This window comes from Chitinophaga sp. CCNWYY40 (assembly GCF_037483205.1).
In the GTDB taxonomy this organism is placed as follows: domain Bacteria; phylum Bacteroidota; class Bacteroidia; order Chitinophagales; family Chitinophagaceae; genus Chitinophaga; species Chitinophaga ginsengisegetis.
On the sequence record NZ_JBBHLF010000007.1, the window covers coordinates 403700 to 519042 of the forward strand.

The following is a 115343-nucleotide window of genomic DNA, read 5'->3' on the forward strand; positions in this document are numbered from 1 at the left end:
TATCCATTACGGAGCCACGTTGCACGCCGTATTCATTTTTGAACGCTCCTTTGGGGTATACGTCGCCACTGTAGTAGCCATCGTCTTTCGGATCAGAGTAGATGATGCAACCGGCGGCGCCGTGTTCCTGTGCTACTTTTGGCTTGCTGCCGCGCCAGGAGCGGCCGTATTTGGCGATTACTATTTTGCCTTTTACGTTGATGCCTGCTCGGTCGAGGTATTCATAATCTTCCGGGAGGCCGTAATTCACGTATACCAGTTCCCCTTCCACGTCGCCATCGGCGCTCCAGGCGTTATAAGTAGGCAATTGGCCTTCCTGGCCGGAGGTGGCATCTTCTTTCAGGGCGGGTTCTTTCAGCAGGGCTTTGTAGGTAGTAGATCCTTTAAGTTCTACCAGGCGCTCTTTCGGGGTGGGGAAAAGTACCTGGTAGGTTACTATTTCCGCGTCCCAGCCGTAGCTTTTGAAGCGTTGCAGGATATCTTCCGCTACGGCTTTGCCGCGGGCGGAGCCAATGTGATGTGGTTGGGAAGATAGTGCTTTGATGGTTTCGCCTATGTGGCTGCTGCTTAACTGTTTATCGAAGCGGTTTTCCAGTTCCAGCTGTTGGGTGGCGGCATTGCCGGTATACCCGGTGAGCTTTTTGTCCTGCGCCCGTGCTGCCCCGCCTGTGCACAGTAGCAGCGCCATGAGCAGGGAGAAGTTGGTTGTTGTCATAATTTCGATCCAGATCTTGTTGAAAAAGAGGGTTTATCCACTCAATATACAAATAGTCTATTATATCAATAGACTAATTTGACGAATGCTTTTGACGCAATAACTTTTAGTTATGATCCATAAATATAGGTTATAGGCCAAATAGTCTACTTAACCAGTAGATTAATCTATATTTGTAAATCCTTTCATAGCTTTATTGGGTGAAACGATAAACATAACACATAAACAGCAGTTATATGGCCAATGCGATTCAGGAGTTTAACGACTACCGGGCTAAGATGAACGAGGTAATACTTGGAAAGCAGAACAAAGTGATTAACAGGCTTTTCAACCTGGATACCAACACCTATGCAGAAGGAGCGCTGAGCACCAAAACAAAGGAGATGCTTGGATTGGTAGCTTCTATGGTACTCCGTTGTGATGATTGTATCAAATATCACCTGGAGAAGTCGTTTGAGCAGGGCGTTACCACCGAAGAAATGTATGAAATCTTTGCAGTAGCCAACATAGTGGGCGGCACCATAGTGATTCCGCATACCCGCCGGGCGGCAGAATTTTGGGAAGAATTACAGGCACAGTGAGCTGATAATTACAGCTATCTATCGTAACTTTACGGACTCTATAATATATTATTTTAACTCATACTAATGTCAACAGCAACTATAGCCCCGCAGGCGCCACTTACGTCGAAAGACTTTGCAACGGACCAGGAAGTACGCTGGTGCCCTGGCTGCGGCGACTACTCTATACTTAAGCAGGTACAAACTATTATGCCTACGCTGGGCGTACCCCGCGAAAACATTGTGATCGTTTCCGGTATCGGTTGTTCTTCGCGCTTTCCATACTATATGAATACCTATGGTATGCACTCTATCCACGGCCGTGCCACGGCGATTGCTTCCGGTTTGAAAGCAGCCCGCCCCGAACTGAGCGTGTGGATTGTAACAGGCGACGGTGATGGCTTATCCATTGGCGGTAACCATACTATTCACCTGCTGCGCCGTAACTTTGATGTGAACATCATGTTGTTCAACAACCAGATCTACGGTTTAACAAAAGGACAGTACTCTCCTACTTCAGAAGAAAATAAAGTAACCAAATCTACCCCGATGGGTAGTATTGACCATCCGTTTAACCCAATGGCCCTGGCCCTGGGAGCAGATGCTACTTTTATTGCCCGCAGTATGGACCGCGACCCCAAACACCTGCAGGAAATGCTGAAACGCAGCCATGCACATAAGGGCGCTTCCTTCCTGGAAATATACCAGAACTGTAACATCTTCAATGATGGCGCTTTTGAAACCTTTACAGAAAAAAGCAGCAAAGCCGATGAAACCATTTTTGTGGAACACGGCAAACCACTGGTATTTGGCGCTACCAAAAACAAAGGTATCCGCCTGGATGGTTTAAGGCCAGTGGCAGTGGAACTGGGTAGTGAGTATACAGAAAGCGATCTGTGGATCCATGACGAAAATGATTTCTACAAAGCACAACTGCTCACCCGTATGTTTGATGACGTGCGTATTGAGGGACATTTACCCCGTCCGTTCGGTATCTTCTACGAGGCTTTCCGTCCTACTTATGAAGATATCATGGGCTTCCAGTTAACAGAAGCGCTGGCTAAAAAAGGCCCCGGCGACCTGGATAAATTACTGGCAGGCAGCGAAACCTGGACTATCAAAGGATAATAAACACCTCCAATAAAAGAAAAAGCCTTCCGTGATACACGGAAGGCTTTTTTGTATGTCAGTATTATTAGTGTCCCATAGCGCCTACGTCGAACAGTACTTTATAAAGCAACACCACGCCAAAAATGATCATGCTCGCCCCGGCAATACGGTTCAGCCATTCTACATTGGCAAGCGTTAGTTTATGACGGATTTTATCAGATACAAATACCTTCAGGATATCTGCCGACAACACCAGGCTTAAGCAAACTGCGTACATAATGATCCGGTGCCCGGCTGTGGTAGCACTGTTGGCTACACAAACCCCTAACCAGAAGATGATAACACCGGGATTCAGGGTGTTCATTAAAAACCCGGCGAGCCATATCTTGAGGTAGTCGTGGGTGCGGAACATTTCCGGTTTTTCATCTCCCGTACTGATCTTTACCTTTTTAAACAACAGTCCGTATACACCCATGCCTATCAGCAAACAACCTCCCACAATACCTATCGACCTTTTATATTCTTCCAGGCCGCTGATAAAAGAAGTGGCCAGGTTACCTGTCAACACAAAAATGATATCGCTGAAAGACACGCCCAGTGCGAAGCTGATCCCTGCCTTAAAGCCGTTATTGATACTGTATTTTATAATTGCGAATATTACCGGGCCCACTGATAAAGAAAGAAATAATCCCAGTCCCAGTCCCGCTACAATTGATGCTATCATGCGTATAATTTCCGTGTCACAGGTGCAACTTAACTCTTAACGGTTTTTCCCGCAAGAAATTTCTCCCAGTCTTTCAGTTTCTCGCCTTTCATTACACGGGGAAATTTATTCATGGCGCCTTCCTTGCCTTTGCAACGGAGGTAATCTATAAATGCATCATTGGGTAATATCTCCACAAATACTTCCTTCAGCGCAGCAGAACGTTCCACAGCATAGTCATCGTTTACCTCTGCGAGGGTTTGGTCGATGATTTCGCGCACTTTTTCCGCATCCACACCTGGCGTATCCGTACCTACATACCAGCGGTGTGCAAACAGGTTCTGATAAGGGAACCCGGCTACCGTAAACTCACGGACGTTTATACCCAGTTTCTTCTGAACGTTATCTATCGCTTTGTTCATGTTGTCGATACTCATGTGCTCCCCGCAAAGGCTGAGGAACTGTTTGGTACGGCCAACAATCACTATTTCATGTTCTTTTACGGAAGTAAATTTCACCACGTCACCGATCAGGTAACGCCATGCTCCTGCACAGGTAGACAGCATCACTGCATACTCCACATCTTCCACTACCTCGTGGATCATGTAAGATTTAGGATTGGGTTTTACTTCTCCTTCGGCATCAAAGTTTTCTTCATTAAAAGGAATAAACTCATAGAAGATTCCTGCATTCAGGACCAGCTTAATACCTTTTGTACCCGGGCGCGCCTGGAAGCCAAAAGAACCTTCAGAAGCCATATAGGTTTCAATGAACGCAATGGGCTTTCCGAGCAGCTTCTGGAAGCTGTCGCGGTACGGTTCAAAAGATACGCCGCCATGAATATATACCGCCAGATTTGGCCATATTTCATGGATATTTTTAACCCCGTGATATTTGATGATTTCTTCCAGTACAATCTGTACCCAGGCAGGTACGCCGCAAACAGTACCTACGTCCCACTCCTTCGCTTTGCGCACGATTAATTTGATACGCTGCTCCCAGTTGGGTTTGCGGGATATTTTACCACCCGGCTTATAAAAACGGCGGAACCATTTCGGGATATTCTTGGCCTGGATGCCGCTCATATCACCTTCATAATAGTCGCCTTTCTCAAACAATGAAGTAGTCCCCCCCAGCATCAGGATGCCTTTTTCAAAAGAGCGGGGCGGGATATTAAAGTTAGCCATAGAATACAGCTGCTTCACACCCACCTTCTTCACTGTTTTCAGCATGGCTTTGGTAACAGGTATATGTTTACTGGCAGATTCAGAAGTACCTGAACTCAATGCAAAGTATTTGATCTTCTCGGGCCAGCTCACGTTTGCTTCACCTTCCAGGCAGCGGTACCACCACTCTGCGTGCATTTTGGTATAGTTATGCACGGGAACATTTTCGCGGTAGTGACTAATAAAATTAGCCCCATCCAATACTTCCTGAAATTGGTAGTGGCGGCCAAACTCTGTATCCTTGGCCTTCTCCAGCAACCGATGCAGCACCTGCATCTGGTATTGGCGCGGTGTTCCTAATTTAAATGTGAACTTCTTCCTGATGCGTAGTGACCTGGAAATAAGATTACCTATGATGGCCATTAACTTTCCCTCTCTTTAATTGAACTACAAAAATAAGTGGAATATTGAATATAAGTTGACTGATAATTCGGAATTACAGATTATGTGGTATCATTAAGTCATCTATACATATAAAATATCCAAAACATGTAGGTTATAATTCGCAATTCATAATTCGTAATTCGTAATTACCTTTGCGGCATGTTAAAAACAACTTTACTCAAAGCTACTGAAGCCAGCGGAAAAATACTGCAACAATATTTCAACGGTCCTTTCGAGGTGAGCAGTAAAAGTACGATTAACGACCTGGTAACAGAAGTGGATAAAAAATCTGAAACCGCTATCATCAACATTATCAGGGAAACTTATCCAGATCATTTTATCCTGAGTGAAGAAGTAGGCGAGATGAAGACGGATTCTTCCGTGAAATGGATCATTGACCCTATCGACGGTACGGTTAACTACGCCAATGGTATTCCCCTCTGTTGCGTATCCATAGGCGTGGAAAAAGACGGAGAAATGATACTGGGAGCCGTATACAACCCTTTTATGAACGAGTTGTTTGTGGCAGAAAAAGGACAGGGCGCTACGCTGAACGGCAAGCCGATCAATGTTTCTGTGAAAGCCGATGTGTCAACCTCCTGCCTGGTAACAGGTTTTGCCTATCAATGGCAGGATAGTGCCAACAATCCCTTACAGGTACTTGAGCGCGTTATCAAAGAGGGCATTCCCGTTCGCAGGCTGGGTTCTGCAGCCATAGATCTATGCTGGGTGGCCTGCGGCCGCTTTGATGGATTTTATGAACACCACCTCCAGGCATGGGATTCCGCCGCTGGCTACCTCATTGTAGAAGAAGCGGGTGGAAAGGTAACAGACTTTTCAGGCAACCGTTACTCCCCCTATCAGAAAGAAATACTGGCCACCAATGGCCGTATCCATAGTGCATTACAAGATCTTGTTAACGGTAAATAAGTATTGGGAAGATGGAACAGGAAAGAACTGAAATACAGGACCTGGGAGAATTCGGATTGATCGATTATCTCACCAGGAACATAGAAATACAAAATGCCAGCACCGTACTCGGTGTGGGCGATGATGCCGCTGTGATTGATCACTTCGGCAAACAAACGGTGATCAGCACCGATATGCTGGTGGAAGGCATTCACTTCGACCTGATGTACACGCCGCTGAAACACCTCGGGTATAAAGCGGTAGTGGTAAACCTGTCGGACATCTACGCGATGAATGCCACGCCAACACAGATCACGGTCAGCATTGCCTTCTCTAACCGTTTCTCCCTGGAAGCGCTCAACGAATTCTACGAAGGCGTGTACGCTGCCTGCGAAAAGTATGGCGTAGACCTGATCGGCGGCGATACCAGCAACTCACAGAAAGGTTTTATCATCAGTGTTACCGCCATCGGCGAAGTAACCCCCGACCAGTTTGTAAAACGGTCCACCGCTGAAAAGGGCGACCTGCTCTGCGTTACCGGCGACCTGGGCGCGGCCTACCTCGGCCTCACCCTCCTGGAAAGAGAGAAAAAGATTTACCTGGAAAGCCCGGAAGTAAAGCCCGACCTGGAAGACCAGACCTATATCATAGGCCGCCAGCTGAAACCTGAAGCCCGTAAGGATATCATCGAATTCCTGCAACAGGAAGATATTAAACCTACTTCCATGATGGATGTAAGCGATGGCCTCAGCTCCGAAATACTGCATATCGCCAAACAGAGTAACCTGGGTGTTGTGCTGTACGAAGAAAAGATCCCCATTGCCCAGGAAAGCAAGGAAATAGCCATGAAATTTGGCCTGGACCCTACTGCCTGTGCGCTGAGTGGCGGCGAAGACTATGAGCTGTTGTTTACCATGAAGCAGGCCGACTACGACAAAATTGTACTCAATGAGCAGATCAGCGTGATCGGCTACATGACCGATATTACCGAAGGAGCACATATCCTTACCAAAGGCGGCAACAAGTATAAACTGGTGGCGCAGGGCTGGAATGCGTTTCAGCAGTAAAGCACGGCATCATATAAAAGAGAAAGGCGCATCGGTGATGCGCCTTTCTCTTTTACTTCTCCACAATCACCGGTATCACCGGGCTGTTGTGCGTGGGTGGCAAATCGCCTGCAAACACCGAGAATTTCAGCTGGTAGTTACCCGGCTTCTCGGGCATTACCACTTCCAGGTTGATGAGACGCCTTAGCACAGCCCTTTCCAGCGTCATGGAGGATTTCACCGGTGGCAGCGCTTCATCTTTCGCCATAAATCCGTAGCCAAGCACCGGTTCATTGGACCTGTCCAGCCGGATAGGCTGGTGGTAACCGTTGGTAGGTTGCAGGATCACATTTACATGTTCGCCACGTTTTGCCCGGATGCTTTTCAGCGCGGGTTTCAGCTGTATCAGTGAGTAAGAGTAATAATCAGATTGAATGTAATAATCCCATGTGCCATGAACCGTTTTCAGGCTATCCGTGATAGGTATTCCTGAACCCGGATCAGATACCACCATTACGGGCTTACCCCAGAGCTGCGTTTCGGTATCCCAGAAATTATACTGGCTCCTGCGGGAATAGCGGCTGTTGAGGCTATAGGAAAGTTGCCCGGTATAAAACATGTATTTCGAGGGCCGCTGGTAGCTGTTCACAAAAACCACTGGCTTGCCCTGGGCACGGGCGGCTACCTGTGAAGTCCATTCTTTGTTATGATGAATTTCAGGTCTTATTTCCACTCCCGGCATAAAATCCCATACCATGTATACCCGCACCACCAATACCAGCAGCAAAGTAACCGGCAACGTATACAGCAACCATTTCTGCGACCACCCTTTCCGTACAATGGCCTGGTGCGCCAGTATTACCACCGGTGTAAAGAGCATCACCGTCCAGTTGGCCTCTACCCTGCCTTTGAAAGTACTGAGCAGGAAAAAGGACAACACCCCTATCACGCAAAATTTCAGGGCGCGTTCAAAAGAGTTGGTGATCGGGCTGCGGAAGGCATAATACAGTATGAGCCAGCCCAGCAAAGGACCGAATAATAACAGTTGCCCGCCGAGATAATCGAGCGAGTAATTAATGCTATACGAAGATGCGTTCCTGTCTACCAGGTGATATTGCAGCGAAGGAAAGCCGTGGGTATATTGCCAGTAAATATGCGGCAGGAACAGCACCGTAGTGAGTATGCAGGCCACATAAAACTTAAATACCTTTAACAGGTTCACGTTAGATAATACGGTGAAAAATACCAGCAGAATGCCGTGGTATTTGCTGTAAAACATCAATGCCATTGAAATGCCCAGCAGCAGGGTGTTTCTCCAGGTTTGCTCGTTTACAAAATTGCGGTAGACCCAGAAAAATACGGCTGCAAAAAAGATCAAGGGAACATCCGGTACTGCCAGTATGCCACCAATCTGCATGGCGCCCATAGATCCTATGAGCAGGTAAAAGAGTTTATTGTCTTTTGAAGCAATCAGTTTAGCGGTAATCCACAGGGTGAGTGTATTTACCGCCACGATGAGCAGCCTCACTCCCAGTTCATTATGAAAGATCCCGTATCCTATTTTGATCAGCAGCGCAATCATGGGCGGATGATCAAAGTAGCCCCAATCCATATGACGTGAATACACCCAATAATAGGCTTCATCATCCCATAGTTCAGAGAAGCATGCCTGTAGCAGGCCCAGTACCAGCCAGGAGAGCAGGAACAGATTTTTATACCGGTCTTTTTTCAGGAAGCGAGTTAGTGCACTCATGCGGATATACAGTATTATTAATCCTGCGAAGATAGGGCTATTAACAGTATACTGTAGTTTCCCAGTTAGAGTCGATGGCAACCAATGCCGCGTCGTAGCCTACCGCAATACGGCCCAATGCCTGCTCACGGCCAATTGCACGGGCCGGATACAGGGATGCCATGCGTAAAGCTTCCTCCAGCGGAATGCCTACCTGCTCCACACAGTTGCGGACGGCTTTAGTCATTGTGAGTCGTGAGCCGGACAAAACACCCGAGGCGCTTACATAGCGGTCCGTCTCTTTAATATATACATACCCGCCTTCTTTATTCTCCTCTACCGCATCCGTGATCAGGAACAAACGATCTTTCATGATCTTTTTGCTGATCCTGATGGAGGCAAAGTCCACATGTACACCATCCGCCACAATGCTGGCGGATACCCGCGGGTGATCATAAATGGCGCCTACCAGGCCGGGAGCGCGGCTTTCCAGCGGTGACATGGCATTAAAAAGATGCGTGGCATGGTGAATACCACTGTCGAACGACGTATAGGCCTGCGTGTAAGTGGCGTTACTATGACCTGCAAATATCACGATACCGGCTGCTTCCAGCTGTCTTACCAGTTCGGGATCACAGCATTCCGGCGCCAGGGTCATGATCTTCACCACATCGAGGCCGTTTTCCAGGATCCAGTTAATATCTTCCTGGGTAGGAGCATGAATATATTGCTCGAGGTGTGCGCCTTTTTTCTTAGGGTTGATAAAAGGTCCTTCCAGGTGCAGTCCCAGCACGCCTTGTCCGCCCTGCTCCCAATAAGCCTTTACTGCATTCATGGCTTCCAGCATAATTTCGGGGCTGATGGTAGCCACGGTGGGCATGATCCACGCCGCGCCGCCGCCTTTGCTGTAAGCCACGGTGGCTGCCAGCGAAGTAACTGAAGGATACATGGAAAACACGTGACTGTTGCCGCCATAGATCTGCAGATCTATAAAAGCAGGGGCCAGCAGGCCTCCTTTCAGGTCTGTTTCACTACCGGTTTTTTTCCATTCGGAGAAAGGAACAATACTGGTAATTTTCCCTCCTTGTGTAATCACTGCATGATCATCCAATATCTCTTCCCCGGTAAAAATCCGGGCATTGATGTAGGCAACAGACATAGCAATAAAATTTTACGGGTGTTAAATGACTTCGTATAACTCTAAAGGCAGCCCGTCGGGGTCTGCAAAAAAGGTAAATCGTTGTTGGGTATGGGGATCAATGCGCAGGGGTTCGGTACTCACCCCTTTTTGCTGTAGCTGCGCAACGGCGGCTTCGATATCAGCCACTGCAAAAGCCAGGTGGCGAAGCCCGCAGGCCTCCGGGTGACTTGGCCGTGGCGGCGGGTCCGGGAAAGAAAACAGCTCAATAATGTACTGGTTGCCCAGTGCCAGGTCCAGTTTCCAGGAGTTCCGTTCTTCCCGGTATACTTCACGTATTACCTGCAGGCCCAGCACATCGGTATAAAATGCTTTACTCCTGGAGTAATCTGCACAAATAACCGCGATGTGATGGACTGCCTGTAACAACATATCAGAATTTGCTTTAGTTAGTTATCCCTTTGGGAGAATTGTAAATGCATCGGCATCCTTCAGGAAAGGAATATTCTTTCTCACTTCCTCCAGTCGCTCACGTTGAAGGGTATACGTAAATACGTCTTCATCGTGCGATTTGCGGTAGATGATCTCTCCCATCGGATCAATAAGACTGGTTTCCCCGCTGTGATAAATATTGTTACCATCGTTGCCTACCCGGTTTACGCCGATGGCAAATGCCTGGTTTTCAATAGCACGGGCCTGTAGCAGCGTAGTCCAGGCGGTTTTACGTCTTTCCGGCCAGTTGGCTACATACACGAGCAGGTCGTACGCTGCTTCGTTGGTATCCGGCTGGATGGTATTGCGCGCCCATACCGGGAAACGCATATCATAACAGATGTTCAGATTGATTTTCCAGCCCTTTACCTGTGCAATGAGGCGTTTATTACCGGGTGTGTAGTGCTCATGTTCTCCTGCATAACCAAACAGGTGGCGCTTATCATAAGTGCCATAGGTGCCATTGGGCAACATCCAGATCAGGCGGTTCAGGTATTCGCCGTTTTCCTCAATGATCAGGCTGCCGGTGATGATGATATTCTTCTCCGCCGCCTTCTTCTTCATCCACTGCACTGCGGTTCCATCCATTGTTTCAGCCAGGAGCGCTGACTGCATACTGAAGCCGGTACTGAACATTTCGGGTAAAAATACCACTTCAGTCCTTTCCTTGATGCTGTTGATTTTCTCATCAAACATACGGAGGTTGGCTTCCTTATCTTCCCAGTGCAATTGGGTTTGTATGAGTGTTACTTTCAGATCTGACATTATCGGTTATTGTGGTCACAAAATTACGGCCTGACGGGTTAGAAACTTTTCAAATTATTGCCCGCTTAAGCCTCATTCTTTGCGATTTGTTCAAGTGCTTCGTTGATGAGTTCAGATTCAAAGCCTCTTTGCAGGAGGTATTGCATGGCCTTGTACTTCCGTTTCATGGCTGTTTCTCCTTTCAGCGACAGGTATTTTTTCTCTGCCAGCTTATGGAGTACCGCGATATAATCGTCTTCATCAATTTCTTCCATTCCTTTTTTGATGCAGTAGGCAGACACCTGTTTCTGCTTCAGCTCCATCATAATCTTTTTGCGGCCCCATTGCTTGATCCGGAATTTACCGCCGGCGTAGGCTTTGGCAAACCTTTCCTCGTTGAGGAAATTTTCAGCGATGAGCTCAGAAATGGCTTCGTCTACTTCCTCTCCCCTCAGGCCCAGCTCCAGGCATTTATATTTTGTTTCCTGGTGGCTCCGTTCCTGGTAGGCGCAAAACTGCCGGAGTTTTAACATCGCGGTTTTCATGTCACTTATCTTACTATTCTCAGCTTGGCGTAGTTCAGCATAATTTTCTTTTCACCGCCGCCTTTCGGGAAATTGATGGTGGCAATCCTGTTGTTAGGCGCTCCTTCCATTGCCGCGATGATACCGAATCCAAATTTCTGATGCTCTACCTGCATGCCGGGCTCCATGCCAGCCGGATCGTCCGGGGCAAAGTCAGCAGAAGGCACATGGGTAGTGGCAGGAGAAAAGGTTGGTTTGGCAGCAGGCTTCTGCGTTACCGGCTGTGAAGGCTGCGACGGCGCCTTTTTCCGGTCGAACATATTATTGCTGTTGCTCCATCCGGAGGTGCTGCCACCGCCAAAGGCGTTGCGCACACTGCCTCCGCCGGCATAGCTGCGGTCGATGAATTTCTCCGGCATTTCTTCCAGGAAACGGCTCGGTTCATTCTGTACCAGGTTACCAAAGCGGTAACGGCTATTGGCGTAGGTGAGCCATAAGCGCGCTTTTGCGCGGGTAATGGCTACATAAAACAGTCTTCTTTCTTCTTCCAGCTCTTCCCGGGTGTTGATAGACATACCGCTGGGGAACAATGTTTCTTCCAGTCCTACGGTGAATACCACCGGGAACTCCAGTCCTTTTGCGGCGTGGATAGTCATCAGTTTCACCACATCGCTGTTTTCATCATTGCCCTGATCGGCATCGGTGAGCAGGGTGATTTGCTGGAGATAGGAGCCCATGCTTTTATCGAGCAGTTCTCCTTCTTCATCGGGGGTTTCTGTAAACTCTTTGATGGAGTTTAAGAGTTCCTGCACGTTTTCATAACGGGCAAGCCCCTCCGTAGTTTTATCGTTAAACAGTTCTTTTACAATGTTGGTAGACTTGCCCACCGCAACCGCCACATCATAGGCGTTGTGCGAGGTGAGCATTGCCTGGAAGCTTTTGATCATGATCACAAACGCTTCGATGGCTTCCACGGTACCACCTTTGAAACCAAACTCCCTGGCCCTTTCCAGTACTTCCCACATGGTGATATTGTGTTCATTGCTGAGCACAATTGTTTTTTCGATGGTGGTTTTACCAATACCGCGAACGGGGTAGTTGATGATCCTTTTCAGGCTTTCCTCATCGCGGGTGTTCATGGTGATGCGCAGGTAAGCTACGTAGTCTTTGATTTCCTTGCGCTGGTAAAACGACAGCCCCCCGAAGATGCGGTAGGGAATGGCTTTACGGCGCAGGCTTTCTTCAAAGGAACGGCTTTGGGCGTTGGTACGGTACAGGATCACGAAGTCGCGGTTGTCGTAATGATTCCGCAGCTTCTGTTCCGAAATAGTGTCGGCTACGAATTTACCTTCTTCGTTGTCGGTCATAGTGCGCACCAGTTTAATGGTATCGCCTTCGGTGTTATCTGTCCAGAGGTTCTTTTCTATTTGTCCTTTGTTGTGTGCAATTACTTCATTGGCTACATTCAGGATGGACTTGGTACTGCGGTAATTTTGTTCCAGTTTTACCACTTTCACATCATCATAATCCTTTTCAAACTGGAGGATATTTTCGATGGTAGCGCCGCGGAAGGAATAGATACTCTGGGCATCATCTCCCACTACGCAAATATTTTCATTGACAGCACCGAGTAATTTGATGATTTCGTACTGGGCGGGGTTGGTATCCTGGTACTCATCGATCATAATGTATTTGAACTTGTGCTGGTATTTATGCAGCACTTCCGGGAATGTTTTGAGGAGGATATACATTTTAAACAACAGGTCATCGAAGTCCATTGCGCCGTTTTTGAACGTGCGTTTGGCGTACATGTCGTAGATTTTGCCAATCAGTGGCCTGTTGGCGCGCATATCTTCCTGTTGCACCAGGTTATCCAACTGATATTCTTCCGGTCCCATGAGGCTGTTTTTGGCAGCGGAGATGCGGTTGTAAACGAAGTTGGGTTTATAGTGTTTATCATCGAGATTCAGCTCGTTGATAATGGTTTTGATAACACTTTTGGCGTCGTCGGTATCGTAGATGGTAAAATCGTTGGGATAGCCGAGGCGGTGCGCTTCTGCGCGCAGGAGGCGGGCAAATACGGAGTGAAAGGTACCGATGTAAAGATTACGGGCTTCGCTGCCACCGAGGATCTTTTCCACACGTTCCTTCATTTCACGGGCAGCCTTGTTGGTAAAGGTGAGGGATAAAATATTAAACGCATCCACGCCATTCCGCATCAGGTGTGCGATACGGGTGGTAAGCACCTTCGTTTTTCCCGAACCGGCGCCTGCTACAATCATCAAAGGGCCGTTGATATGTATTACTGCTTCCCGCTGTTGTTCGTTAAGCTCGTCTAAATAATTTGCCTTCATCACGACTGCTGTTTATATTTTATATGTAGAAAAGATGTAGTATTTCTGAAGGGTGTAAAAGTACGAAAAAGGAAGAAAGGAAAACAGGATAGGTGGATTTGGTGATAATTTTTAGGGGAGATAAAAGCAGATCTATCCGCTTTTATCTCCCCTAAAAATTACATCGGAAAGATGTTCCTTCTCCGTTACGGTTTAGCACCGAGTGCTTTCATGAAACGGAAATGAGATATTACTGCTCCCTGCATGGTAGGGATGGAATTGTAAGTAAGATTGTGTTCTGCACATTTGGCGGCCACTATTTTGCTGAGGGCCGGGTAATGCACATGGCTGATCCTCGGGAACAGGTGATGTTCTACCTGGTAATTGAGGCCACCTACGAACCAGGAGATGATTTTATGTCCGGGTGCGAAGTTAGCGGTGGTTTTAATCTGGTGGATAGCCCATTCGTTTTCGATGACTTTGGCATCTTCACCAACTACTTCAAATTCGGTTTCTTCCACTACGTGCGCCAGCTGGAATACAATGGCCAGGGTAAAGCCCATTACCACGTGCATTACGGCAAAGCCGATGGCCCACGCCTGCCAGCCTACCAATGCGATGGGAAGTGCGATATAAAACGCCAGGTATAATACTTTGCTGCCCCAGAACACCATATGATCGGTTAATTTCATGGGTTGAAGCGGAGTGGTATATACTTTCCGGCTCAGGTATTTCACAAAATCCATAATAAACACCCAGGCGAAAGAGGAGATAGCGTATATCAGTATTACATAAATATGCTGAATCCGGTGCATGGGCACCCATTTCTGGGTGCTGCACTGCCGCATGAGCGGGCTTTTGCCGATATCGTCATCCAGGCCGTCTACGTTTGTGTAGGTGTGGTGAATGATATTGTGCTTCTGTTTCCAGATGAAAGCGTTGCCACCCAATGCGTTAAGGGTAAGGCCGAGGGTGTCGTTCACTTTGCTGTTGGTGGAATAGCTGCCATGACATGCGTCATGCATTACGTTGAACCCGATACTTGCCAGTACAAACCCCAGTAAAGCACATAAAGTTACCGAGAGGATGGCCGGCATCGATATAAATAATACCGAAAGATACAAGGCTACCGCTACCGGAATAAGGACGGCAGTTTTAATATATAGTTTCCAGTTACCTGTTTTTTGAATGTTGTTTGATTTGAAATAGTCCTCTACAGCGGATTTGAGCGCCGGAAAGAATAATGCATTCTTGTTGTTGAAAGTTACTTTAGGCATAAAAAAATAAGCATTGTTGTTGCCGGGCGTACAGTAAGTTGTAGAGAATCCGGGAAAAAAATTGAAAAGTCTACGCTAATAAACGGCTTTAAACCGGTTTTTATATATTTCCCGGGATAATAAATGGTTATTTAACAAAGATTTGTGCTTATAAGGGGATTTGACAGTAGAGGGGATGACAATCGGAGGAGAAAGGGATAACGGGAGTCTGCAAACAATCATACAGCAATAACTGCTCACCTGACAGGGTAATTACAGGCAATACGATATACAAACAATCACAATTTTTGCCTGCTACCGGGTATTCATAGCGGCTTTCAATGGCCATATTGAGGGTTTGCAGACTTCTGTTATCCAAAAGTCTGAGAATAGTATTGTACGGTTAATAGCCGTTAATGCCTTGTAATACGGGTCTTCAGCATTTTCCGGGCAAAGTGGATACGGCTTTTTACCGTGCCCAATGGTTCATTGAGTATAGCTGCAATTTCATAATATTTATAACCTTCAAAGTACAACAGGAATGGTTGTTTAAAAATCACCGGCAGATTGTATACTGCCATCTGCACATCCTTCACCCGCAGGTCTGATTCTGCAAAATTTCCGATGGCAGAAGGCTGGTGGCTCAGCAGGTAATCTCCTACCGCATTATCCAATAGCCGGTACTGGCGGTTACCGCGACGGTAGTTGTTAATGAAGATGTTCCTCATGATGGTATACAGCCAGGCACGGATGTTAGTGCCGGCAAGGTATTTATCACGATTAGACAGTGCTCTGAACAAGGTTTCCTGGTAGAGATCTTTTGCAGATTCAGAGTCTTTAGTTAAGGTTACTGCATACGGCCGCAGGAAGTCGGCATTTCCAAGTAATAAGTTGTTAAATTCGGTGGATGACATAACGGTTAACTTTAAATTATTCACAATTAGCTAGAACAACAGCCTGTAAATCTGGCCGGGAGAAATAGAGTTTGAGGCAGTAGTGGTAAAGCCGCGGGTCTCCTTCCGGGTACTGCCGGCACCTGCCACGTAATTTAAAAGGGAGGTATCAACACCCTGATAAATGGCGGCAACAGGCGCCCTAACCAGGTGTTGCGACAATCATAAAAAAGGTTTTAGTTAAAGAATAAGCTTGCATAATGGGGTACTTTAAAAATAGTAAAACAGGGTACCGTATTCTTCAGTTATATCAATATAGCTATCGTTTAACTCCTGCTGCGCAATCTGAATGAAAGCAATACGAGCATGATTCCTGTGAAGATGGCATATATACCAAAGATCCAGGTAAGTGTAACTGCCGCTGCTACAGGGTTTGCAACCAGGAGAATTCCAAAGATGATAGTCAGCAAACCACCTGCAATATACCAGCCCTCTCCTGTTATCACTTTCCTTAACCTGATGGCAATAATCAGTTCAAACAGGCCCGCCAGCATAGCCCAGAAAGCAACCACATAAATGAGTGCTGCGCCGGTGGCAAAAGGATTGTAAAAAGTGAGGATACCTAATATAACGCCTAACAGCCCTGAAAGCAGGAAAATACCCCAGTTTTCGTTCGTTTTCCGGGCAGCTATTGCGCCGGCAACAGCAAAAAGGCCGGCGATAAAAAGATAGGCGCCTAAGAAAACGATCAATGTGGTAAAAGTAGCACCGGGCCAACCAACGGCCAGTACTCCCAATACCAGGGCGAAAATTCCTCTCAACAAAAAGAGCCACCAATAAGCGCTATAAAAATCAGGCATGCATTCTCAGTTTTAGGTTTCCACTACGAGTGCTGTATTTATGGCAGGGTGTACCATTACGTGCTGTAAGCCTCTCCGTTTCTCAACATTCTGAACAACCAGGATAATTAATAATAACAATACTACAAGACATGTAACCAGGTGTTTCCGTTGCAACATCGATCAGGGCACAAGGGTGCTCTCCTTGTGGGATAGTACTTTTTTAAAACAGAAAAGGTGGCAGGTGTTTCCACACTGGTAAGTTTATATGGTTACAAATAGTGGGAACCGGTTCTGCTTTCCATTACCGTTAAAATTCCACTTGATCCTATAAATACCGATTGAACAACAACAACTTAGTTAAAAATGTTTAATGGGAAGGCCTGCTCTCAGTGAAATAATCGCCTTATAACACCTTAACTAATCTTGATTCACCTGTTCATTTAAATACAAAAAAAGAAATATGTATTTATTGCCTTCTAAAAAAAATAAGACTCTATACACAATTTAAAAAATTTTGTTAAAAAAAACAAAAAGGATTTAACCGGTACTTCTATACCGGAAATAAGAGATTTTTGGAAGATTTGAGCTGATCGGGTTACTTTTCGTGCCGGTCTACTACCAGTTTCTGCTCGCGGTTGGCAATGTCCCAGGCGGTGTAGAAAACCAGGCGGGCTCTTTTCGCCAGGAGGTTATAACTGATTTTATCAACCGTATCCGTTGGAGCGTGATAATCAGCGTGTGTGCCATTAAAATAAAAAATGATCGGAATACCGTGTTGGGCAAACATATAATGATCTGAGCGGTAGTAGAATCCTTCCGGATCGTTGGGGTCGTTGTATTTATAGTCCAGTTTAAGATGGGTATAGGTATCATTGGCCTTTTCATTAATGGGCCGCAGTTCGGAACTCAGTTTATTATCGCCGATAATATACACATAGTTGGTATCTCTTTCATGCGCAGGATCAATGCGTCCTATCATATCAATATTCAGATCGGTGACAGTGTTGGCTAACGGATAAACAGGATGCTCCGTATAATACTGGGAGCCAAGCAGTCCTTTTTCCTCACCGGACACGGTCATAAATACCATGCTTCTCCGTGGGCCGTTGCCGGCTTTTTTTGCGCGGGCAAATGCAGCGGCTATTTCTATCACCGCACTGGTACCTGATCCGTCGTCATCTGCACCATAAAAAATCTCATCATCTTTTTTGCCGAGATGATCATAGTGGGCGGTGACGAAAACAATTTCGTCTTTTTTATCCGTGCCTTCCAGGTAGGCGAGTACGTTGGAGGGTTGTAATACCGTGGCTGCTTTATCAAAAACAAGATGAACCGGTGTTTGCGTAACGGCAGCTGGTTTCCAGCCCCTGTCTATTTCTTCGAGGAGGTTATCTCCTTTGTCGGTATTGAGTATGTCGGCGGCAAGTGCGGGCGTGATGTAGTAGATATTCGGATTCCAGGAGGTATCCTTCTGCCAGTAAAGACCGGTGGTATGCAGTTTCTTTTGCTCCAGGGAACGGTATCTGCCGGCCGCAGGGCTGATGATCAGCAGGGCGGCCACGCCTTTACTTTTTGCAGTGCTGATTCTTTCATCGAGGCTACGGCGGTCCCGCTGTAGTCCTCTCCTCACGTCATCCCGGATCATTACTACCTGGCCCTTTACATCCATGTTCTGGTAGTCGTTATGATCTGCGGTTACTACTCCTGCATCTGCATAAAATACGCGGGATACGCGTAAGTCCTGTTTGTTACCGGAGCGCAGATCAGCAAGAAAATCCTGTGCAAATGAATATGTTTTATTGCGAACGGTGATGGTGCTTTTAAGCAAACTATCTGAATAGATAGGATAATATTGTTCCCATTTCCCATTGGCGCCGGGTTGAAGTCCTGCCGCTGAAAACTGGCTGATAATATAAGCGGCAGCCCTCTCCTGCCCTCTTGTAGCGGTTTCCCTTCCTTCCATTTCCGGTCCTGCAATGATGTGCAGTTGCCGGCTAAGACCACCGGCGGTTATGGTTTCACCATATTCTGCAGCCACGCCGTTATTGGTTTGTGCCTGCGTAATATTCATCAACAACAGAAAAGCAACAGCAAAGGGAACTCTCATGGAGTATTTTTTTATAGTCAGATTCACATGTATATTAAAAAAAAGAGCCGGTTGGAAGCCGGCTCTTTAATATTACCACAATTTCGTGTATTCGTTACAGTAAAAAATGATATATGGCTTAAAACCGTTACAGGCAAACCATTTTACGTACCCGGTCCTGGTGACGGCCGCCTTCAAACGGTGTACCGATAAACACTTCTACCATTTGATTGGCAGCGGGAATATCCACAAAACGGGCAGGGATACACAACACGTTTGCGTTGTTGTGTGAACGTGCCAGTCGCGCCAGCTCTTCTCCCCAGCAAATCGCAGCGCGGATTCCCTGGTGTTTGTTGGCGGTAATGGCTACTCCGTTGGCGCTGCCGCAGATCAGGATCCCGAACGCAGCTTGTTCCCTTTCCACTGCTGTAGATACCGGGTGTGCATAGTCAGGATAGTCCACGGAGTCTTTCGAGTGAGTGCCGTAATCCTTTACCTGCAAGCCTTTCGATTCCAGGAAAGAAATCACTTCTTCTTTATATTCATATCCTGCATGATCAGAACCGATAGCTACTGGCAATGTCAGGTTAAATATGGTATTTTCCATTTTAAATATCTTATTAACTGTTAGAGAGAACTAGGACCACTCTTCCACCTCTGTTTTAGTCATCTTGTCTTCACGGTCTTTCAGCGCCTTTTTCGATATAAAGATACTGATTTCATACAGACAGTATAAGGGAACGAATACGATCAGCTGATCTATGAGATCCGGTGGGGTGATTACTGCAGCCAGGATCAGGATCACCACGATAGCATGGCGTCTGTAAGATTTGAGGAATTCCGGTGTGAGGATGCCCAGTTTGGTGAGGAAAAATACGAGAATAGGCAATTCAAACAGAATGCCCATACCCAGTACGATCTGTGTCATCAGATCAAAATAGTCATCTATAAAAAACTGGTTTACAGCTTTTGCTGTAACGGTGTAGGAAGCAAGGAAGTTGATAGTGAAAGGCGCCATAAGGAAATAGGCAAATCCGATCCCGAGGAAAAATTGAAAAGATACCCAGAAGATCACGCCTCTTGCTCCTTTCAGTTCTTTTTCTTTCAGTGCTGGTTTTACGAAGCGCCAAAACTCCCAGAAAATGTAAGGAAAGGCACAAATAAAGCCAATCATGAACGCCAGTTTAAATTGCAACATGATCTGCCCCACCATCTTATAATTCAAAAACTGGACCTTTACAGGCGTAATACAGAGCTGATCTCCCAGTCCTACCCAATGACTGATTTTACATAATGCCACATATGAGGGGAAATCGGCGTTAGTAGGTCCGAAAATTACGTTGTCCAGAATTTCCTGTGTATATAAAAAGCCGAATACGCTGAATGCAACAAGTGCCAGGGCCGATCTGACAAGGTGCCACCGGAGATCTTCCAGGTGGTCGAAAAAGGACATTTCTGCCTTATCCTCATTGCTTGCGAACAATTTCTTTAACATACTTTATACGGTCGAACGATGTTGAATACAGTTTCTTATTAAGGATCACAAATATAGCTGTTGCATACTACAAATTACAGTGTACCGCGTATAAAGTGCCTATTTTAATATTGCTTTAAGCAGAGTGGTGTTCATGCTCACTGCATGTATGTAAAAAGAAAAAAGCAGGAAGAAGAAAAAAGGGAGAAAGTGTGAGAGCAGTTGGGAGAAAAAAAAGAGCCAGCCCGAGAAGAATCAAGAGCCGGCCTTTCATCCATTGTTTGTTAACCCCAAAAAAGTTGAATTCGAGAATGTCTTTAGCTTCCAGTTAAACTACTTACCTAATTGATGGCAAGCGTTCAGAATAAGTAAGAATCCCTGGTTGCGTTTTATATTGTAATACAAAAATAACAAGAATTATTTTATTATCAATGTTGGAACACTTTTTTTACAACCTTTTAACAAAAATCAAATCATTGTGTTACATCATCTGAAGCAAATGTATACAATCCGTGTTAAATTCCTACTACTTTTTTTAAAAACGTTTTAGCAAAATTGTTATTGTATCGTTAAGCGTTACATTAAGGAAATAATTATATCATATTAATATCTGATAAGTCAACCAGTTTAACGGTGAATCTTAAACTAACATCTTCATCTTCACCATTTCGATCCTGGTATCCGTAACGTTCAGAATATCAAACTCATAATCGTCGATTATAATGCGTTCTTTGATCTTCGGAATGGTTTCGTGATGGTTGATGATGTAGCCCGATAAGGTTTCACTTTCATCTTCCGGAAAATCCAGTCCATATCTCTCATTCAAATAATCGAGTTCTAATCTTCCTGAAAAAATATATTCTTTTTCGGCGATCTGCTTCTCTACGAATTCTTCTTCATCATGTTCATCTTTGATTTCTCCGAAAATTTCTTCCAGTACATCTTCAATTGTTACAATACCTGCTGTTCCTCCGAACTCATCTACTACCCAGGCAATACTTTTGCGTTCTTTATTAAACTTGCTGAGGAGATCGATGGCGCTCATTGTTTCGGGCACAGCCAATATCGGATGAATGATGCTTTTGATATCCGGCGGGCTTTTAAACATATCCAGCTGGTGGATATAGCCCAGGATATTATCGATGGAACCTTCGTAAATAATGATCTTAGATAGTTTGGTATCCATAAATTTATTCCGGGCGTCGCTGAGAGGCCGGTGTATTTCCAGCGCTTCTATTTCCTTGCGGGGAATAAGACAGCCGCGGATTTTTACGTGTGCAAGTGACAAGGCGTTTTCAAACAGTTCTGTATTCAGCTCCTGGTTATTTTCCCCAAAATGCTGTTGCGACTGCCGGATAAAATGCTCTACATCCACGCGGGTAAAGGATTCACCGTTTTCCACGATACGGACATTGAACAAATATTTCAGCATCCATTCGGAGATGGAAGCAAGTACATTACCGATCACATACAGCGGCTTGGCCACTATAGACACGGGTAGTGCAAAGAAACTGAGTAACGTTTCCGGTCTTGACCGGAAAATTGCCCGTGGGATAAAAAAGCCCAGGAATAATACCAACAGGGTAGCCAGTATTATTTCAACGAAAATAATAAAGGGCTGAATGCTGGCTGAATCAGGCTTCCGCATAATAGTGTCCAGTGCCGGCTGAAATACGCCTGCCACAAGGATCCCATAAATGACTATGGTAATTGTGAATCCTACCAGGCTGGTAGCCAGGAAGCGACTGGGGTTCTCGTTCAGACTGGCCAATATTTTGCCAGTAGCCCTGCCTTGCTTTTTTTTGAGCTCAATGCTAAGTTTGTTAACATTGGCAAATGCAGCTTCGATACCTGAAAAGAAGCCTGCCAGCAATACCAGGAAAACCAAAATAATTATAGTGTATCCGTCCATCCTAACAAAAATAACGAATTAGGAAAACCAACGATCACGTCGCTATTTTATATTTAAAAAATCTGTCACCAGCCTTTTCACTTCCTGGTAGGCGTGCTCCAGTTCGTCGTTTACTACAATCTCGTCGAATTCATGGGAAAACGACAGCTCATAGCGGGCCTTGGCGAGCCGTTCGTCCAGGGAAGACTGTGTTTCCGTGCCTCTTTCGCTGAGCCTGACGCGCAGAGCATCTAACGAGGGGGGCTGTATGAAAATAGTGAGTGCGTTGTTGTGATATTTTTCTTTGATAGATAAAGCGCCTTTTACATCAATATCCACCATCGGGATCTGGTTGTTGTTCCAGATACGCTCCAGTTCACTTTTCAGGGTACCGTAATATTTACCGGCATACACCATTTCATATTCTGCAAAGGCGTTTTCTTCAATCCGCTGATGAAACTCATCGGAAGACAGGAAGTAGTAGTCTTTTCCGTTTACTTCGCTGGCACGCGGGGTGCGGGTGCTGGCGGAAATAGAAAAGGACAGTACCGGCATATTGGCCAGCAGCTTTTTTACGATGGTGGTTTTACCGGCACCTGAAGGAGCGGTAACGATGATGATCTTTCTTTCCATTATTAATTACAATCAAGGTAGCGGTTACTCCAAATGCAAAACCCAAAAACCAGTAAAATGTTTTGCTGGTATTTGGGCTTTGATGAAGTATGAACAACTGTTTATACTCTCTTTATATCTGCTCCCAGTTTTCTCAACCTCTCGTCGATGTACTGGTAGCCGCGGTCTATCTGGTCAATGTTCTGAATGGTGCTCTTTCCTTCTGCGCTGAGTGCAGCGATCAGCAGGGATACACCGGCACGGATATCGGGAGACGACATGGTGATGCCGCGCAGGTTGTGCTGACGGCCCAAACCGATTACCACGGCACGGTGCGGATCGCATAATACGATCTGAGCGCCCATATCTATCAGTTTATCCACGAAAAACAGGCGGCTTTCAAACATTTTCTGATGGATCATCACGCTGCCTTTTGCCTGCGTGGCTACTACCAGCACAATGCTCAGCAGATCCGGTGTAAATCCGGGCCAGGGATGATCAGAAATAGTAAGAATGGAGCCATCCAGGAATGTCTGGATTTCGTAGGAGTCCTGGGAAGGAATATAGATATCGTTTCCCCTGATTTCCAGTTGGATACCTAACTGCCGGAATTTCTCCGGGATGATACCCAGGTTATCTACGCCTGCATTCTTAATCGTGATTTCGCTTTGCGTCATGGCGGCCAGGCCAATGAAGGAGCCTATTTCGATCATATCCGGGAGCATGCTGTGTTCGCAGCCGCCCAGGTATTTTACGCCTTCAATGGTGAGGAGGTTGGAGCCTACTCCGCTGATGCGGGCGCCCATCCGGTTCAGCATTTTACACAGCTGCTGCAGATATGGTTCGCAGGCAGCGTTGTAAATAGTGGTGGTTCCTTCGGCCATTACGGCTGCCATTACAATATTGGCGGTACCGGTAACGCTTGGCTCATCCAGCAACATATAGGTGCCTTTGAGCCCTCCGGAAGATTCCAGGCGGAAGTAGTTATCATCCGCATCATATACAAACCTGGCTCCCAGTTTCTCGAACCCGATGATATGGGTATCCAGTCTGCGACGGCCTATTTTATCGCCACCGGGTTTTGGGATGAAGGCGCGTCCGAACCTTGCCAGCAGCGGACCTGCAATCATCACCGAACCACGGAGACGGCCGGATTTCTTTTTAAATTCAGGGCTTTCCAGGTACTTCAGGTCTACTTCATCTGCCTGAAATTCGCAGGTGTCCCTGCTGATACGATTCAATTTTACGCCAGCATCTCCTAACAACTCTATCAGCAGATTTACATCTACTATATCCGGAATATTGGTGATAGTAACCTTTTCGGGGGTTAGCATCACGGCACTGATGATTTGTAAAGCTTCGTTTTTGGCACCCTGGGGTATAATTTCCCCCTTTAAGCGGTTGCCGCCTCTTACTTCAAAAGCACTACTCACTTGTTCCTGTTTTTGTTGTATTTGTTATTGTGCTTATTGTTATTATCCCGGCTTTTGCTGCCGCCACTGCCGCTGTTGCTGCTTTTGAACTTGTTTTGCTGGAAGTTTTTGCGCTTATTGGAGCGGAACTGGTCGCCGGCACCTGCTACGTTACCGCTTGGTGCGAAGCTTACAGGGCCTGGAATATGGGCAGTATGACCCGGGTGGTATTCCAGCTGGTTGTCTGTAATGGCCAGTAATTCTGCCTTGATGGCATCATCGTGTACACTTTCCTTATGCCAGTTACTGTAGGCCAGTTTCATATAGTTACCGATACACTGGGTAAATCCTTCTTTTTTTTCAGGATTATCTTCATGTACGGCTTTATCAATGATCATTTCCAGGTTTTTGCCGAAGTGGCGGTTCCTGGGATATTTTTTGGGATAAGGAAGTCTATCGGGCTTGGCTCTGAGCTTTTCAATAGTGGGGATTGGATATGGTGATTCCACCTTCAGGGTAAAGCCGGAGATATTAAAAATATGATCCCATAATTTATGCCTGAAGTCTTCCACATTACGTAAATGCGGGTTCAGCGTACCCATCAGCTCTATTACAGCCATAGCATTACGCTGGCGCTCTTCGTCGTCTTCTATGGTTACCAGGTACTCCACCATTTTCTGGATATTCCTGCCATATTCCTTCATTATCAGGTAATTGCGCGTGGTATTGTATTCCATTACTAGTATTTAAAAAAACATGATTTGATGATGGGACATCTTAAGTGAAGAAAATTAATCGGCAACATCTATGCAAACATAATAAAAAAATATGAGGAACATTTCATTGGGCTGTATTGTTTACTAGAGCAAAAAACATTGTTATGGACCAATTGAAAAACAAGGTAGCGCTGGTTACAGGCGCAGGTTCCGGCATTGGTAAATGTGTGGCCGAACTGTATGCAGCCAATGGCGCCGCTGTAGTGCTCAGCGATGTTGATGAAAAGGGCGGAAACGCAGTGGCAGATGGCATCAGGAGTAAAGGTGGCAAGGCCATTTTTGTAAAATCGGATACCAGCAGTCCGGCGGATTGCGAGCAACTCGTATCCAAAACCCTGGCGGAGTTCAAACAACTGGACATTGCCTGCAATAATGCCGGGATTGGCGGTGCGGCAGCACCTACGGGCGAATACAAGCTGGAGGACTGGCAAAAAGTTATTAACATAAATCTCAACGGCGTTTTTTATGGCATGCGTTACCAGTTGCCTGTGATGGAAAAGGCCGGCAGCGGCGTAATTGTGAACATGGCGTCCATACTGGGAGCGGTAGGCTTTGCCGGCTCCTGCGCCTATGTAGCCGCCAAACATGGCGTGGTAGGGCTTACGCAGGCGGCGGCAGTAGAATATTCGGCCAAAGGCATCCGGGTAAACGCCGTGGGGCCGGGCTTTATTGAAACCCCATTATTAACCAAACATCTGAGCCAGCAGGAGATGCAGGCACTTGTAGGTTTGCATCCCATAGGCCGGCTAGGCAAGCCGGAAGAGGTAGCAGAACTGGTATTATGGCTCAGTTCTCCGCAATCCTCTTTCGTAACCGGCAGCTACTATCCCATTGATGGAGCATACCTGGCCAGATGATTTGGTTATGCTGTTTTTTGAGCATTTCAGGGAGATAAAAAAATGTTATCTCCCTGAAAAATTCAAACAATCAAACAGGCAAATCCAAAATGTTTGCTAGTTTTAGTCAATGCAAACACATAAACTCCCCATACTTTTTTTACATGGCGCACTGGGCGCCTCTTCCCAATTTGAACCGCTGGCTAAGGAAATGTCCGACCATTACGATGTGCACCTGATTAATTTCAGCGGGCATGGCGATGTGCCTTTTTCCGAGCAGGGGTTCAGCATCCAGGTATTTGCGGCGGAAGTATTATCCTATCTGGAAACCCATCAACTCGACTTTGTGCACATTTTCGGATACAGCATGGGCGGTTATGTGGCGATGTACCTGGCAAGACATTACCCCGAAAAAACAGGGCGTGTAATTACGCTGGCCACCAAGTTCAATTGGAACGAGGCTACCGCCGGTAAAGAGATCCGGCAGCTGAACCCGGATTTAATTGAAGAGAAAGTTCCCGCCTTTGCACGGGTGCTGGAGGCAAGGCATACCGCCAGCGACTGGAAAACCGTGGTAACGCGCACCGCGCAGCTGATTGAGGAACTGGGACATCAGTCGCTGCTGAAACCGGCAGATTATGCCCGGGTGGTAACCCCTTGCATGCTGATGATGGGCGACCGCGACAACATGGTGTCTTTCCAGGAAACCATCGAGGTATACAACGCCCTTCCACTGGCGCAGCTAACGGTGATGCCGGATACGCCACATCCACTGGAAAAAGCGGATGTACCGCTACTGGCTTACTATTTAAGAAGATTTACTACACAGGATATCTGATATCAGTTACTCTCCCATTGCAATTTTGCCCCAGTTGCTGAGCTCTTCATCCGTCCATAGTTCGGGGAAGAAAACGATGCGTTTATTTTTCGGCGGCAGAAATTGCTGCCAGTTAGTACCTCCTGTGGCGGCGATGTCTTCCGGTTTTTTATGCAGGTATCTTACTGCGGATTTGTAGTGCATCAGCGGCCAGCGCACGTTTACATTGAGATCGTATTCCTTTAGCAGGGGAATTAATTCCGTTTGTTCTGCGGGAGAAAGCTTTTTATAGCTGGCAAGCAGGTTATTGTCTTTGTACTCAGTAGCCAGTTTGAGGAAGGTATCCATATATTTCAGCTCAAACTGGCGGAGGGTGAGTGTTTTTTTACCGGTAGCCAGTTCTGTGGCGCCGCTTCTCCAGTAAATTTTGTCCAGCACATCTTTTAGTTCCAGCCCTTCCACTTCCGGGCGCTGGGGTTCGTATACCAGGTTGTTTAACCGGGTAGAGCAGATTTCGATCATGCGGAATTGTCCGCTCTGGAAGCCACTGGCAGGCAACAGTGCCATGCGGAATTGCAGGAACTGTTCCTTATCCATCCCATCCACCATTATTTCAAATGAGCTGATAAGGCTGTGGAAATAGTTGTTGATCCTTTTAAGCTGGGTTTTAAATATCTCAGCTGACAGTACGGGTGCGAGGCTGATTTGCTCGATTGCCTGCAACGATAATTTCAGATACAATTCCGTGATCTGGTGATAGATGATGAAAATCCTTTCATCAGGAATTGGTGTGCGTGGATGTTGCAGATTAAGCAGTACATCAAGTTGAATATAGTCCCAATAAGTGAGGTAGTCCGCATACAGAAGGCCATCCAGGTAGGACGACAGGTTCTGCCCCATAGCGGCATACTTTTCTTCCAGCCGTTGAATTTTTTCGGCAATTTCTGTTGTAACCATGATGAAAATTAATAATTAAGAATGAAATAGCAACAGGGTAAACTTTCCATTCTTAAAAACCAATTATTCCACCACGTTAATTGTTCTGTAGAAGCTTTCTTCGAGGGAAATCAGGGTTTCAGTTCTCTCAATACCTTTAATTTTCTGCAGTTCATCGTGGAGGATACGGCGGAGTTGGGTGATATCTTTACAGATGATCTCAGCAAACATGCTATAACTGCCTGTTGTATAATTAAGGCGTACCATTTCGGGTATTTTCCTTAATTCCTTGGCGACAGTGTCGTACATGGAGCTTTTTTCCAGATAAATGCCGATAAAAGCGATCACATCATAGCCGATCATTTTTAAATCTACATGTAATTTAGTACCTTTAACTACACCCAGTTCTTGTAATTTCTTCATTCTCACGTGGATAGTCCCGCCGGAAACGAACAATTTCTTCCCCAGGTCGGCGTAGGAGATCTCAGCATTAGACATCATCTCGCTGATAATCTGCAAATCTAGTTTGTCAATATTCAAATTGTGGCTCATTTTTACAATTTGTTTTTGAATGTTTTAAAGTTATATGCAAATATTTAAAAAATATCGAAAATTCCAAAATTCTTCTTAAAAAATTTGCAAGAAAGTCACCTTCTCTTTAGATTTGCATCATAATCATTACGACAACGGCTAACGAAAAGCAATAGCTGGTAACGGTTCAAACACATTGTGGGATGATGAAATTGGCAGACATGCCCTCTTGTCTCGGGGGTGGGGATCACAGGATAAACGTAGTATAATTGGGTTGACCACTAATCTTACTTGTGCTATAGCTAACTGCCCCGTGGAGGTTCGACTCCTCCTCCTACAGCTTAATTGGTTTAAAGAGCTCGTAAGTTATCATGCTTACGGGCTTTTTTTATTTTATATCACGATGTTTTATATTTGAATTAATTCAAATATAAAGTTATCATGAAAAAACTTTTATTAGGTACCGTAGCCCTCTTAGCCTTTAATGCAGCGGTTATCATCACCCAGATGAGCTGTAAAAAAGAAGCCAATGCCGAAACTCCTGTTACCGGCACCACATTAAGACAACTGGATATTGTGTTATACATTAACTACGTTAAAACCGGCCCAGGCACTACGGCATCCGAAATCTGGATCTGTAAGCTGGACGGCAGTAACAAACACAAAATAAATGTCACCTTACCGCCCAATATCGTGGTAGGAGATGAAGCTTCCCTCACACCGGATGGCCAAACCGTGGTATTCAGCACCTACGAAATGTCAGGTACAAGTGGAAAAGACGGTGGCATCTATACCTGTAAAACAGACGGCACAAACGCAAAAAAGATAGTAGACGGCAATACGGACGGGAACTATGTGACCGTGCAAGGTGCTTACTAATTTCTGTACTTACTTATAAAAGATGCTGCCGGCTAGCCGGCAGCATCTTTCTTTTTTATATCCCGGCCTCAAAGCGGCAAGTTCCCCATTATCACTCCCCCATTCAAAAAATCGCCCTATTTTTGCGGCAAATGGGACAAAAAAAATTACAACGATTTGCTGAAATCGAAACCTTCCCCAATGTATTGATATACCCGGAAGGTATGCAGGGAAAATGGAATGAGTTCTTCAAAAACAGCCACCCTGTTACATTAGAGCTGGCCTGTGGTAAAGGCGACTATACCCTGGGCATGGCCCGGCTGTTTCCTGATCAGAACTTTTTAGGCGTGGATCTCAAAGGCAACCGCATCTGGAGAGGCGCTAAAACCGCCATGGAAGAACCGCTGCCAAACGCTGCTTTCCTGCGTACACAAATAGATAAGCTCAATAATTACTTTGCGCCGGGAGAAATAAAGGACATCTGGATTACCTTCCCTGACCCTTTCCTGCGCAATTCCAAGTCGAAGAAAAGGTTAACGCACCCTAAGTTCCTGCAGCTGTTCCAGCCTTTGCTGGCGCCCGGAGCCACCATTAACCTGAAAACAGACTCCCCGCAGCTGTATGCTTTCACACAGGAAGTAATTGCCGCGGCCGGATGCACGTTAATAGAAGATATTCCTGATGTATACGCATTACCGGAAGTACCGCCGCTGCTGAGAATCCAGACCTTTTATGAAGGCATGCACCTCGCCGATGGCAGAACAATCCGTTATCTCAAATTTCAATTGCCTGCTGCACCGTTGAACTGGCAAAGCATTAAACTGCCTTCCGATGAAGCAACCGTTGGTGGAGAAGATTGATTTCTACTATAATGCCCAGGGCTATATGGTATTTACCGAAAAATTCCACCTCGACCGGGGCTTCTGTTGCGGCAACGGCTGTAAGCACTGTCCATTTAATTATGAAAAAGTACCCGAACCCGAAAGATCAGCACTCCTTGCCCGCCGCAGGGACGAAGGAAAAGAAGGCCGCTGAGCCGGTTTCTTTTTTTGAAACGGTTTTTAAAATTGCACGCACCATACCGCGCGGCCGGGTAACCTCCTATGGCGCCATTGCAGACGCTTCCGGCTTAAAGCTCACCGGCCGCATGGTTGGCTGGGCCATGAATGCAGCCGGCAGCGCCAAACCGCCTGTTCCCGCGCATCGTGTGGTAAACAGCAAAGGAGAACTCAGCGGCCGGAGTCATTTTGCCACCCCTACCCTGATGCAGGAATTACTGGAACAGGAAGGAATAGTTGTAAAAGAAGATAAAATAGAAAATTTTAAAGCCGTATTTTGGGATCCGGGACAACCTTTAAAAAAGGGCAGTAAAAAGAAAGGATAAAATATTAATTCAACATCCGGACAGGGTGCAGCGCTACTTTTCCATATGACAATACTCAAGCTTAAACTGGACAACGACCAATTGGTAGAGGACTTCTTTGAAAGCACCTACGTAATCGGCATCGCTTCCACTACGCGGGATTATCAGTTGTGCTGGCATATTAACCGGCAGTTGCATACCAACTTCCGGGTGAATAACAACCTGGAAATTACCCTGTCTAAAAAAACAAGATCTTTTCATTTCCCCGTATTTGAGTTTCACGAACCAACCAATTCAGTAGCACACTACCTTTATAACAACCGTTGCCAGGCAGAATTCCTGCTGCCCGAACTTAAACAGATCAATTTTCTGTGGATGATCAAGGGGGATTACTACCAACCCGGCGATGTAAAAAAATTATTAGAAGAATTACGCCTTGTTCCGCTTGTACAATTAGTATCTTTACTTGATATCAGAGAGATCAAGAATAAGATGAACCTTATTTTTTAGAAGAGGCACGACGCATCAGCGGTAATATTTTGACCAGATTCCATGACAGACCCGATGTTTTACCTTTAAATTCCTGATTTTTTTATGTGGGAAGAAAGAAATAAACAGCTTTACCGGGCTTTTGAATTCAAAGACTTTCGGGATGCGTTTGCATTTATGACCAAGGTTGCACTGATCGCAGAGAAAATGGATCACCATCCCAACTGGAGCAACGTTTATAATAAAGTGGAAATATTCCTGTGCACACATGATGCCGGTGATATCGTCACCGCTAAGGATGAAGCAATGGCAAAAGCTATTGACAAATTGCTATAACCAAACTTATATTACACTTTGTGAAGCGCATTATTCTAATGCTGCTGTTGTATTGTTACACTGCAGAATCCTTTGCCACTGTAGATCGTACCCCAGTAGACACACTGATCACTGATACTGCTTTCGCCCCTGCGAATCTGGACCTGCGGCCTTTTTTATATGTGCTGACAGCCGATGAGCAGCACCTGACCCCGGAGCAGGCAGCCACTATGCCGTTTGCCCGGCAGGAAAGCATCTTTCATAGTAATCCCCAGAATAACGGACGGGTTAATAACTGCTGGCTACGGCTTACTGTAAAAAATAAAAGCAATAAACCGCTATCGTACCACCTGTTTTCCGGCTGGCACGACTATATGTACTGGTACGCGCAATCTCCGGGCGATAAGCCCCGGCTGCTGATGCAAACCGGTTTAATGCTGGACAAAGGTGGCGTGGAAAGATGGAACCACTACGCATTTGCCGTACAGGTACCAGCAGGGGAACTCCGCACGTTTTACCTTCATATCATCAATAAGTCTTACAATGAAGGCGCCCTGATGCCTGCACTTTTCAGCACCGAAGCCTATGGCACCTTCCGCGACAAACAACTGGACGGCTTCCGCAAAGAAGCCGTAGTAATCCAGGTGCTGCTGGGTATGCTGCTCGTATTTTTTAGTATTTCCATTATTAACTATATCCAGCTACCCGACAAATCGTATATCTATTTTGCAGCCTATATACTTGGACTGATCCTCTTTTTTGCATTGCGGCTGGATGATAAGCCTTACCAGTTGTCGTTTTTCCACCGCTGGCCCATGCTGAAATATTATTGGGACATCCCCGGCCTGCTGTTTTGCTTTTACCTGATGTACCTGTTATTTGGCAATGCCTTTCTTAACCTCACCGAGCGATATCCTTTTATGGAGCGCGCGTTTACCTGGGTAGCGGCGATAGTGGGCGGGCTGATCATATTATGCTTGTATTTTATCAGGATAGGTCAGTACCACATGCCTACCATTATATACAGCTATGTGTATTTTGTAACGCTGGTACCGCTGCTGGCGGTATTTGTGGCATTGGCGCGGCGTTCCCGTCACCATCCGCTGGTCCGGTTCTTTTTGTATGGATCGGTATGTTTATACCTTGCCTGCCTGGGCTCCTTCCTTATGCATGTGCGGCCGCTGGGCTTACTCAGCGCCCTGGGCGAACTGGCAGCACCTACTATCCTGCTGATAGGCGGTGTACTGTTGCAGGCCATGTTTTTCCTTGCCGGGTTGAGCTACCGCAATAAACTGGTACACCTGGAAAGAACCCGTACCCAGGAACTGCTGATTAAGCAGCTGAATAAAAACAAAGAGCTGCAGCGCAAGCTGAATGAGCAACTGGAAGAACTGGTAAAAGAGCAAACCACCGAGATCCTGCGCAAAAAGCAGGAACTGGAAGAGCAGCGAAAGAAGCAGCTGGAAACAGAATATGATAAAAAGCTGACAGAAATTGAACTCAAAGCCATCCGGGCGCAGATCAATCCGCACTTCATTTTCAACTGCCTGAATTCCATACAATTGTTTGTGATGCAGCGGGATTATGAGTATGCACAGAAATATCTTTCTGACTTTTCTTACCTGATCCGCAAAACGCTGGACTTCTCCCGGCGTAATTTTATATCCCTGGCAGATGAAATTACCTATCTGAATACTTATCTTGGGTTAGAAAAGATGCGGTTTGAAAACCGGATGGAGTATGAAATAGTAGTAGACCCCGTGATTGCCACCGCCGAACTGGAAATCCCCGCGATGCTGTTGCAACCTTACGTGGAAAATGCCGTAAAGCATGGCATGACGAATCCCAAACAGCCAACAGGAAAGCTTTCCATCTATTTTAACCAGGTGGCTTCAGATATGCTGGAGTGCGTGATTGCAGATAACGGAATTGGCATTGCCCGTTCCAAATCATTGCGTATGCTGCCAAAACATCACCAGTCGTCCGGCATGGAAATAAGTCAGAACCGCGCTGAGTTACTGAACAAAATGTATAATACTGAAATCCATATAGAAATTATTGACAGATCATCTGAGGATGAATCGGATAGCGGCACGATCGTTAAAATACTGATCCCCCAGTTATAATTTTAGTGTATCCGTTAATGTTACTTTTTATGATAAAGGCTATTATAATCGATGATGAGAGAAACAGCCGGGACATAATCGCGTTAATGCTCGGTAAATACTGCCCTGAAATTACGATTGCCGACATGGCCTCCGACTGTGCGGATGGCATAGAAAAAATAAGACAGCATCGCCCCGAACTGGTATTTCTTGACCTGGAAATGCCTGATGGTACCGGCTTTGACGTACTGGCCGGCACCTTACCGGACATCCCTTTTGAAGCGGTGTTTGTAACTGCATTTGAAAAGAAGTTCCTGCATGTAATCCGTTTCAGTGACGTGGAGCTGATACTGAAGCCTATCGACAAAGAAAGCCTGTTGCAGGCAGTGGCACTGATCACAGAACGGATTAACACCGGCAGCAGTAAAGACCGTTACCGCGTATTGTTGGAAAATTTCAATAACAGCAAGCCGGTGGCCTGGCAGCTGCTGATCCCTGCTACTAACGGGGAAGCCTATACTATTAATATCCCCGCTATTGAATACCTGGAAGTAAAAGGCGATAACTGTATGTTCCGCTTAAACTCCGGTAAGCTGATTACAGCGGTGCAGTCGTTCCGCTACTATGCCGATCTTTTTACTTCCCTTCACTTCTACCAGATCAACAACAACCAGATGATACAGATATCCAACATCAGCCACCTGGATGGTTCTTCCGGGAAGGTGGTGCTGAAAGGCGGTACCACACTGGATATTACCGAAAAAAGGCAACGTGATCTGCTGCATAAAATGGCGCATCATTAGCCGTTCCGTTTCGTGTATTCCTTCCCGGTAATTATACAATTTCAATTTTTCCGCGGACATGTTTTCGATTTAGTTAACGATTTGCCAACGTTTTTGTGAACGTGTTAGTATTTCTATGACTTTCCGTTCGTTTTAATGTATTGCGCGAAGGGTACGTAACAATTTCTTAACAAAAAAATTTGGTGGTTTTAGTTTTGGTCGTACATTTGACCCGCAAAACGAAATAGTCAAACAGTCAGTTTTGTTTAGCAGCACACTATGGCAGAGCAGGACCTGAAACGAACGATGATTCTGGAAGCGGCGTTAAAGCGCTTCAAGCGGTTTGGGTTGTCTAAAACTACCATGGAGGAGATAGCCAGGGATCTGGAAATTTCCAAAGGCTCTTTGTATTATTATTTTTCAGATAAAGAATCCATCTATGCGGCGGTGGTAGAGCGTATGATAGCCGATTGTTTCATTGACATGTCGGCATATGTGGAAGAGGCTCGTTGTACCGCAGACATCATGGATCGCTACCTGGCGCTGAAAGAAAAAATGTTGCTGGAGTATCATTTTCTGTTTGGTGTAAACGAATGGATTAAAGATGTTCCTTCCAGCAGGATGCGGCAAACGATTGAGTTACTGCAGCAGGTGGAAATTTCTTTTCTTTCTGCTACTATCTCAAAAGGGGTGAGCAGCGGGGAGCTTAACAAGGATACGGATACAGCACTCACGGCGCAGCTACTGGTAAATGTATTATTCGGATTATGGGTAATATGGTGCAAGTGGCAGGCAGCAGGTTTTGATCCGCACGACCGGGAAGCGCTGAAATGCTTTATGGATCGTGAAAAACAAGTACTGACCATTTTTTTTAATGGCTTAAGATATCGACCAAACATCAACAAGGATTGCTAAGAATGTATGTAGAAGAACCAATAACACAGGAATAGTTTTAATGAATATTTAAATTTAACGACAGATGAAAAAGTTGATTGTATTGGCCGCAGTAGCACTGTTCGGCACACAAGTAGCAAAGGCTCAGTTTTCGAAAGGCGATGTAATTTTAGGAGGTAATCTGAATGTTACGACCAGCTCACAAAAAGTAAAAGACACAGACAACAAAACCACCAGCACTTCCTTCGGTATCAGCCCGAAAGTTGGTGTGGCACTGACTCCTAACTGGGTTATCGGTGTATTCGCAAGATCAGAATTCAGCAACGACAAAAATGTTGCAGGTGTTAAAACCAAATCATCCGATATCACTCCGGGCGTTTTTGTTCGTAACTACCACATGATCGGTGAAAGCAAATTTGCATTCTTCGCTGAAGCCAATGCCGGCTACCACTTTGGTACAGACAAAACTGATGATACCAAAACAGCTACTTACAACGGTTTCTCCGTTAGAGTATTGCCTGGTATCACTTACTTCGTAACCAAACGTTTCATGCTGGAAGGCGCATTCGGTGGTCTGAGCTACGCTTACGATCAGAAGAAAGCAGAACCAACAGGTGTTAAAACCAACACCAGCACTTTTAACTTCGATTTCCCTAAAGAATTTCAGGTTGGTGTAAACTGGATATTCTAAGCATCGTATGATGTTTTATGTAAGATAGTTATAAGGTTAGATAGATTGGATAATCCCGCCGCAGACTACTGTGGCGGGATTTTTGCATTATAGCAGTAATTCTGTTTAAAATAACTGTTATGCGAAACCTAAAATTAGTACTGTCGCTTTTTACCGCCGCTATCATTTACAGCGGTTGTGTAACTACTCATCCGGGAGGCAATCCACATGGGTTACCACCGGGACAGCAAAAAAAGATCTATGGCACTAAGTCGGCCAAACCATTTGCACCCGGGCAACAGAAAAAACAATAGCATTCTATAAAAGCAAAAACCCGTTGCGGATAACCGTAACGGGTTTTTGCTTTTATAAGATAACCTGTTTCTAGCTGTTCATAGAGATCAGGAATTCTTCGTTGTTTTTAGTTCCACGCATGTGTTGCAGCATGAAGTGCATAGACTCATCTGTGTTCATATCGCCCAGGTGATTACGCAGGATGTGGATACGTTTCAGGGAATCTTTATCCAGCAACAGATCATCACGACGGGTAGAGGATGCAGAAACATCGATCGCCGGGAAGATACGTTTGTTAGCCAGTTTACGATCCAGCAACAGTTCCATGTTACCGGTACCTTTAAATTCTTCGAAGATCACCTCATCCATTTTAGAACCGGTATCGATCAATGCGGTAGCCAGGATGGTCAGTGAACCACCATGTTCTATTTTACGTGCCGCACCGAAGAACTGTTTTGGTTTCTGCATGGCGTTAGCTTCCACACCACCGCTCAGTACTTTACCGGAAGCAGGTGCCACGGTGTTGTGCGCTCTGGCGAGACGGGTAATGGAATCGAGGAGGATCACCACATCATGACCGCATTCTACCAGGCGTTTCGCTTTTTGCAGTGCGATGGCAGATACTTTCACGTGTTTTTCAGCCGGTTCATCGAAGGTAGAAGCAATTACTTCTGCCTTTACGCTACGTTCCATATCTGTTACCTCTTCCGGACGTTCATCGATCAGCACCACCATGAGGTAAATTTCGGGGTGGTTGGTAGCGATGGCGTTGGCTACTTCCTTGAGTAACATGGTTTTACCTACTTTAGGCTGCGCTACAATCAGTCCGCGTTGTCCTTTACCGATAGGCGTAAACATATCCATGATACGCGTGGAGTAGTTATTGGAAGTAGTAGTTAATCTCAGTTTTTCGAAAGGAAACAGTGGTGTCAGGTAATCAAAAGGTACACGGTCGCGTACTTCTTCCGGTGACTTGTTATTAATTGTTTCCACTTTCAGCAAAGCAAAGTACTTCTCCCCTTCTTTAGGCGGGCGTACAGAGCCTTTCACGGTATCGCCGGTTTTGAGGCCGAAGAGTTTAATCTGCGACGGAGACACATAAATATCATCCGGGGAACTGAGGTAGTTATAATCGGAAGAGCGGAGGAAACCGTAGCCGTCGGGCATCATTTCCAGTACGCCTTCACTTACGATAACGCCATCAAATTCTATATTGAAAACTGGTTCTTTCTTATTAGGGAAGCGGTTCTTCTGCGCTGCAGGCACTATCGGAATTTCTCCGGGCACTACAAAATCGTCGTCTTCGTCCAGCTCATCTTCTGCCGGAGGAATTACTACCACTTCTTCTTCCTCTTCCGGTTCTTCATCTTCTGTAAAAGAAGGGATAATGATATCGTCATCATCATCGAAAGTGAGGGAAGGAATACTGTCCAGGTCTATCTCAAAGTCTTTTATTTTAGGCTTGGCGGAAGTTACCGGTTTCTCGTCTTCGTCATGATCTTTTGATTTATTACCGGTAGCTTTTTTTGCTGCTGGTTTCTTAGCAGCTGGTTTTTCTTCAGCGTGAGCAGGTTCTTCAGCAGCGTTGTTTGCTTCGTCTTTCTTTACAGGTTTGCGTTTCCGTGCTTTCTTTTCGTCTCCGTTGGCTTGGTTATCTTCTGAGGCTAATACTGCTTGTTTATCAAGAATTTTGTAGATGAGGTCCTGTTTGTTCAGTTTTTTTGCGTTGGGAACGTCCAGTTTCTCTGCAATATCAAGCAGCTCAGGAACGAGCATGTCGTTCAGTTGTAAGATGTCGTACATCATCTGTGTTGTCAAATTTTAGAAGTGTTGTGAGGCGGGTACCACTGCATACCAACATACACCAATTACAAATAATTGTTTTTGAGTCAATAAATTTAATTAGCTTATTAAATTTGATAGGGAATGATTGAGTTTAGGAACTGCTGATGAAGATGGAAAAATGAACTTAATCAGGCAGAATATACCGCAAGATTAAAACAAGTTTTACTATTATCCAAAAATATTTAAGTGCAAATTGCCCCAAAGTAGCCCCTAAAACCGCTCTTCCCCGGGCTGTACCCTACTGTTAGCCGAACGCTCAAACCCTTGTTTATACAGGGGTAGCGCCTGTTTGCCCCTCTTTTTTAACATTTCCTTTGCAGTAGCAGCCCGGAAAAAGGCCGGAGCCCGTACTACATACTATGAAGTTTTCCACTTATTTTTGCAATCCTAAAATTATATATATCATGAGCCAAAGGGTGAAAGTCAAGCAAATCTTGTCAGACGACAAGGCGCATTACGAAGTTACAGTTAAGGGTTGGGTGCGTTCATTCCGCAACAATCAGTTTATAGCTTTGAACGATGGCTCCACCAATAATAATTTACAAATAGTAATTAATACTGAGAATACGGATGCCGCGCTGCTGAAGCGTATCACTACCGGTGCGGCTATCAGCGCTACCGGCGAAATTATTCCTTCCCTGGGTAAAGGACAGAAAGTAGAATTAAAAGCGGCTACCCTGGAAATACTGGGCGACTGCGATCCGGAAAAATATCCGCTGCAGCTGAAGAACAAGCCCAGCCTGGAATACCTGCGTGAAATAGCGCATCTGCGTTTCCGCACCAATACCTTCGGCGCCATCTTCCGTGTACGCCACGCACTGGCATTTGCAGTACACCGCTTCTTTAACGAACGCGGATTTGTGTACCTGCACACGCCTATCATTACCGCTTCCGATGCAGAAGGCGCCGGTGAAATGTTCCGCGTAACCACACTGGACATGAAAAAACCGCCACTGAACGAAAACGGCGATATTGATTACAAGGAAGATTTCTTCGGCAAATCCACCAACCTCACTGTTTCCGGGCAACTGGAAGGAGAACTGGGCGCTATGGCCTTTGGCGACATCTACACCTTTGGCCCAACTTTCCGTGCTGAAAACTCCAACACAGCCCGCCACCTGGCAGAGTTCTGGATGATTGAACCGGAAATGGCCTTCTATGAGCTGGAGGAAAACATGGACCTCGCGGAAGCATTTATCAAGTCTGTTATCGGCTATATACTTGATAACAATCGTGATGACCTTGACTTCCTGGCAAACCGCCTCGCGGAAGAAGAGAAACAAAAACCACAGCAGGAACGCAGTGAAATGGGACTGATTGAAAAGCTGGAATTTGTGCTGAACAACGAGTTTGTACGTATTACCTATACAGAGGCCATCGACATTCTGAAAAACAGCAAGCATAATAAAAACAAAAAGTTCCAGTACCTGATCGAAGGCTGGGGCGCCGATCTGCAGAGCGAACACGAACGCTACCTGGTAGAAAAACACTTTAAGAAACCGGTGATCTTAACCGATTATCCTAAAGAGATCAAGTCTTTCTACATGAAGCTGAACGACGACAATAAAACCGTGCGGGCAATGGATATCCTGTTCCCCGGCATCGGTGAAATGGTAGGCGGTTCGCAGCGTGAAGAGGACTACGACAAACTGGTAAAACGTATGCAGGAAATGCATGTGCCGGTAGAAGAACTAAGCTGGTACCTGGATACCCGCCGTTTTGGTACTGCGCCACACGCCGGGTTTGGCTTAGGCTTTGAACGCCTGATGCTGTTTGTTACCGGTATGACGAACATCCGCGATGTAATTGCATTCCCGCGGACACCGAAGAGCGCAGAGTTTTAAGCGGAGGGCGCCTTCGGCGCCTTAAATTGTCTTGGTCCAGGATTAGGATGATTATGTTGATTTCGCTGATTTCCCCACCTTTTGTTGTTTGATTTTTTTGGGGAGATAAAAGTGTGATGCTTTTGTCTCCCTTTATTTTTTAAATTTTATAGGATTTTTATAGATGAAGAAGGGAGGTGGAAGCGTGCTGCTTTTATCTCCCTTCATTATTTTAATCATCTTTAAAATCTAAAAAATAAAATCAGCGAAATCAACATAATCATCCTAATCCTGGACCAAGCAATTTAAAAGCGCCGAAGGCGCCAACTCCCCATTTATGGAAACTCCCCTTCTCCGCATCTATACTCCTGAAAGCGCTTTCAACCAATTTCGTTTAACCTAAACCGTTACTTATGGCTGAAATAAACACCGCTACACAGGGGAGCAAAAGAGGCACCCGTATACGAAGCTTTCCACAAGAATGAGCTGATGGTACTGATCAAAGCAGACAAGGCATCGAACTATAAGAATGTGGTGGATATGATGGATGAAATGCTCATCAATAAAGTAAACCGCTACGCAATGGTAGATATTAACGATAAAGAGGCCGGCTACTTCAAATGAGCTATTTTTCCCTACCTTTATCGCTCCAAAACAATTATTCAATATGGCAACTACCCACTCTATCCCCTCAGTGGATCTTGCAGACTTCACATCCGGAGATGCAGGACGAAAGGCAGCCTTTGTGCAGCAGTTAGGTAAGGCTTATGAAGAAGTTGGTTTTGTAGCGGTAAAGAATCATGGGATTCCTGACGAACTGATTGCGGACCTCTACAAATACGTACAACAATTCTTCAAGCTTCCCGCTGACACCAAACATCAGTACGAAATTCCGGAACTGGCCGGGCAACGCGGTTATACTTCCTTTGGTAAAGAACACGCCAAAGGTTATGACGCTCCGGACCTGAAGGAGTTTTTCCAGTTTGGTCAAACTGTGGAAGATAAAGATCCTATCAGTTCGGAATACCCTGCCAACGTACAGGTAGCGGAAGTGCCGGAGTTTACGCCAACTTTCTTTAAAGCATACCGTGGGTTTGAAAAATCCGGTAAATACCTGTTACAGGCCATCGCCCTGTTCCTGGGACTGGAGGAAACCTATTTTGATGATAAAATCCATAATGGCAATTCCATCCTGAGAGCCATCCATTATCCGCCTATCACGCAGGAGCCTAAATCGGCCATCCGTGCGGAGCAGCATGAAGATATCAATCTCATCACTTTACTGGTGGGCGCCTCTGCGGATGGTTTGCAGATCCTGGATAAACAAGATAACTGGGTACCGGTTACCTCCCTGCCGGAACAGATTGTGGTAAATGTGGGAGATATGCTGCAGCGGTTAACAAACAACCGTTTAAAATCTACCACACACCGGGTGGTGAATCCTCCCCGCGAAATGTGGAATACTTCCCGCTATTCGATTCCTTTCTTCCTGCATCCAAAATCCAATATGAAACTGGACAGCCTGGAAAGCTGCGTTACAGCACAGAACCCGCTGGCATATGAACCCATCACTGCCGGTGAGTACCTGGATGAGCGCTTACGCGAAATAGGCTTGAAAAAATAAGGACTATACATAGCAAAGTCCCGGTAAAATTGTTACCGGGACTTTGTAAATATCCTGCGTATAAGCAAGTCTCTTCTTTAACGGTTCTTCCTGATATGGTTATTCTTTAGATCCGAACATTTCTCATGTTGGTGGGTAATTAACCTGTCTGATAAATTGATCACAACGGACAAAAGGCCATATTCGTTATAATAATCACCGATATTACAAGTATTGTGCCTTTATTATTTTGGGGATTACCGATATTAGCAACACGGTTGTATTTTGTCCGGATATTTGAGTACCTTATAACCTGTCCAATCGGCATACACTAAAATAAACTGTGCTTCTACGTCATATACCTTTTCTTAAAGCTGTGCTATTACATAGCATCACTGCCTACGGAGGCCCGCAGGGTCATCTGGCCATGATGATGAAAACATTTGTACAGCAACGGAAGGATGTAACGGAACAGGAGCTGATGGAATACAATGCTTTCTGCCAGCTGCTTCCCGGCGCTTCTTCTTCCCAAACCCTTACCTTAATCGGCTATAAACGCGGCGGCGCAATACTGGCTATTATTACCCTGCTCATCTGGATTTCCCCGGCCTGTTTGATCATGGGTTCCCTGAGTTTCCTGTTGCAATATTTCGGCAAAAATGCCCTGCATACTGATATTTTCAAGTACGTACAGCCGATGGCGGTAGGCTTCCTTGCGTACGGGGGCATCCGTGCTTTCCGGATCAGTATTAACAGCATGGCCACTTTTGCCATCATGGTGGTATCCATGTTTACCGCCTTCTTCCTGAAATCGCCGTGGACCTTTCCCGCGCTGATCATCCTGGGGGGTATTGTATCCAACTTCAGTAACAAACGTATTCCCGGTGTGGCGGAAAAGCCCCGTAAAATACAGTGGGGAAATATCTGGTTATTTGTGTCGTTGTTTATACTGGCCGGATTCCTTTCTGAGCTGGCGCGTACCCACGAGTGGATTACCAGGCGGCCATTTAACCTCTTTGAAAACTTTTACCGTTTCGGCAGCCTTGTATTTGGCGGAGGGGATATCCTGATTGCGATGATGCTGGAACAGTATGTAACCCGCGCCAAATCGCAATACCTTTCTGCGGAAGAGTTACTTACCGGCGCCGGTATTATGCGGGCGCTCCCCGGTCCTACCTTTTCCATATCTGCCTATGTGGGCGGCATGGCCATGCGTAATCTGGGCATGGGTTACCAGTTCTTGGGGTGTATTATAGCGCCTATTGCCATCTTCCTGCCCAGCTTGTTGCTGGTATTGTTTTTCTTCCCTATCTGGAATAACCTGAAAAAATATGTGGTGATATACCGTGCCCTCGAGGGGATCAATGCGGTAGTAGTGGGTATTATGTGGGCAGCCACTTTTATTCTCTTCTTTGTGATCCCGGTCAACTGGTACAACCTGCTGATCATGGCCAGCACCCTGGCATTGCTGTGCCTTACCAAGGTGCCTTCCCCTTTTATCGTATTGGCGTGCCTGTTACTGGGCTGGCTGTTATGATGCGCTGATATTGTATTCTTTAATTTTATTGTAAAGCGTGGTTAACCCGATGCCCATCAGTTCTGCGGCCCTGGTTTTATTGCCTTTGGCGTGGGCCAGCACCCGGATAATGTGTGCTTTTTCCATATCTGCCAGTTTAAGGGAAGATGCATCTTCCGCGTTCCCCTGCTGAAAATCGAACGGCAGCACGGGGGTATCCAGTATGTCCGTGTCCGTTAGGATGGCGGCCCTTTCGATTACATTACGCAGTTCGCGGATATTTCCCTTCCAGCTGTGCTGTTGCAGCGCCTGCAGGAAAGCGGGCGTCATCCCGGTGATACGTTTATTCATTTTAGGCGCTATCTGCTGAAGAAACCAGGTGGCCAGCAATGGGATATCCTTCCGGCGTTCGTTTAGTGATGGCAGGGAAATCTGGAAGGCCGACAGCCGGTAGTAGAGATCGGACCGGAAATGCCCGGCTTCGATTTCCTGCTCCAGTTGCCGGTTGGTGGCGGCGATGATCCGTACATTTGTTTTAGTGGGTTTTGTTTCGCCCACTTTATAAAACTCCTGCGTTTCCAGCACGCGGAGCATTTTGGCCTGCAGTTCTATCGCCATCTCTCCTATTTCATCAAGGAAAATGGTACCGCCGCGGGCTTCTTCAAAAAAACCTTTTTTATCTTTTACGGCACCGGTAAAGGCGCCGGCTACGTGCCCGAATAATTCGCTTTCGAGGATCTCTTTTCCAAAGGCGCTGCAGTTAACGGCTACAAAGGGTTGTTGCCGCCGCTGGCTCCCCTGGTGAATGGCCTGTGCAAATACCTCCTTACCGGCGCCGGTTTCGCCCAGCAACAGTACAGTCATATCTGACGGCGCCACTTTCTCCGCCAATGCAATGGCGGCGCGTATTTCAGGGGATTCGCCCAGGATGCTGCCGAAATTATATTTACCGCCGATCTTCTTTTCCAGGTCGCGGATGCGGAACTGCAGGTGCGCCTTATCCAACGCTTTGCTCACCAGCGGAAGGATCCGGTTGTTATCGTCTCCTTTGGTGATATAGTCAAAAGCGCCGTTTTTAATGGCCTGTACCCCATCGGCGATGTTACCATATGCCGTGAGCACAATGGTTTCAATTTCGGGGTACCTGGCGCGTATCTGCTGCACCAGTTCCACCCCGTTGCCATCCGGCAGCTTTACATCCGACAGGATCACCTGTATTTCTTCTTTTTCCAGGATCTTTAAGGCAGACCTTATATTGCCCGCCTCATGAAGTGTATATCCTTCCAGGGCCAGCAGCCGGCTTAAAAGCCTGCGGAGCTGGTCCTCATCATCGATTATTAAAATATGGCCTTTAGACATAGCCATGCAAAGATAATAGTTCCTATGGCTTCCGTGATTTATCTGTTTTCTGATTGGGTTTAAAAACCATAGCACCCAGCAGGGCTGCCACTACGCCAACAAAAATATTTACAAATAAAGCATTCCCCAGGAAGTAGATCCAGAAACTGCTTTTTACCGTGTCTTCCTCCTGCAGGGCGTGCGATGGGTTTCCGCCCACTACCAGGTGAAAAATGAGCAGGAATATAGCATACATAATAGTGGCTATGATAGTGGTGCGTAAACCCATATTAAAAGACGTCATAGCAGAGTTCTTATCTTTATGTACCCTGTTATAATGAATAATGGAGATCAGCACACCGAGGAACATGATGAGGTTGCCGAAATATCCCATCCACAAATTGCCGTACAACTTTGTTACATAAAAGAGGAGGGTAAAAACGATGCATATGGCGCCAAGAATGAAACCATACGCCGGTAGCGCTTTTGAAGATAAAGGCCTTTCCATAACTCAGTATTTAAATGAACAAAATGATCAGGCGTGCGCATTGCTTTCTATTTCACGGATCACTTTACGCAAGTCATTCTTAATACTTTTAATATCGTGCCACAAGTCGCCAGTTTCGTTTAACCGTTCCAGTGAGTTATGAATATTAAAATCGCTGATACGGAGTTTTTCATTCACCTCTTCCCACAAAAGCGGCATAGATACCGTAGCACCGGGTTTTGGACGGGCGGAATAAGGAGATGCGACCGTTTGTCCTTTACTGTTCTGCAAAAAGTCGATATACACTTTTTTATTCCGGGCAGATTTGGCGCGAACCACACTGGTGCTTTTTGGCAACTCCTCATTAACATGACGTGCAATATATTCCGCAAGCAGCCGGGTAGTATCATAAGAATGCTTTGCCCCAACAGGCACATAGATATGTAAACCGGTAGAGCCGGAAGTTTTACAAAAAGAAGTGATGCTGAAATTATCCAGCATGTCTTTGATATGCAGGGCCGTTTCTACCACGTATTTAAAATCAATGTCTTCCGGGTCAAGATCCAGTATCATAAAGTCCGGTTTGTCGAGGCTGCTTAACCTCGACAGCCAGGGGTTTATTTCTATACAGCCAAGGTTTACCATATAGGCCAGCGTGGCTTCGTTATTACATACCAGATAGTCTACATCCTTACCGGTAGAATCTGCGTGCAGCGGCACGCTCTTAATCCATGCGGGGGTTTGTTCCAGGTCAAGATCCTTCTGGTAAAAAGAAGGTCCTTTGATACCGTTGGGAAAACGGTGCAGCGACAGCGGCCGGTCTTTCAAATGAGGCAGCATATATTTTGCCACCGACAGGTAATAATCTATCAGTTGTCCCTTTGAGATCTGCTCATCCGGCCAGTATAATTTCGTTTGATTGGTGAGGGATACTTTCTTGCTGTTGAGCGTCAGGGTGCGTTCTTTTTCAATAGTAGTAGCCATGTTTATTTTTTTTGCGGTTTCAGGATGTACTTCTTTTGCCGGTTTATCTTCCCGGAGGCCGAGGAAAACTGGTTGCCTCAGATGTCCGTCGCCGGTCCATTCCTGGAATTTCACTTCACATACCAGCTTCGGCTTTACCCAGGTAACGGGCATATTGGTGGCCACCTTTTCTGAGAAAGGCGACGTTTTGCTGATCAGCGGCTGCAGCCGGTTATACAGTTCACCGATAGTGGCTTCGTTTAATCCGCCTCCACAATGCCCGATGTATTTCAGTTTTTTGTTCTCATACATGCCCAGCACCAGGGCACCTATCTGTTTCCTGCTGCCGCGGGGAGCTGTATATCCACAAATCAGCGCTTCCTGCTCGTTCACAATTTTTATCTTCAGCCACGACATACCTCTTCTGCCTTCTTCATACACACTGTCTGTTTTCTTGGCAATGATGCCCTCCCACTGTTGCTTCCGGGCTTTCTCAAAAAAACTGGTCCCTTTTTTTAGCACATGAGAAGAGAAACGGATTGTTTTATCATTTAATTCCGCTATCACATCTTTCAGCAGGCTTTTCCGTTCCAGCAGGCTCAGGTGCTGCAGTTCATTCCCATCGAGATGAAGCAGGTCGAACACCACGTATACCAGTTTCCCTTTACCTGTAGTCCGGTAATTCTGCAGGGTTTGAAAGTGGGATCTGCCTTTATTATCCAGTACAATAATCTCTCCGTCCAGCACCACATTGTGCGAAATTTTCTCTACGGCAGCCACTACCGCCGGATAGTCATTGTTGAATGATTTCTCATTGCGCGAATATAAAGTTGCCTTGTGCTTTTCCACGCTGGCAATGGCCCGGTAGCCATCCCACTTCGTTTCAAAGAGCCAGCCCTCCCCATCAAATGGTTCACTGACAAGGGTTGTAAGCATGGGCTTATATACTTTCTTTATCCGGTGAACAGCCTGCGCTGTTTTATTTTTTGACTCACTGCGGACTATTACTGCTGTTACTTTTTTTTTTGCCACCTTCGTGGCTGCTTTATTCTTTTCTCCCTGTGCTTTTATTCTTTCCGGCGTATAGTCTTCACTGTTATATTCATCTACTGCGTACTTATCTTTATGTTTGATCAGCAGCCAGGCATTTTCTTCGCGTCCTTTCATCTTCACAAGGGCAAATTCTCCCTTTAGCTTTTTCCCTTTCATTACAATTTTAAGATCGCCGGATTTCAGCTCCCGGAGGGCTTCTTTATCAAAACTTTTCCCATCGGGATTCATCAGTTCAAAGGTGCCTTTGTCCCAGATGTACACCGTACCTGCGCCATAGTTACCTGCCGGGATGGTGCCTTCAAAATCCTTGTAATCGTAGGGATGGTCTTCTACTTCCATTGCCAGCCGTTTATCTGCCGGGTTCATGGACGGACCTTTTGGTATTGCCCAGCTTTTCAGCACGCCATTTACTTCCAGTCTGAAATCATAGTGCAGCCGGGAAGCATGATGGCGTTGTACCACAAAGATGTGTTTCCCTGCCACCGGTTTACCGGTAGCAGGTTCGGTAGTTTCCGTGAAGTTTCGTTTCTTTTTGTATTCCGACAGGCTCATGATGCGCGTTTTTTAGTGGCGGTGGGTTTACCACCCAGACTGGCTTTCAGCTGATCGAACAGGTTATCGCTCTTGGTGTGTACCACACGCATTTTCTTCACCACGGTTTTCTTACCACCGGCTTTGGCCTTGATAATTTTCAGGAGTTCCGCTTTATATTCATCTTTATACTGACTGATATCAAATTCGGTCGTGTATTGTTTTACCAGTTCTATGGCCATATCCAGCTCCTTCTTTGCCAGTTTTATATGTGTTGGCAGGGTGAGGTCGCCGGAAGGGCGGATTTCTTCCGCAAAGCGGAGTTGTTGCAGCAGCAGGTAATTTTCCCGCGGCCGGATTACGGCCAGGTGTTCCTGGGTACGCAGCACAAACCTGCTGATGCCCGCCTTACCCGTTTTTTCCAGGGTTTGTTGCAGTAAGGCATAGGCCTTTTCGCCCCCTTTGGCGGGTTCAATGAAATAAGGATTTTCAAAATAGATGTCATCGATTTCTGTTTCTTCCACAAAAGATTCTATTTCGATGATCTTACTTTTTTTAGGGCTGGCTGCTTCAAAATCTTCATCTTCCAGTATAACATACTCATCTTTATACAGATAGCCTTTTACGATCTGTTCCCAGGGTACTTCTTTACCTGTATTTTCATTGATGCGCTGGTATTTGATGTGCGCCCCGTTTTTGCTGTCCAGCATGTCCAGGTCCAGGCGGCTGTCCTGTGTAGCGCTGAATAGTTTTACCGGGATATTTACCAACCCGAATCCTATGGATCCTGACCATATAGCTCGCATAAAATGATAGTTTTGGTATTAAATAAAAGTTAACACAAATGGTACCATGATATTAAAACATCGCGGCATAACTTTTGGTTTTTTAAGTTTAACTAAAACCTTATTTTATGGAAAAGCCAGGCGAAATGACAACTTTATCGAGGGTATTGGAAAAGCTGCATGAGAAAGGATTTGATCATGAGTTAAAGATGAGTGATCACGGCAGGTTACAGAATACGGATGAGCAGAAGATCTATAACCCGGAAGACCTGACTATCATTAAAACCTATCGTTTTGAGGGAGAGTCAGATCCTTCAGATTCCTCCATTTTGTATGTAATGGAAGACCAGGATGGCAATAAGGGCTACATACTGGACGCTTACGGCGCCTACAGTTCGCACGAAGAGGCAGGTTTTGACGAATTTATCCAGAAGATTAAAGTAGAAGACAGAGAAGATCAGCTGATATTCGGGTAGCCGGGCATAGCAGGCGCCTTTACCTGCTACAGGGCTTCCTTCAGAAATTGCATGAGCAACTTTTCATCCGCATGTAACCCGCCACTGGCGGGTTTACTGCGTTTAGCCCTCAGCTGTTGCAGCCAGGGTTCCAATTCGCCGGTTTCGTAGCTGTTAAGGATTTGCGGATGGATGTAATATTTCCTGCACACGGCGCGGGTATTCCCCAACTTGCCCGCCACACCGTCGATTATCGCTACAATATTCCGGCGGCATTCCGTAACGGATTCAAAGGGTGTGAGGTCTGCCAGAAGATTTAATGCGTTTACCGTACCGGCCCAGGTGCGGAAGTCTTTACAGGTAAATTCATTTTCTGCGCAGCACTGCTTTATATATTCATTTACTTCTCCGGAATCGAGGGCTTTGTGTTCGCCGTTTTCATCGTAATACTGAAACAATACCTGGCCGGGAATGTCCTGTACTTTTTTCAGCAGTTTTGCAAGTGCGGCGTCATGAAGTGCTATTTTATGCTCCACCCCTTTTTTTCCCCGGAACTGAAAGAATGCTTTGTTACCATTGATCTTCACATGTTTATTCCGCAGGGTGGTAAGTCCGTGTGAGCCGTATAACCTTTCATAGGAGGCATTGCCCACGCGGATCAGTGTTTCCTCCATCACGGACAAAGCAATGGCAATTACCTTATTTTTATCCAGTGATGTTCGTTTTAAATCTTCGTGTATACGTTTCCGTATTTCCGGTAATTTTTCGCCGAACTGCCGGAGGCGGTAGTACTTGGTTTCATTGCGGGCTTTGCCCCATTCAAGATGATAACGGTACTGTTTGCGTCCTTTCACATCGATGCCGGTGGCCTGCAGGTGGCCATTGGCCCAGGTGCAGATCCATACATTTTCCCAGGCGGGCGGCAGCACCAGTTTCCGGATACGGTCCAGCACTTCAGGGTCTTTTACTCTTTTGCCGGCGGGGTCGAGGTAGATAAAGTCCTTCCCTTTGCGGACGCGTGTATACCCGGGTGTATTTGCTGTAACGTACCGCAGTTTCACTGACCGGGCTACGGCCACGGGGTCTGTTATCAGATCTATGCTAACCATTTATGATTTCCCCTCCATTGGGATGCAGGATCTGACCGGTGAGATAACTGGCTTCATTGCTGGCCAGGAATACGTAGCAGGGGGCTACTTCCACGGGCTGGCCGGCGCGTTTCAGCGGCACATCTGTACCAAACTTTGCCACTTCCTCCGCGGTAAAAGTAGCGGGGATGAGCGGGGTCCAGATGGGACCGGGCGCCACGCCATTTACCCGGATTCCTTTTTCAGACAGGGAGGCGGATAAAGACCTTACAAAAGAAACGATGGCGCCTTTGGTGGAGCTGTAATCAATAAGATGACTACTGCCCCGGTAAGCGGTTACAGAAGTGGTGCAAATAATACTTCCGCCCTGGGGAATATACGGCAGGGCCGCTTTCGTAAGATAAAAGTGCGGATAAATATTAGTTTCAAAAGTTTTGTGCAGCTGGGCGGCGCTGATATCCGTGATACTTTCCTGCGGGTATTGTACCGCCGCATTATTTACCAGGATATCTATCTTTTTAAACTTCTTTATTACCTTTTTAACAATATCGTTGCAATGCTTTTCATTGCTGATATCGCCTGCAATGAGCATACATTCCCGGCCGGCGAGGGTAATGTGTTCGCAGGTAATTTCTGCGTCTGTATGCTCATTAAAATAAGCAATGGCTACGTCTGCGCCTTCTTTGGCAAAGGCTACCGCTACTGCGCGGCCAATACCACTGTCGCCGCCGGTAATAACGGCCACCTTGTTATGCAGTTTACCATTTTTTGTATTGCTTTTTTCGAACACCGGGGCCGGGTTCATCAATTCTTCCAGGCCGGGTTGTACGGATTGTTTCCGGGCCGGCCTCACTGGTTTTTTGGGATTGGATTTTTGCATATCAACGGGTTAAAAAAAGTCCCTGTTTAAGCAGGGACTTTTGCAGTTTTCATTAACACAATTATACAAATCATCGTTAACCTATTCTGCCGCAGCTTCTTCGTTTACAGTAGATTCAGCTACTTCTGTGAGTAAGCTGTCGGCATTCTTTTCTTCTTTCAAAGTTTGCTCCAGTAATTTCGCAACCTGGGAATGGCCCATTACATTGGCGAGTGTGCGTAAACTGCCATAGGCGGATATTTCGTAGTGCTCAATTTTCTGGGAAGCAATGATAATACCAGCGTCTCTTACGGCCGTGTCTTCGTCAGTATCTGCTACAACTTCCTGTCCTTCGGCAATCAATCCTTCCATCGCTTCGCATTTTTTTGCCTGTGGTTTTTTGCCGAGTAATTCGAATACCTGTTCCAGCCTGGCTACATGTTCTTTTGTTTCTTCCAGGTGGTTTCCTATGCAGGTACTTAACTCTTCCGAGGTAGCAGCTTTCTGCATTTTGGGCAGTGCTTTTACCAGGTTCTTTTCTGCCCAGTAGATGTCTTTTAATTCATCCATAAACAGTTCATGGAATTTGGAGTCCGGCATTTTTTCGCTGGCTGTTCTTCTTGCGGTGCCGTTGCCGGCTGATTTTGTGGTAGGCATTGTAACAGATTTTTTTAGATGAAAGAATGGTTAATGTTTATCAGGTGATTGTCTTTTAAACGCTTCTTCTTTTTCCTCTACCGCCTGCGGATTGGCGGGGGTATGAGGAGTATCCCTGTCCGGTATCTCCTGCGGGATGGGTTCAATTTCCGGCTTGTCCGGTGGCGGTTGAACCGGTATTGGGTCTTCTTTTCCCGGCTGTTGTTTATCTGGAGTTGGATCAGGAATCGGCTGTTTATTTCTATCCGGATTATTCATACCTCACAAGTTTATTGGTTAAGAACTATAGTTAGTTATCCAAAGTTCATTCCACTAGTTAGACCTGTTGTTTTTACCACAAAAACGTGTTTCTCAAACCCGCTACGGGAAGGCATTCCAGCGTACCTGTATCTCTGCGGTAACAGTAAGGCGCCACTGCTTCCGGTGCTTGTAGAATTTACCGTCATTCTGTGGAATATGTTGCTCAGAAAGCCCTTCACGGGAAAAGGGTATTTTTTAGTAGTGAAATTCAGGCAGAAATAGTAACTTGAAATGCTTTCTCAAGATCTCATACATACAGATGCATTTTTCAGTACACAAAAAAATACGACTTGGCTTTTTCATTGCATTTACCGTTATCGTGGCAGCCTCCGTGTTCTCGTACCTGGTGGCCAAAAACCTGCTGGATAACGCCGGCAGGCTGAATCATGCCATTGAAGTATCCAAACGGCTGGAGGTAATTACCCGGCAGCTCAAGGAAGCGGAAGCTGCGATCAGGGGATATACGCTTACCAAAGACAGCTCCTTCCTGGACCCCAGTATGCAGGAACGCAGCAACAGGATTGAGCGGGAATATCTCCTGCTCCGGAAAATAACGGCCGAAAATCCAGTTCAGCAAAAACACCTGGATACCCTTCGTCTGTTACTGGCCATCAAATACCAGCAACTGCAACTGGGCGAGGAGAATTCCACCCAGCTGAAACAACTCTCCGATGTGAAAGAAGGGGAAAAATCAATGGATATCATCGACATTAAGGTGCGTGACATGATCCGGATTGAAGAAAGCCTGGTACAGGAAAAATCGGAACTGTTCCATTTCTTTGCGGTGATGTGGGTACCCATGATCTTTATATCCTCGCTGGTGGCCATCCTGATAGGCATCTATTCCTATATTACCCTCACCAGGGAATTCAAACTACAGTTACATATTGAAAGCCGGATGAAGTCCTACCAGCGTGATCTGCAACAGAATATCTCCCTCCTGAATAAAACCAACCAGGAGCTGGAGCAGTTTGCCTATGTGGCTTCGCACGATTTGCAGGAACCGTTACGCAAGATATCTACCTTCAGCGACCGGCTGCAGATGAAATATAAAGACCAGCTGCCGCCGGATGCCACGCAGCTGATAGACCGTATGGTGTCCGCCGTTTCCCGGATGCGGGTGCTGATTAACGACCTCCTCATTTTTTCCCGGGCAGGCCGTATTACGCCGGAAAGCATTACCCCCGTGGATATGACCAGGCTGTTGCAGGAAGTGCTCAGCGACCTGGAGGTTACACTGGAAGAAAAAAATGTACAGGTTACATACGACCAGCTGCCGGTTATAGAAGGCAGCGATACTTCTTTCCACCAGCTGTTTCAGAACCTGCTGGCCAATTCTATTAAGTTTGCCAGCCCCGACAGGCGCCTGGAAATCAATATCCATCACCAGCTACTGCTCGGAAAGGAACTGGGTATTGTAAAAGAAAGCCGGTGGAACGAGAGTTACTGCCGCATCAGCCTGGACGACAATGGTATTGGGTTTGAGCAGGCTTATGCCGATCGCATTTTTCTTATTTTCCAGCGGCTGCATGGCATCAGCGAATATTCCGGTACAGGGATAGGACTCGCCATCTGCAAAAAAATTGTAGACAGCCACAATGGTTTCATACAAGCCCACGGATACCCGGGGAAAGGAGCCTCCTTTGTGATTATTCTACCCCTGCGACAGAGAAACAGGAATGATGGACCTACAGATTGATAAAAGGTTAGCACCTTTATTGCTGTGGATTTTGTCATTAATTGCCAAAACTCCTAATCTATTCTATTGCGATGAGCGAGCGACCAATACACATTTTAATGATAGACGATGATGAAGACGATTTCTTTCTCGTAACAGAACTACTTCATGATATTTCACCAGGTCAATATGTGCTTGAATGGGCTTCTACCTATCAGAAGGGACTGGCTGCCATAGCCGACAATACGTATGATGTATTCCTGGTAGATTACCGGCTGGGACCCAATACCGGTATCGATATCCTCCGCAGGTTACACCAGATGCATCATCAGCCGCCGGTAATTATGCTTACCGGTAAAGGCGATTATAATATTGACCGGGAAGCCATGCAGGCCGGTGCTTACGATTACCTGGTGAAAGGAGAAATGACTGCCGACCTGCTGGAAAGATCCATCCGCTATGCGCTCGATGAATTCAACCATCGCCGGTCTATTGAAGAAAGCGAGAAAAAATATTACGGCATCTTCGAAAAAGCGCACGACCTGATTGTACTGGCCGATTGCGACCGGAATATTATTGACGCCAACCCCGCTGCATTAAAAACCCTTCGTTACAACCGGGAACAGATACTGAAATTACATCTGCGCGATCTCTTCATCTCCAAAGATCAAAGCGAGAATTTCCTGAACAACATCTGTAACAGTGGTATTGCCAATTTACAGGAATATGATTTCAAAACTGCCGATAACAAAAAGCTGGTGGTATTGATCAATGCTGTTATGCTGGACGAAGCAGCGCAGATATTCCTTTGTGTAATCCAGGATATCACCGATAAAAAGAGAGAAGAACAGGAGAAACAACACCAGGAAAAATTTGTAATCACCGGGCGTATTGCCAGGGTAATTGCACATGAAGTAAGAAACCCGCTAACCAATATATTGCTGGCCGTAAGCCAGTTTAAAGAAGAAGAAGAAGTGGCGGCCAATGATGATACGCTGATGTATACAGATATCATTGAACGGAACTGCACCCGTATTAACCAGTTGATTACAGAGCTGCTGCACAGCACCCGTATGATTGAACTGCATATGGAACCTGTAGGTATCAACGAGCTTATAGAGAAAGCGCTGCAGCTATCCAACGACCGGCTGCAACTGAATGAAATCCGTGTGGAAAGAAACCTGGTATCGCCGGATGTGATGATTAATGCGGATGAAGAAAAAGTAGTGATTGCCTTTCTGAATATTATCATCAACGCCATTGAGGCAATGGTACCGGGCAAAGGCGTACTCACCATCAGTACAAGGCTTAGCCAGGACAAGGCGAAGCTGATGATCCGTGATAATGGCGCCGGTATTGCGGAAGACAAGCTGGCGCGTTTGTTTGATCCTTTCTATACCAGTAAGGCGAAAGGCACAGGTCTTGGCCTGACCAGCACACAGAATATTCTATTAAATCACAAAGGAACTATACACGTGGATAGTGAACCCGGGAAGGGAGCGGTATTTACGATTGCGATACCTGCAATAGGATAATTTATTCCCTGGAGACGGATGTCTGCCAGGGAATAAACTACTAATAATTTATATTCAGCAACCGTAATTTGTTATACAGTGTTTTACGGTCGATATTCAATACCTGCGCTGCTTTTGTTTTATTATACTTCACTTCTTTCAGCACATTGATAATCTTATTGTATTCTGCCTGAAGGGCTACTGTTTTCAGATCATTGTCGTTGGAAAGCAGCGCCAGTTCACCGGAAACGTGTACTTCTTCCGGAATCTGGTTAAAAGATTCTTTCATTTCCAGCGGCAAAGCGATCATGGTAATATCTTCCATTTCAGGCGTAAGCAAACAGGCTCTCCTGATTACATTTTTCAGTTCGCGGATATTACCGGGCCAGTTGTATTGCTGGAAGCAATCCCACACTTCAGAAGAAATTTTACCACATGATTTATCCAGTTCCTTTTCCACCTGGTTTACAAAGGCGGTGGTGAACAGTGGTAAATCTTCGCGGCGCTCGCGTAAAGGCGGAATATAAATGGTGAATTCATTAAGGCGATGGAACAGGTCTTCCCTGAATTTGCCGCGCTGTACTGATTCAGAGAGCTTTTCGTTGGATGCTACAATGATGCGTACATCAATTGGTATCTCTTTTAAACTTCCTACCCGGCGAATTAATTTTTCCTGTAGAACGCGTAGCAGGGCTACCTGTATGTCGTACGATAAATTGGAGATTTCATCCAGGAACAGGGTACCTCCCTGTGCCTGTTCAAAGGCGCCTATTTTGGTGTTGATAGCGCCGGTAAAAGAGCCTTTTTCATGACCGAACAATTCACTGGCGGCCAGTTCCTTGGAGAGGCTGCCGCAATCCAGCGCAACAAATGGTTGCTGGTTTCTTTTACTGTGATGGTGAATAAGATGTGCTACAGATTCCTTACCGGTACCGGTTTCTCCAAAAATGATAACGCTGTAATCGGTGGGCGCCACCAGTTTAATCTGTCTTATTAATTCTTTCGCTCCTTCGCTTTCACCGTATACGTATTTATTATTTTTGTCGTCCTGGTTACGTGATAATAACGTTTCACGTACTGCTTCGGGCTCACTGCCCGACTCTACTGGTCTGGATGCGCGCCGTTCCTGTTCTGCGTCTTTATGCGCAAAGGCTTTATGTACGAGGTTCAGAATTTCATCCGGGTACAGCGGTTTGGAAAGATAATCGTATGCGCCGTTTTTCACCATTTCCACCGCTACTCTTACATCTGTATAACCTGTAATAATAATTACAATTGTAGAAGGATTGATCTGATGGATATCCTGCAGCAGTTGTGCACCATCTGTATCTTTCAGCCTGTAATCACAGAGTACAAGGTCATAGGTTTTCTCTTTCATCATTTTAAGTGCAGCGCCACCCGTCATGGTGGTATCTACATCAAAGCCATGTTTCCCGAGGAATTTGCTCAGGAGTGTACAGATATTAATTTCGTCGTCTATTATTAGAATATTTTTCATACTTCTTTAATATAGTGGTAATTGGCAACAGAATAGCTGATTAAAATTACTGATTATAACCAAGAGGGCGTTATCAGCTTTTTATTTTGATACTGTCGATCAGTTCATCTACGTTCTTGAGACTGAAAGGTTTAGCCAGGAAAAAGGCGGCTCCTGCTTTCAGTGCGGTTTGCTTTTCCATCGCATTATCATAGGCGCTGATGGTGATTACTGGTAACGTGGGACAACGTTCCTTGATCACTGGCAAAGCCTCGAGGCCCGATCCGTCGGGCAGGTGGATGTCCAGGAAAAGGAGATCGGGCTGATGTCTGAAAATGGACTTCATCCCTTCTCCCAATTCATGTACGTATTTTACATTATATCCGTGACGTACCAGCGTAAGTTGCAATAGTCTGCATATATCCGGCTCATCATCTATAATCAATATGCTGGGATACTTCATGTTATTCTCAGTTGTAGCCAAGTCTGACTGGTGCCAGGCTGTTTTGTTTCGGTGTAACATACTTATGCTTATTCCATTGTTCCATTAATAATCTGGCAATCAGGTAACATACAGTAGATTCGGCGCCCTGGTTCTGGTTTATATTGTTTTTTTCAAGGCCATCGTAGCAACCGTAAGTTAATGGATTATAAACAAGTTGTTTCAGGTGATTATTACCTAAATACCAACTGAATGCCAAACGCATCTTTTCCAAATATGATTTATTCTTTGTGGTATTATAAAAAGTATTCAATGCCAGCATTGTATAGGCTACTTCTATAGATTGTTCGCCGCCGTCTTCCTGTTGCTGGGTGTTATTCCTGTGGTACCATGTTTTATTGCTGATCACCTTCATATGGCTGTCTGTAAAGGTTTTGCCACAAAGGAAAGCGAGGCTGTTTTCCGCGGTTCTGCGGTAGGCATCTATCCCGGTTACCTGGTAGGCCATCATCATTGCCTCGGGCAATACGGCGTTACCGTAGGTAAGGTAGGATTCATACCAATGCCAGGTTTCATCTGCTTCCTGTTTGTAATGTTCATACAATTTTGCAGCCAGATGTTGTAAAATTTCCACTGCTTTGCCACCGGGCTTATAGGCGAGGAAGTAATACAGTCCTTTGATGGTGAAAGCCATTGCCCTGGGTGAGTTCAGTGACTCCATCCAGGTGAAGCATTTTGTGAATATGGCTGCTACATCCTGAACCGCATCAAAAGGCAGGTGACGGTGTGAAGCGAGGGCATAACCCAGCGCCCATACAGCGCGGCCATTGGCGTCTTCCAGGTTTACTTCGTCATTCATTTTATTGAACTGGCGATCGATATCCACATAGTTAAGAAACTTGCCGGAAGGCTGCTGGCAGTAGGCAATGAAATCAATGTATTTACGGGTCAGTGAGTTCACGAAGCTGCTGGATTTTAATTCGCTGCTGTACATGCAGGTAGCAATAAGTGCGCGTGCATTGTCGTCGAGCGTATATCCGAACGCAGGATCAGGAATATCATGTTTGGAAAATTGCAGCATCGCTGTTTCATCGGTCATGCGATCGATGTGATCGAGGTAAGGCGGTGGCAGGTTAGGCAGGATCTTATCTTCTGCCAGTGCTTCGCTGATTACGCTCATATGTGCAATAGCTACATTTTCCCAGATAGAGTTGCGTGTTTTTTCAATAGCCGACTGACTCATCTGCGCACGCAGTTCCGGATCGCCGAGCAGCTGTAACGCGCATGCGGCAATTTGTTCCGGGTTATTGAAATCTACCAGGCAACCGGCTCCGTCTTCCAGCATTTCGCGGGCCTGCACAAAGGAGGTGGAGATCACCGCGCAGCCGGCGCTCATGGCGTATACGAAAGTACCGCTTACTGCCTGATGCGGATCTTTTGACGTAAAAAGGTATATATCTGTAAGAGATAAATAATCGAGTAATGTTTTCAGGGAAAGATAGTTATTGACGAATCTCACGTTGTTTTCCAGGCCGAGTTCTTTCACCAGTTGTTCCAGTGAATCACGGTATTTTTCTCCTTCACGGGAACATACTACCGGATGGGTTTTTCCCAGCACCAGGTAAATGGCATCGGGATATTGCTTTACAATATCCTTCATAGCCCGGATACCTGTTTCAATACCTTTGTTTTCGCTGAGCAGACCAAAGGTGCTCAGTACCATCCTGTTTTCTACATTGTATTGTCTTTTCAGTGTATCTACATCTTCTACGATGTGCGCGTGTGTACCATGCGGGATATGCACAATTTTTTCTGCAGGCACTTGATATACATTCTGCAGTAAGTCGGCAGACGAGCGGGTCATTACAATCACTTTTGCCGCCAGTGCGCTGATCAGGCTGACTACTTTAGTGCATTTATGATCGGGGTAAGGCAGTACGGTATGGAAACGGACCACAAAAGGCTTATCCAGTAAGGAAAGCATAGCCAGGAGGTTATGACCGTATTCTCCACCATACAGGCCAAATTCGTGTTCAAAACAAACCAGGTCTATTTTGTCGTTCTCATTTATTTTCTGTGCAAAATCGATACAATTATCAATATCAAACGGGTTGACCGAGTAAGTAACAGGTGTTTCTTTTACATTGGCAGGTTTGCCTGATTCTTCCAGTGCTGCCACCTCAATATTCAGGTTACCGGCAAAGTTCTTATTCATTGCGTTTACCAGGTCCTGTGCAAAAGTTGCGATCCCACATTCACGGGGCGGGTAAGATGTAACAAAAAGCAAAGTTCTAATCTTCATGGCAAAAATTTTATACTACGCAGTTAACAAGTAACCAGGTCCTCAATTTTGCGGATCGGGACATAGGATGTTTCAAATATCAATCCAATGCCTGCTGTAGGGGGTTTCGCCGGATTTAGACACAAGAAAGTGTGGATATAATTCCACACATTTTATCCCGTATCCACAGGTAAGGTCTGTGAATAAAATAAAAGCGGACCATTTACATTCTATTAACAGTCCATATAATCATAATTGTTTACAATTGTAATGTAATTTGCTGATTACAGGGTTAATTCAGGCACAAATAGCAATATTACTACCATAACAGGTAAACAATAATGTTTTTTTGTCCATTTCAGCTTATTTTAGCTGAAGGATGCCCCCAAGCTACCATGTGAAGAGCAAATTTTAACCATTCCATTTTTCTCATTTAAACCCAATGGCCGTTATGCGAAACATTGCATGTACATTTAATGTAGATGGTGTTCCTACCAAAATCAGTTTGAGAAAACTTCCCCGGCAAAGGCGCTTTCAAGCCATCATTGACCGTAATATCACGGAGTATATCATCTCAGACGAGACCAATGAGATTGAGTATTATGAGGGACCGGTGTTAAGCGAATATCTTTTCACCCGGATTGCCAGTCTTATTAAACAGTATTTCCCGAATGTGCGGGCAATTATGAAGATTGGGGAAGATAACTATGAAGATTACGACGATTTTTAGACACCTGGCAGACGGCTGTTAGCCTGTCAAGACTAACAGCCGGCCGTTCTTTATATGAAGCCTTTTTCGAGAGACAGGAACGCCTCTGAGGGATGCACCTGCTGCCATAAAATAGCATATACGGCTTCGGCAACCGGCATATACGCCCCTATATTCCTGTTCATTTCATGCATACATTTACTGGCGTAATAACCTTCTGCAATCATATTCAGCTCCAGCTGCGCAGCTTTTACGCTGTACCCCTTCCCGATCATATTACCAAAAGTACGGTTACGGCTATGCAGTGAGTAGCAGGTAACCAGCAAATCGCCCAGGTAGGCGCTGGCGCTGTAGTTATGCACTACCGGCTCCGTTCCGGCTATTATAGCTTTCTGCTCTTCATATTTTTCGAGGAAACTTTGCATTTCCCGGAAGCAGTTGGTAATAAATACACTCAGGAAGTTATCCCCGTATTCCTGTCCGTGTGCAATACCGGCGCCCATTGCATAAATATTTTTGAGTACTGCGGCCAGTTGTACGCCTATTACATCTGTGTTTACAATTGTTTGCAGGTAGCTGCCGGTAAATTTGTCGGCGATAGACTGGGTAGTATCCAGGTGGGCGCCTGAAAAGGTAAGGTACGACAGCTTTTCGCTGGCTACTTCTTCCGCATGGCAGGGGCCTGTAATGGTGAAATACTGGCTGGCCGGTAAATTGAATTGTTTCAGAAGATATTCTCCAATCAGATCGTTGGTACTTGGTACCAGTCCTTTAATAGCAGAAATGACTCTTTTATTGATCAGCGCATCCGCCGGCAACATGCTTAACACATCTTCCAAAAAAGCACTGGGAACAGCCAATACCAGCTCATCACAGGCAGCCACTACTGCTTTCACATCACTACTGAGGCTCAGCAGGCTGGTATCAAAATATACGGAGGTGAGATAATGTTTGTTATGATGCCGTAGCTGCATATGGCGGATGGTATCATCGTTCCTTATCCACCAATGTATATGATGCCCGTTATCAGTCAGTATTTTAGCCAGGGCAGTAGCCCAGCTGCCACTGCCTATAATTCCAATGCTATTGCTCACAATGCAAATTTTTATGCAATGTAATTAAAAAGCAATAAAGCAGTTTTGCGGGCGGGGGATAAAAACAAAGGTTCCTGAACATGACATAGGCGATACTTTGCAGTTGCCTTGCACATGCTTAGGAGATACTTAGGACATGCCTTTAATGTGGAGATAACACGGACTTGATGTGGAGGTGATGTGGACTTGATCGGTAACGTATTGGATATCAATGTGCTATACAGAGTCCGCTTGCGTTTCTTGGAGAGATCTGGCGGAGGAAAATGTTGTATATCAATGTTTTATGCATATCATAAAGATAACCCTGATCAGCGGAAATACCAAAAAAAAAGAGGTTGTATCAAGTAATTTGATACAACCTCTTTGCTTTATATAAAGTTGTGTAACTGCGTTATTTTGCCTGACCTTCAAACAGCTCGGCCTTTGGTACCACCTTTACTTTTTTGCCGTTTTCGAGGTTGCGGGAAATGGCAGTATAAGGGGCGCTGATTACCTGGTCGCCGGCACTGAGGCCGGAAGTGATCTGGATCCAGGCATCGTCCTGCACACCGGTTTTAACGGGTACCATTTTAACGCTGCCATCTTTCTGCAATACAAATACCACCTCGTTTAACACGGGTTTGGTATCGGCAGAAGAACCCGGCGTAGTGTTATCCTGTACCGGCGCTTCTTTCTTTTTATCGCCTTTTGCTTTTGTAGAATCGCCGTCGCGGGTAGTAACGGAGTTAATCGGAATGGCCAGTACATTATTTACATGCCTGGTTTGAATATCCACGCTGGCACTCATACCCGGGCGGAAAGGAAAGGTCTTCTTGTTTTTATCAAGGAGATCCTGGTAGCTTTCCTGCAGGATGCGGATATGTACAATGTAGCTGGTTACCTGCTCTGCAGAGGAGGCGGTGCTTACTGTAGCGGTAGCGGCGCCTTTACTGGAGCTGGCAATTTGTGTTACAATGCCTTTAAACTGACGGCTGTTATACGCATCTACTTCAATGATGGCAGTGTCGCCATATTTTACTTTTGGAATATCGTTTTCACCTACGTCTACCTGTACTTCCATGGTGTTCATATCAGCGATACGCAGCATTTCGGTACCGGTCATTTGTGCGGTACCCACCACGCGTTCTCCTTTCTTTACAGAGAGCAGGGAAACGATACCGCCCATAGGAGCGGAAATAGTGGTACGACCCAGGTTTTTATTGGCTTCATTCAGGTTGGCCTGCGCGCTGGCAACGGCAAACTTGTTTCCGTTGATCTGTTGCACGGCGGCGTTATAGTCTGCCAGGGAAGCGAGATAGGTGGCTTCCGCTGTTTCAAACTCTGACCTGGAGATCACTTTCTGGGCAAGGAGTTCTTTGTTCCTGTTGAAGGCAGCCTTGTTTTGATCAAGACGGGCTTTAAAGGAGTTCAGCGCCGCAGCGGAATTGGCCAGCTGGGCCTGCGACTGGCTCATGGAAGCCGCGGCTTTGTCTACCATCGATCCGTAGATATCTGCGTATATCCGTGCCAGTACCTGTCCTTTTTTCACGGAGTCACCTTCCAGGATGGGCAGGTCTGTGATTTCACCTGAAACGTCGGAGCTTACTTTTACTTCAATTTCAGGATAAATTTTACCGCTGGCGGTAACCACTTCTATAATATTTCTATTAGAAGCATTGTCTACAGCAACTTTAATTCCTTCTTCTTTACCAATAACCCCGGACGCTTTAAGCACCAGGAACAAAATAACGAGTGAACAAAGTATGCCTATGACCCAGTAGAGTTTCTTCTTCTTCATAAAGCAATTTAATTTCCAGGGTTGGCTACAGTGATATTTTCTGGTCCCTGTAGAATTCCAGCAATTTCATTTTAAATATGTAATCGTATTGAGCAAGCACCTTGTTTACCTGCGCATTATACAATTTACTTTGCGTTGTGATATAATCAATGGTGTTCATTAATCCGAGATTGAAGCGTTTGGTGGCAAAATCATACGCTTTCTGGGCCGCCATTACCCCTGTGGCAGATGCGTTATATTTCTGTAAAGCAGCTACTGCATTGGCATGGGCGGTATAAATATCCTGTCTGAGCTTTTGGTGATCCAGGTCACGGATCAGCTCCTGGCTATATATATTTACTTTGGCTTTGGCTACGGTAGTACGTTGCTGCCAGCCATTAAAAATAGGAATGTTAAGTGTTAACCCAAGATTTTTCCTGTAGGTATTGCTGATCTGGTCATGAAACGGCAGCACTTTCGTTTGCGCAATATCTTCATAATAGTTATTGGCGTAGTAAGTACTAAGGCCGCCCCCGATGCTCAGGTTGGGATACAGCTGCGCTTTGGCCGCCTGGTACGCTTTGGTAGCGCTTTTGATCTTCAGTTCGTCCGATTTTACCAGCGGATAGTTGGTTAAAGCGGCGCTGTACACCATTTCCGGCGCCATTTCCTGCAAGGCAGCTAATGGCAGGGAAGAAATATTTTCCGGTACATCCGGTTTAAAAGGAATTTCAAATCCGAGGTTGAGGTATGCCTTCATCTGGAGAATAGCCAGGGTCACATTATTCTGGGCGGTAACCAGGTTGCTGCTGTCCAGCGCCAGCTGCGCTTCGAGGTCGGCCTGGTTGCTTTCCGGTACGGAGCCCGCGATCACCAGTTTCTTGGTGTTATCCAGGTTGGAGTTGGTAAGGCGTACGTTTTCTTCGTTTACTTTCTCCGTTTGGATATTGAGCAGTATCTGCAGGAAGGCGGTGGCTACGTTAAAAGCGAGGTCGTTCCTTGCTTTTTCCAGCAGGAAACTGTTAGCCTGTGCATCCAGTTTGTTCGCGGCAATTGTTTTTTGCTGATAAAACCAGCTGAAAAGGTTCGCCTGCATATTCAGGTTACCGCTGGAGTTAAACACGGTTTGGTTAACATACTGGTTGTCTCCCAGGCTGGCACTTCTACCATCAGTATACCCTCCTGATACTGATCCGCTGAAACCAGGGATCATTTGCAGGCGGCTTTGCTGTAAAGTGAGATCTGCCAGGCGTTTCTGTACTTCCTGTTGTTTAACCGTCAGGTTATTTTGCAGTGCATAATCCACACAACGTTGTAAACTCCACGTATCCTGCGCATCAGCGGATGTTATGTTAGCAAACAATAAAATCAGGATTGCTCCTGCTATTCGGGATATTCTCATAACATTCCAAAAATATAATAATTGTGATGATACTTTTCCACCCTTCTTGATAGAAGGCAAAAATTTAGTAGGTATGGCAGTATACCTCACTAATTGAGCGTACAACATAATCTTTTTTTTACAGAATTCTTAAAACTGATCCGCCTTTATTATGGTTGAATATGTCCATCGCGGATCTGGATAACGCGGTTGCCATAGGTGGCATTCACGTCTGAGTGGGTTACCTGCACAATTGTAATTTTATCCTGTTCGTTCAGGTGTTTAAACAACTGCATGATCACCTTTGCCTGATCGGAATGCAGGTTACCGGTGGGTTCGTCGGCCAGGATCACCCGGGGTTCCGCTACAATAGCGCGGGCAATACCTACCAGCTGTTGCTGTCCGCCGGATAACTGGTTGGGGAACAGATCTTTTTTGGCCACCATGTTAAAGCGGTCCAGCACATCTGCCACCCGGCTTTTTCTTTCTGAAGCAGGTATATTCTTATACAGTAACGGCGTTTCAATATTTTCGTACACGGTTAACTCATCTATCAGGTGATATGCCTGGAACACAAATCCAATGGAGCCCCTGTGCAATTGGGTCCGTTTTTTCTCGTTCATCTTGTCTACACGCTCTCCCTCAAATAAGTACTGTCCTTCGGATGGTTCTTCCAGTAAACCCAAAATATGCAGTAAGGTGGATTTCCCTGAACCGGAAGGTCCCATAATAGATACAAACTCGCCTTCATTGATCGTGAGGTCAATATCTTTCAGGATGTAATTTTTTCCGAATCCTACCGGGTAATGCCTGGAAATTTTCTGCAATTGTATCATGATCGGTAATTTGTTTTTTAATTTACATTGATATTTTCTGCATATCGGCTCAGCAATATAATTAAAAGTAGCTGCTCCGGTTATTCAGATTTTAGTGCGTTGACCGGGTTACTCAAAGCCGCCCGGATCGTTTTTATACTCATAGTAGCCAATGCCAGTATAGCCATCAACCCACCGCCGGCGGCAAACACCCACCAGCTGAGCGGCGTGCGGTAAGCATAGGACGACAACCAATGCTGCATGGCCCACCACGACAACGGAATAGCCAATACGAAAGCAATACCTACCAGCTTCATAAAGTCGCTGGTGAGCAGGGTCACCATCTGCCATACAGAAGCGCCCAATACTTTACGGATACCAATTTCCCGGGTGCGCTGGTTAGTGGTAAAAATAACCAACCCCAATAACCCCAGCGCGCTGATAAAGAATGCCAGTCCCGCACACCAGTTTAAGAGCTGCCCTGTACGTCGTTCTTCTTCATATAAAGCTTCTATACTTTTATCAAGAAAATTATAGCTGAAGGTTTCCCGTGGGTACACTTCCTTCCAGGCTTTCTCCATCTTTTCAAGTGCGTGCTTCCAGACGATACTGTTTTCGCCGGGGGCCCGCAAAAGCACGTGCATGTTGCGGTGTTGTCTTGATGCATCACTGGCGATGGCTAGTGCGGGTATTTCCTTACGGGTGCTGCTGGTGTAAAAGTTTTTTATCACACCTACTACCGGGTGGTTCTGCACCATCTCTCCGATCACATCCTGCGGATTACGGAATCCCAGCGCAGTTACCGCCTTTTCATTTAACACCCATTCTGCAATAGTATCGCTGGTACGCAGGTTTCTGCCCGCCACAAATTTCAGGTCATACAGTTTTGCATAGGCACTGTCGCCATACCGGATCTCCACATTCTTGTTAATCTCTTTATCTCCTTTATGATACCGGAAGGTGCTGCTTATAAAGCCCCTGAATAAAGGCGGCATTCCTCCCTGGCTTACCATCGCAATTTCCGGAATGGCCGACCATTTTTCCTGAAGGGTGTTACGCTGACTGGCGCCATCGCCGCGAAAAGGAGTACGTACCGTTACCACGGCATCTTTCCGGAAGCCGGGATCGCGGCTCAGCGAAAAGTGCACCTGTTTGCTCACGATGATGGTAGCTATGATAAACACCTGCGCTACCACGAACTGCGAAACCGTTAAGGTTTTACGCAGCCATAATTTTCCTGCGGCCGACTGCACCTGTGTTTTTAATACCGCTACCGGCTCAAACCTGGCCAGCACCATTGCCGGGTAAATACCTGCCAGCAGCGTAATGGCGATACACAGTCCGGCCAGGAACAGCGCTGTTTGCCAGCTGTACAGGGCCATCGCCGTTAAACCAACGGGTAAAAAAGAGTGGAATGACACTATCAGCAAAGGCGTGATCAATGCAGACAGGATGCATGCCAGCAAAGTAAGCAGCAACGTTTCACTGAGGAATTGGGTGATCAGCTGCGGGAAACTGCTTCCCAGCGATTTGCGGATACCGGTTTCCCTGGCCCTGCGGGCGGCCTGGGCGGTAGTAAGATTAATAAAGTTGATCCCCGCCAACAGCAACAACGCCAATGCTACGCCACCCAGCGCATATAACCGGGTTAAGCTGGCCGGCCGGCCCTGTGCCGTATAATCTTTATTGAAATGAATATCGCGCAGCGCCTGCAAATGCAGGGTGGTTTTGGTATAATCATCTACCCGGTGCTCATCTTTCAGTTTTGTGAGCTGCGCAGTTACTTTCGGTACATTGGCCGATGCATTTAGTTTTACGAGTAGCTGTGAACTGGCATTCACACTATTCCACTGGTCGAGGCTATACATTTCTTTTAACCCGTTGCTCTGCAGCGTAGCCAGCGAAATGAATTCTTTGTTGGCAAAATCAGTAGGATGCTGCAGATTGGCCACTATACCGCTTACGGTTGTACGAATAGTATCGTCATAAATAATTTCCTTTCCCAGTATTGCCTCCGCAGATAACCCCGGGAAATAAGCCGCTGCCCTCTCCGAGGTTAACACCACTTTAAAAGGTTGCCGCAGCGAGGTTTCAGGAGATCCTGCCAACCACTGATGCGGGATAAGGCTGAAGTAATTTTTATCTGCATAAATAATATCCTTTCCGTTCTTAAAATCCTTTCCGTTAACGGTAATCCTGCCGGTGATGTCATTCTCAAAAAACGGCGCTACTGTTTCGGCGGCAGGAATATAATTTGCCACCATGCCCGCTACCGGCGCGGCAATGCCCGAATTTTTAATGATATCGCCGTTGAAATCAATTTCCGTCACCACCCGGTAAATATGGTCGCCATCCTTTTCAAACCGGTCGAAACTGTTTTCATAATGTACCACCAGGTACACCATCAATGCCGCGCTGATGCCTACTACCAGCCCCATGATATTGATTATGGAGAAGGCTTTGTTGCGCCAGATGTTTCTGAAAGATACCAGTAGAAAATTCTTTAGCATGATACAAGTGTTTATTCTGATCTCAGACTTTTAACCGGGTTCATTAATGCTGCTTTTACCGACTGTAAACTCACCGTGAGCAAGGCTATTACAATAGCGATAGCACCTGCCAGCAGGAAAGTACCTGCATGTAAACGGGTATGATAAGCAAAGCCTTCCAGCCATTGATGCATGGCATACCAGGCAAACGGGGACGCGATACAAAGCGATATCAGCACCAGCTTAATAAAATCTTTCGACAGCAAGGCCACCACACTGGTGGCGGATGCGCCCAACACCTTGCGGATGCCCACTTCGCGGGTACGTTGTTCTGCGGTAAACGCAGCCAGTCCCAGTAAACCAAGACAAGAAACAAGGATAATAACGATAGAAAAGGTTGATAAAATGGTACCGGTTCTGAATTCCGATTTATATAATCCGTTAAAGTCTTCGTCCATAAAATGATACGCGAAAGGCACTGCGGGCAGATAATCTTTCCAGATGCGTTCTATTCCCGCTATTACCTGTTGCTGGTTATCCCCGGAAATTTTAACGAGGATTTCCCCAAACCATTCATATTCCGGGAAAACAACGATGGGTTCTATTTTGCTTTTCATAGAAGCAAAGTGAAAATCTTTCATCACGCCTTTAATTGTTCCGGCGCGGCCATTCATCACCATCCGCTTTCCTGTTGCGGTTTCGGCTGTCCAGCCCAGTTGCTTTACCGCGGTTTCGTTGAGAAAGAAGTGGTATACCCGGTCTTTATCTTCTTTTAAAACATCCTGTATATCTGCATTGGTTAAGTTTGCGCCGGCCAGCAATGAAATCCCCATTGTTTGCAGGTAATCTTTCTCTACAGGGATAGCGGTAATATTCATGCTATAGTCCGCCGGTTTTCCTTCCAGGTTGCCAATCGTATATCCACCACCTACCGATACCGGTGAGTCGTAGGATGCGCTTACGTATTTTACACCTGATTGTTGCAACAGCCTGCCTTTAAACGTTTCCAGCATCTGCCGGTTAAAGTTTTCTCCCGACAGCACCAATACCTGCGACCTGTCCAGTCCTATTTTCTTATGCTGGATATATTTCAGCTGGTTGCTCACCACCAGTGTGCAGATAATAAAAAACACCGAAGCCGCAAACTGAAACACTACCAGGCTTTTACGGATGCTGCCGCCCGAACCATGCATCACCCTTCCCTTTAATACCTGTACCGGCCGGAAGCCCGACAGGAACAGGGCCGGATAAGTACCTGCAAAAAAAGTAGTACAAAGAAAAATACCGGCCAGCCATAGGTAGATGTGGTAGCTGCCCAGTCCGAGCTTCAGGGTAGTACCGGCCATGTTGTTAAATGCCGGCAGCAGTACCAAAGCAATCATTATTCCCAGTACCATCGCGCAAAAGGAGATCAGCGTAGACTCTGCAATGAACTGCCAGAACAGCTGTCCGCGTACTGCGCCCAGGGCTTTCCGCACACCGATTTCGCGGCCTCTTTCCGCAGAACGGGCCGTGGCCAGGTTCATAAAGTTGATGCACGCAATCAGCAACAACAACGCTGCGATGATGGTGAGAATATAATTATAGCGGATATCCCCGCCTGGTTCTGTTGAATTAAGGGAGATAGAATGGAGATGGATACCGGGTACAGATTCCGGCACAAAACCAAACGTAACGCCACTCCTGGTAGCATTGCCCATCTGTTCTTTTACCAGGTTGGTTAACCTGCCTTGCAGCGCGCTGGCAGTAGTGTTGCTTGCCAGTTGTATGTACGTATAATCATTCGCCGAATTCCAGGTATCGTTTTTACCCAGCGAAGCATAGCTGGCTATAAAGTCAAACTTCAGGTGGGTGTTCGCAGGAGGATCTATTGCCACACCGGTTACCTGGTATTCCTTTCTGTTATTAATCTTTAGCGTTTTACCTACTATATCAGTAGTTCCAAAGTACTTCCTGGCCATCGTTTCAGACAGCACTATCATATTGGGGCCACTCAACACAGTAGCTGCATTTCCCGCTATCAGCGGGAAAGAAAACATGTTGAAAAAAGCGGGATCTGCGTAAAGAAAGCTATTCTCGTTCATTACCTTATCCCCGTAGGCCACCGTGGTAGCCGAAGGATAAACCCTGGAGATGTATTTCACTTCCGGGAAATCTTTCATCACCGGCGCCAGTCCGCCCGGCGTGAGGGCGGTGTGAGTCACCGGCTGGTCCTTTTCGCCATAGTCGAGACGGATACGGTACAACTCCGCCGCATGCGCGTGGAACTGATCATACGTCCATTCGTTCCGGAGGTACAGCGCAAGCAGTATGAAACAGGCAATGCCCGCAGAAAGCCCGGTGATATTGATCGCCGAATACAACTTGCGTTTCATCAGATTTCTTACGGCCGTTTTCAAGTAATTGCGCCACATCATAGGTGATATTTTAACGTTAATCCCTGGTTAAACTGTTTACGGGGTTTGCCAGCGCTGCTTTCACCGACTGCAAGCTCACGGTTAAAAAAGCAATGCATACCGCCAGCAGCCCTGCTACCCCGAATACCCACCAATGAATGGTGGTATGGTATTCAAACCCTTCCAGCCAGCGGTGCATGAAATACCAGGCTGCCGGGGTGGCTATCAATACTGCCACAAGTACCAGGCGGAGAAAATCTTTCGACAACAACAGCACTATACCGCTCACAGATGCTCCCAATACTTTGCGGATACCGATTTCTTTTTTACGGTGCGCCATCACCAGCACGGCAATTGCAAATAATCCCATGCAGGAAATGATCACGGCGAGAACAGCGCCACTCATAAATATCTTTGAAAACCGTTGTTCCTGTCTGTATAACCGTTGTGCATTTTCATCGAGGAAAGAAGGATCGCTTTCTGCCAGTTCATTAATGCCTTTCCAGAGCGTGGTGATCTTTTTCAGTGAGGCTACCGGGTTGTGGGTTTCCACTTTTACGAAGATATAGTTCAGGGGAGCGTTCATGATCATCACCAGCGGATCAATTTTCTTGTGTAACGATTCAAAGTGATAATCCTTTACCATGCCAATCACATGTACCGGCGGCTCATCGTCGCTCATCCGGAAAGTTATGCCTACCGGGTCTGTTACGCCCAGTTGCTTCGCCATCAGTTCATTGATTACTACGGCACTGCTGTCTGTTCCGTATTCCCGGGAGAAATCGCGGCCGGATAATATTTTGAGGTCCAGCGTTTTGGCGTAGTCGTAATCTACTGCGAGACATTGCGTGGAAACGTGGCGGTCTTTATACATGAAGCCCCGGGTCCAGTTACCGGAAGAGCCGTCTTTTCCCATGCCGAGGTTTAACATGCTGCCGCTCACGCTTCTTACCTCACCCATTTCGGCGAGCCTGTTTTTCATGGTAGTGATATCTGAAGGCGTGGCATTATCAAGCGGGATACTGATCACCTGGGAAGAATTATATCCTAACGGGGCCGACTGTATGAAATTAAGTTGTTGCCAGATGATGGACGTGCAACTGATCAGTACTACTGCCACCATAAACTGTACAACAATAAGCCCGTTGCGGACTCCACTGCTTTTACCCATACCCAGCTTGCCTTTCAGCACCTGCAGGATATTGAGCCGCGCTACTTTCCAGGCCGGGTAACCACCCGCCAGTAACGTGATCAGGAAGAAGCCGGCAACAGTGCCGGTTACTACCCATATATTACGGAATACACTCAGCGCAATATGATGTCCGAACACCTGGTTGTAATAAGGCAGCAGGAGGATCATCAGACCCAGGCTCAGTACCAACGCAAAGCAGCACAACAGGAACGCTTCTGCCCAGAACTGCAGCAGCAGTTGACCATTCTGCGCACCGAGGGATTTCCGCAAACCTATTTCACCACTGCGGGCAAAGGATCTGGCTATAGAGAGATTGATAAAGTTGATAGCGGCAATACCGATAATCAGCGTAGCAAGGATGATCATCAGCCAGGGATAAAATTTATTCAGGCCACTGTAAAAAGAGCTGTCTGCGTCCAGGTGGAAATCTTTCAGCGGAAGTCCTTTCAGGTAAAATACGTTTTTAACGCCCCCTGCGTTCTTTTGCAGGTCTTCTATCTTCCCTTTATAATATTTGTTCACCACCACGTTCATATTTTTCTCGAAAGAAGTTTTACTAACGCCCGGTTCCAGCTGAACAAACAAAGGAAAATTTGATGCGCTCCAATCGTTTTTGGTGGTATTATATTCGGGTTCATTTTCAAACCGTGTGAGCAACTCGAAATACATCCCTGAGTTATCGGGAATATCGGCGGCTATTGCGCTTACAATGAAAGGCTGCCATTTACCATTCAGGTTCAGTTCCACAGTTTTGCCTACCCCATCGGTATCTTTAAACAGGATCCCCGAAGCGCGCTTTGTGAGCACTACCTGGTTCAGCTGCTGTAATGCACTATTCTTATCTCCCTTAATCACCGGGAAGGTAAACATCTTCAAAAAATCCTTGTCTACCATTTGCGCACCCAGGTAGTAATGATTGGCGCCATATCTTACCGGCACATTATACCCGGCTATAAACGTGATACCTTTTACGCCCGGCACCTCTTTCTGCAAAGCCACTGCCAGTGGTTTCGACATACTGGAACCTGTTTTCACCTGGCCGCCGGTGTCTTCAATACCAATCAGCTGGTATATATCTTTCCCATTCTCATGAAAATTATCGTAGGTCCATTCCCGGTATGCAGTAAGAGACAAAAGTAATGCGGCACACAATGCGGTACTCATTCCCACAATGTTAACGGCGGCGAACACTTTTTGTTTCCGCAAATTTCTCCAGGCAATCTTTAAGTAACTCTTTAACATACGGCTATATTTAAAGTGATAAAAAATAAAAGCAGGGCGTGTAGACACACACTCTGATTTGCTGTTCACTTGTTATTCTATCTTTAATGCGTTTACCGGGTTCCTGATGGCGGCTTTCACGGCAAATTTTATGTAATTGAATAGTAGCATAGTCAATCGTTTCTCAGGTTATCTGCCGGATTCACTTCAATAGCTCTCCAGGTTTGTGAAAAAATGGTGACCAGTGCCAGGAATACCAGGAATAAAAAGCTTCCCAGCATTGCCAAAATGCCCGTGCTTACCCGGTAAGCAAATATCTGCAGGAAAAGCAGGCTACTGATATATCCCAGTGGCAGGGCAATACATCCCGCTATGACGATTAACTTTATGTAGTTTTTAGACAAAAGCATTAACAGCCCTGCCGCACTGGCGCCCAGTACTTTGCGGATAGCGATTTCTTTTCTGCGGGTAAAAGAGGTATAGGCTACAATGCCCAGCAGTCCTAATGCAGCTATCAAAGTGGTAATGAACACCAGGAAACCCAGCATGGAAACCACCTCTCTTCCGTCGCGGCTACCTAGCTGCTCATCCATCCATTCCGAGGTAAATATTTCCCCGGGATGCATAGCGGTCCATATTTTCTTCACGTCTGCCACCTGCTGTTCTTTATCTCCTTTCAGCATTGCTAACTGCAGCTGATGGAATTCGGCAGGCACAAAACGGATCGCCATCGGGCGGATATTTACCTCTATCGGCTGGAAGTTGAAATCTTTTACTACGCCAATGATACTTACAGGCAGGGAATCGGACAGGAACAAGGTTCTTCCGATAGCGTCTGCAGGAGATTTTATACCCATTACGCTGACCGCCTTTTCGTTGATAATAATATATTGTTCTTTTTCAGCAGAAGCGGATTCGGGGAAAGTAGTGCCAGCCAGCAATCTCAGGTGCATTACTTTGAGGAAGTCCGCATCCCCGGCGTAGTAACCAAATTCCATTCTATCCTTGCTCTCACCAGTGCGGATAACGCAAAAGTTACAATGTCTTGGCATTCCTAATGTTCCGGAACTGGCAGTGGCTGTTCCCACATCCTTCAATTGCAGCATCCGCTCCTTCATCCGTTGGAAATCCGCATCCGCCAGCGGTACATTCAGGATATCTTTACGATAGAAGCCCATGTCCTTAATGGCTTTATAATGGAATTGCCGATACACTGTTACCAGGAAGATAATGGCGGTTAACGACAGGGAAAACTGGATGACGATGAGTGTTTTTCTTAATCCCAGTCCGCCAAACAGTTTAATATCGATGAGGTTCTTTAATACCTTAGCCGGCTGAAAGGCAGATAGGGCCCATGCGGGAACAGCGCCTGCCACTATACCAATGACGATGCTGAACAAAAGGAATAGCATAAGCAACCGGGGCTCCAGCAGATTATTGTCGGGAACCGGTAAGCCCCTGAAATGCGTGGACTGCATCAGCAACAGCAATAAAACCGCCATGATCAGCGATAATATACACATGATCACAGATTCCGTAATAAACTGTAAAAATATCTGCCAGCGTTGCGCGCCATTTACTTTCCGCACGCCTACTTCTTTGGCCCGCTGTAAAGAACGCACAATGGATAAATTGGTGTAGTTAAAACAGGCGCAGATAATCAGGCCCAGGGCCACGCCTATTTCCGCCAGTATTTTGCCCCAGGGCGGCGTACCGCCGATGTCGTCCACCAGCTCCTGCGATGGTGTGATTTTGCTAAGCGCCTGTGGCTCAAAAGCCATGCTGCCCTGCCCTTTCTGTACCAGTCCGTCGTAGCGGTGGGCCTGGTCTTTCAGGGCAGATTCCAATGCCGATAACTTTTCGCCGCGGCGCATCACCACATAGGTATAGCTGCTTTGTACCTGGTCCCAGTTATTCAGTTTGTCCGGCAATACTTTACTTTGTTCCAGTAAAGGCACAGACGACATCGCCGCAAAGGCTTCGTAATCGATATGTGATTTGGAGGGTGCAGGTTCCATTACCCCGCTAACGATAAAGCTGCCAAAGCGATCGAACTGGATTACTTTTCCCATCGGATCATTGGTGCCAAAAAAGCGTTGGGCCGTTTCTGCCGTAAGGACTATGCTGTTGGGAGTAACTAACGCTGTGCGGGGATCACCTGCGGCCAGTTTAAAGCCAAACACCTCAAAAAAGGAAGGCGTGGCAAATGCCCCGCTGATATAGATCTTCTTCTTATCTATTTTCCCTTCTCCATTCAAAACACCATATAAAGTAGCCTCATTTTCAACGGCAGCATAATTATTTTTCAACGCTGTACCCATTGGCAAGGGCACACTGGCCATATGATATTTTCTTCCATCCGGCGTTTGTGCATGGGTAGTGATTCTCCAGGTGCGCGAAGCAGCAGGATGAAAATTATCGTAACTGAAATTTTCCCTGACGGAGATCAATACGATCAGGCATACCGTCATACTCACCGCCAGCCCGGCTATGTTGATAAAGGTAAACAACCTTTGCCGCTGCAGATTTCTGAATGCTATGACGATATAACGCTTGAACATAAAATTATTCGGCTTTTAAAGATTTTACAGGATTGGCCATAGCGGCCTTCACCGACTGGAAACTTACCGTTGCCAGCGCTATCACCACTGCCAGCACACCGGCAATGATAAAGATCCAGGCAGATAAATTTGTATGATACGCAAACCCGGATAACCAGTTATTCATCATGTACCAGCTGATAGGCGTGGCCAGTAAGATACCAATGATCACCAGGGTCAGGAATTCTTTTGAAAGCAAACGGGTAACGTTCATTACAGAAGCGCCCAAAACTTTGCGGATACCAATTTCCTTTTTGCGCTGCTCGGCAGTAAAAACGGATAATCCAAATAACCCCAGGCAGGAAATCAGGACCGCTACCACCGCAAATACCTGCGCCAGTTTACGCAACATCGTTTCCGACCTGTACATGTTATCAAAAGTTTCATCAAGGAAATGGTAATCTACCGGGTAGCCGGCGTTCAGTGTATTGAACACTTTTTCCACAGCGGCCACCTGGCTGGATACCTCTCCCTTTGCCAGGCGGATCATCATATAACCGTTATCCTTCGGTTCCAGCATCATCACCATCGATGAAATATTTTCCCGCATAGAAGCAAAATGATAATCCTTTACCACGCCGATAATTGTTCCTTTTCCTTTCCAGAAACTGATCTGTTTTCCTAACGGGTGTTTCATGCCCATTACACGGGCGGCTGTTTCATTGATGATATAAGCGCCGGAGTCTGAAGCAAAATCACGGGAGAAATCGCGGCCTTCCTTCATCGTCATTCCCATAGTGGAAACATAATCGTATCCCACCTGTTGCGGCGCGGTATTCACAATCAGCTTATCGGGTTTTCCTTCCCAGCCCAGGTCGGCACTTGTACCGCTAATAGACAGTGGCAGGAAACTGTTGTAGGTAAACGACTTTACCTGCGGCAGCTGCGCCAGCGATTGCTCAATAGCGTTCTGGTTAGCCGAAAAGCCCTCATCCAGCTCTATATACATTACATTTTCCTTGTCAACCCCCAGGTTACGGTGGTAGATATACTGCATCTGGTTGTAGATCACTACGCTGCTCACAATAAAAATGAAAGAGAGTACAAACTGCAGCACCACCAGGTTTTTCCGGAACAGGGAAGCGCCGCTGCCGCTGCTCAGGTCACCTTTCAATACCTTCACCGGCAGGAAACGCGACAATACAAAAGCAGGGTAACTGCCAGCCAGCAAGCCGGTCACCAGTATTACACCCAGTATCCCTAACAGGTATTTAAGGGTAACAGGCAACGTAAACGTGATATGTTTGCCTGTAAAGTTATTGAACGCCGGCATCAGCAGGTATACTATTGCTGCCGCAGTAACGGCTGCAATAGCGCACATCAGGATCGCTTCCCCGGTAAACTGCAGCATCAGTGAAAGCCTGGAGGCACCCATTGATTTACGTACACCTACTTCCCGGGCTCTTTTGGAAGCCTGTGCCGTGGATAGGTTCATGAAGTTGATACAGGCTATAGCGAGTACAATAAGTGCCGTAATAAAAAACAAACGCACATATTCAATTCTTCCGCCGGCTACTTTTCCATTTTCATATTTTTCATGCAGATAGATGTCCAGGAAAGGTTGCAGCCATACGTCGTTCTTATTGCCGGGGTTAAGTTTAGCGTAGTGTTGCTGCATCTTTGCAGTGAGACGGGAAATATCCGTACCGGGTTTTATCACCATGTAATTATAAATGCTATAACTACCTGGTTTCAGTAGCCAGGGATCTTGCTGCAGGGTAAGCGCAAAGGGCAGGATAAAGTCAAACTGAATGGATGACGCAGCGGGTACATCTTTCACGATAGCCGTTACCTGTAATGCACTGTTCTTTTCCACGTTAATGATCTTTCCTACCAGGTCGGTGGTACCGTAATATTTTTTTGCAAATGATTCAGTCAGTACAATGGATTTGGGTTGCGTCAGCGCGGAATGTTTATCTCCGGCTACTACCGGAAAATCCATCTCTTCCAGCAGGTTAGACGTGGCGTATATATAATTTTTTTCCAGACCGGATTTCTGCGCGGTTTTAAACAACATATTGCTATAAGTCGTGCGCACTTTCACGTTCGCCGTTATCTCCGGGAAATTATCTTTCAGATCATCTGCCAGTACAACAGGTGTAGCCGTCATGGTACGTATACCACCCCAGTCGACATTCGCCTGCAGCCGGTAAATATTCTTCCCGTTTGAATGGAACTTATCAATACTGTATTCATCCAGTACCCAGCAGAGAATAAACATGCACACCGCCATGCCAAAGGCCAGCCCCGCGATATTCACGGCAGCGAAAAACCGGCTTCTTTTCAGACTCCTCCAGGCAATGCGGAAATAGTTCTTAATCATGTTTATTCAGATCTAAGTGATTTAACCGGATTCATTAATGCCGCTCTTACAGATTGCAAGCTGACGGTACACAATGCTATCAGCACTACCACAACGGCAGTGAGTAAAAACACCCACCACTCAACGTGTACCCGGAAAGCAAAGTTCTGCAGCCATTTTTCCATACCGTACCAGGCTATGGGAGAAGCAATGCAGATACCTATCAAAACCAGTTTGAGAAAGTCTTTCGATAACAACAATGAAATATTGGCAACAGAAGCACCCAGCACTTTGCGGATGCCGATCTCTTTGGTACGCTGCCGGGAAATAAGCATAGACAACCCCAGCAGGCCCATACAGGCTATAAAGATGGCGAGGCCGGAGAAGATACCGAATAATTTGCCCAGTGTACGTTCAGAGGCATACTTCGACTGTATATCAGCTTCCACAAAGGTGAAATTAAATGGTACATCCGGGACGATGCTGTTCCATGCGGCTTCCACGCGTTTTAATACCGCCTTCTGATCGCCGGCGGCAAGCCGCAGTGTAATGATAGCTACCTCTTCCTGCCTTACCATGTAAATGATAGGATCTACCGCCGATTGCAGTGAGCGGAGGTTAAAATCTTCCACTACTCCTATAATGGTGCCGTGCCTGCTCATATAGCCTGGTCGCCATTCAATCCGTTTACCCACGGCATCATCTTTAAATCCAAACTGCCGTGCGGCGGCCTGGTTTATGATATAGGCATCAGACGAATCAGTGGCCAGCGCCGGGTTAAAATCACGTCCGGATACCAGTTTGATACCGGTTGTTTTAAGCAGGTCAAAATCCGATTGAATGATCCCCGCTACGAAACCTTCTTTGTCATCTTCACCCTCACGTACTACCGGGTTATTATTAAACACGCCACTGCCCATTAAAAAGTTATGCATGGAAGCCTGCTGCACACCCGACTGGTTTAAGAAAGAAGATTTCAGCAGTGCAACTTTAGCGCTGCCATCCACGCCGGACAGGTATATATTTACGAGGTGCTCTTTGTCGAATCCGAGGTTCTTTGTTTGCCAGTAACGAAGCTGGGAAAATACCACTACCGTGGAAATGATCAGCGCTACGGCTACCGCAAATTGCGCCACTACCAATCCACGACGTATCAGCACACGGGAACCGGAAGTAATAAAATTGCCTTTCAATACGCGTACCGGTATCAAACCAGACAGGTAAAGCGCAGGATAGCTGCCGGCTACCAGGCCAACAACCAGTACCAGCAATAATAAACCAGCATATAAAAAACTATCTGCGGAAGAAAGTAATAACAGTTCTTTACCTGTAATGGTATTAAACAGCGGCATTACCAAGCCCACCAGCAAAATAGCCAGCACAAAAGAAATGATACTGATCACCAGTGATTCTGTGAGAAATTGCATGACAAGGCTCTTTCTTTCAGCGCCCAACACTTTACGTAATCCTACTTCCTTTGCTCTTTCATGGGCCCGTGCAGTGGTGAGGTTCATAAAGTTGATACAGGCAATCAGGATCAGGAAAACGGCTATAGCAATGTATAACCAGATCAACGGAGAATTATCCACTCCTTTGTCGCCTTCCGGGTGCAGGTGTACATTTTGAATAGGTTGTAATTCCAGTGCAAACTGTATATTATGCCGCTTCAATATTCCACCAATATGAGTGGATACAAAAGCTTTTAATTCTTTGGTGAGTTTATCAGGATCTGTATGATCGGCCAGCTGCACATAGGTAACATTGTTGCCGAACATGAACCACTGGTTTTCCACGTCGTTTCCCGCTTTTAATCCTTCTTTAAGCATTGTGGAAAACGACATGATCATCGTCATGCGAAGATCTGTATTAGCCGGAAAGTCCTTTGCCACGCCGGTTACCGCGCAGCTGTAGCCATTCCCTACCTTTATCAGTTTACCAATGGGCGATTCATTTCCGAAGTATTTTTTTGCAGCAGATTCGGTTAATACAATGGAATAAGGTTCTTTTAAAACAGTAGCAGGATTTCCTTCCAGCAAAGGAAAATTGAATACCCGGAAGAAAGGCTCATCGGCAAAGGCCGTATTTTCTTCCCAGATTCTTTTATCTCCCGCAGTATAAAGCGTACTCCCCGGTGCGAAAATGCGCACGGATTCTTTTATACTGCTGATATCTTTTTTCAGATTGGGGCCAATGGGAAACTGGGTAGCGGCGCCGTACTCTGTATTACCGGTTGGGCGGGTGCTTTGAGTTGTAACGCGATAAAGGTTATCTGCATTACGGTGGAACCTGTCAAAACCCAGCTCATCGCGCACATACAGCGTAATCAGTATACAACAGGCCATGCCCACAGCCAGCCCGGAGATGTTGATCACCGTAATGAACTTATGGCGCTGCAAATGGCGGACAGCAATTTTGAAATAGTTCCGAAACATCATGATGTGGTTTTAGAATGGCGGAAAAAATCACACATGAAACTGCTCCTTGATATTCTCTGTCACCACGCGTCCATCAAACAGGTTGATAATACGGTGTGCAAACCCGGCATCATATGGGGAGTGTGTTACCATGATCAGGGTGGTACCGGAGTTGTTCAGCTCCTGCAACAACTTCATTACTTCTTCCCCGTTGGTAGAGTCCAGGTTACCGGTGGGCTCATCCGCCAGTATCAGGTTGGGCTTGGCTACCACGGCGCGGGCAATGGCTACCCTTTGTTGCTGACCACCGGACAGCTGCTGCGGGAAGTGGTTGCGGCGGTGCATAATGTTCATGCGTTCCAGCACCTCTTCTACCTTCACTTTTCTTTCAGCGGCGGGAACTTTCAGATAGAGCAGGGGCAATTCCACATTCTCGAAAACGGTCAGCTCATCAATGAGGTTAAAGCTCTGGAACACGAAACCAATGGAACCTTTGCGGAGCTGTGCTCTTTGTCTTTCACTCATACGCGCTACTTCCTTATCCCAGAAGTGATACTCGCCATCGCTGGGGTTATCCAGCAGACCCAATATGTTCAGCAAAGTGGATTTGCCGCAACCGGAGGGCCCCATGATCGCTACAAATTCTCCATCCTGCACTTCCATGTTAATACCATTGAGAGCAGTGGTTTCTACCTCTTCTGTTGTAAACAGCTTCTGTAAGTTAACAGTGCGTATCATAAGTGTTATTTATTTTAAATGCTAGTTTATATAAAAAAATGGATGAACTAAAAGGATAAAACATCTTTGTTACCGAAATTCTCATAAGAGGAAGTGATCACCTGGTCGCCTGGCTGCAGGCCCTCCAGTACTTCAAAATATAGCGGATTTTTGCGGCCCAGCGAAATATTACGTTTTACTGCGCGGTTGCCGCTTTTATCCACTACATATACCCAGTTACCACCGGTGTCGGAGAAAAATCCGCCGAGCGGTAAAAGGATGGCTTCTGCGGACTTACCCAATACAAGGCGGATAGGAGAGGATTGTCCACGGCGGATGCCTTCCGGCGTATTTTTTTCAAAGGTCATATCGGCCTGGAAACGGCCGCTTTTTACTTCGGGATATACCTTTGTAACCAGCATTTCGTAAGATTTGCCATCGAACTCAAAGGTGGCTTTCAACCCGGCAAATACCTGTGAAACATAGTGTTCGTCTATATCGGCGCGTAATTTAAATCCGTTTAGGTCATCGATCTGGCCAATATTCTGGCCGGCGGTGATGCTGGAACCAACTTCCACGTCGATGGAAGAGAGCTGTCCGGATACCGGGGCGCGAACAATCAGGCTGTTCAGGTTTTCCCGCATCAGGTCCAGGTTGCGCTGGGTTCTGGCCAGGGTGCCCTCCAGCTGGGTAATCTGCATTTTGGCATTGTCCTGCTGGTATTTCTGGGATTGCAGCTGGATATCTTTCTGACGCAGGAGTCCTTCCAGTTCAAATTTGTTTTTGTTGAACTCCTGGCGGGCAACGATCTTCTCCTCTACCAGTTGTTTGTTCCGGTCGTACAGATCCTGTGCAGCGGCTATTTTAGCGTCGATATCTGAAATGGTTTGCTGCATGGTAAATTCCTGCTGGCGGATACTCAGGCGGGTATTCTGCAGTTCGTTGCGTAAACGGTAGATCTCTGTTTCATGGTTTACAAAGTCCATCATCATGTGCTGGTTATCCAGCCGCAGGATAGAGTCGCCTTCCTTTACCATACTACCTCCATCCAGGTACTTACGGCTTACATATCCGCCTTCAATGGCATCCAGGCGGATGGTTTTCAGGGGCATTACCACAGCGGTAACGGCAATATATACATCAAAGGTTCCTTTCTTTACTGTAGAGATAGTGATCTTGTCCTTTTCTACATTCAGGGTGGCCCGGTGATCCGCAAAAAGCAATGTATACAACAGCAGCATTGCTACTGCCGCGCCACCACCTATCATCAGGATGCGCTTTTTATTCCAAAACTTCTTTTCTAATTTTCTGTCCATGTTTTTTAGCGAAAAGTTTGCTGACCGGAGAAAGTCAATCCACATGCCAAAGCTGAAAACCGCTTACCAGCAACGTTTTCAGGGAAAAATGGTTTAAAAAAACGTCCTTTGCCGGACAAGCGGTGTCCATAATCGGACACTTTTAAAAGTTCCTGAAATTAGCTGTGGGTTTGAAAGAATCTTTGTTTAATATTGTCACCTATTCACCATTCGCATATGACTACCATGCAACCAGGAAAGATTTTAATTGTTGATGATGATGTAGATGTTTTACGTGCAGCCCGCCTGTTACTTAAAAGACATTTCGAACAGGTTGATTTTGAGAAGAATCCGCAAAAAATACCCTATCTCGTATCCAACTTCGATTACGATGTAATCCTGCTGGATATGAACTTTACGCGCGACCTGAGCAGCGGAAAAGAAGGCTTTGAATGGCTCGATCGGATCCTGGATATAAAACCAGAAACGGCCGTTGTATTATTCACTGCTTATGGCGACGTGGAAATGGCGGTAAGGGCTATCAAGGCCGGTGCAGTTGATTTTGTGCTCAAACCCTGGGAAAACGAAAAGCTTCTTGCCACTATTCAAACAGCCTACAACAAACGTGCAGCCCAACAGGATAAACCACCTGCTGCGGTACATCATCCCGGCAACCAGGTAATCGGTAAAAGCCCCGGTATGCTGGCCGTATTTGATACCGTATCCAAAGTAGCCGCCACGGATGCCAATATCCTCATCCTCGGTGAAAATGGTACCGGTAAAGATATGCTGGCCCGCCAGATACATGCACAGTCGAACCGGAGCAGCAAACCCTTTGTAAGCGTAGACCTCGGCGCCATCAGCGAAACCCTCTTTGAAAGTGAACTGTTCGGCCACGTAAAAGGCGCCTTCACCGATGCCCGCGAAGACCGCGCCGGCCGCTTTGAAGAAGCCAACGGCGGTACCATCTTCCTGGACGAAATAGGAAACATCTCCATCCCCTTCCAGGCAAAACTGCTTACTGTACTGCAAAACAGGTCGGTTACAAAAGTAGGTTCCAATAAAAGTATACCCATCGACGTTAGACTGATATGCGCCACCAACCGCAACATCTCGCACATGGCTGCGCAACACCTGTTCAGACAGGATCTGCTCTATCGTATCAATACCATCGAAATACACCTGCCGCCACTGCGTGAACGCGTGGAAGATATCATCCCGCTGGCAGAACATTTCCTGCAACTGTACCGCGATAAATATAAACGCCCGGTAAACAGCATGCACGAATCACTCATCACCCAACTGCAGCGGTACGACTGGCCCGGCAATATCCGCGAACTGCAACATGCACTGGAAAGAGCCGTGATCCTCTCACAGGGAAAAACACTCCAGCCTAAAGATGTGTTTGTGAAAAGTAACAACAATGCCGATCAGGCAATGGACACCGGCTATAACCTGGAAGAAATGGAACGCAACATCATTTCCCAGGCGATGAAAAAATGCAACGGCAACATCACCGAAGCCGCCAAAGAACTGGGACTTAGCAGGGCCGCCCTTTACAGAAGACTGGAAAAATATAACATATAGCCGTTGGCTTTCAGCGGTTAAATAATCACTGAAAGCCAATAGCTAAAAGCGCTCCAATGAATCGTTTCAGCATTAATATCAGCTTACGGGTTATCCTGCTGGCCGCCACGCTCACAGCCGCTATCTGGCTGTTCATGCACAGTATGCAGCCACTCACATTCCTGCTGATCCCGCTGGTATTAATACAGCTGTACGGTATCTATCATTACCTCAACCGGATTAACCGTAAACTCACCCTGTTCCTCGAGTCTATCCGCTACGAAGATTTCTCCATCCGCTTCAGCGCCGACAATAAACTCGGTAAAAGTTTCAGTATGCTCAACCACCAGTTCAACGAAGTACTGGAGGCCTTCCGGCAAACCCGGGCAGAGAAAGAAGCTAACCTGAAATATATCGATACCATTGTGCAGCACATCAGCATTGGAGTATTATCATTTGATGCAGAAGGCAAAATAGAACTCATTAACCCCGCGGCATTCCGCCTGATGGGCATCTACCGGCTGCGTAATATCCATGAGCTGAAGACAGTTCATCCGGGCCTGTCGGAATTGCTGATGGAATTGTCGTCGGGCAATAAAACACTGTATGCCACAAGGCAGGAACAACAACTGTCTATTCACGCTGCTACCGTACGTTTGCAGGGACGGCTCATCAAACTTATTTCCATCCAGAATATCCATTCGGAACTGCAGAAAAAAGAACTGGAAGCATGGCAAAACCTTACCAAAATATTGCGCCATGAAATCATGAATTCTGTAACGCCCATTGTATCGCTGATTGGTACCATGCAGGAAATTGTGGACCTGGATATAGCTCCCGGCGCACAACACCAGGAAGGAATCTCCGACTTGCGTGAAGCCCTGCAAACAGTGGAAAGCCGCAGCAAAGGCATCATGAACTTTGTAAATGCCTACCGCGATTATACCACCCTGCCGCAACCCCAGTTTACTACGGTTAATGTAAGAACTCTGGTAAACTCCGTGAGCAGCCTGTTCCAGGCAGATATGAAGCAGGCAGGCATCCGGTTCTCCGTAGAAACAGACGCCGAAAATATGGAGATCCATGCGGATATATCGCAGTTGCAAATGGTGTTGATCAACCTTGTCAAAAATGCAATGGATGCACTGGAACATACGCCGGAAGCGACCATCAGCATGAAGCTGTATCTTAACAACATCCAGCAGATATGCATTGAAATTACAGACAACGGCCCTGGTATTGATAAAGACGCCATGAACAAAATATTCATCCCTTTCTTTACTACCAAGAAGAAAGGGTCCGGCATTGGTCTGAGCCTGTCTCAACAAATCATACAAATGCATGGCGGACAGCTGAAAGTGATCAGTCCGGGCATTAACGGTAATGGCACTACGTTTTATATCCTGTTAAATACTTAGCAGAAATATTTGTAAATTACTGATACAATCCCTTTCCATGTTCCGCCCAAAGCATTTGGTTATTTACTTTCTTGTACTATTGGCTGATATCCTGTTGATTGCCTTTGGCAGGGAGGAATACCGGTATGCCACCAAGCCGCTGCTGATGATTCTACTGGCGGTGTATGTGTTGTATACCAATGTAAAAATGCCCCGTTCATTCCGTATCTTTTTATTGCTGGCATTATTCTTTTCTTCCCTGGGAGATGACCTGCTGTTGTTTGAAAACCTTTTCCTGCCGGGCCTCGGCAGCTTTTTCATTGCACAGGTGATGTATTGTATCTTCTTCCTGAAAATAAGATACAGCAATCTGCCGGTACCGCTGTGCCGGTATCCGTACATATTCCTCAACGCTGTTGTCATTATCCTCTTTATTCTTTTCCTCCTGCCCTACCTGGGCAGTTTAGCCGTACCCGTTATCGCGTATTCAATCACTCTTTTCTTCCTGGTACAATGCGTACTGCATGCCTTTCATTTCCGGCGGCAACCTACCGGCTGGTATTCCCTGGCTGGCGCTATATTATTTGTGATTTCAGATGCCATGATAGCAGTGGGCAAATTCTATCATCCGTTTCCCGGTGGCGATATCCTGGTGATGCTCACCTATGGTTTTGCGCAATGGGGACTGGTGTATGGCAGTACGGAGTACTTCCGGGTAAAAATTAGCAGGTAATTCTTACTTTTGTCTAACTATGCAGCAAACAGACTTTCTTGTCATCGGTTCAGGAATTGCAGGGCTCACTTATGCGCTCAAGGTGTCACAACAGTGTCCGGATAAAAAGATCACCGTCATCACAAAAAGCCGGGAGGATGAAACCAACACCAAATACGCCCAGGGCGGCGTTGCGGTGGTAAATGACCTGGAGAATGACAGTTTCGAGAAACATATAGAAGATACGCTCATCGCGGGCGACGGGCTCTGTAACGAACAGATAGTAAAGATCGTGGTAACCGAAGGGCCGGAAAGAGTGAACGAGATCATTGAATGGGGCGCCAACTTCGACAAAAACGCCGATGGCGATTTCTCTCTCGGCCGCGAAGGCGGGCACTCCGTTTTCAGGGTGATCCACCACAAGGATGTTACCGGCAAAGAAATTGAACGCGCGCTGCTGGAGGCCATCCACCAACGTCCAAATATAGAACTGGTCACACATTGCTTCGTGGTAGATCTCATCACCCAGCACCACCTGGGCTACCTGGTCACCAAATCCACGCCCGATATAGAATGCTACGGGGTGTATGTACTCAACCTCGCTACCAATAAAATAGAAAAGATCCTGTCTAAAGTAACGCTGCTGGCTACCGGTGGCAATGGCCAGGTATACCGCAGTACCACCAATCCCAACATCGCTACCGGCGATGGCGTGGCAATGGTGTACCGCGCAAAGGGCCGTATCGAAAACATGGAGTTCATCCAGTTTCACCCTACAGCCCTCTACCAGCCAGGTGTAAGCCCTTCCTTCCTCATCACCGAGGCAGTAAGAGGCGATGGCGGTATTCTGCGGAATATTCACGGGGAAGACTTTATGCACAAATACGATCCACGCCTGTCGCTGGCTCCGCGCGATATTGTGGCCCGCGCCATCGACAGTGAAATGAAGATCACCGGTACAGAACATGTATACCTCGATTGCCGGCACATGGACCTGGAGAAGTTTATTCATCATTTCCCCAATATCTATGAAACCTGTAAGGCCGCAGGAATTGATGTGGCCCATCAGATGATCCCGGTATCGCCTGCCGCGCATTACAGCTGTGGCGGTATTAAAACCAATGAATGGGGTCTCACCTCTATCCGTAACTTGTATGCCTGTGGCGAATGCGCCAGCACCGGGCTTCATGGCGCCAACCGTCTTGCATCCAACTCACTGCTGGAAGCAATGGTGTTTGCCCATCGCTGCTTTATGGATGCCACGAGCAAAATAGATTTACTGGAGTTCAAAGAAAATGTACCCGACTGGGATGCCACCGGCACCAGCGCACCCAAAGAAATGATCCTGATCACCCAAAGTTTGAAAGAGCTGAAGCAGATCATGAGCGATTACGTAGGGATTGTAAGAACAGACGTACGTTTGCAACGCGCCCTCCGGAGGATGGATATCCTGCATGAAGAAACGGAAGACCTCTACGAAAAAACAATGGTATCGCCGCAATTATGCGAACTGCGTAACCTCATTACGGCAGGATACCTGATCGTAAAAGGCGCCGCCTTCCGCAAAGAAAGCAGGGGACTTCATTTCAACACCGATTATCCGTTTAAGAGCGAACTGGTACAAAACATTGTACTGTAAGCTAAACGGCTGTCTTTCATTACCTTTGCGTTGGATTTACAACAATCAGGAATATGTATTATCTGCTGCTTGCTTTTTGCTATAGCCTTTCCATATTGCCATTCCCGGTACTTTACTTCATCAGCGACGTATTATACGTGCTGGTGTACTATGTGATCGGATATCGCAGGAAAGTAGTGATGGAGAATCTTACCCAGGCCTTTCCGGATAAGTCAAAGGAAGAACTCACCCTTCTTGCTAAAAAATATTATCACAACCTTACCGATATGATGGTGGAAACCATCAAACTGCTTACCATGAGCAAAGCACAGCTGCAAAAGCGCTTCCAGTGCGACCTTACGGTATTGCATGAATTATATGCACAGGGTAAAAGCTGCCAGTTACACCTCGGGCATAACTTTAACTGGGAGTGGGCAAACCTGTTTTGTATGCAGGGCGTGGCATTTCCATTCCTGGTAGTATATATGCCGCTTACGAGCAGGCCGGCCGACCGGATGTTCCGTCATTTCAGGGAAAAATTCGGCACTATCCTCATTCCTGCAAACGATATGGGCAACAGTATGCGGGCATGGACCAACAAACAATATTTAATTGCGCTGGTGGCAGATCAGAATCCCGGAAACCCGCGCAGCTGCTACTGGTATCCCTTCCTCAATAAAATGACGCCGTTCTACAAAGGCCCGGAAATGGGCGCTAAGAGAAGCAATATCCCCGTAGTGTTTGTGGACATCCGTAAGGTAAAAAGGGGTTATTATCATGCTTCCCTGAAGCTGGCCTTTGAAAATCCGCAACAGGAGCCCGATGGCGCTATCACAGAAGCTTTTGTAAAATATCTCGAAAAAAATATTCATGAGCAGCCTGAAGTATGGGTGTGGAGCCACCGGCGCTGGAAACATGAATATAAAGGGAAGTAAAAAATAGTTTTTTTACAGGAGATGGATACCTCATTATCTCCTGTGTTGCTTCATGCTTTTACCACACTATTTTATTTAACCTGTACGTTATTCGTTATTTTTTTTGCGGAGAACTGTTGTGCTATCTGCAGCATACTACGAACGTTTTTCTTTTTCACCATTCCGTCGAGGGTGATTTCCCCGTTTGAAACAGTAACCCTAACGTTGTTAAATTTCCGGGCAGCGTACACAGAATCGAGCGAGTGTTTCAGGATATCGTCAGTATTGGGCGCTGCCGGGGCAGGCGATGCCGGCTGGGCAGGCGGGGCTGCTACGGCTGTTTTTACGGTAATATTATCCTGTACCGACTTCACTCCTTTCAATCCTTTTAACGCGTCTTCAGCGGCCGATTTGGCCACTTCATCGCTCACCTCACCACTAAGCATCACTACCCCGTTCTTCACATCTGCGGTGATACCGGGAATGTTACTCAGCTTTTCATTCACCTCTTCTTTTAACTCCGCATCCGAAGGTTTACAGGCGAACATCAGCATGTTCATAAACATCAGCAAGGCTATTGCCAGGGTTTTGATTGTCATGCCTAAACAATTTTGTAGCAAGAAGTTAACAAATACGCGGGGAATAGCCAAAAGAAAACGGGAGCGATAAGAAGAAGATCATACTTCTTTTTATCGCTCCCGTTTAAAAATATAGCGGAAATTAGTTCAGTACTGTTTTTTCCTGAACTACCTGTAATCCTTTCTGGTCCTTCATTTTAGCGAAACCGCCTTCTATGTTACGCAAATTGTGGATCCCTTCTCTTTTCATGATAGAGCAGGCAATGATGCTGCGGTAACCACCCTGGCAATGTACATACAGGTTGTGGTTATCTTCCAGGTCTGCTAATTTTCCCGGGTCCATCATATCACCGAGGGTAATGTTAAGCGCATTTTTGATGTGGCCATCAGCAAATTCGATAGGCTTACGAACGTCGATGATCACCAGGTTCGGATCATGCGGAATGTCCATTGCCAGTTCGTCTGCTTCTACGGTGATGATCATATCTTTTGCTTCGCCGGCTGCTTCCCATGCAGGGTAGCCACCATTCAGATAGCCGACAACGTTATCAAAACCTACACGTGCCATTCTTACCACGGTTTCTTCTTCTTTACCGATAGGGGTAACCAGGATAATGTCCTGGTCAAACGGCAGGAGGCTGCCGGCCCATTCCGCAAAGCGTCCTTCCAAACCTATGCTGATAGCGCCGGGTACATATCCGTCGCCAAATTCAGTAGCCGGACGTGTATCGAGAATCAGTGCTCCTGCTTTACCTTTTGCTTTGAATTCAGCAGGGGAAAGTGGCTGCATAGCCTTTTCCATTACCGCTTTCAACGCATCGTATCCTTCCTTGTTTATTTTTGCGTTGATAGGGAAATAAGATGGCGGTGTAGCTAAACCGCTGGTCACTTCTTCTATAAATTTATCTTTATCTGTAGCCAGTAATGCGTAGTTGGTGGCTTTTTCCTCACCGATGGTGCTGTAGGTATTTGGTCCCAGGTTTTTGCCGCAAGCGGAGCCGGGGCCGTGTGCGGGGTATACGATTACGGCATCCGGTAATGTTTTAATCCGGTTGTTGAGCGAATCGAACAGGTATCCGGCCAGTTCTTCTTTGGTGAGGTTGCCGCTGAAAAGATCGGGGCGGCCTACATCTCCAACGAATAAGGTATCTCCGGTAAATACGGCGTACGGCTGTTGCTGTTCGTCTGATAACAGGTAACAGGAAGATTCCAGGGTATGCCCGGGTGTGTGCAGCACTTTAAGGGTTACTGCGCCGATCTCAAATACTTCATCATCTTTTGCTATATAGGAATCAAAGCTGGTTTCAGCGTCCGGGCCATATACGATTTTTGCGCCGGTAGCTTCTGCCAGTTCCAGGTGTCCCGAAACAAAGTCAGCGTGAAAATGAGTTTCAAAGATGTATTTAATGGTAGCGTTGCGTTCTCTTGCCAGATCCAGGTATACTTCAATATCACGCAACGGGTCAATCACTACCGCGACCCCGTTGGATTCTATGAAGTATGCCGCTTCCGACAAACAGCTGGTGTACAATTGTTTTACGTACATGGTTTTTGATTTTTACAAATTTACAACTTCTGAGGCTGTACACTTATGGATAAAATCTATACCAAAATAAAAAAGTAGCCGTATGGCTACTTTTTTATATAATACTTTCCGTAGTGATACACGGATCAATGCTTTTAACCAACAAGTTCTTCCACAAACTTCGCCACTTCAGCAATACGTTGCTTGTTGATGGTGTAGTGAATAAACTTACCATCTCTTTCTGTAATTACAATGCCAGCACGCCTTAATATGGCGAGATGTTGCGATGCTACCGATTGTTCCAGACGCAATTTCACGTAAATCTCCGTCACGGTCATTTTCTTGTGATCTTCCAGCAGCTTAATCATCTGCTGGCGCAGCTTATGGTTGATAGCACGTAAAACCATAGCAGCTTTCTTTACGGCAATGTAATCCAATTTGATCTGGTCTTTTTCATTGGTACCTCTAGAAATAATAAGAGTATTAGAAGAGGTAGTTAATAATGTTTTTTCCATCGCATAATAGTTTTAAAAAAATGATGAAATGAAAGGGATCAACGGACAGTACTCGCAAACAGTTAGACAACAATTGCGGTAATCGATTTATACAAAAATATAATATCTATCACAATAAAAAAAATTTCCATACCTTAATTTATCATATATATGCCCCGGATACTTGCAAATTAGATGTAATTTGACTATTCTATGACAAAACTAAGATATATGTCAGGGCTTTTGAGAAGAATAAAAGGGCTTGAGGTAGAACGGACTGAAATAAGCCAGGTCAACGAATAGCTTTTTTTCATATGCCTGCGCCGACAAAGGCGCCATATGTGCAGCACTTATCACATATTCTGCAAAAATAGCGTTTTTGTGTGAAGATATCATTAGTTGCCATTTGGGGCTGCCATCCCCGAAGAAGTAGATCTGGTGCGCCGCCAACTGTTCATCAAGAGAATTTGGCTCCAGGATCATTGCCTGTGGCGGCATGATCTCCTGTAAGCGGGCATCATACAAGCCCATAAACACTTCCTGCCTGCGGGCATCCAGCATAGGACAATATAACGCCTGTTCATTTTTTACTTCGGAGATTAAACCCTGCGCCATCATCTGAAGCGTGGAAATGGCCAGCAGCGGCTTACTCCAGGCATAACATAATCCTTTGGCAGTAGCCACGCCTACACGTAGCCCGGTATAGGAACCCGGTCCGGCACTTACTGCTACCGCATCCAGCTGCGCAGGAACAATGCCCTGCTCCTTTAGTATCTGCTGAACAAACACGATCATAGTGGCTGCATGGTCCTGCTGCTTTTCGTTCACCAGTGTTTGAATCACCTGTCCATCGCGGGAAAGGCTTACAGAGCCTGTTGTTGTTGCGGTATCTATATTCAGTATAAGTGCCATGTAAAAAATTAAATCGCTTCGTAGGCTGTTTGTAATGAGGCTGCTACCTGGTACCGGTCGTCGCCGGTTGCATCATGTACCGCCTTTAATACTTCATACACCTGCTTTATGCCTATCCGTTCGCTCCATTCGAAAGGCCCGTAAGGATAGTTGGTGCCTAAACGCATGGAAGTATCAATATCCTCCGGTGTTGCAGTGCCTTCCTGCGCCGTAAGAAAAGCTTCGTTAATGATCATGCATATCACCCGCGGCGTTACCAGTCCTACAGCATCCGCTACCAGCAGGTATTCCCAGCCCAGTTTATACATGAGGGTATCCAGCGTTTCCTTTTGTCCTTCATCCAGCACTGTTACTTCCAGTACCGGCATATTCACCAGCCCGGTCAGAAAGTTGCAGCCCATGATATTGAATCCCTGCTCAAACGCGTACTGGCCGATGATTTCGGTCAAAGACGTTTTCACTATCCCTGCCAGCACCGGGATTCCCGGATTTTTTGCATACACCATCGCATGATCCGGCCGGTCGTCGAAAATAAGATCCAGTACCAGGTCAAACGCTTTGAGAGATAATACCTCTTCCAGGCTTGTTTTCCATTGTACATCATGATGCTTCGCCATTCCCTTCTCCTGCAATTCATCAAAGCGCTGTGCATCTGCTATTACCAGGATATTCATGCGTTAAATTTCGGCAAACCTAATAAAGAATCACTAATTATAATGCATCTGCTCCGCATACATTGGTGCGTTCTCAATTATTATTTACTTTCGTTTTCATGGAAAAGCAAATCATTAACACCAACAATGCGCCCGCTCCTATAGGGCCTTATAACCAATCAGTGAAAGCAGGTAATACCCTGTATGTATCCGGCCAGATAGCCCTGGATCCCGTTTCCGGCGAGTTGATCAAATCCGGTATTGTGGATGAAACCCATCAGGCAATGAGGAATTTACAGGCCGTTCTTACTGCTGCCGGGCTGGGGTTTGAGCACATCGTAAAAACCACCATCTTTATAACAGATATGAAAACTTTCCCGCAGGTGAACGAAGTATATGGCAGTTATTTCACCAGCGACTTCCCGGCCAGGGAAACCGTAGAGGTTTCAGGGTTACCTAAAGGGGTAAACGTAGAAATTTCTGTAATCGCTGTAGGGGCTTAATTTTACAGCAATACAGCGGAGAGAGAAGTTCTTCCCTCCGCTGTATTTCATATTATTTACCAAATAAAGAGGCTGCCAGTTTTTTATCGTGGCCATACACGTCATCCCTGAAATTCAGCCGTCCCTCGCTATCTACAAAGGCGGTGAAGTACACAATGAAAACTGGTACTTTATCTTTTATCGTTACAAACTTTTCTTTACCGCCATTCATGGCGTCATCAATTTTCTTTTCTGTCCAGGATGAATCGCCACGCAGCAGCCATTCTGCAAGGTGCTTGGGCTCTGCAATCCTGATACAGCCGTGGCTGAAGGAACGCTTGTTTTCTCCAAACAGGTAACGCGCAGGCGTATCGTGGAGGTAAATGTTATACTCGTTAGGGAACAGGAACTTCACTTTGCCGAGTGAGTTTTTACCTCCAGGTTTCTGCCTTACGATGTAAGGAAAATTCGCTCCCGAATATCTCGCAAAATTGATAGAGCCCGGGGCAATAACTTTACCGCTGGCGCCCACTATTTCCATATTCTGACGGGCAAGATACCCGCTGCCGCTACGTTTAAGGCCGGGCAGCACTTCACCGCCCAGGATACCCGGAGGTACATTCCAGTAAGGACTGAACACTACATAACGCAGGTCTTTTGTGAAAATAACCGTGCTGGCGCCCGGCTTACCCACTACCACATTACAGCTCCACGATAATTTCCCTTTATCATACACATGCATTTTAAACTGCGGGATATTTACCAGGATATAATCCGTGGTAGGCTCTATGGGCACCCAGCGTAAACGTTCCATATTGAGCAGGATCTTTTGAATACGATCCTGTACAGGCGTATTCAGTGCATCCAGTACGCCTTTGGTGATGAGGCCATCTTCTTTCAGTCCCATCCTCAGCTGGAAATTACGCAGCGCAGAATCCAGCGCTACTGTGAACTGACGGCTGGTATCGGTTCCTTTCAGGTCGCCATAGGCTTCCAGCCTGGTTTTCACTGCCGCAATTACTTCAGAAGAATCTCCTTTTTTGAAACTCTTCTGGGTGGTGCGGATGGAATCCCATTTGGTGGAAGATTCGATCTGCGCCAGTTTTTTCAGTTGCTGACGCAGCATGATATAGTGCCTGTTTACCGGTTCATCATCTTCAAAAGCATTCGTCTTTTTATTCACCATAGAATCCAGCAGGCTCTCCATATCAATTTTCTTGCGGGGGATAAACCATTCCAGGTCTTTGGCGGAATCAGCGGTAAGTCCGCCCCATACTTTATTTCCATAAGCAAAGAATTGCGCGGTAAGCAGCATTTCAATGCGGGGAATAGCGGTATCGCCGGGTTTCAGGCCCACATCACTTACCAGCAGGGTATCTGTAAGCCGCTGCAGATCAGGGTTCATCAGGCTGCTGTCTTTAATACCATAGGCCGCGTCATTCTTCATCATGTTGATGAAGTTACCTGCCTGTTCAGTAAGACCATCTTTATTGATCCAGGCAAAATGGTAATCGCGTTTACGGTAAAAGTTGCGGATATATTCGTCATAGGCGTCATACGAGGTATGTGACTGCAGGAAATTATTTACATAGTTGCTGTCGATAGTTTGTTCAATATACTCCTGTTTGGTATAGTGAGTGGTATCTCTAGCTTTTGTTTTTTTCCGGGAGCCGCCCTGCTGCTGACAGGCAGCAAAAATAATCAGTGTCAGTAAGGCCAGTGAGGAGTAAAAACGTATAGTCATAAGCGTAATGGATGTTGAATTATTTACTTAAAACAAACATGACAATCAAACTGTTGGGATTGGAAGGGTATTATGTGGTAAATGTATGAAATATATATACTTATCGCTTCAGACCGTTGTTAAAATCTGGTGTATCAGCTATATTTAATATCTAAAAGATATAAAAATGAACAAACCTGCTCCTTTTGGATACTATTCCTGTAAAAAATACGATTGCCGGGCATTATGGCCGGTTTGTGCATGGCAGTAAGAGTACGTTGGCTTTCTGGGAGATAAAGGCGGGATTTGAATCGCCGGTACATCAGCATCCGCATGAGCAGATCACTTATATAGCGGAAGGTGTGTTTGAGATGAGCCTTGATGGCCGGAAGTATACGCTGAAGCAGCATGATACACTGGTGATTCCGCCGGATACGCCGCATGGCGGGCGTGCGCTGGAGGATTGTAAGATCATCGACAGTTTTAGTCCTGCCCGTGATGATTACAGATATTAAAAAGAAAAGGTCCTGGTTAAACCAGGACCTTTTCTTTTATAATTTAATTTCTTCGTCGTTAGCGTCAAAGAAGCGATATTCAGTAAGATGGTAATTGGAGTCAGCTTTGAGTTTTATCCATTTCTTATATTGGAAGTACCATTTCCATTGTTTGGATGCCAGGAATCCTTTGGTAAGGAAGGCATGCAATATAGGGTGAACGCGGATGGTAAGACCTTTGTGTTGGTGATTGAGCAGGTATTGCAGGTTCTTTTCGATGTCTTCGAGGATCAGCATGGATGCACCGATTTTGCCGGTTCCTCTGCAGGTAGGACAATCTTCTGCCACGGAGATGGTGATCTCAGGTTTTACCCGTTGGCGGGTAATTTGCATGAGTCCAAACTTCGAGATGGGCAGGATGGTGTGTTTAGCTCTGTCCTGGGCCATGAATTTCTCCATAGCTTCAAAGATGGCTTTCTTGTTTTCCGGCAGTTTCATATCAATGAAGTCAATGATAATGATACCACCCAGATCACGCAGTCTTAATTGCCGGGCAATTTCAGCAGCGGCTTCCAGGTTGGATGCGAGGGCATTTTGTTCCTGGTTGTTGCTGGAGCTTTTGTATCCGCTGTTCACGTCTACAACGTGCAGGGCTTCTGTGGCTTCAATGATGAGGTATACCCCGCTGTCGAGATTCACGGTTTTACCGAAGGAGGCTTTCACCTGCCGGGTAATCCCGAAGTTGTCGAATATGGGGGAACCGTTGTTGTAATAGTTAACGATATCAGACTTTTCCGGCGCAATCTTCTGGATGTACGTTTTGGTGTCAGTGTAGATATTTTTATCGTTTACAACGATGCGGTTAAAGCTCTCATTGAGCAGGTCACGGAGGATGCTGGCAGTTTTGGTTTGCTCGCTCAGGATCTTTTGCGGGGCAACGCCTCCACTGAGATTTGCCTGGATATTTTTCCAGGTTTGAACGAGGGTGGTCAGATCTTCGTGTAATTCTGCAGTTTTCTTTCCTTCAGCGGCGGTGCGTACAATAACGCCAAAGTTGGGCGTTTTGATGGCTTCCACGATTTTCTGCAATCTTTTTCTTTCTTCGGAGGAGTGGATTTTTTTAGAAACCGCAACAATATCATTAAAGGGTGTTAACACTATAAATCTTCCGGGTAAAGAAATTTCGCAGCTAAGGCGTGGGCCTTTAGAAGAAATGGGTTCTTTCAGAATTTGTACGAGGATATTGGGTTTGCCGCCCAGTACATCCGTAATTTTACCGGTCTTGACTATCTCCGGTTCATTTTTAAATTTGGTAAAATCAAATCCATCGGGCGTTTTATCGCTGATGGCCATTGAAGTAAATTTAAGAATGGAGCGGATATAGGGGCTGAGATCCGTGTAATGTAAAAAGGCATCTTTTTCAAAGCCTACGTCGACAAATGCAGCATTTAAGCCGGGTATCAGCTTTTTCACCTTACCCAGGTACAAATCGCCTACTGAGAAGTTAGGATTGCCACTTTCGTGATGTAACTCCACTAGCTTCTTATCTTCCAGTAACGCAATTTCCACCCCTGTGGGAGCCGCATTTATAATAAGTTCCTTATTCAAGCGTCCAAAATTTTAACCTTTAAAACTTCACCTTTATGCTATGCACACGGCTATTTAAGAACAGCTTACTGCATACCAAAACAATAGCTCACCTATAAAGTTAGCGTATTTCTTCACGTTCGTGATGAATGGATTGCTTAAGGGTTCAGCGATCACTGCAGGTAATGTCCGGAGAATTCAATTGCGGGATCTATGGAAACAACCTGCATGACTATAGCAATTTAAGAAGTAAATGCTAGAATCATGCAGGATATATGAAAATTTTTATCCGACCACCGCGCCGGGAGCATACCTTGTTAGTATAAATGGCGGGAAACTGGAGTAATTATTTCTTCTTACTTTTATGCCGGTTCTTTCTCAGTCTTTTTTTACGCTTGTGAGTGGCAATTTTATGTCTTTTTCTTTTCTTACCGCAAGGCATACGCTGATACTTTTTTAAATGATTGAAAAATAATATTATTGAATACTTTTAATGTAACTATCTACTTCTTTCTTCAGTTCCGGATCGGTCATGAGTTGTTTGCTTTTTTCAAACAGTTCAATCGCTTTCTTCTTGTCTCCCTTGCTCCGGTACGATTCTGCCAGCACAAATAACACTTTTGCATTATCCGGGTGGTTCTTCGCAACGCCTTCCAGTCTTTCGATAGCTTTATCGTACTGACCTGATGTAATAGCAAGGTTAGCTAAAGTAACCTGTGCGTCGATATTATCAGGGTGTGCTGCAACGACTTCTCTCAGCTTGGCTACGCCGGTCATAGGTTCACCGGTGTTCATGTACACCATAGCCTGTGATATTTTCAGCGTATCATTTGCCGGGTTCAATTGTATTGCCTGATCAAACAAAGTAATTGCCTGCTGGGCTTCCCATTTTGCTACACGCGGATCTTCTGCATGTTGCAAGTGGGCCAAAAATAAATTGGCTGCAAAGGTGAGGCTTTTTTCGGAATTTTCCAACTTAGCGGCTTCGCCAAGATAATATGCGGCTACGGGCAGCTGGTTGAGGCTGTCCCAGGTGTTGTACAATTGATGGTACGCGGCTATCTGTTGGGTTTTCACATCCCCGCGGACAACATTTGTTTCAATGGTATTTACCTGTAAAAGTTTTTCAGCAGGAATTTTCCCTTTTGCGGTTTCCAGCAGTTCAGAGAAGGCAATAGGTGCTACATCCTGTCCCCCCTGCATAGGGGCGGCAGATGACATAGGTTTCTTTTCCGACCGGGGCACAGTACGGCCAAAGGCGAATAATATCACCAATAGTGCTACCGCAGCACCCACCAGAAGAACTTGTGATTTTTGCATCGCCTAAATTATTAGGCTGCAAAATTAAGAACTTTTGAGCTTCTTTACTTCAGCAACAAATTCTTTCGAAGGTTTAAATGCCGGAATAAAGTGCTCGGGGATCTCCACAGCTACGTTCTTCTTGATGTTACGCCCAATCTTGGCGGCCCGTTTTTTTGTGATAAAACTTCCAAACCCACGGATATAAATGTGTTCTCCGTTAGCAAGAGCTTCTTTCACCTCTTTAAACATGGCCTCAAGTGTGACTAACACATCAACTTTGGGGATGCCGGTTTTTTCAGCAATGTTGTTAATTAAATCAGCTTTTCTCATATGAAAGCGAGAGGATTACTTTACTCTCAAAGTTAATTTAAAAATTCTAATTGCTGAATTTTAAGCAAATAAATTTTATCATTTTTTCTTATAACTGGTATTGGCGATAAATTATATTTATTTGCAGGCCCGGAAATGGGTATCCGTTGTACCTTATAGGGTTTTTGTACAGCATTTGCCATATCAATATACTAAATAATTTTATTAAAATAATATATAAATGATATCACCCCGACAATTTTTTACCGAAAAATTACTGGAATGGAACCGGGAAACGAATACCCGCAACATGCCCTGGAAGGGTGAAAAAAATCCCTACCGGATCTGGCTGTCTGAAATCATTCTCCAGCAAACCCGCGTGGAGCAAGGCTGGCCGTACTATGAAAGATTCATTCAGCACTATCCCACTGTTAAAAAACTGGCTGCCGCACCAGATGAAGAAGTGTTCCGTTTATGGCAGGGATTAGGGTATTATGCCCGTTGTAAAAATATGTTGGCAGCCGCCCGGGAAATTACGGTTATCTATCAAGGTAAGTTCCCCGACCAGTATGAACAGATCAAAGCGCTCAAAGGAATAGGCTCTTATACAGCCGCCGCCATCGCCTCCTTTGCCTTCAATCTTCCCTACGCCGTGCTTGATGGCAACGTTTTCAGGGTCCTCTCCCGCTATTTTGGAATCGAAACGCCTATCGACAGCACCGCCGGAAAAAAGCAATTCGGCACCCTCGCCCAGGAACTGCTGCCACAGAGCCTCTCTGCCGAATACAACCAGAGTATCATGGACTTTGGCGCAGTGGTATGCAAGCCTCAGCAACCTCTTTGCGGGGAATGTGTGCTCCGCAAAAAGTGCGTGGCCCTGCATGAACAACTCGTTCCACATCTCCCGGTAAAAACAAAAAAACTCCTGATCAAAAAAAGATATTTCAATTATCTCCTTGTTCACTATAAGGAAGATATATATATCCGTAAGAGAACAGACAGCGATATCTGGCAGAACCTGCATGAGTTTGTACTCATCGAAACAGCAGGCCCTTCAGACATCACGGCACTGCAATCGTCGGGAGCCTTTGACCCCATCCTGGGGAAAACGCCTTTTGAAATAGACCGGGTGTCGGCTCCGTTTAAACAACAACTCACCCATCAAACCATACACAGCCAGTTTATCAGCATCACGGTGAAGAAGGCGCCGGCTATCCCGGGGTATACCCTGGTGCCCCGCAGCAGCCTGAATAACTACGCTTTTCCAAAGACCATCACAACCTTTCTGGAAAGTAATCACCTGCAATTATTCTAATGAGCACGCATAGAGAATAAAAATATACATTAAGTGTTAAGCCACTTCAGGAATAGTGCCCGGTAACGAAATCCGGCTTAACCTGCTGCCAGTAAGAAATTTTTCCCTATCGATTGGAAAAAAATATTAACTTTAAGAAGGTTGTTTATTTATTAAAAGAAGAACTTTTTAACAATAGACTAAAAAAACCTACAACTATGAGAGGTGTTAATAAAGTAATCCTGATAGGCAATTTGGGCAGAGATCCGGATGTACAGTTTCTGGAAGGAAATATCGCAGTAGCCAAATTTTCACTGGCTACCACTGAAACGTTCAAAGACAGAGCCGGCAAGCTCATTTCACAAACAGAATGGCATACGGTGGTGCTATGGCGGGGACTGGCCGAACTGGCGCAGAAATACCTGCACAAAGGTAGTCTTGTTTACATTGAAGGCCGCTTGCGCACCCGCAGCTGGGAAGACAAAGAAGGCAATAAGAAATTTGCCACCGAAGTTGTAGGAGATAACCTGGTTATGCTGGATAAACGCATGGACCTCAACAACCAAGATCACCCCATACCTCACCATAGCAGTACGGGTTCAGGCAGTGGAGAAAGTTTTCCGGGACTGGAAATCCCCCCTTCACTGAACGAACCAGCAGACGATCTGCCTTTTTAGTTGCAAAAAAATATTAAGTTTTAAATGTACGTAATCCCATATAGGGACATTACTTATATTTGCGTGCAGGGAAAGCAATTCCATGAATTACTTTCCCCTATTTTTTGATTAATTACATCAAAGTTGAACATCTTGGGCATCCTTCCGGCAAGCTACGTATCCTATTTTTTACAAGCCAGCGCACCAATTGGCGCCCCTAACGTGGTGGTATTTCTGCTTGTTATTTTTATTCTGCTCCTGCTAACCTTTATTGTTTCCGGTGCGGAAGTAGCCTTCTTTTCCCTTAACCACAAGGATCTGAATGTGCTTAAAACACGCCAGAATGCCTCGGGCAAACTGATCACCAGACTGCTGGAAAAGCCAAAATCACTGCTCGCTTCCTTACAAATTGCAGGTGTATTGCTCATGATCGCATTTATCATGATCACCAATTACCTCGTTACCCAGATGGAAGACCTGCAAACACTGCCGGTAGTATCCCTCCTGGTAAGGATTTCCGCGATCTGCCTCATCTTACTCTTTTTCGGCCAGATACTCCCCCGGGTATGGGCCGCTCAAAACAATATCCGTTTTGCCACCTATTTCGCCTGGTTCGTAAGCGGTATCCACGCCACTATGGAACCCATCAGCGATTTTTTTGTTGGCCTAAGCACCAGCATCGAAGACCGCTTCTTTCACCGCGGCAGCGGCCCGGTAAATTACCAGGAAATCGATGAAGCCATCGAAATGAGCGTGGACGCCACCGCCTCCCAGGAAGAAAAAAATATCCTGAAAGGCATCCTTAAATTTGGCAATATCACCGTAAAACAGATCATGCGCGGCCGTTTGGACGTAAACGGCGTGGAATACGACAGCACTTTCGGCGATATCGTGAAAAGTGTAGCCGACCTGCATTATTCCCGTTTACCTGTTTATAAGGACAACCTGGACAATATCGTGGGCGTTATCCACACCAAAGACCTGCTCCCCCATCTCGACAAAGGCAATACCTTCGACTGGCACGAAGTAATGCGCCAGCCTTTCTTTGTGCATGGCCATAAACTGATCGAAGACCTGCTCTCTGAATTCCAGAGCAGACGGATGCACTTTGCCGTAGTAGTGGACGAATTTGGCGGTACCTCCGGCATTGTAACCCTGGAAGATATCATGGAAGAAGTGATCGGCGATATCAAGGACGAATTTGATGAAGAAGAATTTAACTACAACAAAGTAGATAACTTCACCTACGTATTTGAAGGCAAAACCATGCTGAACGACGTTTGCCGCATCATGAACATCTCTCCTGAAACATTTGAACCCGTAAAAGGCGAAAGCGACTCCCTCGGTGGTCTTATACTGGAACTGGCCGGAAAATTTCCTGAAGAAAACAGCGTTATTAACTACAATAACTTCGATTTCACTGTACTGGAAGTCAATAAAATGAGGATCCAGAAAGTACAGGTAACCATCAGGCCGGACGCCGCTGAAAAAGTGTAACTGCCTGTTAAATAAGCATAAAATGCCAGCGATTAAAGGAAAGGCCCTCACACTGATCATCGGGCTGATGTGTATATTTGCCGCCTGTGAAAACGTACCCACACCGAAGCCCAGAGGCTATTTCCAGGTAAAATTTCCGGAGAGAAAATACCGCACTTTCGATATGCCCGGATATCCTTACACATTTGAATACCCGGCATATGCCAATATCGTCAAAGACACTTCCTTTTTTGGCGCAGCCCCCGAAAACCCTTACTGGATCAATATAGACTTCCCCTCCCTGAACGGGAAAATTTATATGAGCTATAAGATCATCGGCCCCGGTAACAACAGCTTCCGCAAACTGGTGGACGATGCCTTTAAAATGACCTACAAGCATACCTACAAGGCAGAATATATCGATGAAAACAAGATCCATACAGCAAACAACGTAAGCGGTACCTTCTATGAAGTGGGTGGTAATGCCGCCTCTTCGAAACAATTCTTTGCCACCGATTCGGTAAAACACTTCCTCCGCGGCGCCCTCTATTTTGATGTTACACCCAACGCAGACTCTCTCGCACCCGTTTACCGGTTCCTGGAACAGGATATGTGGCATATGGTAGAAACCCTGCGCTGGAGATAAGCCCTGAATGCTGTAACTTTGTGGTCTTAATAAGATTGTCTGTCTGCAATTTCAGGCAAAAGACCATTCCCGATGATTATCATTGACGATAAATACATAAGTGACGAAGTAATTGAGGAGCAATTTGTGTGCAATCTGTCTGCCTGCAAAGGCGCCTGTTGTGTAGCGGGCGATTGTGGCGCTCCACTGGATAAAACAGAAGTTAAAATCCTGAAGAAAATTTATCCGAAGATTAAATCTTACCTCCGGGAAGATGGTATCAAAGAAATTGAGCACACTGGTACCAATACTACCGACGATGAGTATGGATATGTTACCCCTATTGTAAACAAAGGCATTTGTGCATACGCCACTATAGACGATCACGGCATAGTAGGTTGTGGCATCGAGAAAGCATACAATGATGGAGTGGTTGATTTCAAAAAACCTATTTCCTGTCATCTCTACCCTATCCGTATTAAAAAATACGAAACATTTGAAGCAGTAAATTATGACCGTTGGGAGGTTTGCAAACCCGCCTGCAAGAACGGTAAAACCCTTCAGGTGCCAGTGTATCGTTTCCTTAAAGATGCTTTGATCAGAAAATACGGCACGGAATTTTATGAAGTGTTGGACAACATCGCAAGAAAAGAACACGGGTAAATCATTTTCGGATTTAACTATCTTTAATTAGGAATATTGCTTGCTTATGCATCAAACAGCATCTACTTTTCTGGAAGAAAGTGAAAAGAAAGCGTCTGATCTCGGCCACCGGCAGACGATCAACTTCAATATAGGCAAATACAATACAGCTGTAAAAGCCGGTAAACAACAGTTTACGGATTTACCCGGCGCAAGGGAAAGAGCCAAGAACATCAAGTGGAGAGCTATTGAGCACCTGGATAATCACCTGGAAGAATTCGAGCAAAACTTTACCCGTCGCGGCGGCAAGGTCATCTGGGCCGAAACTGCCGAACAGGTACAACAGGAAATACTGGCCATTTGCCAGGCCAAGCAATGCAAAAGCATCGTAAAAAGTAAGTCGATGGCTACCGAGGAAGTACACCTGAACGCCTTTATGGAAAGTAATGGCATCGAGTGTGTGGAAACTGATCTCGGGGAATATATACAACAACTCGACGGAGAACCGCCATACCACATCGTTACCCCGGCCATGCACAAAAGCAAGGAGGATGTGGCCCGCTTGTTTGCAGATAAACTTGGTACTGATCCCGGGCTTACACCAGAGCAACTAACCCTGGTTGCCCGCGAAAAGCTCCGTCACAAATATCTCCAGGCGGAAATAGGTATCACCGGCGCCAACTTCATCATAGCAGATACCGGCTCCATAGCCGTTACAGAAAATGAAGGCAATGCGCGTTTAACCACGGCATTTCCCAAAACTCATATTGTACTGGTGGGTATTGAAAAAGTACTCCCTTCTATTACTGACCTCAGCCTGTTCTGGCCTTTACTGGCTACCTATGGTACCGGTCAGCAGATCACCGCTTACAACAGTATTTTCAGCGGCCCCCGGCAGGAAGGAGAAATAGACGGTCCGGAAGAAATGTATGTGATCCTGATGGACAATGGCCGCACCAATATCCTGCAGGATACTACTGCACGTGAAAGCTTATACTGCATCCGTTGCGGCTCCTGCCTCAATGCCTGCCCTGTTTATAAAAATATTGGTGGTCACTCATATGCCGCCACCTACAGCGGTCCTATCGGCGCTGTGATTACTCCTCACCTGAAAGGGATGGACTCTTACATGCACCTGAGCTTTGCCTCTTCGTTGTGTGGTAACTGTACTGAAGTATGCCCGGTGCGCATTAACCTGCATGAACTGTTGCTGCATAACCGTCAGAAAGCAGTAGAGGAAAACTATACTTCCGGGGGAGAGAAATTTGCCTGGTTTATGTGGAAGCAAGGCTGTAGCAGCCGCAAAATGATGAACTTAGCCAGTGGCAAAATGAAAAATTTCCTGCTGCGAAGATTCTTTGCCAAAAGCTGGGGAGATAACCGCGAACTGCCTGTATTTGCCTCCAAATCCTTTAACCAGCAATGGAAAGAGCGGAAATAGCTACTTATCTTTCTGCACATTAAATTTTACCCTGACTTTTACTTTAGCGGGCTTTCCGTCTGAAGCAGGTATCCATGCCGGGCCTTCTTTGATCACCCGGATGGCTTCTGCATCACAGGCATCATTCAGGTGACGGATAATTTTAAAGTCCTGCAGGCTACCATCCGGCATAACGGTAAAGGATACACGTACAGTACCGTTGTATAGGTTATCCGGGTTAACAGTTTTGGTTTTAAGATAATTTTGAAAAGCGGTTTCCCCGGTTATAGGAGCAGGCGCCCGGTAGGCATTGATATCAGTATCGTCGGATGACACGTCTACTCCTGCCACTTTTCCCTGCAATAGTGCCCCGGTACCGGAATCAGAAATGGCGCTTTCTTTGACAACAGTTACGGCACCCGTAACATTTCGTTTCTTTTGTATACCATAACCGATCACCACTACTTCGTTTAATGCATTCTTTTGACTATCCGGTTTACCCAGTGAATAATTATTTTGCCCCCTTATCATTATCTGTTTCTCTTTATTTGCTGCAGGGGGGACTGCAAAATTCCGCTGTTGTTCGGCGCGCTCCGCCTGAATGGCCATGGCCGTTGCGGGAACACTACTATCGACATCAGGTACTCTTCTGCTGACAGAAGGAACTGTTTTATCTGCCGCCTCGTTTTTGGCGTAGGGTATAGTCTTATCCGCGGCTTCAGTTGCCGGCTCCTGTTTTGCTGCTTGCTTTTCGGCAGTTACTGGTTTAGCGGGTGTGGGAGGAGTAATTTTTTGGGCAGGATGATCAGCATTTGCCGGCGATGGTGCGGTGTCTCCATGTTCGGAGAATACAGACGCCGGTTCCTTTGCAGAATTAGATGTATTTACGCCGGCAATGGGCGTTCTCCGTTGCTGTTCCCACAGGAACCAGCCTGCAGAAAACATCAGCAGCAAAATGGCTGCCGCCGCGGCTATTCGATAAAACATCGGGCGGATGCGGCCTCTGGAGGCAATTCTTTCAGACAATCTGGCCGCAAGGTCTTCCTGGTGGGCGGTTTGTTCCGGCGTGTGCAAGGCATAGCCTTCCAGCGCATCAGCCAGGAACGGGTCGTCCAGGGCCTGACGTTCCAGGGCATGCATGGCTTTATCGTCGAGCTCTCCTGCCAGGTATTGGCGGATAAGTCCGGCGAGTTCCTCCGGTTTTATATGTGGCCGCTTGTCAGTCATTTTGTTGTTCCATACATATTTTCAGGTTCCGCTTTCCGTTCTGGATGTAGCTTTTCACCTTATTCATTTCATATCCGGTGATAACGCTCACTTCCCGGTAGCTCTTTTCCTTCAGGTAAAACAAGTCTACACTGCGTTTTTGTTCTTCCGGCAAGGTTTCCAGGCATTTTTCCATGCTCTGCAGGTTATCTTCCAGTGATACTCCGTTTTCATGATGCCCGTTTTCCCCGTTTTCCACAATGGGGTGATCATCAATAGACACCTGGCGGGATTCCTTATTTTTCATTGCCCGCAGCTTCATTAAACAATGATTGCGGGCAAGTACATGCAGCCAGCTTTTAAAATTCTGGACTTCATGTTGCCTCAGTTTTATAATTAACTCCTCAAAGATCTGCATTACTGCATCTTTGCTGGCTTCTTCATCAAAATATCTCAGGCATACACCGTATACCAGGTTCATATAACGCTGGTAAAGGGCTGCAAGAAAATCCAGTTTACCGGTGGTTTTAAACTCCCCGATCAACCAGGCATCATCTGCATCCTGCATGATATTTTGTTGGATAAAAGACATTTGTAGCTGCTATTCGCTTATGGTCCTCGCTTTTAGGATGATATTGATTTACAAGTCAACAATACTATTATTATTTTTTGAATATTATAAGATGAAAATAAGAAAGCACCGGGAAATTCCGGTGCTTTCTCTTATAAATTCTCATAATTACCGTTAGTGTCTGAAGTGACGCATACCGGTCATTACCATCACCATATCATGTTCCTTACAGAATTCGATGGAGTCATTATCCCTCATGGAGCCACCAGGCTGGATCACCGCAGTAATGCCATGTTCGTGCGCAATGCTTACACAGTCGTTGAAGGGGAAGAATGCATCAGAAGCCATTGCTGCGCCTTTCAGATCGAAGCTAAACTGGCCTGCCTTTTCAATAGCGTGGCGCAGTGCGTCGATACGGGAAGTCTGACCACAACCTTTACCAATCAGCTGCTGATCCTTTACTAATGCGATAGCATTTGATTTCAGGTGTTTGCAAACGATATTGGCAAATTCCAGGTCAGATTTTTCAGCCGGTGTAGCTGGACGGGCCCCTACTTCATTCCATTCTTTGTAGTTACCATTATCGCTGTCCTGCAGCAAAACGCCATTCAATACATTTTTGAACATGTATTTGCTCTTTACCGGCTGTTTCTGTTCCAGGAGGATACGGTTCTTTTTGGCCTGCAGTACAGTAAGTGCATCGGCATCAAAGCCCGGAGCGATCAGGATTTCGAAGAAAATTTCGCTGATGGATTCCGCAGTGGTTTTGTCGATTACCTTGTTGGTTACCAGTACGCCGCCAAAAGCGCTTTCCTTATCGCCTGCCAGTGCTGCGTCCCAGGCTTCTTTCAGCGTAGCACGGGAAGCAATACCGCAAACGTTGGTATGCTTGATCACAGCAAAGGTGGTGGCTTCAAATTCCTGGATCAGCTGGCATGCAGCGTCTACATCCACCAGGTTGTTGAAGGATAATTCCTTGCCATGTAGTTTGTTGAAAATTTCGTTGAGGTTACCATAGAAAACACCACGCTGATGTGGGTTTTCACCATAACGGTTTACTTGTCCTTCCGGAATAGAGAGCTGGAAGTTTACGCCCGGCTCATTGTTCAGGAAATACTGGGAGATCGCCACATCATAGTGAGCGCAAACTTCAAATGCTTTAGCAGCAAAGTTTCTGCGATCTTCAATGGTAGTAGCGCCGTTGTTATCGGTCAGTACTTTTTCGAGGTCGGCGTATTGATCTTTAGAAGCAACAATCACCACGTCTTTGTAGTTTTTGCCGGCTGCACGGATCAGTGATACTCCGCCTATATCAATTTTTTCGATGATGGTTTGTTCTACCGTGGTGCTCTTCACTGTTTCCTCAAATGGATACAGGTCAACAATTACCAGGTCTATTTCCGGAATCTGGTATTCCTTCAGTTGTTCCAGATCCTGTGGATTATCGCGGCGGGCCAGAATACCACCGAATACTTTAGGATGCAGGGTTTTAACACGTCCACCCAAAATAGAAGGGTAAGCAGTCAGGTCTTCAACAGCTACACATTTCACACCCAGGTCCTCAATAAATTTTTGGGTACCGCCGGTGGAATAGATGGTAACACCTTGTTCACCTAATTTTTTAACAATGTTCTCCAGGTTATCTTTATAGAAAACGGAGATCAACGCTGATTTAATTTGCTTTTGCATGAATGGAAAACATTAGAAATTAATAACATAGGCTCCCTGGTCCGGAACCGAAAAGAAGCGCAAAGTTAACACGTAACAATCACTTTTCCATTTCTCAATCCTCCGCGAACTATTTGAAGCCGCAAAAATAAGTGTATCAAACGTATAAAAATCACCCAATCGCCTGATATCCAACGATGGATTACGTGTCAATAAAATATAATTGGTCTGGAATTTTTCAGGTGGCGCCCGATCCGGCAATGCGCGGTCTATGATCAGTAGCCGTTTTCCCTCAAAGCTCAGAAAGCGGCCATATTGCTGAAAAGAAGCAGGTTTGCCTGGATGAACACGCAGGTTTGTGCGTGTATTCAGGAGTTGCTGCGCTACAGGTAATTGCCATACGCTATCATTACCGGTAAATTGTACAAGGTTACCTTTAATACAGTCAATTGCCGTATAGGCGGGCACGTTATAAACAATGATACTGCATTGCGAGCGGCAAGCTACCACCCAGCTGACGTGGGCTATCAGCAATCCCCAGATACAAAGAATACCCATCCACAAGCCAGGCCGGAACCTGACCAGTAGCCACAGTGCCAGTGCTGCAATGAGCACATAAAGCAATACCGTTTGCGCCAGTGAACAGTGAATATCCGTGATCAGCGCACCTGGCAGCTCTCCTATCCACCGGATGCAGTTGTTCATTCCGAGAATCATGTATTTCAATGCGCTTCCCAGCCAAACGGCCGGAGTCCCAAAGGGAGCCAGCAACAGCAGCATCACTTCTCCATAAATAATTACTGTAGATAAGGGCACCGCAATCAGATTAGCCGGCAAAAAGTAATTGGGAAACTGGTAAAAGTAAAATAAACTCACTGGTGTAGTGATCAGTTGCGCCGCCAGCGATACCGCCACCATTTGCCAGAGCCAATCTGCCCACCTGTATTTCCATTGGAACAGGCGGTAAATGGGCTGGTAAAAAAGCAGGATACTGAGTACCGCGAGATACGACAGCTGAAACCCTGCATCCACAGCCAGGTAGGGATTAAAGCATAGTAGTAAGGTAGCCGAAGCGGCCAATGTGTTGTAAATGCTGCTATGCCGGTGCAATACAAAACGCCCGATGGTAATGCCTGTAAACATCACTGCAGAACGAAGTACAGAGGCAGATGCACCAGTAAGTAATGCAAATCCCCACAGCACAAGCAAGATGATCAATGCTTTGGTAATATGCAGCCAGCGATGTGCCGGCAGCCATTGCAGCAACCATAATAAGGTACCATACAACAGCGCAAGATGCATCCCCGAAATGGCAATAACATGTACAATGCCGGTATTACTATAGCTCTGCACTACATCCCGGTCGAGGTCCTGGCGGTAACCAATAAGCAGCGCTTCCGCCATACCGGCTTCCGGTCCGTTTCCAATATATTTCTTCAGGTTATACAGGCAATAATCCCTTGCCCGCAGCAATAACCTGCGCACCGGGTGCCCGCGATTGCGCGGTAACCGGTAAAAATCTTCGTTACGGAGATACAACTGCTGATAAACCTGTTGCGTTACCATGTATTGCTGATAGTTAAACGCTCCGGGATTGCCGTTAAATTTGATCAATTCAGGCCGTTTCCGGGCGATTAATTCATCTCCGTAATGAAGGGCAGGTGTAAGACTATCCTTGCCCGTATAAAGCAATAAACAGCCTTTTACGGGCATCCATTCACCCTTCCTGCAGATGGCTACCACTTGTGCTGTTGTTTTAAAAGAACGGGGCTTTTCCTGTAGTGGTTCATTTATACGCAACAGATAAAACGGTGTGTCTGTAGTGTATTTATTATAAAACCCTTTACTGTGCCGGAGATCAGTATTATATAACAACAGGCCGCCGCAACAGCTGATCAACATAAAGAGGAGTATTCCCGGCAGCCAGGCAGCGGCAAACCGCCATTGCAGCGGTAGAAAACGAAACACTGATATCCCTGCCATACAACAGCAGATCAATACAATGTATAAAACAGGATACACCGGGATATACAGCTGAAGAGTGATCCCAGCCAGTAACGGTACAACAATACGCAGAAAAGGCGCACGCTTCCAGCACATCACAACAAACAATGTAGATTCAAATTCCATGTAAGGGTTAACTTTTTATCGGGTAAACAAACCTCGCATTTATACGCAGCAAAAGCGTTTTGGAAATGTTAAAAAGAAAGATATTTTAGCCGCTAATATTTATATATGATAACATGAGAACTTTCACTTTACACAAATAAATTCCGGCAAATCACGCGAGATTAACTTCTTTTTAAGATATTAATAATCAATATATATTATATTATACATTATCTCATCTGTTATTGATTAGTTAACATCTCTTTTAAATATAATATTATTTGTAAACTGCATTACCGGTCACGCTATATGAATTGTATCAAGATTCAATAGTCGTGTCTTTAATGGTTATTTTGAGGGAAAAGAAGGAGCCTGATTTTTATCAGGCTCTGTTCATTTCAGATAAATCGATTTATACATAAAAAAGCCCTTCCGGTATACACCGGAAGGGCTTTTAATATTTGGTTCCTTCACAGGAAACTATTTGCTCAGATACATGCTCTTTTCTTTAAACAGCTGTCTGAAATATGGATCACGCAGATCCTTGATAAAGCGGATCGCTTCTCCCGTAGATTTCATTTCAGGGCCCAGCTCCTTATTTACACCCGGGAACTTATTGAAAGAAAACACCGGCTCCTTGATGGCAAAACCTGTGAGGTTCTTTACAATGGTAAAGTCCTTCAGCTTATTAGCGCCTATCATCACCTTAGTGGCAATGTTCAGGTAAGGTACCTGGTAAGCTTTGGCAATAAACGGTGTAGTACGGGATGCACGCGGATTGGCTTCAATCACAAACACATTACCATCTTTAATGGCAAACTGAATGTTGATCAAACCACGGATATCAAGCGCACGTGCAATCTTTTCCGCATAGTACTCCATAGTAGTTACTTCGATGGGCGACAGGTTGAAAGCCGGCAGCAACGCGTGGCTATCGCCACTGTGGATACCCGCTGGCTCAATATGTTCCATCACGCCCATTACATGGAAGTCGGTACCATCAAAAATACCGTCTATTTCCGCCTCCTGGCAACGATCCAGGAAGTGATCAATCAATATCTTGTTACCTGGCAGATGTCTGAGCAGGCTCAGTACAGATTCTTCCAGTTCTTCTTCATTAATAACAATCCTCATACGCTGCCCACCTAACACATAGGAAGGACGTACCAGTACCGGGTAACCCACTTCTTTCGCCACATCTATAGCGTCGTCTGTGTTGTAAGCGGTACCATATTTAGGATAAGGAATGCCCAGTTCTTTCAGCATGTCGGAGAAACGGCCGCGGTCTTCCGCAATATCCATATTGTCAAAGGATGTACCGATGATCTTCACGCCGTTTGCTTCCAGGCGCTTCGCCAGTTTCAGTGCAGTTTGCCCACCCAGCTGAACAATCACTCCTTCCGGTTTTTCCAGCTCCACAATTTCCCAGAGATTTTCCCAGAACACCGGCTCGAAGTACAACTTATCCGCCATATCGAAATCGGTTGATACGGTTTCCGGGTTACAGTTCACCATAATCGCTTCATATCCGCAATCCTGGATGGCCTGCAAACCATGCGTACAGCAGTAGTCAAACTCAATACCCTGACCAATCCTGTTTGGACCGGAACCGAGTACAATGATCTTTTTCTTATCGGAAGGAATGCTTTCGTTTTCTGTATCGAAAGTAGAATAGAAGTAAGGCGTTTTTGCTTCAAACTCCGCGCTGCAGGTATCTACCATTTTAAAGGTGCGGCGGATACCCAGCTCCTTACGTTTAGCGTATACTTCATCTTCATCGCAATCGCCAAACAGGATAGCCAGCTGCGCATCGGAGAAGCCCATTTTCTTGGCGTCTCTCAGCATATCAACGGAAACAGTCTGCAGATCAAGTTCCAGCAATTGTTTTTCCAGGTTAACGATATCCTGGATCTGGTGCAGGAACCAGCGGTCAATAAAGGTGAGCTGGTGAATATGTTTTACCGATACACCCGCCATCAAAGCATCTTTGATACGGAAGATACGATCCCAGGTTGGACGTTTTAATTTCTCGATCAACTGCTCGCTCTTCATGAGTGATTTACCGTAGTAACCCAGTCCCAGTGCATCGTTCTCGAGGCTCTGACAGGCTTTCTGCAGGGCTTCAGGGAAAGTACGTCCGATAGACATTACCTCTCCTACTGACTTCATCTGCAGTCCTAAAGTATCATCAGCTCCTTTGAATTTATCAAAGTTCCAGCGCGGCATCTTAACAATCACATAATCCAGTGCCGGTTCAAAGAAGGCAGAAGTTGTTTTCGTGATCTGGTTTTCCAGTTCATCCAGTGAATAACCAATAGCCAGTTTCGCAGCAATTTTTGCAATCGGGTAACCGGTTGCTTTGGAAGCCAGTGCAGAAGAACGGCTTACACGTGGATTGATCTCGATGGCAATCAGCTCTTCGTTTTCAGGATTGAGGGAGAACTGCACGTTACAGCCACCGGCAAAGTTGCCGAGGTCGCGCATCATCAACATCGCTTTGTTACGCATGTCCTGGAAAGCAGTGTCGCTCAGTGTCATCGCAGGAGCCACCGTAATGGAATCGCCGGTGTGGATACCCATCGGGTCGAGGTTTTCCACGGTACAAATGATAACAACGTTATCATTCTTATCACGCAACAATTCCAGTTCATATTCTTTCCATCCGAGTACGGCTTTTTCCACCAGTACCTCGTGGATCGGAGACGCTTTCAAACCACGGTCCAGCGCTTCATCCAGGTCTTCTTTACTATGTACAAAACCACCACCGGTACCACCCAGTGTGAAAGAAGGACGGATTACCAGCGGAAATCCGATTTCCTGGGCGAACTCTTTTCCTTCCAGGAAGGAGTTGGCTGTTCTGGCAGGCGCTACAGGTATTCCCAGCTGGATCATCCACTGACGGAACTGTTCGCGGTCTTCTGCCTTATCAATGGCTTTGATGTCTACTCCAATCAGGCGAACGTTATGTTTTTCCCATATTCCCAGTTCGTCTACCTCCTTACAAAGGTTCAGCGCAGTTTGGCCGCCCATAGTAGGTAATACGGCATCTATCTGGTTTTCTTCCAGAATCTGCTCAATGCTTTCCACGGTCAGCGGCAGCAAATAAACCTTATCGGCCATCATAGGATCCGTCATGATGGTAGCCGGGTTGGAATTAATCAAAATCACTTTAATTCCTTCTTCCCGCAGCGAACGTGCTGCCTGGGAACCGGAATAATCAAATTCGCAAGCCTGACCAATAATAATGGGTCCAGAACCGATAATGAGTACAGATTTGATAGATGAGTCTTTTGGCATTTGTGTAATCTATTGAAAATGAAAAACCAAACTGATCTTTCTGCCGTGTGAGGGAACAAAAAAATCGTGCAAAGTTACGGGATTTGAAGTTTATAAACGGAAATAAATTTTGTTTTGGGAGAAGATTTTTTTTGGAGGCGAACAAATATAGGTAGTTTTATATGTTGATTTTACATTATCCAACACCCAAATACCGATGTTATGGAAACACCAGATGACAGGTATGATGAAACAGAAGAAGAAAAACGAAGAGAGGAAGAAGATGCCCCGGTGAAGATTTACCGGAAATATGGCAGAGACATCATGAATTTTATTTCCGGTGATAGAAATCAACCTATCTGGAGTTATACCTTCAGGCTTACGTATGAACAAACCGACGGACTGCTCCGGCATGCATGGCAAAACGAAATGGATAACCCTTTCATAAATGACCTTAAAACATTTATGAATCCCAATTATACCGGGAGGATATACGGCGGATATACCTTGTTACAACTGGAGCTTCCCCGGCAAAAGACTAAACTTAAAATATATAGCAAAGGCACCTTGCATTTTCTGAGTGCGTTAAATCCAAATAAAGTATTAACAGGCGCAACCGAATTCGACAATAACTTCGTGGTAATTGCCCGTCCCAAAAGCATCATCAAAAATATATACCGGGAACTGGATTTCCTGATGGACAACGATTTCGGGAGATCTCTGTCACTGATCACTGATTATGAGGATGCCATTACCCTGCGGTTTTATTTACAAATACGCATCAACAAGCTGCTTACCGAAGAAAAAGACATAGAGAAATTACTAAAGCACACACTCGTCCTGGTAAAAAAGCTTAATTCACTGGGCTAACAGCAAAAAAACGGTCTTATAATTTCCCGTATAAATACTTATCATGATCTCATCTTATTCTCCTAACTTTATCATCCGCAGTTAAAAATACTGCGCTGCAACCCCAAAAAGACTGGCACTAAATTCTACAACAGCCCTGCCCCGCAGGGAATTCTTCTTTATTTTATATTTAAACACCCCAAAATTCAAACGTCATGCGTACAGCTGAAATTCATTACGGCGACAATGGTCACGTAGATGTTGCCGTTCCCAAAGGCACCAAAATGGAAGACATCACCAAACTGCAATCTATGGTGATCAAACAAATCAATCCCCGCGGATGCCAGGCATGCTTATCCGGCGTTCACTTTAACATCCGGGAAAAACTGGAACAGGTGATCAAAGTGGATCTGGATAAAATGGCTGTCATCAAAGACATTGCTATCAAACAACATTAATGCGGATGCCGTCCCGGCGCCACCGGGACGGCTCTTAAAACCTCCTCACCATGTCACAAGTATTATCAACAGCCAGGGTGGGCCATCTTTATCAGCAAACTATTCCGCAGCTGGGCGTAGGGCTTCTCTACAACCCTTCGCTGGAACTATACCTGGACGCATGCCCCGGTATCTGCGATTATGTGGAAATCATCCCGGATATGTTCTGGACTGATCGCGGGAACAATACGCCGCAACGGTTTGAAGAAATTGAATCGTGGATGAAAGTGCTGGATAAAATAGCTGCCACATATCCTTTAACTTCTCACAATATCTCCTACTCTCTCGGCAGTGCAGGCATCTTCGATAAAAACTATCTCTATAAAATGAAAGAATGGCACGAACGCTATCGCTTTAAATGGCATAGTGATCACCTCTCTTTCGTAAAAGTGCATAACGAACAACAGGAAGAACACAATGCCGGACTCGCCGTACCGGTGCCCTATGATTACGAAGTGCTGGATATGATCGGCGGTCGCATCAATGCTATCAAACGTTCCATCAGCACACCTTTCCTGGTAGAAAACAATGTGTACTTCATCGACCTGCCCGAACAGGAACTCAGCGAAACAGCCTTTCTCAATGAGCTGTCGCGCGATACTTCCTGCGGCTTGCTGCTGGATATCCATAACGTATACACGAATGCGGTGAATCACCACTTCGATGCAAAGGCATTTATTGCACAACTGGAATTGGATAAGGTCATCGAAATCCACATTGCCGGAGGAAACGAAATGGCCGGCATGTACACCGATTCCCACGCAGGGCCCTGCCCGCCGGAAGTATGGGAGTTACTCGGGTATACGTTACCGTTAGTGCCCAACTTATGCGGCATTACTTTCGAGTTTCATGAATCTTATTTTCACCTGCTGCAATTTGAAGGCGTTACCCGTGAGCTGAACAGGGCAAAAGCAGCCTGGAACCTTTATCATACCTGAAACTATGTCACTCTTATCTTTTCAGAAAGCACTCACAGACCTGATTGCCTCCCCGCAATTATGCCTGCAGCTGCGGAATAATCCGGCAGCGGTATTATCACGGTACGATCTTACCAGCCGCGAACAACGGCGGTTGCAAACGGTAGTATACCAACAGGGCATGTCGGTAAGCTGTACCCTGTACCGGGTAAACAGGATCACACCCATTTACACGATGCTTCCGTATACCTGTTTTTTATTGGGAGAACAACTGATGCCGGTAATAGAAGAATTTTGGGCCATCGACAACCGTTCAGATCTGCAATTCAAAAGGGAGATCAACATCTTTGGTGAATTCCTGTTACAGAAATTACTGAGCGGGGAAATTGTAAATCCTTACCTGCGGGAAATTGTAGTGATGGAACTGGCCATGAATGAATTGAAGTTCTTACCGCGGGAGTTATTAATGGAAACAGGCGATGATGAAACAAGCATACATCCGCTGGTAAGGCTGGTGCCATTTGATCATCCGCCGGAACCCTTGCTCACCGCGCTTGCCGGCATGAAGTTACCCGAGCGGGAAGAAGATACCGGCGAATACTGGCTGATGCTCGATCACCGGGAAGAAGAACTTTCTTTCCGCGCGCTGCCCCATAAAAATGGAGCAGCGGCGGTAGCAGGATTATAATTTGATCCTGGACGACATGACCGCTATAGCAGCGCCCATTACGGCAATCATAGTAAAAGCCACGCCAAGATTGGTAGCCTGCGCTACAAACCCGATCAGCGGAGGACCAAAAAGAAATCCGAAATAGCCAATAGTAGATACGGTGGCCAACGCCATTCCCGGTGGCAGTTTGGTAGATTTGCCCGCAGCACTGTATACCAGCGGTACTACTGCAGATACGCCCGCGCCCACCAGCATAAAGCCCAGCATAGCCGGAACGAAGTAAGGGAAGATAACAGCTACCAGCAAGCCGCTGGCAGTGAGACCACCGCTTATCAGCAACATCTTTTTAACGCCAAGCCGTGTAGTCAGGTAATCGG

102 protein-coding genes (2 of these 102 running past the window's edge) are annotated in these 115343 nt (G+C 46.0%); 42 read left to right on the forward strand and 60 right to left on the reverse strand.

The window, feature by feature from the left end:
• Positions 1-715, reverse strand: the 5' end (the start) of a protein-coding gene (locus tag V7S65_RS27245; protein WP_336388924.1) for a transferrin receptor-like dimerization domain-containing protein. It extends 1490 nt beyond the left edge of the window; only the first 715 of its 2205 coding nucleotides appear in the window; its start codon is at positions 713-715; the stop codon falls past the left edge of the window.
• A gap of 236 nt (positions 716-951) precedes the next feature.
• Here V7S65_RS27245 and V7S65_RS27250 point away from each other — a divergent pair, with 236 nt between their 5' ends.
• Positions 952-1296, forward strand: a complete 345-nt coding sequence (locus tag V7S65_RS27250; RefSeq protein ID WP_079471198.1) for a carboxymuconolactone decarboxylase family protein — start codon at positions 952-954, stop codon at positions 1294-1296.
• A 66-nt stretch (positions 1297-1362) separates the two neighbouring features.
• Complete coding sequence (locus tag V7S65_RS27255; RefSeq protein WP_336388923.1) at positions 1363-2403, forward strand: 2-oxoacid:ferredoxin oxidoreductase subunit beta; 1041 nt, start codon at positions 1363-1365, stop codon at positions 2401-2403.
• A 67-nt stretch (positions 2404-2470) separates the two neighbouring features.
• Here the strand turns inward: V7S65_RS27255 and V7S65_RS27260 are convergent, their stop codons facing one another.
• Positions 2471-3109 carry a LysE family translocator gene (locus V7S65_RS27260; protein WP_079471200.1) on the reverse strand — a complete coding sequence of 213 codons (639 nt, stop codon included), beginning with the start codon at positions 3107-3109 and terminating at the stop codon, positions 2471-2473.
• A 29-nt stretch (positions 3110-3138) separates the two neighbouring features.
• Positions 3139-4677, reverse strand: a complete 1539-nt coding sequence (locus tag V7S65_RS27265; RefSeq protein WP_079471201.1) for a GH3 family domain-containing protein — start codon at positions 4675-4677, stop codon at positions 3139-3141.
• Positions 4678-4857: 180 nt separating this feature from the next.
• Between V7S65_RS27265 and V7S65_RS27270 the strand changes: the two genes are divergently transcribed.
• Together V7S65_RS27270 and thiL are read left to right on the forward strand one after the other, a co-directional pair.
• Positions 4858-5628: an inositol monophosphatase family protein gene (locus tag V7S65_RS27270; RefSeq protein ID WP_079471202.1), complete on the forward strand. Its 771-nt coding sequence runs from the start codon at positions 4858-4860 to the stop codon at positions 5626-5628.
• Between the two features lie 11 nt (positions 5629-5639).
• Positions 5640-6674 (forward strand): thiamine-phosphate kinase, encoded by a 1035-nt coding sequence (gene thiL / locus V7S65_RS27275; protein WP_111577350.1) that lies wholly within the window; start codon positions 5640-5642, stop codon positions 6672-6674.
• 52 nt (positions 6675-6726) lie between these two features.
• Here thiL and V7S65_RS27280 read toward each other — a convergent pair whose 3' ends face one another.
• From V7S65_RS27280 to V7S65_RS27355, 16 genes are all read right to left on the reverse strand, one after another.
• Positions 6727-8406: an ArnT family glycosyltransferase gene (locus V7S65_RS27280; RefSeq protein WP_336388922.1), complete on the reverse strand. Its 1680-nt coding sequence runs from the start codon at positions 8404-8406 to the stop codon at positions 6727-6729.
• A 40-nt stretch (positions 8407-8446) separates the two neighbouring features.
• Positions 8447-9544: an N-acetylglucosamine-6-phosphate deacetylase gene (gene nagA / locus V7S65_RS27285; protein WP_336388921.1), complete on the reverse strand. Its 1098-nt coding sequence runs from the start codon at positions 9542-9544 to the stop codon at positions 8447-8449.
• 21 nt (positions 9545-9565) lie between these two features.
• Positions 9566-9955: an SMU1112c/YaeR family gloxylase I-like metalloprotein gene (gene gloA2, locus V7S65_RS27290; RefSeq protein ID WP_336388920.1), complete on the reverse strand. Its 390-nt coding sequence runs from the start codon at positions 9953-9955 to the stop codon at positions 9566-9568.
• Positions 9956-9976: 21 nt separating this feature from the next.
• Positions 9977-10780, reverse strand: a complete 804-nt coding sequence (locus V7S65_RS27295) for an amidohydrolase (protein ID WP_079471207.1) — start codon at positions 10778-10780, stop codon at positions 9977-9979.
• 65 nt (positions 10781-10845) lie between these two features.
• Positions 10846-11304 carry a regulatory protein RecX gene (locus tag V7S65_RS27300; protein WP_079471208.1) on the reverse strand — a complete coding sequence of 153 codons (459 nt, stop codon included), beginning with the start codon at positions 11302-11304 and terminating at the stop codon, positions 10846-10848.
• A gap of 5 nt (positions 11305-11309) precedes the next feature.
• Positions 11310-13637, reverse strand: a complete 2328-nt coding sequence (locus tag V7S65_RS27305; protein WP_079471209.1) for an ATP-dependent helicase — start codon at positions 13635-13637, stop codon at positions 11310-11312.
• A gap of 185 nt (positions 13638-13822) precedes the next feature.
• Complete coding sequence (locus V7S65_RS27310; RefSeq protein ID WP_336388919.1) at positions 13823-14893, reverse strand: fatty acid desaturase family protein; 1071 nt, start codon at positions 14891-14893, stop codon at positions 13823-13825.
• A 392-nt stretch (positions 14894-15285) separates the two neighbouring features.
• Entirely contained in the window at positions 15286-15786 is a 501-nt protein-coding gene (locus V7S65_RS27315) for an RNA polymerase sigma factor (protein WP_079471211.1), read from the reverse strand.
• A gap of 305 nt (positions 15787-16091) precedes the next feature.
• A complete protein-coding gene (locus tag V7S65_RS27320) occupies positions 16092-16625 on the reverse strand; it encodes an HdeD family acid-resistance protein (protein ID WP_079471212.1) in 534 nt (177 codons plus the stop codon).
• A gap of 577 nt (positions 16626-17202) precedes the next feature.
• A complete protein-coding gene (locus V7S65_RS27325) occupies positions 17203-18714 on the reverse strand; it encodes a M28 family peptidase (RefSeq protein WP_336388918.1) in 1512 nt (503 codons plus the stop codon).
• A 127-nt stretch (positions 18715-18841) separates the two neighbouring features.
• Complete coding sequence (gene rpiB / locus V7S65_RS27330; protein WP_079471214.1) at positions 18842-19300, reverse strand: ribose 5-phosphate isomerase B; 459 nt, start codon at positions 19298-19300, stop codon at positions 18842-18844.
• 30 nt (positions 19301-19330) lie between these two features.
• Positions 19331-20188: a twin-arginine translocase subunit TatC gene (gene tatC / locus V7S65_RS27335; RefSeq protein WP_079471215.1), complete on the reverse strand. Its 858-nt coding sequence runs from the start codon at positions 20186-20188 to the stop codon at positions 19331-19333.
• 619 nt (positions 20189-20807) lie between these two features.
• Positions 20808-22079 carry a hemolysin family protein gene (locus V7S65_RS27340; RefSeq protein WP_111577344.1) on the reverse strand — a complete coding sequence of 424 codons (1272 nt, stop codon included), beginning with the start codon at positions 22077-22079 and terminating at the stop codon, positions 20808-20810.
• 42 nt (positions 22080-22121) lie between these two features.
• Positions 22122-22691 (reverse strand): guanylate kinase, encoded by a 570-nt coding sequence (gene gmk, locus V7S65_RS27345; RefSeq protein ID WP_079471217.1) that lies wholly within the window; start codon positions 22689-22691, stop codon positions 22122-22124.
• Positions 22692-22792: 101 nt separating this feature from the next.
• Positions 22793-24103: a UDP-N-acetylglucosamine 1-carboxyvinyltransferase gene (murA, locus tag V7S65_RS27350; protein ID WP_336388917.1), complete on the reverse strand. Its 1311-nt coding sequence runs from the start codon at positions 24101-24103 to the stop codon at positions 22793-22795.
• Positions 24100-24819, reverse strand: coding sequence for a DUF4290 domain-containing protein (locus V7S65_RS27355; protein WP_079471219.1), 720 nt, complete (start codon positions 24817-24819; stop codon positions 24100-24102). Before V7S65_RS27355 ends, murA begins: the two co-directional genes overlap by 4 nt.
• Before the next feature lie 143 nt (positions 24820-24962).
• Between V7S65_RS27355 and V7S65_RS27360 the strand changes: the two genes are divergently transcribed.
• Entirely contained in the window at positions 24963-25715 is a 753-nt protein-coding gene (locus tag V7S65_RS27360) for an SDR family NAD(P)-dependent oxidoreductase (protein WP_336388916.1), read from the forward strand.
• Positions 25716-25824: 109 nt separating this feature from the next.
• Positions 25825-26532: an alpha/beta fold hydrolase gene (locus V7S65_RS27365; RefSeq protein ID WP_111577342.1), complete on the forward strand. Its 708-nt coding sequence runs from the start codon at positions 25825-25827 to the stop codon at positions 26530-26532.
• 6 nt (positions 26533-26538) lie between these two features.
• Here the strand turns inward: V7S65_RS27365 and V7S65_RS27370 are convergent, their stop codons facing one another.
• Both V7S65_RS27370 and V7S65_RS27375 read right to left on the reverse strand, forming a co-directional pair.
• Complete coding sequence (locus tag V7S65_RS27370) at positions 26539-27468, reverse strand: tryptophan 2,3-dioxygenase family protein (protein WP_111577341.1); 930 nt, start codon at positions 27466-27468, stop codon at positions 26539-26541.
• Between the two features lie 63 nt (positions 27469-27531).
• Complete coding sequence (locus tag V7S65_RS27375; protein ID WP_079471223.1) at positions 27532-27999, reverse strand: Lrp/AsnC ligand binding domain-containing protein; 468 nt, start codon at positions 27997-27999, stop codon at positions 27532-27534.
• A 420-nt stretch (positions 28000-28419) separates the two neighbouring features.
• On the opposite strand from V7S65_RS27375, the gene V7S65_RS27380 reads away from it, so the two are divergent.
• From V7S65_RS27380 to V7S65_RS27430, 11 genes are all read left to right on the forward strand, one after another.
• Positions 28420-28857, forward strand: coding sequence for a hypothetical protein (locus V7S65_RS27380; protein ID WP_079471224.1), 438 nt, complete (start codon positions 28420-28422; stop codon positions 28855-28857).
• 131 nt (positions 28858-28988) lie between these two features.
• Complete coding sequence (gene trmB / locus V7S65_RS27385) at positions 28989-29696, forward strand: tRNA (guanosine(46)-N7)-methyltransferase TrmB (RefSeq protein WP_079471225.1); 708 nt, start codon at positions 28989-28991, stop codon at positions 29694-29696.
• On the forward strand, positions 29668-29871 hold the full coding sequence (locus tag V7S65_RS27390; RefSeq protein WP_079471226.1) for a DUF5522 domain-containing protein: 204 nt from the start codon (positions 29668-29670) through the stop codon (positions 29869-29871). The genes trmB and V7S65_RS27390 overlap by 29 nt, the downstream gene beginning before the upstream one ends.
• Complete coding sequence (locus V7S65_RS27395) at positions 29798-30220, forward strand: MGMT family protein (RefSeq protein WP_079471227.1); 423 nt, start codon at positions 29798-29800, stop codon at positions 30218-30220. The genes V7S65_RS27390 and V7S65_RS27395 overlap by 74 nt, the downstream gene beginning before the upstream one ends.
• 45 nt (positions 30221-30265) lie before the next feature.
• Entirely contained in the window at positions 30266-30709 is a 444-nt protein-coding gene (locus V7S65_RS27400) for an IPExxxVDY family protein (protein ID WP_079471228.1), read from the forward strand.
• 84 nt (positions 30710-30793) lie between these two features.
• Positions 30794-31024: a 4a-hydroxytetrahydrobiopterin dehydratase gene (locus tag V7S65_RS27405; RefSeq protein ID WP_336388915.1), complete on the forward strand. Its 231-nt coding sequence runs from the start codon at positions 30794-30796 to the stop codon at positions 31022-31024.
• Positions 31025-31044: 20 nt separating this feature from the next.
• A complete protein-coding gene (locus V7S65_RS27410) occupies positions 31045-33129 on the forward strand; it encodes a histidine kinase (RefSeq protein WP_143313648.1) in 2085 nt (694 codons plus the stop codon).
• 29 nt (positions 33130-33158) lie between these two features.
• Entirely contained in the window at positions 33159-33911 is a 753-nt protein-coding gene (locus V7S65_RS27415) for a LytR/AlgR family response regulator transcription factor (protein WP_336388914.1), read from the forward strand.
• Positions 33912-34169: 258 nt separating this feature from the next.
• Positions 34170-34805, forward strand: a complete 636-nt coding sequence (locus tag V7S65_RS27420; protein ID WP_079471232.1) for a TetR/AcrR family transcriptional regulator — start codon at positions 34170-34172, stop codon at positions 34803-34805.
• A 64-nt stretch (positions 34806-34869) separates the two neighbouring features.
• Entirely contained in the window at positions 34870-35475 is a 606-nt protein-coding gene (locus V7S65_RS27425) for an outer membrane beta-barrel protein (protein ID WP_079471233.1), read from the forward strand.
• Positions 35476-35594: 119 nt separating this feature from the next.
• A complete protein-coding gene (locus tag V7S65_RS27430; protein WP_168771287.1) occupies positions 35595-35768 on the forward strand; it encodes a hypothetical protein in 174 nt (57 codons plus the stop codon).
• A gap of 70 nt (positions 35769-35838) precedes the next feature.
• Here V7S65_RS27430 and rho read toward each other — a convergent pair whose 3' ends face one another.
• Positions 35839-37551: a transcription termination factor Rho gene (gene rho, locus V7S65_RS27435; RefSeq protein WP_079471765.1), complete on the reverse strand. Its 1713-nt coding sequence runs from the start codon at positions 37549-37551 to the stop codon at positions 35839-35841.
• Positions 37552-37997: 446 nt separating this feature from the next.
• Here rho and asnS point away from each other — a divergent pair, with 446 nt between their 5' ends.
• From asnS to chrA, 4 genes are all read left to right on the forward strand, one after another.
• Positions 37998-39437, forward strand: a complete 1440-nt coding sequence (gene asnS / locus V7S65_RS27440) for an asparagine--tRNA ligase (RefSeq protein WP_181784981.1) — start codon at positions 37998-38000, stop codon at positions 39435-39437.
• A 468-nt stretch (positions 39438-39905) separates the two neighbouring features.
• Complete coding sequence (locus V7S65_RS27445) at positions 39906-40040, forward strand: hypothetical protein (RefSeq protein WP_336388913.1); 135 nt, start codon at positions 39906-39908, stop codon at positions 40038-40040.
• Positions 40041-40083: 43 nt separating this feature from the next.
• Positions 40084-41040 (forward strand): isopenicillin N synthase family dioxygenase, encoded by a 957-nt coding sequence (locus V7S65_RS27450; RefSeq protein WP_079471236.1) that lies wholly within the window; start codon positions 40084-40086, stop codon positions 41038-41040.
• A gap of 355 nt (positions 41041-41395) precedes the next feature.
• Positions 41396-42556, forward strand: coding sequence for a chromate efflux transporter (gene chrA / locus V7S65_RS27455; RefSeq protein ID WP_336388912.1), 1161 nt, complete (start codon positions 41396-41398; stop codon positions 42554-42556).
• Here chrA and V7S65_RS27460 read toward each other — a convergent pair.
• The 4 genes from V7S65_RS27460 to ku are packed head-to-tail and all read right to left on the reverse strand — an operon-like array spanning position 42551 to position 47713.
• Positions 42551-43900 carry a sigma-54-dependent transcriptional regulator gene (locus V7S65_RS27460; protein WP_310006448.1) on the reverse strand — a complete coding sequence of 450 codons (1350 nt, stop codon included), beginning with the start codon at positions 43898-43900 and terminating at the stop codon, positions 42551-42553. The genes chrA and V7S65_RS27460 overlap by 6 nt on opposite strands.
• Before the next feature lie 16 nt (positions 43901-43916).
• On the reverse strand, positions 43917-44381 hold the full coding sequence (locus V7S65_RS27465) for a DUF4199 domain-containing protein (protein WP_079471240.1): 465 nt from the start codon (positions 44379-44381) through the stop codon (positions 43917-43919).
• 27 nt (positions 44382-44408) lie between these two features.
• Positions 44409-46928 (reverse strand): DNA ligase D, encoded by a 2520-nt coding sequence (ligD, locus tag V7S65_RS27470; RefSeq protein ID WP_336388911.1) that lies wholly within the window; start codon positions 46926-46928, stop codon positions 44409-44411.
• A complete protein-coding gene (gene ku / locus V7S65_RS27475; RefSeq protein WP_079471242.1) occupies positions 46925-47713 on the reverse strand; it encodes a non-homologous end joining protein Ku in 789 nt (262 codons plus the stop codon). Before ku ends, ligD begins: the two co-directional genes overlap by 4 nt.
• 107 nt (positions 47714-47820) lie before the next feature.
• On the opposite strand from ku, the gene V7S65_RS27480 reads away from it, so the two are divergent.
• Positions 47821-48168: a hypothetical protein gene (locus V7S65_RS27480; RefSeq protein ID WP_079471244.1), complete on the forward strand. Its 348-nt coding sequence runs from the start codon at positions 47821-47823 to the stop codon at positions 48166-48168.
• 26 nt (positions 48169-48194) lie between these two features.
• On the opposite strand, the gene V7S65_RS27485 is transcribed toward V7S65_RS27480, so the two are convergent.
• The 4 genes from V7S65_RS27485 to V7S65_RS27500 form a co-directional block, all read right to left on the reverse strand.
• Entirely contained in the window at positions 48195-49256 is a 1062-nt protein-coding gene (locus V7S65_RS27485) for a DNA topoisomerase IB (RefSeq protein WP_336388910.1), read from the reverse strand.
• Positions 49249-50115 carry an SDR family oxidoreductase gene (locus tag V7S65_RS27490; RefSeq protein ID WP_336388909.1) on the reverse strand — a complete coding sequence of 289 codons (867 nt, stop codon included), beginning with the start codon at positions 50113-50115 and terminating at the stop codon, positions 49249-49251. The genes V7S65_RS27485 and V7S65_RS27490 overlap by 8 nt, the downstream gene beginning before the upstream one ends.
• An 81-nt stretch (positions 50116-50196) precedes the next feature.
• Complete coding sequence (locus V7S65_RS27495; protein WP_079471247.1) at positions 50197-50751, reverse strand: YciE/YciF ferroxidase family protein; 555 nt, start codon at positions 50749-50751, stop codon at positions 50197-50199.
• A gap of 30 nt (positions 50752-50781) precedes the next feature.
• Positions 50782-51009: a hypothetical protein gene (locus V7S65_RS27500; RefSeq protein WP_079471248.1), complete on the reverse strand. Its 228-nt coding sequence runs from the start codon at positions 51007-51009 to the stop codon at positions 50782-50784.
• A 301-nt stretch (positions 51010-51310) separates the two neighbouring features.
• Between V7S65_RS27500 and V7S65_RS27505 the strand changes: the two genes are divergently transcribed.
• Both V7S65_RS27505 and V7S65_RS27510 read left to right on the forward strand, forming a co-directional pair.
• Complete coding sequence (locus V7S65_RS27505) at positions 51311-52750, forward strand: sensor histidine kinase (protein ID WP_336388908.1); 1440 nt, start codon at positions 51311-51313, stop codon at positions 52748-52750.
• Between the two features lie 98 nt (positions 52751-52848).
• Complete coding sequence (locus V7S65_RS27510; RefSeq protein ID WP_336388907.1) at positions 52849-54264, forward strand: hybrid sensor histidine kinase/response regulator; 1416 nt, start codon at positions 52849-52851, stop codon at positions 54262-54264.
• A 40-nt stretch (positions 54265-54304) separates the two neighbouring features.
• Here the strand turns inward: V7S65_RS27510 and V7S65_RS27515 are convergent, their stop codons facing one another.
• From V7S65_RS27515 to V7S65_RS27525, 3 genes are all read right to left on the reverse strand, one after another.
• Positions 54305-55741 (reverse strand): sigma-54-dependent transcriptional regulator, encoded by a 1437-nt coding sequence (locus tag V7S65_RS27515; protein ID WP_079471251.1) that lies wholly within the window; start codon positions 55739-55741, stop codon positions 54305-54307.
• 73 nt (positions 55742-55814) lie between these two features.
• A complete protein-coding gene (locus tag V7S65_RS27520) occupies positions 55815-56183 on the reverse strand; it encodes a response regulator (protein WP_227024459.1) in 369 nt (122 codons plus the stop codon).
• A gap of 7 nt (positions 56184-56190) precedes the next feature.
• The gene (locus V7S65_RS27525; RefSeq protein WP_336388906.1) at positions 56191-58464 is read right to left on the reverse strand and encodes a glycosyltransferase; all 2274 of its coding nucleotides are present in this window, start codon (positions 58462-58464) and stop codon (positions 56191-56193) included.
• A gap of 430 nt (positions 58465-58894) precedes the next feature.
• Between V7S65_RS27525 and V7S65_RS27530 the strand changes: the two genes are divergently transcribed.
• Positions 58895-59173 carry a hypothetical protein gene (locus V7S65_RS27530; protein WP_079471254.1) on the forward strand — a complete coding sequence of 93 codons (279 nt, stop codon included), beginning with the start codon at positions 58895-58897 and terminating at the stop codon, positions 59171-59173.
• A 50-nt stretch (positions 59174-59223) separates the two neighbouring features.
• Here V7S65_RS27530 and V7S65_RS27535 read toward each other — a convergent pair whose 3' ends face one another.
• The 12 genes from V7S65_RS27535 to V7S65_RS27590 form a co-directional block, all read right to left on the reverse strand.
• The gene (locus V7S65_RS27535; protein WP_336388905.1) at positions 59224-60246 is read right to left on the reverse strand and encodes an NAD(P)H-dependent glycerol-3-phosphate dehydrogenase; all 1023 of its coding nucleotides are present in this window, start codon (positions 60244-60246) and stop codon (positions 59224-59226) included.
• Positions 60247-60637: 391 nt separating this feature from the next.
• On the reverse strand, positions 60638-62023 hold the full coding sequence (locus V7S65_RS27540; protein ID WP_336388904.1) for an efflux RND transporter periplasmic adaptor subunit: 1386 nt from the start codon (positions 62021-62023) through the stop codon (positions 60638-60640).
• A 25-nt stretch (positions 62024-62048) separates the two neighbouring features.
• The gene (locus tag V7S65_RS27545; protein ID WP_159454365.1) at positions 62049-63404 is read right to left on the reverse strand and encodes a TolC family protein; all 1356 of its coding nucleotides are present in this window, start codon (positions 63402-63404) and stop codon (positions 62049-62051) included.
• Positions 63405-63553: 149 nt separating this feature from the next.
• On the reverse strand, positions 63554-64219 hold the full coding sequence (locus V7S65_RS27550) for an ABC transporter ATP-binding protein (protein ID WP_079471258.1): 666 nt from the start codon (positions 64217-64219) through the stop codon (positions 63554-63556).
• 80 nt (positions 64220-64299) lie between these two features.
• Positions 64300-66708 (reverse strand): ABC transporter permease, encoded by a 2409-nt coding sequence (locus V7S65_RS27555; RefSeq protein ID WP_336388903.1) that lies wholly within the window; start codon positions 66706-66708, stop codon positions 64300-64302.
• Between the two features lie 11 nt (positions 66709-66719).
• Positions 66720-69062, reverse strand: coding sequence for an ABC transporter permease (locus tag V7S65_RS27560; protein WP_336388902.1), 2343 nt, complete (start codon positions 69060-69062; stop codon positions 66720-66722).
• A gap of 58 nt (positions 69063-69120) precedes the next feature.
• On the reverse strand, positions 69121-71517 hold the full coding sequence (locus tag V7S65_RS27565; protein ID WP_336388901.1) for an ABC transporter permease: 2397 nt from the start codon (positions 71515-71517) through the stop codon (positions 69121-69123).
• Between the two features lie 152 nt (positions 71518-71669).
• Positions 71670-74057, reverse strand: coding sequence for an ABC transporter permease (locus V7S65_RS27570; protein WP_336388900.1), 2388 nt, complete (start codon positions 74055-74057; stop codon positions 71670-71672).
• Positions 74058-74061: 4 nt separating this feature from the next.
• On the reverse strand, positions 74062-76419 hold the full coding sequence (locus tag V7S65_RS27575) for an FtsX-like permease family protein (RefSeq protein WP_336388899.1): 2358 nt from the start codon (positions 76417-76419) through the stop codon (positions 74062-74064).
• Positions 76420-76421: 2 nt separating this feature from the next.
• On the reverse strand, positions 76422-78833 hold the full coding sequence (locus V7S65_RS27580; protein WP_336388898.1) for an ABC transporter permease: 2412 nt from the start codon (positions 78831-78833) through the stop codon (positions 76422-76424).
• A 27-nt stretch (positions 78834-78860) separates the two neighbouring features.
• Positions 78861-79550, reverse strand: a complete 690-nt coding sequence (locus V7S65_RS27585; RefSeq protein ID WP_079471266.1) for an ABC transporter ATP-binding protein — start codon at positions 79548-79550, stop codon at positions 78861-78863.
• 47 nt (positions 79551-79597) lie between these two features.
• Entirely contained in the window at positions 79598-80845 is a 1248-nt protein-coding gene (locus V7S65_RS27590) for an efflux RND transporter periplasmic adaptor subunit (protein WP_079471267.1), read from the reverse strand.
• A gap of 216 nt (positions 80846-81061) precedes the next feature.
• On the opposite strand from V7S65_RS27590, the gene V7S65_RS27595 reads away from it, so the two are divergent.
• The 5 genes from V7S65_RS27595 (at position 81062) to V7S65_RS27615 (ending at position 87052) form a co-directional block, all read left to right on the forward strand.
• The gene (locus V7S65_RS27595; protein ID WP_079471268.1) at positions 81062-82411 is read left to right on the forward strand and encodes a sigma-54-dependent transcriptional regulator; all 1350 of its coding nucleotides are present in this window, start codon (positions 81062-81064) and stop codon (positions 82409-82411) included.
• Positions 82412-82467: 56 nt separating this feature from the next.
• Positions 82468-83808, forward strand: a complete 1341-nt coding sequence (locus V7S65_RS27600) for a sensor histidine kinase (protein WP_111577324.1) — start codon at positions 82468-82470, stop codon at positions 83806-83808.
• 79 nt (positions 83809-83887) lie between these two features.
• The gene (locus V7S65_RS27605) at positions 83888-84520 is read left to right on the forward strand and encodes a lysoplasmalogenase (RefSeq protein ID WP_310219690.1); all 633 of its coding nucleotides are present in this window, start codon (positions 83888-83890) and stop codon (positions 84518-84520) included.
• A 19-nt stretch (positions 84521-84539) separates the two neighbouring features.
• A complete protein-coding gene (gene nadB, locus V7S65_RS27610; RefSeq protein WP_079471271.1) occupies positions 84540-86138 on the forward strand; it encodes an L-aspartate oxidase in 1599 nt (532 codons plus the stop codon).
• 53 nt (positions 86139-86191) lie between these two features.
• On the forward strand, positions 86192-87052 hold the full coding sequence (locus V7S65_RS27615; RefSeq protein WP_079471272.1) for a lysophospholipid acyltransferase family protein: 861 nt from the start codon (positions 86192-86194) through the stop codon (positions 87050-87052).
• A 71-nt stretch (positions 87053-87123) separates the two neighbouring features.
• Here V7S65_RS27615 and V7S65_RS27620 read toward each other — a convergent pair whose 3' ends face one another.
• The 5 genes from V7S65_RS27620 to V7S65_RS27640 all read right to left on the reverse strand — a co-directional run bounded on the left by V7S65_RS27620 (position 87124) and on the right by V7S65_RS27640 (position 91214).
• Complete coding sequence (locus tag V7S65_RS27620) at positions 87124-87630, reverse strand: BON domain-containing protein (RefSeq protein WP_111577321.1); 507 nt, start codon at positions 87628-87630, stop codon at positions 87124-87126.
• 121 nt (positions 87631-87751) lie between these two features.
• Positions 87752-89155 (reverse strand): MBL fold metallo-hydrolase, encoded by a 1404-nt coding sequence (locus tag V7S65_RS27625; protein ID WP_336388897.1) that lies wholly within the window; start codon positions 89153-89155, stop codon positions 87752-87754.
• A 134-nt stretch (positions 89156-89289) separates the two neighbouring features.
• The gene (locus tag V7S65_RS27630) at positions 89290-89649 is read right to left on the reverse strand and encodes an ArsR/SmtB family transcription factor (protein WP_012788619.1); all 360 of its coding nucleotides are present in this window, start codon (positions 89647-89649) and stop codon (positions 89290-89292) included.
• A gap of 213 nt (positions 89650-89862) precedes the next feature.
• On the reverse strand, positions 89863-90540 hold the full coding sequence (gene tsaB / locus V7S65_RS27635; protein WP_336388896.1) for a tRNA (adenosine(37)-N6)-threonylcarbamoyltransferase complex dimerization subunit type 1 TsaB: 678 nt from the start codon (positions 90538-90540) through the stop codon (positions 89863-89865).
• A gap of 8 nt (positions 90541-90548) precedes the next feature.
• Entirely contained in the window at positions 90549-91214 is a 666-nt protein-coding gene (locus tag V7S65_RS27640; protein ID WP_079471278.1) for a 3-hydroxyacyl-CoA dehydrogenase family protein, read from the reverse strand.
• Positions 91215-91312: 98 nt separating this feature from the next.
• On the opposite strand from V7S65_RS27640, the gene V7S65_RS27645 reads away from it, so the two are divergent.
• Positions 91313-91696: a RidA family protein gene (locus tag V7S65_RS27645; protein WP_336388895.1), complete on the forward strand. Its 384-nt coding sequence runs from the start codon at positions 91313-91315 to the stop codon at positions 91694-91696.
• Between the two features lie 52 nt (positions 91697-91748).
• Here V7S65_RS27645 and V7S65_RS27650 read toward each other — a convergent pair whose 3' ends face one another.
• The gene (locus V7S65_RS27650; protein WP_336388894.1) at positions 91749-93419 is read right to left on the reverse strand and encodes a L,D-transpeptidase family protein; all 1671 of its coding nucleotides are present in this window, start codon (positions 93417-93419) and stop codon (positions 91749-91751) included.
• Between the two features lie 185 nt (positions 93420-93604).
• Here V7S65_RS27650 and V7S65_RS27655 point away from each other — a divergent pair, with 185 nt between their 5' ends.
• Complete coding sequence (locus tag V7S65_RS27655; protein WP_336388893.1) at positions 93605-93913, forward strand: cupin domain-containing protein; 309 nt, start codon at positions 93605-93607, stop codon at positions 93911-93913.
• A 36-nt stretch (positions 93914-93949) separates the two neighbouring features.
• Here V7S65_RS27655 and V7S65_RS27660 read toward each other — a convergent pair whose 3' ends face one another.
• The 3 genes from V7S65_RS27660 to V7S65_RS27670 all read right to left on the reverse strand — a co-directional run bounded on the left by V7S65_RS27660 (position 93950) and on the right by V7S65_RS27670 (position 97111).
• Positions 93950-95500, reverse strand: coding sequence for an Rne/Rng family ribonuclease (locus V7S65_RS27660; protein ID WP_079471283.1), 1551 nt, complete (start codon positions 95498-95500; stop codon positions 93950-93952).
• 456 nt (positions 95501-95956) lie between these two features.
• Positions 95957-96799 carry a tetratricopeptide repeat protein gene (locus V7S65_RS27665; RefSeq protein ID WP_079471284.1) on the reverse strand — a complete coding sequence of 281 codons (843 nt, stop codon included), beginning with the start codon at positions 96797-96799 and terminating at the stop codon, positions 95957-95959.
• Between the two features lie 24 nt (positions 96800-96823).
• Positions 96824-97111: an HU family DNA-binding protein gene (locus V7S65_RS27670; protein ID WP_073084475.1), complete on the reverse strand. Its 288-nt coding sequence runs from the start codon at positions 97109-97111 to the stop codon at positions 96824-96826.
• A 220-nt stretch (positions 97112-97331) separates the two neighbouring features.
• On the opposite strand from V7S65_RS27670, the gene mutY reads away from it, so the two are divergent.
• From mutY to V7S65_RS27700, 6 genes are all read left to right on the forward strand, one after another.
• Positions 97332-98405, forward strand: a complete 1074-nt coding sequence (gene mutY / locus V7S65_RS27675; RefSeq protein ID WP_336388892.1) for an A/G-specific adenine glycosylase — start codon at positions 97332-97334, stop codon at positions 98403-98405.
• Between the two features lie 197 nt (positions 98406-98602).
• On the forward strand, positions 98603-99061 hold the full coding sequence (locus V7S65_RS27680; protein WP_079471287.1) for a single-stranded DNA-binding protein: 459 nt from the start codon (positions 98603-98605) through the stop codon (positions 99059-99061).
• Between the two features lie 123 nt (positions 99062-99184).
• Positions 99185-100537 carry a gliding motility-associated protein GldE gene (gldE, locus tag V7S65_RS27685; protein WP_227024458.1) on the forward strand — a complete coding sequence of 451 codons (1353 nt, stop codon included), beginning with the start codon at positions 99185-99187 and terminating at the stop codon, positions 100535-100537.
• 22 nt (positions 100538-100559) lie between these two features.
• On the forward strand, positions 100560-101162 hold the full coding sequence (gene gldD / locus V7S65_RS27690) for a gliding motility lipoprotein GldD (protein WP_111577314.1): 603 nt from the start codon (positions 100560-100562) through the stop codon (positions 101160-101162).
• 72 nt (positions 101163-101234) lie between these two features.
• The gene (locus V7S65_RS27695) at positions 101235-101804 is read left to right on the forward strand and encodes a DUF3109 family protein (protein ID WP_079471292.1); all 570 of its coding nucleotides are present in this window, start codon (positions 101235-101237) and stop codon (positions 101802-101804) included.
• Positions 101805-101850: 46 nt separating this feature from the next.
• Positions 101851-103224, forward strand: a complete 1374-nt coding sequence (locus V7S65_RS27700; RefSeq protein WP_111577313.1) for a LutB/LldF family L-lactate oxidation iron-sulfur protein — start codon at positions 101851-101853, stop codon at positions 103222-103224.
• On the opposite strand, the gene V7S65_RS27705 is transcribed toward V7S65_RS27700, so the two are convergent.
• The 5 genes from V7S65_RS27705 to carB all read right to left on the reverse strand — a co-directional run bounded on the left by V7S65_RS27705 (position 103225) and on the right by carB (position 112054).
• A complete protein-coding gene (locus V7S65_RS27705; protein ID WP_336388891.1) occupies positions 103225-104430 on the reverse strand; it encodes an energy transducer TonB in 1206 nt (401 codons plus the stop codon).
• Entirely contained in the window at positions 104423-105001 is a 579-nt protein-coding gene (locus tag V7S65_RS27710; protein ID WP_336388890.1) for an RNA polymerase sigma factor, read from the reverse strand. Before V7S65_RS27710 ends, V7S65_RS27705 begins: the two co-directional genes overlap by 8 nt.
• 153 nt (positions 105002-105154) lie before the next feature.
• The gene (gene purH / locus V7S65_RS27715) at positions 105155-106669 is read right to left on the reverse strand and encodes a bifunctional phosphoribosylaminoimidazolecarboxamide formyltransferase/IMP cyclohydrolase (RefSeq protein ID WP_336388889.1); all 1515 of its coding nucleotides are present in this window, start codon (positions 106667-106669) and stop codon (positions 105155-105157) included.
• Between the two features lie 12 nt (positions 106670-106681).
• A complete protein-coding gene (locus V7S65_RS27720; RefSeq protein WP_336388888.1) occupies positions 106682-108778 on the reverse strand; it encodes a ComEC/Rec2 family competence protein in 2097 nt (698 codons plus the stop codon).
• 459 nt (positions 108779-109237) lie between these two features.
• Positions 109238-112054: a carbamoyl-phosphate synthase large subunit gene (carB, locus tag V7S65_RS27725; protein ID WP_336388887.1), complete on the reverse strand. Its 2817-nt coding sequence runs from the start codon at positions 112052-112054 to the stop codon at positions 109238-109240.
• Positions 112055-112255: 201 nt separating this feature from the next.
• Between carB and V7S65_RS27730 the strand changes: the two genes are divergently transcribed.
• The 4 genes from V7S65_RS27730 (at position 112256) to V7S65_RS27745 (ending at position 114984) form a co-directional block, all read left to right on the forward strand.
• Positions 112256-112903, forward strand: a complete 648-nt coding sequence (locus V7S65_RS27730) for a hypothetical protein (protein WP_336388886.1) — start codon at positions 112256-112258, stop codon at positions 112901-112903.
• Between the two features lie 194 nt (positions 112904-113097).
• Positions 113098-113340: a hypothetical protein gene (locus V7S65_RS27735; RefSeq protein ID WP_079471300.1), complete on the forward strand. Its 243-nt coding sequence runs from the start codon at positions 113098-113100 to the stop codon at positions 113338-113340.
• A 50-nt stretch (positions 113341-113390) separates the two neighbouring features.
• Positions 113391-114317 (forward strand): DUF692 domain-containing protein, encoded by a 927-nt coding sequence (locus V7S65_RS27740; protein ID WP_159454368.1) that lies wholly within the window; start codon positions 113391-113393, stop codon positions 114315-114317.
• A 4-nt stretch (positions 114318-114321) separates the two neighbouring features.
• Positions 114322-114984 (forward strand): hypothetical protein, encoded by a 663-nt coding sequence (locus tag V7S65_RS27745; RefSeq protein ID WP_111577305.1) that lies wholly within the window; start codon positions 114322-114324, stop codon positions 114982-114984.
• On the opposite strand, the gene V7S65_RS27750 is transcribed toward V7S65_RS27745, so the two are convergent.
• Positions 114979-115343, reverse strand: the 3' end of a protein-coding gene (locus V7S65_RS27750) for an MFS transporter (protein ID WP_079471303.1). It continues 790 nt past the right edge of the window; 365 of the gene's 1155 nt are visible here — the last part of the coding sequence; the start codon falls outside the window, past its right edge; the stop codon is at positions 114979-114981. The genes V7S65_RS27745 and V7S65_RS27750 overlap by 6 nt on opposite strands.

Coding starts and splice junctions, on each gene's coding strand:
- V7S65_RS27250 (WP_079471198.1), top strand. CDS start 952: ATGGCCAATGCGATTCAGGAGTTTAACGACTACCGGGCTAAGATGAAC.
- V7S65_RS27255 (WP_336388923.1), top strand. CDS start 1,363: ATGTCAACAGCAACTATAGCCCCGCAGGCGCCACTTACGTCGAAAGAC.
- V7S65_RS27260 (WP_079471200.1), bottom strand. CDS start 3,109: ATGATAGCATCAATTGTAGCGGGACTGGGACTGGGATTATTTCTTTCT.
- V7S65_RS27265 (WP_079471201.1), bottom strand. CDS start 4,677: ATGGCCATCATAGGTAATCTTATTTCCAGGTCACTACGCATCAGGAAG.
- V7S65_RS27270 (WP_079471202.1), top strand. CDS start 4,858: ATGTTAAAAACAACTTTACTCAAAGCTACTGAAGCCAGCGGAAAAATA.
- thiL (WP_111577350.1), top strand. CDS start 5,640: ATGGAACAGGAAAGAACTGAAATACAGGACCTGGGAGAATTCGGATTG.
- V7S65_RS27280 (WP_336388922.1), bottom strand. CDS start 8,406: ATGAGTGCACTAACTCGCTTCCTGAAAAAAGACCGGTATAAAAATCTG.
- nagA (WP_336388921.1), bottom strand. CDS start 9,544: ATGTCTGTTGCCTACATCAATGCCCGGATTTTTACCGGGGAAGAGATA.
- gloA2 (WP_336388920.1), bottom strand. CDS start 9,955: ATGTTGTTACAGGCAGTCCATCACATCGCGGTTATTTGTGCAGATTAC.
- V7S65_RS27295 (WP_079471207.1), bottom strand. CDS start 10,780: ATGTCAGATCTGAAAGTAACACTCATACAAACCCAATTGCACTGGGAA.
- V7S65_RS27300 (WP_079471208.1), bottom strand. CDS start 11,304: ATGAAAACCGCGATGTTAAAACTCCGGCAGTTTTGCGCCTACCAGGAA.
- V7S65_RS27305 (WP_079471209.1), bottom strand. CDS start 13,637: ATGAAGGCAAATTATTTAGACGAGCTTAACGAACAACAGCGGGAAGCA.
- V7S65_RS27310 (WP_336388919.1), bottom strand. CDS start 14,893: ATGCCTAAAGTAACTTTCAACAACAAGAATGCATTATTCTTTCCGGCG.
- V7S65_RS27315 (WP_079471211.1), bottom strand. CDS start 15,786: ATGTCATCCACCGAATTTAACAACTTATTACTTGGAAATGCCGACTTC.
- V7S65_RS27320 (WP_079471212.1), bottom strand. CDS start 16,625: ATGCCTGATTTTTATAGCGCTTATTGGTGGCTCTTTTTGTTGAGAGGA.
- V7S65_RS27325 (WP_336388918.1), bottom strand. CDS start 18,714: ATGAGAGTTCCCTTTGCTGTTGCTTTTCTGTTGTTGATGAATATTACG.
- rpiB (WP_079471214.1), bottom strand. CDS start 19,300: ATGGAAAATACCATATTTAACCTGACATTGCCAGTAGCTATCGGTTCT.
- tatC (WP_079471215.1), bottom strand. CDS start 20,188: ATGTTAAAGAAATTGTTCGCAAGCAATGAGGATAAGGCAGAAATGTCC.
- V7S65_RS27340 (WP_111577344.1), bottom strand. CDS start 22,079: ATGGACGGATACACTATAATTATTTTGGTTTTCCTGGTATTGCTGGCA.
- gmk (WP_079471217.1), bottom strand. CDS start 22,691: ATGGAAAGAAAGATCATCATCGTTACCGCTCCTTCAGGTGCCGGTAAA.
- V7S65_RS27355 (WP_079471219.1), bottom strand. CDS start 24,819: ATGGAATACAATACCACGCGCAATTACCTGATAATGAAGGAATATGGC.
- V7S65_RS27360 (WP_336388916.1), top strand. CDS start 24,963: ATGGACCAATTGAAAAACAAGGTAGCGCTGGTTACAGGCGCAGGTTCC.
- V7S65_RS27365 (WP_111577342.1), top strand. CDS start 25,825: ATGCAAACACATAAACTCCCCATACTTTTTTTACATGGCGCACTGGGC.
- V7S65_RS27370 (WP_111577341.1), bottom strand. CDS start 27,468: ATGGTTACAACAGAAATTGCCGAAAAAATTCAACGGCTGGAAGAAAAG.
- V7S65_RS27375 (WP_079471223.1), bottom strand. CDS start 27,999: ATGAGCCACAATTTGAATATTGACAAACTAGATTTGCAGATTATCAGC.
- V7S65_RS27380 (WP_079471224.1), top strand. CDS start 28,420: ATGAAAAAACTTTTATTAGGTACCGTAGCCCTCTTAGCCTTTAATGCA.
- trmB (WP_079471225.1), top strand. CDS start 28,989: ATGGGACAAAAAAAATTACAACGATTTGCTGAAATCGAAACCTTCCCC.
- V7S65_RS27390 (WP_079471226.1), top strand. CDS start 29,668: ATGAAGCAACCGTTGGTGGAGAAGATTGATTTCTACTATAATGCCCAG.
- V7S65_RS27395 (WP_079471227.1), top strand. CDS start 29,798: ATGAAAAAGTACCCGAACCCGAAAGATCAGCACTCCTTGCCCGCCGCA.
- V7S65_RS27400 (WP_079471228.1), top strand. CDS start 30,266: ATGACAATACTCAAGCTTAAACTGGACAACGACCAATTGGTAGAGGAC.
- V7S65_RS27405 (WP_336388915.1), top strand. CDS start 30,794: ATGTGGGAAGAAAGAAATAAACAGCTTTACCGGGCTTTTGAATTCAAA.
- V7S65_RS27415 (WP_336388914.1), top strand. CDS start 33,159: ATGATAAAGGCTATTATAATCGATGATGAGAGAAACAGCCGGGACATA.
- V7S65_RS27420 (WP_079471232.1), top strand. CDS start 34,170: ATGGCAGAGCAGGACCTGAAACGAACGATGATTCTGGAAGCGGCGTTA.
- V7S65_RS27425 (WP_079471233.1), top strand. CDS start 34,870: ATGAAAAAGTTGATTGTATTGGCCGCAGTAGCACTGTTCGGCACACAA.
- V7S65_RS27430 (WP_168771287.1), top strand. CDS start 35,595: ATGCGAAACCTAAAATTAGTACTGTCGCTTTTTACCGCCGCTATCATT.
- rho (WP_079471765.1), bottom strand. CDS start 37,551: ATGTACGACATCTTACAACTGAACGACATGCTCGTTCCTGAGCTGCTT.
- asnS (WP_181784981.1), top strand. CDS start 37,998: ATGAGCCAAAGGGTGAAAGTCAAGCAAATCTTGTCAGACGACAAGGCG.
- V7S65_RS27445 (WP_336388913.1), top strand. CDS start 39,906: ATGGTACTGATCAAAGCAGACAAGGCATCGAACTATAAGAATGTGGTG.
- V7S65_RS27450 (WP_079471236.1), top strand. CDS start 40,084: ATGGCAACTACCCACTCTATCCCCTCAGTGGATCTTGCAGACTTCACA.
- V7S65_RS27460 (WP_310006448.1), bottom strand. CDS start 43,900: ATGGCTATGTCTAAAGGCCATATTTTAATAATCGATGATGAGGACCAG.
- V7S65_RS27465 (WP_079471240.1), bottom strand. CDS start 44,381: ATGGAAAGGCCTTTATCTTCAAAAGCGCTACCGGCGTATGGTTTCATT.
- ligD (WP_336388911.1), bottom strand. CDS start 46,928: ATGAGCCTGTCGGAATACAAAAAGAAACGAAACTTCACGGAAACTACC.
- ku (WP_079471242.1), bottom strand. CDS start 47,713: ATGCGAGCTATATGGTCAGGATCCATAGGATTCGGGTTGGTAAATATC.
- V7S65_RS27480 (WP_079471244.1), top strand. CDS start 47,821: ATGGAAAAGCCAGGCGAAATGACAACTTTATCGAGGGTATTGGAAAAG.
- V7S65_RS27485 (WP_336388910.1), bottom strand. CDS start 49,256: ATGGTTAGCATAGATCTGATAACAGACCCCGTGGCCGTAGCCCGGTCA.
- V7S65_RS27490 (WP_336388909.1), bottom strand. CDS start 50,115: ATGCAAAAATCCAATCCCAAAAAACCAGTGAGGCCGGCCCGGAAACAA.
- V7S65_RS27495 (WP_079471247.1), bottom strand. CDS start 50,751: ATGCCTACCACAAAATCAGCCGGCAACGGCACCGCAAGAAGAACAGCC.
- V7S65_RS27500 (WP_079471248.1), bottom strand. CDS start 51,009: ATGAATAATCCGGATAGAAATAAACAGCCGATTCCTGATCCAACTCCA.
- V7S65_RS27505 (WP_336388908.1), top strand. CDS start 51,311: ATGCATTTTTCAGTACACAAAAAAATACGACTTGGCTTTTTCATTGCA.
- V7S65_RS27510 (WP_336388907.1), top strand. CDS start 52,849: ATGATAGACGATGATGAAGACGATTTCTTTCTCGTAACAGAACTACTT.
- V7S65_RS27515 (WP_079471251.1), bottom strand. CDS start 55,741: ATGAAAAATATTCTAATAATAGACGACGAAATTAATATCTGTACACTC.
- V7S65_RS27520 (WP_227024459.1), bottom strand. CDS start 56,183: ATGAAGTATCCCAGCATATTGATTATAGATGATGAGCCGGATATATGC.
- V7S65_RS27525 (WP_336388906.1), bottom strand. CDS start 58,464: ATGAAGATTAGAACTTTGCTTTTTGTTACATCTTACCCGCCCCGTGAA.
- V7S65_RS27530 (WP_079471254.1), top strand. CDS start 58,895: ATGCGAAACATTGCATGTACATTTAATGTAGATGGTGTTCCTACCAAA.
- V7S65_RS27540 (WP_336388904.1), bottom strand. CDS start 62,023: ATGAAGAAGAAGAAACTCTACTGGGTCATAGGCATACTTTGTTCACTC.
- V7S65_RS27545 (WP_159454365.1), bottom strand. CDS start 63,404: ATGAGAATATCCCGAATAGCAGGAGCAATCCTGATTTTATTGTTTGCT.
- V7S65_RS27550 (WP_079471258.1), bottom strand. CDS start 64,219: ATGATACAATTGCAGAAAATTTCCAGGCATTACCCGGTAGGATTCGGA.
- V7S65_RS27555 (WP_336388903.1), bottom strand. CDS start 66,708: ATGCTAAAGAATTTTCTACTGGTATCTTTCAGAAACATCTGGCGCAAC.
- V7S65_RS27560 (WP_336388902.1), bottom strand. CDS start 69,062: ATGAAACGCAAGTTGTATTCGGCGATCAATATCACCGGGCTTTCTGCG.
- V7S65_RS27565 (WP_336388901.1), bottom strand. CDS start 71,517: ATGTTAAAGAGTTACTTAAAGATTGCCTGGAGAAATTTGCGGAAACAA.
- V7S65_RS27570 (WP_336388900.1), bottom strand. CDS start 74,057: ATGTTCAAGCGTTATATCGTCATAGCATTCAGAAATCTGCAGCGGCAA.
- V7S65_RS27575 (WP_336388899.1), bottom strand. CDS start 76,419: ATGATTAAGAACTATTTCCGCATTGCCTGGAGGAGTCTGAAAAGAAGC.
- V7S65_RS27580 (WP_336388898.1), bottom strand. CDS start 78,833: ATGATGTTTCGGAACTATTTCAAAATTGCTGTCCGCCATTTGCAGCGC.
- V7S65_RS27585 (WP_079471266.1), bottom strand. CDS start 79,550: ATGATACGCACTGTTAACTTACAGAAGCTGTTTACAACAGAAGAGGTA.
- V7S65_RS27590 (WP_079471267.1), bottom strand. CDS start 80,845: ATGGACAGAAAATTAGAAAAGAAGTTTTGGAATAAAAAGCGCATCCTG.
- V7S65_RS27595 (WP_079471268.1), top strand. CDS start 81,062: ATGACTACCATGCAACCAGGAAAGATTTTAATTGTTGATGATGATGTA.
- V7S65_RS27600 (WP_111577324.1), top strand. CDS start 82,468: ATGAATCGTTTCAGCATTAATATCAGCTTACGGGTTATCCTGCTGGCC.
- nadB (WP_079471271.1), top strand. CDS start 84,540: ATGCAGCAAACAGACTTTCTTGTCATCGGTTCAGGAATTGCAGGGCTC.
- V7S65_RS27615 (WP_079471272.1), top strand. CDS start 86,192: ATGTATTATCTGCTGCTTGCTTTTTGCTATAGCCTTTCCATATTGCCA.
- V7S65_RS27620 (WP_111577321.1), bottom strand. CDS start 87,630: ATGACAATCAAAACCCTGGCAATAGCCTTGCTGATGTTTATGAACATG.
- V7S65_RS27625 (WP_336388897.1), bottom strand. CDS start 89,155: ATGTACGTAAAACAATTGTACACCAGCTGTTTGTCGGAAGCGGCATAC.
- V7S65_RS27630 (WP_012788619.1), bottom strand. CDS start 89,649: ATGGAAAAAACATTATTAACTACCTCTTCTAATACTCTTATTATTTCT.
- tsaB (WP_336388896.1), bottom strand. CDS start 90,540: ATGGCACTTATACTGAATATAGATACCGCAACAACAACAGGCTCTGTA.
- V7S65_RS27640 (WP_079471278.1), bottom strand. CDS start 91,214: ATGAATATCCTGGTAATAGCAGATGCACAGCGCTTTGATGAATTGCAG.
- V7S65_RS27645 (WP_336388895.1), top strand. CDS start 91,313: ATGGAAAAGCAAATCATTAACACCAACAATGCGCCCGCTCCTATAGGG.
- V7S65_RS27650 (WP_336388894.1), bottom strand. CDS start 93,419: ATGACTATACGTTTTTACTCCTCACTGGCCTTACTGACACTGATTATT.
- V7S65_RS27665 (WP_079471284.1), bottom strand. CDS start 96,799: ATGCAAAAATCACAAGTTCTTCTGGTGGGTGCTGCGGTAGCACTATTG.
- V7S65_RS27670 (WP_073084475.1), bottom strand. CDS start 97,111: ATGAGAAAAGCTGATTTAATTAACAACATTGCTGAAAAAACCGGCATC.
- mutY (WP_336388892.1), top strand. CDS start 97,332: ATGATATCACCCCGACAATTTTTTACCGAAAAATTACTGGAATGGAAC.
- V7S65_RS27680 (WP_079471287.1), top strand. CDS start 98,603: ATGAGAGGTGTTAATAAAGTAATCCTGATAGGCAATTTGGGCAGAGAT.
- gldD (WP_111577314.1), top strand. CDS start 100,560: ATGCCAGCGATTAAAGGAAAGGCCCTCACACTGATCATCGGGCTGATG.
- V7S65_RS27695 (WP_079471292.1), top strand. CDS start 101,235: ATGATTATCATTGACGATAAATACATAAGTGACGAAGTAATTGAGGAG.
- V7S65_RS27700 (WP_111577313.1), top strand. CDS start 101,851: ATGCATCAAACAGCATCTACTTTTCTGGAAGAAAGTGAAAAGAAAGCG.
- V7S65_RS27705 (WP_336388891.1), bottom strand. CDS start 104,430: ATGACTGACAAGCGGCCACATATAAAACCGGAGGAACTCGCCGGACTT.
- V7S65_RS27710 (WP_336388890.1), bottom strand. CDS start 105,001: ATGTCTTTTATCCAACAAAATATCATGCAGGATGCAGATGATGCCTGG.
- purH (WP_336388889.1), bottom strand. CDS start 106,669: ATGCAAAAGCAAATTAAATCAGCGTTGATCTCCGTTTTCTATAAAGAT.
- V7S65_RS27720 (WP_336388888.1), bottom strand. CDS start 108,778: ATGGAATTTGAATCTACATTGTTTGTTGTGATGTGCTGGAAGCGTGCG.
- carB (WP_336388887.1), bottom strand. CDS start 112,054: ATGCCAAAAGACTCATCTATCAAATCTGTACTCATTATCGGTTCTGGA.
- V7S65_RS27730 (WP_336388886.1), top strand. CDS start 112,256: ATGGAAACACCAGATGACAGGTATGATGAAACAGAAGAAGAAAAACGA.
- V7S65_RS27735 (WP_079471300.1), top strand. CDS start 113,098: ATGCGTACAGCTGAAATTCATTACGGCGACAATGGTCACGTAGATGTT.
- V7S65_RS27740 (WP_159454368.1), top strand. CDS start 113,391: ATGTCACAAGTATTATCAACAGCCAGGGTGGGCCATCTTTATCAGCAA.
- V7S65_RS27745 (WP_111577305.1), top strand. CDS start 114,322: ATGTCACTCTTATCTTTTCAGAAAGCACTCACAGACCTGATTGCCTCC.